Below are 110,775 nucleotides of genomic sequence, written 5' to 3' on the forward strand. Positions count from 1 at the left end.
GGTAGCCAGCTGGTAAAACAGCGTGGCCAGCGAATAAGCCAGGTTTAGCCCCCAGAAATTAGAAAACAGCATCCAGCGAGTGCTGCTTTCCCGCGCGACCGCGCCCATCACCGAGACGCAAGGTACGTACAGCAGCACAAAAATCAGGTAGCTGTAAGCGGCGATATCGCTGGAAAATTTCGTGTGCATTACGCCCATTGCGCCGCTGGCCATATTGCCGTCGCCTTTACTGGCCTCCAGCGGATGCAGCAGGACGCTCAGCTGAAAGGCCTCTTTTACGCCTTGCCAGGTTTGTGTGACCGCGTCTTCCAGCTCGGCCAGCAGATTAAAATTCTCTGCGTCAAAGGCTTCTTCATGCAGCGCTTCGGCGGTGTAAAGCGTGTTCAGCGTGCCGATAACCACCTCTTTCGCCATCGCGCCGGTGACCAGGCCAACCGTCGCCTGCCAGTTATCGTTATCCACGCCAATCGGATTCAGCAGCGGCGTGAGCTGACGGCTGACGGTTGCCAGCGCCGAGTCGTTAATGCTGGAAACCGGCTGGCCGCTAAAGGAAAAGCTATTCAGGCCGCCAATAAGGATACTGACCACCACGATGACCTTACCCGCGCGCAGCACAAAGCTTTTCAGGCGTTGCCAGGTTTGCAGGCAAAGGCTTTTCAGGTGCGGCACGTGCCACGTCGGCATTTCCATCATAAAGGGCGCAGCCTCACCGCGCAGCAGCGTATGTTTTAACACCAGGCCAGTGACGATAGCCGCCACGATCCCCAGCAGATAAAGACTAAACACCACCAGCGCGCCGCCGTTGCCAAAGAAGGCCGCGGCGAACACGGCAAAAATAGCCAGGCGGGCACCGCACGACATAAAAGGTGCCATTAACAGCGTCATCAGGCGTTCGCGCGGTGCGTCGAGCGTTCGCGTTCCCATTACCGCCGGGACATTGCAGCCAAAGCCGACAATCAGCGGCACGAAGGACTTGCCGGGCAGGCCCAGTGCCTGCATCAGCCTGTCCACCACGAAAGCGGCGCGGGCCATATAGCCAGAATCTTCCATAAAGGCCAGAAACAGGTACATCAGGCCGATTTGCGGGATCAGCGGCATCACGGTGTTGATACCTCCGCCAATTCCCTGCGCCAGAAACAGCGTCAGGATGGACGGGAAATGCAGCGTTGCGCCCAGCCACTGCATGCCGTCAATAAAGAGCGCGGCAGAGCCTTGCTCAAACAGCGGCTGAAGCGCGCCGCCCAGATTGATGGCAAGAAAGAACATCAGGTAGACCACCATCAGGAAGATCGGTATACCCAGCCAGCGGTTCAGCACCAGCGCGTCCAGTCGGGCGGAAAGGCGGTGCGGCGTTGCATCACCCATTACCACCGCGTGCTGGCACAGCCGTGCAATAGCGGCGTAGCGCGCCTGAGTGATGTGCAACGGCGCGCTGGCCTGATCAATCAGGAGCGCCGCGGCATCGCCAGCCTGCGCACGGCACCAGATATCGCCTTCCAGCATCTGGATCGCCAGCCAGCGGCGCTGTGCAACGGGCAGCCGATCCGGCATGGCGGCCTGCAGCGTAGCGGCCTGGCTTTCAATTTCTTCAGGATAGGTTACCGGCAGCGGGCCCGACTGGCTGCTGTAGTCGTCGACGGCCGCTTTGAGCCGATCGATGCCTTTTCCGCGATTAGAAATCAGCGGGATCACCGGACAGCCAAGCCCGGCGGCCAGGCGATCCACATCTATTTGTTTATGCTGGCTTTCGGCAATATCCAGCATATTTAACGCGACGATGCAGGGCACGCCCAGCTCGCGCAGCTGTAGCGTCAGATAAAGGTTGCGGGCCAAATTGCTGGCGTCTACCACGTTTATCAGCAGGTCCGCTTCGCCGCTCAGAATATAACGACAGGCGATCTGCTCATCCAGCGAGGTTTGCTCAGAAACCGTGGTCAGCGAATAGGTGCCCGGTAAATCAACCAGCCGCACCTTGTGCTGCGCGGTAGAAAAAATCCCCTCTTTGCGCTCGACGGTAACGCCAGCCCAGTTGCCCACGTGCTGCCTGGCCCCGGTCAGCTGATTAAACAACGTGGTTTTACCCGCGTTAGGGTTGCCGATAAGGCCAATAGTTAAGGTTTTCATGGTTACGCTCGTTTCAGGTCAGGCAGTCAAGCTGGAAGAAGGAGAGATCTTTACGTCGCAGCGCCAGGCTGGCGTAACCGTTTTCTATTTTAACGGGGCCGCCAAACGGCGCGATAGCGGTGATGCGAAACTCGGCGCCTGGCCGTAGCCCCTGCAACAACAGTTTCTGCCGGAAAACCGGGCTGATGGCGGGAGAGAAATCGACAATTTTATAGCGTTTACTGGAAATGAGTTGCATATAACCACCCTGGCAGCATGCCGTGCCGTGATAATTGACCGGCGTGATTATAATGAGAATGCTTCTTACTAGTGTTGATGCAGAACAAGATTGCGTCAGGCGAGAGGAACAGGAAAGTAAGCGGAAAGTTCAGGAAGGTAACTGGAAGAATCTGGCAATAAAGGGAGAGGCGAGCGGAGGATCTTCCCCGCTCGCTGAGGGCTTATTTTTTACCGAAAGCGGCGGCCAGCGCATCGCCCATCGCGCTGTTGCCCGCAGGCTGGGCAGCAGGACGAGGGCGGGCCTTGTTCTGTGCCGGACGGTTATTGTCGCGGCCGGCACCGCGGCGAGCGTTGGTTTCACCCGGCTGTTCGTCAAGACGCATGGTCAGCGCGATACGCTTACGTTGCAGATCGACTTCCATCACCTTCACCTTAACGATATCGCCAGCCTTCACTACCTTGTGTGGATCGTCCACGAACTTGTCGGCCAGCGAAGAGATATGCACCAGGCCATCCTGATGCACGCCGATATCGACGAAAGCGCCAAAGTTGGTCACGTTGGTCACCGACCCTTCCAGCACCATACCCGGCAGCAGGTCGTTCATCGTCTCAACGCCTTCGGCAAACTGGGCGGTTTTAAACTCGGGACGCGGATCGCGACCCGGTTTTTCCAGCTCTTTAATGATATCGCTGACCGTCGGAACGCCGAACTTCTCGTCGGTAAAATCGACCGCACGCAGGTTGCGCAGCGTGGTTGAGTTGCCCATCAGATCGCTCAGCGCCTGCTCGGTGGCGGCAAGAATACGTTCTACCACCGGATAGGTCTCCGGGTGCACGGTAGAGGCATCCAGCGGGTTGTCGCCCTGGCTAATCCGCAGGAAGCCCGCGCACTGCTCAAAGGCTTTTGGCCCCAGGCGGCTGACTTTTAACAGCTGCTGACGATTCTGGAAGCGGCCATTTTCGTCGCGCCAGGCCACGATATTCTGCGCCATCATTTTGCTCAGGCCCGCCACGCGGGTCAGCAGCGGCACGGAAGCCGTATTCAAATCCACCCCCACGCCGTTTACGCAGTCTTCCACCACCGCATCCAGCTTTTTCGCCAGCTGGCTCTGGCTGACGTCGTGCTGATACTGGCCTACGCCGATGGATTTTGGATCGATCTTCACCAGTTCAGAAAGCGGGTCCTGTAAGCGACGGGCGATAGAAACCGCTCCGCGCAGCGAAACGTCCAGATCCGGGAACTCCAGCGCGGCCAGCTCGGAAGCGGAATAAACCGAAGCGCCCGCCTCGCTGACGATCACTTTCTGGCCTTTTACCTGCGGGAACTGTTTCTGTACGTCCAGATAGAAACGTTCGGTCTCGCGTGAGGCGGTACCGTTGCCGATGGCTACCAGCTCAACCTGGTGCTTTGTGCACAGCGCGGCAACAGCGGCGGCGGCTTTGGCAGCCTGTCCGGTGTGGGGATAGACGGTGTCGGTAGCCACCAGCTTGCCGGTTGCATCTACCACGGCCACCTTAACGCCGGTACGCAGGCCAGGATCGAGGCCCATCGTCGCGCGCATACCCGCAGGCGCAGCCATCAGCAAATCGTGCAGGTTACGGGCGAAAACATTAATGGCTTCATCTTCTGCGCGTTCGCGCACGGTGCCCATCAGCTCGGTCTCAAGGTGCAGCAGCACTTTGATGCGCCATGTCCAGCTCACTACCGCCTTGCGCCAGCCGTCAGCCGGAGCGTTGTTCAGGCGCAGGCCGAGATGGTCGGTAATAATCTGTTCGCCGTGGCTTTCGCGCGGCGGTTCGTCAAACTGCGGATCGGGGTTCAGCGCAAGCTGTAAAAAGCCTTCATTACGGCCGCGGAACATAGCCAGCGCGCGGTGTGAAGGGACGGTAGCCAGCGCTTCGTGATGATCGAAGTAGTCGCGGAATTTCGCGCCTTCTTCTTCTTTGCCAGCCACCACGCGCGAAGTCAGGTGCGCATTTTTCCACAGATAGTCGCGGACTTTTGCCAGCAGCGAGGCATCCTCGGCAAAACGCTCCATCAAAATATAGCGAGCGCCATCCAGCGCGGCTTTGCTGTCGGCTACGCCTTTCCCGGCGTCGATAAAGCCCGCGGCAAGCTGCTCCGGTTCGTGGGACGGATCCTGCCACAGCGTATCGGCCAGCGGCTGAAGACCCGCTTCGATAGCTATCTGACCGCGCGTGCGCCGTTTTTGCTTGTAAGGCAGATAGAGATCTTCAAGTTCGGTTTTGCTTAAGGTATTACCAATGGCGCTGGCCAGCTCGTCGGTCAGCTTGCCCTGGTCGCCAATCGATTTCAGAATCGCCTCGCGGCGATCGGCTAGCTCGCGGAGATAGCCCAGACGCGTCTCCAGCTGGCGCAGCTGGGTATCGTCCAGGCCGCCGGTCACTTCCTTGCGGTAGCGTGCGATAAACGGCACGGTGTTTCCTTCATCCAGCAGGCGAACAGCGGCATCAACCTGTTCTGCTCGCGCCTGCAGCTCACTTGCAATTATGCGGCTCAGCGAATCTTTCATAATGGGTTACTTTCTGGCTTAAACTGGCGGACAGTTATACGGATTGCAGCCGGGAAATGCCAGCTTGTGGCCTTCCGGGCTGCGCCGATTAGGATTCTTTAACGTAGTCGATGGTATTCACATACCAGCTCGCTTCGCCAACGGGCGTCTGGACAATCGCCAGATCGCCAGGCTCTTTTTTCAGCAGCGCGCGGGCCATCGGCGAGTCGATAGAGATATAGTCTTTACGACCAAAGATTTCATCGTAGCCAACGATGCGAAAGCGTTTGGTTTCGCCGTCGTCGTTTTCAATTTCTACCCAGGCACCGAAAAACACTTTGCCTTCCTGCTGCGGCGAATAGTCCACAATACGCAGCTGCTCAAGACACTTAGTGAGATAACGCACGCGGCGGTCAATTTCGCGCAGGCGTTTTTTGTTGTACTGATAGTCGGCGTTTTCGCTGCGGTCGCCGAGGCTGGCGGCCCAGGTCACTTTTTTCGTCACTTCCGGCCGATCGATTCGCCAGAGAAAGTCCAGTTCGGCCTTCAGCTTGTCGTAACCTTCGCGGGTGATCAGCTTGGTTTTCATCGTTATCTGTCTCTTGGATGGGAGTGCAGGCGCTATTTTGTTGCGGCCCGGCCAGCGATGCAAATACCTTGCTCTTTTTTCCGGACCTCCGTTACTGTTTGTTTGTCATCACTATTCGGCCAGCAAAGGCCACATTCGGCCACGTAGTTTCGCTGAGAAATTAAAGATAAGCTGCTGTTTAATATGCTTTGTAACAATTTGGGCTAGAATATAAACCATTATTGGCTGTTACATTCAGGCATCTTTTTTAAGAATAATGGCTCAGGCAATAGCGCCTTTGGGAGTATCGAAATGCAAGAAAACTACAAAATCCTGGTCGTGGATGACGATATGCGTTTACGCGCGCTGCTGGAGCGTTATCTGACCGAGCAGGGCTTCCAGGTTCGCAGCGTGGCGAACGCTGAACAAATGGATCGCCTGTTAACCCGCGAATCCTTTCATCTGATGGTGCTGGATCTGATGCTGCCGGGCGAAGACGGCCTTTCTATCTGTCGCCGTTTACGCAGCCAGAGTAACCCGATGCCGATCATTATGGTGACGGCGAAAGGGGAAGAAGTTGACCGTATCGTTGGCCTGGAAATTGGCGCGGATGACTATATTCCAAAACCGTTCAACCCGCGCGAACTGCTGGCCCGTATCCGTGCCGTGCTGCGTCGTCAGGCTAATGAACTGCCGGGCGCGCCTTCGCAGGAAGAAGCGGTTATCGCTTTTGGCAAATTTAAGCTGAACCTGGGCACGCGCGAAATGTTCCGCGAAGATGAGCCAATGCCGTTAACCAGCGGCGAATTTGCCGTCCTGAAAGCGCTGGTCAGCCATCCGCGCGAGCCGCTCTCCCGCGATAAGCTGATGAACCTGGCGCGTGGCCGCGAGTACAGCGCCATGGAACGCTCTATCGACGTGCAGATTTCTCGCCTGCGCCGCATGGTAGAAGAAGACCCGGCCCATCCACGCTATATCCAGACCGTGTGGGGCCTGGGCTACGTTTTCGTACCGGACGGCAGTAAAGCATGAGGCGAATCCGCTTCTCTCCACGCAGTTCCTTTGCCCGCACGCTGCTGCTGATTGTCACTCTGCTGTTTGTCAGCCTGGTGACAACCTATCTGGTGGTGCTGAATTTTGCCATTCTGCCCAGCCTGCAGCAGTTCAATAAGGTGCTGGCGTATGAGGTGCGGATGCTGATGACCGACAGGTTACAGCTGGAAGACGGCACGCAGCTTGAGGTGCCGCCGGCGTTTCGTCGCGAAATTTATCGCGAGCTGGGTATTTCACTGTATACCAACGCGGCGGCGGAAGAGAGCGGATTACGCTGGGCGCAACATTACGAATTCCTCAGCCAGCAGATGGCGCAGCAGCTCGGTGGCCCGACCGACGTGCGCGTCGAGGTGAACAAAAATTCGCCGGTGGTCTGGCTGAAAACCTGGCTGTCGCCGGATATCTGGGTGCGTGTACCCCTCACCGAAATTCACCAGGGCGACTTTTCGCCGCTGTTCCGCTACACGCTGGCGATTATGCTGTTAGCGATAGGCGGCGCGTGGCTGTTTATCCGCATTCAAAACCGGCCGCTGGTGGAGCTGGAGCATGCCGCGCTACAGGTGGGGAAAGGCATTATTCCGCCGCCGCTGCGTGAATATGGCGCTTCCGAAGTGCGTTCAGTGACCCGCGCCTTTAACCAGATGGCCGCAGGCGTGAAGCAGCTGGCCGATGACCGTACGCTACTGATGGCGGGCGTCAGCCACGATTTACGCACGCCGCTGACGCGTATCCGCCTGGCAACGGAGATGATGGCGCAGGAAGATGGCTATCTGGCGGAGTCGATCAATAAAGATATCGAAGAGTGCAACGCCATTATCGAACAGTTTATCGATTATCTGCGTACCGGCCAGGAGATGCAGACCGAGCGCGCAGACTTAAACGGCGTGCTGGGCGAGGTAGTGGCAGCGGAAAGCGGCTACGAGCGGGAAATCGAAAATGCCGTAATGCCGGCCGAACTGATGCTGGATATCAATCCGCTGTCGATTAAACGCGCGCTTGCCAATCTGGTGGTCAATGCGGCGCGCTATGGCAACGGCTGGATCAAGGTCAGCAGCGGTAGCGAACTGCAGCGCGCCTGGTTTCAGGTTGAAGATGACGGTCCTGGCATTCAACCCGAACAGCTTAAGCATCTGCTACAGCCTTTCGTGCGCGGTGACAGCGCGCGCAGCACCAGCGGCACCGGTCTTGGCCTGGCGATAGTGCAGCGTATTATCGATGCGCACCAGGGGTCGCTGGAAATCGGTGAAAGCGAGCGGGGCGGGCTGCGCATCCGTGCTTACCTCCCGTTGCCGGCTAATATGGCGCCGCCTACGATTACCGGCTGAATATTAAAAACTTTCCGGCTAAGGCTTTTATGCTTATGGCCGGAAGGTACTTTAGGTTTTACTTTAACGCCCATCTCTTACCCATCGCTTTTTTAATTTATTTAATAAACAAGCCTGCCGCCGCGATATTCGGGGTTTTGAAATTAAAATAACCGGTACTTTTCAGTAAACATTTCTGCGAGTTGATTGCGGAAAGTGAAAAACTTTCATGGTCAGGGCGTGTTTAAAAGTACAGAGAAAAAGAAAAGCCGCTTTAGCCGCAGGCACGAAAAATAAAAAACTTATTGTGCCAGCGATAACAAAGCTTAATAAGTTTTGGAAACATGAAGATCGGAATGCGTGAAGGATAAAATTATTGTAGAGCCGATAATAAAAAGCCGGTGGAGTCACCGGCTTTAGGCTGCTGACAAACTTATACGGTCCGTGCGTGCCGGCATTTTTTGCAGCCACACCGTAGCTTTCTGGCCTCTGCAGCTATTCACTGGCCTGAACGCCACCTGATGTTGTATAAGCTTGTGCAAAACCTCGCTTTGAACAGTTTTGCTGTTACAGCTGCGGCCCGGCCGGGACCAGGGCTGCGCCGGCTGGCGTATCGGTGTATTTATCAAAGTTAGTGATAAACAGCTTCGCCAGATCCTGCGCTTTCTCTTGCCACTGCGCAGCGTCTGCATAGGTGTTGCGCGGATCGAGGATCGCGCTGTCAACGCCCGGCAGGGCAAGCGGCATCGCCAGGTTAAAGATCGGTAGCGTTACCGTTTCCGCACTGGAAAGCTCGCCGTTCAGAATCGCATTGATAATCGCGCGCGTATCCTTCAGCGAAATACGTTTGCCGCTGCCGTTCCAGCCGGTATTGACCAGATACGCTTCCGCGCCCGCTGCGGCCATGCGTTTTACCAGTACTTCCGCATACTGCGTCGGGTGAAGCGTCAGGAACGCCGCGCCAAAGCAGGCAGAGAAAGTTGGCGTCGGCTCGGTTACGCCGCGCTCCGTCCCGGCCAGCTTGGCGGTAAAGCCCGACAGGAAGTGATACTGCGTCTGATCTGGCGTCAGGCGAGAAACGGGCGGCAGCACGCCAAACGCATCAGCGGTCAGGAAAATGACCTTACGTGCGTGGCCCGCTTTTGAAACCGGCTTAACGATGTTGTCGATATGGTAAATCGGGTAGGAGACGCGGGTATTCTCGGTCTTGCTGCCGTCATCATAATCGACCGAACCGTCAGCGCGAACCACCACGTTTTCCAGCAGCGCATCGCGACGGATAGCGTGATAGATCTCCGGCTCGGCCTGCTCGGACAACTTGATGGTTTTGGCATAGCAGCCGCCTTCAAAGTTAAACACGCCGTCGTCATCCCAGCCGTGCTCGTCATCGCCAATAAGCTGGCGATGAGGATCGGTGGAAAGCGTGGTTTTACCGGTGCCGGAAAGACCAAAGAAAACGGCGACGTCACCCTCTACGCCAACGTTTGCGGAGCAGTGCATAGAAGCGATGCCTTTCAGCGGCAGCAGGTAGTTCATGATGGCGAACAGACCTTTTTTCATCTCGCCGCCGTACCAGGTCCCGCCGATCAGCTGAATACGCTCGGTCAGGTTAAAGGCCACGAAGTTCTCAGAATGCAGGCCCTGCTGCTGCCAGTCCGGGTTAGTGCATTTCGCGCCGTTCATCACCACAAAGTCAGGCACAAAGCTGTCGAGATCGGCGTCTTCCGGACGGATAAACATGTTTTTAACAAAGTGTGCCTGCCAGGCGACTTCTGTAATAAAGCGCACGCTCAGTCGCGTGTCGGGGTTGGCTCCACACCAGGCGTCGACCACAAACAGACGCTTGCCGGAAAGCTGCGTCGTCACCAGCGATTTAAGCTGCTGCCAGACTTCAGGCGACAGCGGCTGGTTGTCGTTTTTGCCCTTACCCTGGTCGCTCCACCATAGCGTGTCGCGAGTCGTGTCATCACGAACGATATATTTATCTTTTGGCGAACGGCCGGTAAAAATGCCGGTATCGACGGCAATCGCGCCGGATTGCGTAAGGGTGCCGCGCTCAAAGCCGCTTAGCTCGGGACGTGTTTCTTCCTGATACAGCGTGTCGAAATCGGGGTTGTAAATAACTTCAACCGCGTCTGTAATGCCATATTCGACGAGATCCTGCGGGGTCAGGTCACGCATGTTACTGCTCCTTTGTCTTTTCGGTTTTGCTGCAGATGAACAGAGAATAACGTTTCATTAACCCTGATGGTTAGCAAATCCTTAATAAAGTGTAAATAACGATCGCGCGCAGTTTACACGCGTGAAACCTGAGGTGAAGGGGCAGGCAACAGAAATGAGAGGCAGCGCGTGAAACGATTAATAACGCCTCAGCGTATTCGTTCCCATACGGGTTTAAAAAGATAACTACGGAGAAAGGGCATATTAAAAAACAGGGGAAATACGCTGTCGGCATTTACGCCGACAGCCCATTTAAATTAATGCACGCGCTCGTCGCCAGCGGCAGAGTCGTTACGGATTGCGGCAATATCTACGGCATCGTAAATATAGTGGCTGCCGCAGTAGTCGCAGTGCATATCAATCTTACCGTCTTCGGCCAGGATCTCGTCCACTTCCGCTTCCGGCAGGCTGCGCAGCACTTCGCCGCAGCGTTCGTGAGAACAGGTGCAGCGGAAGATCACGTCCTGCGGATCGTAAAGCGTAACTTCTTCCTGATGGTAGAGACGCCATAGCACCTCGTTAGCCGGCAGGCCAAGCAGCTCTTCCGTTTTAATCGTTTCGGTCAGCGTGGCCAGATGGTTAAAGTCTTCCTGCTGGGCATCCTGAGCGGGCAGTACCTGTAACAGAATACCGCCAGCGCCCTGCTGTCCTTCTGCTTCGCCGGTGCGAATAAACAGGCGCGTCGGCAGCTGCTCAGAACGCATAAAGTAATCTTCCAGGCATTCGGCCAGCGTTTCACCTTCCAGACCGACCACGCCCTGATAGCGCTCGCCCTGTGCTGGCGTAATGGTGATCACCAGATAGCCGTTGCCGACCATCTCTTTCAGGCTGCTCTCCGGCGCGATTTCGCTGTTAACGCGCGCCACGCCGCGCATTTCCTGACGGTTGTTGCCGTTGATCACGGCCAGATTCAGCGGCCCGTCGCCCTGTAACTGAACGGTGATATCACCATCAAACTTCAGCGTGGCGGTTAACAGGCTGGTCGCAACCAGCAGCTCGCCCAGCACTTTCTGCACCGGCAGCGGATAGTCATGGCCGTTGATAATTTGCTGCCAGGTGTCGGATACCGTCACCAGTTCGCCACGCACGGCGTAGTTTTCGAACAGATAACGGTGCATTTGGTCTTGATGAGCCATAATTCTCTCTCGTTGTGGCGAGCTACTCGTCGCCAGAATTTTTAAATTTCATTAAGTCCCGGCGCTCCTTTTTGTCGGGACGACGGTCAGGATGCGGCATAGTCAGCGCGTTCATTTTTCGCGCCAGCGCTATCTTTTCCCGTTTTTCAATGCTTTCTGCCGTTTCGGCATACATCTGCTGAGCTTCACTTGCCGGACGGCGCTGGTCGCCCGTCGCCAGCACCGTGATCGTACGCTGATCGTTGCCCTGACGAAGCGTCAGTTCGGCGTTCACTTCGACAATCTTGCTCGGCTTACTGCGCTGGCCATTGTAGTGAACTTTACCGCCTTCAATCATCTCACGTGCGACCGCGCGGGTTTTATAGAAGCGAGCGGCCCACAGCCATTTATCGAGCCGAACCGCTTCTGCGGGTTTCTCTTTCATCGCTGCTCCTGTTTGGGAATATCCCTATGTATGGGTTGCCTGTCAGAAATCAAGGTGCTTCTCCGGCTCGGGCCGGAGAGAAGTCTATGGGATAGCGCAGAGGGGACGATAACCTTAAAAATAGCATAAAACCGCCCGGCTCAGAACAGCGGGCGGATGCTCTGGGGCGTGCTTAACGCAGGGTTAAAGCATTTGTCATAGTAGTCCTGAATCGCGGTGGTGCGTACGCGGTTAAGGTGGATACGCTTTAAGGCCAGCAGAGAGTTGATGACAAAACTCAGGGCGACCAACAGCAGCAGCAGGCTGGTGCCAAGATAGCGGCCCAGCTTCACGGCATCCGGCTCGCTGTGCAGCGCAATATGGCGCGTGCCGTTGGCGTCGGTGGTAATACTGGTGACGATACCCGTGGCGGAGAATGGCGTATGCAGCAGCATGCCTGCCAGCCGCTGTAGCTCTGGCCACTGGTCGGGCGCGTTGAAGTCAAACAGGGAAACGCTCGGTGCCTGCTGGCTGACCAGCTGGCGGCCTTCATCGCTGATAATCAAAAAGCCGCCGGGCGGAGGACTGTTAAGCGCTTCCGCCGCGCGTCGCGTTTCCCGATAGAAAAAAGACGAGGTGGCGGTGTTGACCAGATTTTCCAGCGCCTCTGCGCTCACCGGACGCAGCAGGACGTTGGTATCGGTCAGCGCACCGGAATCGGCACGGCGTACCAGCGTTTCCCAGTCTTTCGCGTTGCCCAGATTAACCAGCGCGTTCTTTAGCCGCACGCAATCCTGCTCCTGGCTACACAAATCCTGCGTTTTCAATACGATATCGGCAAAGTCATCCAGCAGGATCATGCCCGATTTTTGAATAGCGGTGGCAAGCTGCGGATTAAGTTTTGGATCGCTGTTGTTCTGCGGATGCAGCTGCAAACTGGTGGTGCTGAGCAGCGCCGTGGCCTTATCAATAATGTCCGACTGCGGCTGGGGCAGGGGAGCGGCGTTATTCCAGTAAACCGCCGAACAGTCAAAAGGCATAAACGCGTAGGTGCGGTTACCCTGATAGGTTGCCGGCACGGAACACATGCCATAGCCGTTGACTTTCAGGCTGTCGCCCACGCGCAGAGCGACTTTTTCCAGATCCTGCACGTCGTGCACCTGCACGCTTTCCGTGCCTTTCAGCCAGGCCATGCTCAGCTTTAGCGGCATGCTTAAAGGCACCAGCGTGACCAGCAGCATCAGCACCAGCAGTGACCCCGCCGCCAGCACCAGGTTTTTACGCCAGCGTTGGATAGGAAAGTTACGCACTTCATCCTGTAACGACAGAAAACGGCCCTGACGCACAACCTGACGGTTCAGATAGATATCCACTTCCGTCGGCTGGCCCAGGTCGTGAGCGACATAAGGCTGCCAGTGCGGAGGATAAACCAGGTCGATAATACCCAGTGAAATATTGCTGGCCTGACCCTGGTTAGATTCGCCAAACAGCCCCCAGCGCTTGGGCGCGCCGCGCAGGCAGTGAATCTCACGCAAATCTTTTTCGCCCGGACGACGCCAGAGCGACCAGCAGCTCACCACGATAGTGACCAGCGCGGTCAGCACCAGCCACGGCATAATCACCACCGGCCCGATAAGGCTGATAAACAGCAGCAGCAAGGCTAAGCAGATGGCCGTCGCTTCCCTTGTGCCGTCGGGACGGCTGAGCGCATACTCCTCGGGCGTCTCTTTACGCACGCTGAGCAGGTCAATGTTTTCGCTTTCTTCTTTTCTGATGGAGGCATTTTGGCCGGCCGGACGCGTAACCGGGCCGAGCGCGGGTGGCTCGTAAACGTAGTTCGCCAGCGAATAACCGTTTAGGGAGATCACCAGCGGAATGGTTTGCGTCTTGATCAGCTCGACGTAGTTTTCTTCGGCGATATGCTGTTCCCACAGCGGCGGCAGATGGACTTCGACCGCATCCAGGTAATAGCGCCATTTATGGGGTTCGTCGGTAGAGAGGCCGTAGCGCGTGATAGAACGCGTGACCGGATAGACGTTACTGCTTTGCGAAGTTAACACCAGATGGTCAGCTTTGCTGCTGGTGCCGCCGGGAAGCGTGGCGCTGCGGCTTTTTTCGAGTGAGCCGATATAGCGCTCAACGGCTTTACGCTCTTCGTCGCTCAGTTTACGAAAGGGAGGATTAATGAATGGCAGTGGTTTCGCCAACGGCGGACGATGCCGCATAGCGTACCAAAAAAAACAACCCGCCCCCACTGAACAGGTCAGCATTACAGCCAATATAATGACTATTGTGCTCATGCTTTCCTCTCCGCCATCCTGCTTCCACCATTACGCTGGCAATTACCGTCCTGAGTCATAGTTATATCGATATTGTGACGGCTTCAGGCAGCGCTGGCAATCTGCGATGTTTATTAAAATAGCGCGCAAAATCATAAAATTAGAATAATTGTAGATAAGTCCCGGCCGTGATGGTAGCAAGCCGCCCGTACGAGAAGTATCGGTATATTCCTATTTTGTAAATCACGCATTGACTTTTTTAAAACAATTTAATTACTTATCGGTCGATTTGTTATAACGGTGTAAAATGATGTATGCGATGATTGGCATCCCCCGTTTACTCACGCACAATGGGGAAACTATCGGTTAATTTACCGTGACTGGCGAGCTATTACGCTCATTTTTTTGGCTTTTCCTGGGGCCACTATGACCGGACAACTGCAAAAACCCAAAATTCTGAATGTCGAAACCGTTGCGCGCTCGCGCCTGTTCACCGTACAGGCTGTCGATCTGCTGTTCAGCAACGGCGCTCAGCGCGTCTATGAGCGCATGAAGCCGACCGAGCATGAAGCGGTCATGATTGTGCCGATTATTGATAATCACCTTATTCTTATCCGGGAATATGCGGTAGGACTGGAAAGTTATGAGCTGGGTTTTCCTAAAGGCCTGATCGATCCTGGCGAAACTCCGTTCGAAGCGGCAAACCGCGAGCTGAAGGAAGAGGCCGGTTTTGGCGCTCGCCAGTTAGAACAGCTGGGCAAGCTGACGCTGGCACCGTCCTATTTTTCCAGCAAAATGAATATCGTCGTCGCGGAGGATCTTTATGAAGAGAGTCTGGAAGGCGATGAACCGGAGCCGCTGCCGCAAATCCGCTGGCCGCTGGATAATCTGATGGCGCTGCTGCAGGAGCCAGACTTCCGTGAAGCGCGTAACGTCAGCGCGCTGTTTCTGGTGCGGGAATGGCTGGTTAAACAAGGCCGGCTGAGCTATCAGGCTTCTGCCGTAGAGTGATATGACGCGTGTCCGCAGAACTTTCCTGTGGGGCCGCACGTTTAATATGAAAAAGCCCGGTAAAAACCGGGCTTTAATATAGCTACTGAGTGAAATGAAAGCGCCTCTGGCGCCGATCAGAACAGCTCGTGGCTCTCGCCGTTATCCATCAGCGTAGTGCCGACGTCATGAACGGAATACTCCGTTGGCTGGGTGCCGTTGATAAAGTACTCCTGACGCGTATTGCCGCCGCCGTTGGCCAGCTTGCCGGTGCGGCGGTCAATGGTGACGGTCACCACGCCATCAGGCGGCGTCAGCGGCTGTACCGGTACGCCGTCCAGCGCCACCTTCATGTAGGCATCCCAGGCTGGCTGCGCGCTCTTCGCACCGCCCTCATAGCCGGAGATCTGATCTTTGATCGCACCGGAAGCGGTGGTGCGGCCCAGATCGCGGCGATGGTCGTCAAAGCCAATCCAGACAGAGGTCACTACGCCAGGCCCATAGCCGGAGAACCAGGCGTCTTTTGAACTGTTGGTTGTCCCCGTTTTACCACCAATATCGTTACGCTTCAGATCGCGACCCGCACGCCAGCCGGTTCCCATCCAGCCTGGCTCGCCAAAGATATTGGAGTTCAGCGCGCTTTTAATCAGGAACGACAGCGGTGTGTTAATCACGTGCGGCGCATACTGCTGTTCGCCAGTTTGCGGCTGTGGCGGCACCTGTTCCAGCTGCGGCTGCGGCACGGCTACATTCGAACCCTGTTGTGAAATGGTCGGGTTTTCAATGCTGTCTTCACTCAGCGCCACGGCCTTCTGCGTGTTGCCGTAAATCACCGGCAAATTACACTCCGGACAGGCTACCTTCGGCTTCTCTTCAAACAGCGTATGGCCCTGTTCATCCTCTATTTTGCTGATAAAGAAAGGATCGACCAGGAAGCCGCCGTTCGCCATCACCGAGTAGCCACGCACCATTTGCAGCGGCGTGAAGGAAGCGGAACCGAGCGCCAGTGATTCGGTATGCACGATATTGTGCGCCGGGAAGCCAAAGCGCTGCAGATACTCTGCGGCGTAGTCGACGCCCATCGCACGCATCGCGCGCACCATTACCACGTTTTTCGACTGCCCAAGCCCCTGACGTAAACGAATCGGGCCGTCATAGGTTGGCGGTGAGTTTTTTGGCCGCCAGTCGGCACCGGCACCGGCATCCCAACGAGAGATGGGTACGTCGTTCAGAATCGAAGCCAGCGTCAGCCCACGATCCATTGCAGCGGTATAGAGGAACGGTTTGATATTCGAACCGACCTGGCGCAGCGCCTGGGTTGCACGGTTAAATTTGCTCAGGTTAAAGTCGAAACCGCCGACCAAGGCGCGAACGGCACCGTTGTGCGGATCCAGGGAAACCAGCGAGGAGTTTACGTCCGGCACCTGGGCCAGCCACCATGCGCGCTCTACCTGACGCACCCAAATCTGCTGGCCCGGCTGCACCACGTCGGTGACGCTGCCAGGCGTGCGGCCCTGTGTCGTATCCGATTTATAAGGACGCGCCCAGCGCATACCGGCCAGATTCAGCGTAGCGCTGGTGCCGTCGCGCATCATTACCTCTGCTTCCTCGCGGTTTGCTTCGGTAACCACCGCCGGATACAGCGGACCGTAAACCGGCAACGCCTTCAGCGTCTTCAGGATTTCCGTACGTCCCCACGGTGCCTGGCCTACCTTCCACAGCACGTTAGCCGGGCCGCGATAGCCGTGACGCATATCGTAGTCCAGCACATTGTCCTGTAGCGCTTTCTGTGCGCCCAGCTGCAGTTTACGCGTGATGGTGGTGGTGACCTTAAAGCCGTCGTTATAGGCGTTATCGCCATAGCGTTTCACCATCTCCTGGCGCACCATCTCGGTCAGATAAGGTGCGGAGAAAGCGATTTCCGGTGCGTGATAGTGCGCTTCCAGCGGCGAGTTACGCGCTTCGTCATACTGCGACTGCGTGATGTAGTTCTGATCCAGCATGCGGCTAAGCACGACGTTACGACGCGCCAGCGCACGAGTATGAGAATAGAGCGGGTTAAAGGTTGACGGTGCCTTCGGCAGACCGGCAATCATTGCCATTTCCCCTAACGACAGCTGGTCGACATTTTTACCAAAATAGACCTGTGCAGCGGCACCCACGCCATAAGCGCGATAACCCAGATAGATTTTGTTCAGGTAGAGTTCAAGGATCTCGTCTTTGCTCATCATCTGTTCGATGCGGATGGCAAGAAACGCTTCCTTGATTTTACGCATCAGCGTGCGTTCAGGGCTGAGGAAGAAGTTACGCGCCAGCTGCTGGGTAATGGTGCTGGCACCTTGTGAAGCGTGGCCGGATACCAGCGCGACGCTCGCCGCACGGAAAATACCGATAGGGTCGATACCGTGATGCTCGTAGAAGCGGCTGTCTTCGGTAGCGATAAAGGCCTTCACCATTTCGGGCGGGATCTGGTCAAGCTTTAGCGGGATACGACGCTTTTCGCCATATTGTGCAATCAGCTCGCCATCGGCGCTGTAAACCTGCATCGGCGTTTGCAGCCGGACATCTTTCAGCGTGGCAACGTCGGGCAGCTGTGGCTGTATGTACTGGTACAGACCATAAATCGAGCCAGCTCCCAACAAAATGCAACACACTGCAAGGATCAAAAAATACTTTACGAACTTCACCTGATATCTTCCATCTTAAGTCGCCTGGACAGTTTATAAACAATCGCGCGGTAGTATAAAGGCAAGCCAGAAGCCTGGATACATCATTTTTTCACCGGACAGGGAGACCGCGCGAAATGGCATTTCAGACATGGCAAGTCGGCCTGGATATTCAGAACGGACAGCTTTGCGCTCTGGCGATCCAGCGCCGTCGAAACGGCTGGCAGCTACGGCACTGGTGGCAGCATGCGTTGCCGCACGATACGTTAAGCAACGGGCTGGTGCAACGACCCGAACCGCTTATCCCCTTATTGCGGCAGTGGCGCAGGCAGCTGCCCCGGCAAATCTCGCTGCGCGTGACTTTTCCCGTGCAGCTGGTACTGCAGCATCCGCTTGAGCTACCGCAAACACCGCTGCACGAGCCAGAGCGTAGCAGCTATATCGCAGCGGCGGCGAAGCGATTTTTTCCCATCGAGCCGGACAAACTTGCGCTTGACTATCGGGCGGAAGCAAACGGCAGTCGGTTATGGCTTACCGCCGCGCGCCTTGAGGCCGTTCAGGCCTGGCTGACCTGTCTGAGTACGGCAGGGCTCAGGCCGCAGGTGCTGGAGCTGGCACCGGCGGCGCTGTTTGCGCTGGCGCAGCATTTGCAGCTCGCTCCTCAGGCGGCGCTGGTGCATCGGTTGCCGGATCACTGGCTATGGTATTGCGCACGCCAGCAGCCGGAATGGGGATGGTGCCCGGCCCATGAGGCAAGCGATCTGGCCAGGCTGCGAGAAAGGCACCTTGCCGATGTGCCGACGTTTTATTACAGCTCGGCGCTGGCGGAGGCGCTTCCCGCTGAGGCGACATGGCTCAATCCGCTGGAGGCTTTTGCATTTAAACAGCCGCCGCTACCGCTGTTTACCGGCACTTTTGCGCTGGCAGCCGGGCTTGCCTTACGGCCGGGAGACGCCTGATGGTCTGGGTCAATCTGCTTCCCTGGCGGCGTCGACTGCTGCTGTTACGGCTTCGGCGCGATGGCCTGCTGGCAGTCGCGCTGCTGGCAGTTTTGAGTTCCGCAGCCGTACCGCTGGCGGATGCGCAGTGGTTCGCTGAACAGCAGCAGCACAAGATCCAGCAGCTAAAGGGGGTCAACGGGCAGTTTGAAAAGCTCAAAGCTCGTTTAACCCGGCTTGCACAGCAAAAAGAGCAGCTCAGCGCCGCGCTGGCTGCCAGCATCGCCCGGCAGCAGCGGTTCAATGCGTGGTATGAATTCATGCTAAAGCTGCCCGGCCTGCTGCCCGCCACGCTCTGGCTGAGCGAAATAACCAAAACCGCAGAAACGTTGAACGTGACGGGTTTCTGTCTGCAAATGTCGGAGATAGAGCGCTTTCGCCAGCGTTTGCACTCGCTGGCGCTGTTTGCGCAGGTAAAAAACGGCAGGATCGGCCGCGACGGGCAGGGCGCGATTCGGTTCAGTCTTGTGCTGGCGCTGGAACAAAAAGGCGGTGGTCATGATTAGCAGATGTCTGTACCGCTGGTGCTCGCTGGCTTTCTGGCTACGGACACTGCTTATTGCTGCGGCTGTCGGTCTGGCGGCGTTGACCTTCTGGCAAGGCTGGCAACGGCCGCTTCAGCAAAAAATCGTGCAGCTTAGCGGGCAGCAGCGGCAGGAGGCAAAGCGCTGTCGGCTACTGACAGAACATTTTATAAAAAGCGCTTCCTTAACCCAAACCGAAGCGGAAATAGCCAGGCTACAACAGGCGCTACGGCCCACAGCGCAGCAGCCTTTTTCACTGCTGTCGCTGACAAAAGCGGCAGGCGGCAATCTGCAAAGCTGGCAGCCGAATGCGCAGGGCGGCGAACTGACGCTGGCGCTTAGCTGGGAGCAGGCGCAGGCTTTGTTTCGCTATCTGAGCGAGCAGCAGGCCGCTATCGATTTTCCTTTGTTTAGCCTGAAACGCGTCAACGAGCAGCTGTTATTAAAAATGGTACTGCGTTATGACGGCTAGTTCGCTGTGGAAAAGGAGCTGTCGACCGGCGGCAATTTATCCGCTGGCGCTGCTTATTTTTATCTGTATGAACGCGGCTAAAGCAGCCCGCGATCCTTTTATGCCGCCGGAAAATGTGCTGTGCGATACGCCAGCAAAAAGCGCGATGGTGCCACGGCTGCGCGGCATAATCGGCAAAGAAGGAGATTATCGCGCCTGGCTGGTGACGAGCGGCGGTCAGGGCCAGCTGTGGGCACAGCAGCAGTGGCCTACGCCACGCTGGCTGTTACAGCGCGTGACGGCGTTCAGCATCAGGCTGCAATCGGCCACACGGTGTCCGCCTTTCACCATAAATTTGCAGGGAAGCCTCTATGAAACCGATCCGTCTGTTAATCGCAACGCTTCTTCTGGTACTGGCCAGGCCGCTGTACGCCAGCCAGACGCCGCTTTCGCTGGCTTTTGATGACGCGCCCGTTGCCCAGATATTGCAGGCGCTGGCGGATTACCAGCAGCTAAACTTGCTGGTGGCGCCGGGCGTGGAGGGGCGGCTTTCCATCAGGTTAAAAGAGGTTAGCTGGCAGCAGGCGCTGTCGCTGATTTCTCGCCTGGCACAGCTGCATATCAGCACAGAAGACAACGTGCTGCTGGTTTTTCCACTAAGCTGGCAGGCAGAAAAGCAGCGTCAGCAGGCGCTGGAACGTGAAGAAGCGGAAAAAACGCTGCCTTTGAAGACGCTGGCGCTGACGTTGCGCTACGCCGAGGCTGAAAAGGTTAACGCCAGCCTGCAGGCGTCACGTGCCAGGCTCATGACCTCACGCGGCAGCGTAACGGTCGATACGCGCACCAATAGCCTGGTGTTATACGACACGCAGGCGGCCCTGGATAACGTCCAGCGCTGGGTGGCTACCCTGGACACGCCGCTGGAGCAGGTAGAGCTGGCAGCGCATATCGTGACTATCAGCAAAGAGAGCCTGCGTGAACTGGGCGTGCGCTGGGGGATGAGTGGAGAAGAGCAAATCTCTCAGGCACTGCGGGCCAGCCAGCTAAGGGTGGAGGTGCCGGTAGCAAACCCGGCAATGACGTTTGGTTTTACCTTAGCGCGGATGAACGGCAGGCTGCTCGACCTGGAACTGAGCGCGCTGGAGCAGGAAAACCAGCTGGAGATCATCGCCAGCCCGCGTCTTTTTACCTCGCATCAGCAGCCGGCCAGCATCAAGCAGGGCACTGAAATTCCTTATGAGGTCTCCAGCGGGACCAGTGGCGGTACCAGCGTGGAATTTAAAGAAGCGGTGTTGGGGATGGATGTGACGCCCGTCGTGCAGCCAAACGGACGGATAATGCTGAAACTGCATATCAGCCAGAACCTGCCCGGCAGCACGATTCGTAACGGCGAAGGCGAATATATCGCAATTGATAAGCAGGAAATCCAGACCCAGGTTACGCTAAAGGACGGTCAGACGCTGGCGCTGGGCGGTATTTTCCAGCAGCAGAGCGCAAAAGGGCAACGCAAAGTACCGCTAATGGGCGATATTCCGCTGCTGGGCACGCTTTTTCGTCATGCTACCACCGAGCAGAAGAGGCGAGAGCTGGTTATCTTTATCACGCCGCGGCTGATCCGTGATGAGTAAGTTTTTTTTGTAACAAACTGGACGGTCGTAAGCTTTTTTAGTGGATTGCAGCCATATGCGTTTGACGCAAGAGCGGAATTAGCTTACAAGGTTTAGCGATTTTTGAATTACAGGCCTCGGTTTGGCTTTAAGAAAATGCATTTACCCGTTTTTTATCGTGCGCAACCGGCGTAGCCGATGCTGTGACATCGGAGTGATAAATCAAGCGGACTGAACGCGCCAGGTGTGGGCGCAATGGGCAAGGTCAATTTAATCGGTTGCCAAAACACCTTCAGTGTTGAGATAATTTTCCTCTGACTCTCGCACTATCGCTCATGAGGTTTCAGTTCATGTCCTGTCCGCTGTAGGACGGGGTATCATTAACGAATTGTCTTAGTAATACCGAAAAAATGGCAGAGAAACGCAATATCTTTCTGGTTGGGCCTATGGGTGCCGGCAAAAGCACTATTGGGCGTCAGTTAGCTCAGCAACTCAATATGGAATTTTTCGATTCCGATCAAGAAATTGAGCGACGTACCGGAGCGGATGTGGGCTGGGTATTCGACGTCGAAGGCGAAGAAGGCTTCCGCGATCGCGAAGAAAAAATCATCAACGAACTCACTGAGAAACAGGGCATTGTCCTGGCGACCGGTGGCGGTTCTGTTAAATCACGCGAAACGCGCAACCGGCTTTCCGCTCGTGGCGTTGTGGTTTATCTGGAAACGACCATCGAAAAACAGTTAGCGCGTACGCAGCGTGATAAAAAGCGTCCTTTGCTGCAGGTGGAATCTCCGCCGCGCGAGGTGCTGGAAGCGCTGGCCGACGAACGCAATCCGCTGTATGAAGAGATTGCCGACGTTACTATTCGTACTGACGATCAGAGCGCTAAAGTGGTCGCAAACCAGATTATCAATATGTTAGAAAAGAGCTAACCGCCAGTCCCCGCCTGTGGGCCAAAATTAGGGTGCTTCATGGAGAAGATTACCGTCACTTTGGGGGAACGCAGTTACCCCATAACTATCGCTGCCGGACTGTTCAACGATCCGGCTTCTTTTTGGCCCCTTAAGGCGGGCGATCGCGCTATGCTGGTGACCAACCAGACGCTGGCGCCGCTCTATCTTGAGCCTGTGCGCCAGCTGCTGTCCGACGCTGGCGTCAAGGTTGACCAGGTAATCCTTCCCGATGGCGAGCAGTACAAAACGCTGGCGGTAATGGACCAGGTTTTCACCGCCCTGCTGGAAAAGCCCCACGGTCGTGATACCACGCTGATTGCCTTAGGCGGCGGCGTTATTGGCGATCTGACCGGTTTTGCGGCCGCCAGCTACCAGCGCGGCGTACGTTTTATCCAGGTACCTACCACGCTGCTTTCCCAGGTGGACTCCTCCGTTGGCGGTAAAACGGCCGTGAATCATCCGCTGGGTAAAAACATGATCGGCGCGTTTTATCAGCCGGCTTCGGTGGTTATCGATATTGATTGCCTCAGCACGCTGCCCGCTCGCGAACTGGCGTCTGGCCTGGCGGAAGTGATCAAGTACGGCATCATTCTGGACGGCGAGTTCTTTAGCTGGCTGGAGGCAAACCTGGAGGCGCTGCTGGCGCTGGACGGCAAGGCGATGGCGTACTGCATTCGCCGCTGCTGTGAGCTAAAAGCAGAAGTGGTCGCTGCCGACGAGCGTGAAATGGGTCAGCGCGCGCTGCTGAACCTGGGACACACGTACGGTCACGCCATTGAAGCGCATATGGGTTACGGCAACTGGCTACACGGCGAAGCCGTTGCGGCCGGAATGGTGATGGCGGCCCGTACGGCCGAGCGCCTGGGGGAATTTTCCTCTGCCGATACCGACAGAATTATCAGGCTGCTGCGGCGTGCCGGACTGCCGGTACAGGGTCCGGAAAGCATGAAGGCGGAAGATTATCTGCCGCATATGCTGCGCGATAAAAAAGTGCTGGCGGGTGAACTGCGCCTGGTGCTGCCGCTGGCTTTAGGCCGGGCCTGCGTGCGCGGCGGCGTCGGACATGATACGGTGCTGGCTGCGATTAACGATTGTCTGCCTGACCGTTTATAACACTGCCGCATCAAGCGGTGCTGCTGCTTTACTGGAGGAGCCTCAATGGACGATTTTAAACCGGAAGACGAATTAAAGCCTGATACCAGCGATCGCCGCCCACAGCGGTCTCGCAAGCCGTCTTCTGCTCCTAAAGTACCCGTTTCCCGCCAGCAGATGATGATGGGGATCGGCATTCTGGTGCTGCTGCTGATTGTTATCGGCATCGGTTCGACGCTGACGTCATCAGGCGATGGCGACCAGCAGAAGCAGCAGGCAACCGCGCCAGCGGCTTCCGGCAGCGGCGATAAAAATATCGATCTGTCCGGCTCTGCCTCTATCAGCGGGCAAAGCGGTGCGCAGCAACCGGCAAGCGATTTAGCCGCGCCTGCTAACGCGCCAGCGGATAATGCATCCACAGGTAACGCGCCAGCAGATAACGCTGCCGCGGGCAATGCGCCTCAGGAACTTAGCGCGCCGCCGGTATCCTCTACGCCAACCGAAGCGCAACCTCTGCAAACGCCAGCTGGCCAGCAGCGTGTTGAGCTACCGGGCGATCTAAACAACGCGCTTTCCAGCCAGCAAGGGCAGGTTGATTCTGCCGCATCCGGCGGGCAGGAGAGTTCACTGCCGACCGGACAGGCAACCGTAGCGGGTGGTGGTACGGTGAATAAACCTGTCACTGCGCCAACGCGCCAGCTGGCACCTGCGCACAAACCGGCCGCGACGTCGCATCAGGTTACGCAGCCGCAGGCTACGCACAAGCCCGCCACGTCTAAACCGGCTGCGGTAGCCAGCGAAAGTCGCTCTCAGCACGCACCAGCGAAAGCTGCGCCTGCCGTGACGGGCGGTAACTATACGCTCCAGCTGAGCAGCGCCTCACGTTCCGATACGCTGAACGCGTGGGCGAAAAAGCAGAATCTGAGTAGCTATCACGTCTATAAAACCACGCGCAACGGCCAGCCGTGGTATGTGCTGGTCAGCGGCGCTTACGCTACGCCAGCAGATGCGAAGCGCGCGGTTGCCTCGCTACCGGCAGAAGTCCAGGCGAAAAGCCCCTGGGTGAAACCGGTCAGCCAGGTGAAGAAAGAGTCAGAAAATTAACGGCTAACCGGCCTGAAGAGATCCTCTGCCAGCCCGCGTTATGCGGGCTGGCAATTTAAAGCGCAGATATGCTGTCGGTGTGACCGCAGCCAGAACAGTAAGTGTAATAAAACGACGGCATGAAAAAAAATCGCGCTTTTTTAAAATGGGCGGGCGGAAAATTTCCGCTGCTTAACGATATCCAGCGTCATCTGCCAGAAGGCGAGTGCCTGATTGAGCCCTTCGTTGGCGCAGGATCCGTATTCCTTAACACGCACTTTCCGCGCTACGTGCTGGCGGACATCAACGGCGATCTGATCAATCTCTACAACGTGGTAAAAGATCGCGTCGACGAGTTTGTAGCGGATGCGGCCGCGCTGTTTACCAGCGAAAGCAACGATGCGGAGTTTTACTACGCTCGTCGGTTCGAATTCAACCATTCTACCGATACGTATCGCCGCAGCGTGCTGTTTCTCTACCTTAATCGTCATTGCTACAACGGACTGTGCCGCTACAATTTAAGCGGTGAGTTTAACGTGCCCTTTGGCCGTTACCGTAAACCCTATTTTCCTCGGGATGAGCTGTACTGGTTCTCTGAGCGCTCGCAAAACGCCACCTTTATCTGCGAGTCGTACGCTGATACGCTAGGTCGGGCGCAGCCGGGTTCGGTCGTCTATTGCGATCCGCCTTATGCGCCGCTGTCGGCGACGGCGAATTTTACCGCCTACCACACCAACAGTTTCAGCCTGCAGCAGCAGCAGCACCTGGCCGAGCTGGCGCAAAAGCTGGCCGTTGATAATCGTATTCCGGTATTGATTTCCAATCACGATACGCCGCTGACTCGCGAATGGTATCAGGCCGCACAGCTGCATCAGATTAAAGCCCGACGCTCGATCAGCCGCAGCGGCAGCGGACGCCTTCAGGTCAATGAGCTGCTGGCGCTGTTTAGCAGCGACTGAACCTCAACAGCTCGACGTGCCTGTCGTCAGGCGCGCTAATTGGGAGAAATGGATGAAAAAGTTTTTACTAGCTCCGTCAATTTTGTCTGCAGACTTTGCCCGCCTGGGCGAAGACACGGCTAAAGCGCTGGCTGCCGGTGGCGATGTCGTACATTTTGACGTAATGGACAATCACTATGTGCCCAATCTGACGATGGGGCCGATGGTGCTGAAAGCGCTGCGTGATTACGGTATTACTGCCCCGATTGATGTGCATCTGATGGTGAAACCGGTCGATCGCCTGATCCCCGATTTTGCTAAGGCTGGCGCCAGCTACATTACCTTCCATCCGGAAGCGTCAGAACACGTTGACCGCACGTTACAGCTGATTAAAGAGCACGGCTGCAAGGCGGGCCTGGTGTTTAATCCGGCGACTTCGCTCAGCTATCTTGACTACGTGCTGGATAAGGTTGACGTGGTGCTGATCATGTCTGTGAACCCAGGGTTCGGCGGCCAGTCGTTTATCCCCGGCACGCTGGACAAGCTGCGCCAGGCCCGTAAGCTCATCGACCAGAGCGGCTACGATATTCGTCTGGAAGTGGACGGCGGCGTGAAGGTAGAAAACATTGGCGAGATTGCCGCAGCGGGCGCGGATATGTTCGTAGCGGGTTCCGCTATCTTCAATCAGCCTGACTACAAAAAAGTCATTGATGATATGCGTACGGAACTGGAGAAATCACGTCATGGCTCGTTTCACTGATATTCGCGCGCTGGCGTTCGATCTCGACGGGACGCTGACCGATAGCGCACCTGGCCTGACCAGCGCAGTAGACGCGGCGCTACAGGCGCTTGATTTACCGGCTGCCGGCCTTGAACGTGTTTCCACCTGGATTGGCAACGGCGCGGACGTACTGATTGAGCGCGCGCTAACATGGGCGCTTGGCCATCAGCCAGAAAGCGATTTGCTGCGCGACGCCCGCGTGCTGCTTGATAAGCATTACGCCACCGTTGTCGAAAGCGGCAGTAAACTGTTTCCCGGCGTCAAAGAGGGGTTACACAAGCTGGCGTCAACCGGTATGCCAATGGCCGTGGTCACCAACAAGCCGACGCCGTTTGTGGCACCTTTGCTGGCTTCTCTCGGCATCGACAGCTGCTTTTCGCTGATTATCGGCGGCGACGACGTTATCGCGAAAAAGCCGCATCCGGCACCGCTGTTTCTGGTGTTGGGAAAATTTGGCCTGCTACCCGCCGAGCTGCTGTTTGTGGGCGATTCCCGCAACGATATCCAGGCCGCGCAGGCGGCAGGCACGCCCTGCGTGGGCCTGACATACGGCTATAACTACGGTGAGCCGATTGCGAGCAGCCAGCCGACGCTGGTGCTCGACCATTTTAACGATTTGTTGCCCGCACTCGGGCTGGAGCAGGACGAAAAAGATGAAACCCATCGTATTTAGCGGCGCACAGCCTTCCGGCGAACTGACTATCGGTAACTATATGGGTGCGCTGCGTCAGTGGGTCGGCATGCAGGACGATTACGACTGCATCTACTGCATTGTCGATCTCCATGCGATCACCGTGCGCCAGGATCCTGTTGCGCTACGTAAAGCCACGCTGGACACGCTGGCGCTCTATCTGGCCTGCGGTATCGATCCGCAAAAAAGCACGATTTTTGTGCAGTCACACGTGCCGGAGCACGCGCAGCTGGGCTGGATCCTGAACTGCTATACCTATTTCGGCGAGCTGAGCCGTATGACGCAGTTCAAAGATAAGTCCGCGCGCTATGAAGAGAACATCAATGCCGGACTGTTTGATTATCCGGTATTGATGGCGGCAGATATTCTGCTTTATCAAACTACTCAGGTACCGGTTGGTGAAGATCAGAAACAGCATCTGGAGCTGAGCCGTGACGTAGCGGCGCGTTTCAACGCCCTGTATGGCGACGTGTTCAAAGTGCCCGAGCCGTTTATTCCTGAATCCGGCGCGCGCGTGATGTCGCTGCTGGAGCCGACCAAAAAGATGTCCAAGTCGGACGATAACCGCAACAACGTTATCGGCCTGCTGGAAGATCCTAAGTCGGTAGTGAAAAAGATTAAGCGCGCGATGACCGACGGCGATGAGCCACCGGTGGTGCGTTACGACGTTAAGAACAAAGCGGGCGTCTCTAACCTGCTGGATATCCTTTCCGGCGTGACCGGCACCAGCATCCCCGAGCTGGAGCAGCAGTTTGCAGGCCAGATGTATGGTCATCTGAAAGGCGCGGTAGCCGAAGCGGTATCCGGCATGCTGACCGAGCTGCAGGAGCGCTATCACCGTTACCGCAACGATGAGGCTTTGCTGGAGCAGGTAATGCGTGACGGCGCGGCGAAAGCGCGCGCTCAGGCGCAGGAAACGCTGAAAAAAGTGTATGAAGCCGTAGGCTTTGTCGCTCAGCCGTAACGGTTTGCGAAGCGGCCCTGTGCCGCTTCAGATTGTTAACGGCCATCAGGGCGCTTTCATGCCGATGAACAGAGGCAGAGCAAAACACGAACACGCCGTGAAATTATCCCTGATGGCCTGGTTGCTACCTTCGCCTGTTAAAACCAGCGCAGCCGCTCGCGTAACGCCACTACCCGGCCAATAATAATCAGCGACGGGCTTTGTGCCTGTTGTGCCAGCGACGCCAGTTCATCCAGCCGCCCGCTGACTACCCGTTGCCTGGTCGAAGTGCCGTTTTCTACCAGCGCGACCGGCATTGCGCCATCCATTCCGTGCTCCATTAGCTGTTTCTGAATGTCTGCCGCCTGCGTCAGACCCATATAAAACACCAGCGTTTGCTTTTCTGCCGCCAGGTTCTGCCAGTCCAGCGAGCCGTTCTTCTGCACGTGACCGGTGACCAGCCGCACGCTTTGCGCATAGTCGCGGTGGGTCAGAGGAATACCGCTGTAAGCGGAACAGCCCGATGCCGCCGTAATGCCCGGCACCACGGAAAAGGGAATAGCCGAGTCCGCCAGCGTCTCCAGCTCTTCCGCGCCGCGACCAAAAATAAAGGGGTCGCCGCCTTTAAGACGCACGACGCGTTTACCCTGCTGCGCCTGCTCCAGCAGGAGCTGATTGATGGATCCCTGCGGCACGCAGTGGAAACCGGCGCGTTTGCCGACAAAAATCCTCTCTGCATCTCGCCTGACCAGCTCCAGCACTTCTGCCGAAACCAGCCGATCGTAAACTACCACGTCCGCCTGCTGGATCTGCTGCAAGCCCTTTAGCGTCAGCAATCCCGCATCGCCAGGCCCGGCACCGACCAGCACCACTTCGCCACGCTGCTCCAGCGGTTCGGCAAGCAGCGCTTCCGTCAGGCTTTCAGCCTGCACCACGTCACGGTTAGCGAGCGTTTGCGCCAGGCGATCGTGGTGGAAAAGCTTTTCCCAGAAGCGTCTGCGCTGGCTGCTATCTGCAAAAGCACTTTTCACCTTTGGCCGCAGTGAACCCGCCCAGGCGGCGACTTTCCCCAGATGTTGCGGCAGCAGCGCCTCAATTTTTTCGCGCAGCAGGCGAGCCATTACCGGCGCGTTGCCCGAGCTGGAAATGGCCACCAGCAGCGGTGAACGGTCTACGATGGAAGGGATAATTACGCTGGCGCTTTCAGGCGCGTCCACCACGTTACAGAAAATCTGTCTGGCTTCGGCGCTGGCGCTGACCTGCTGGTTAACTTCGTCATCGTCGGTAGCGGCTATCACCAGCCAGCAGCCCGCGAGCATCTCGGGCGAAAACGCGGCATGATGCAGCGTAAGCGCCTCTTCCTGCTGCCATAGCGTGAACTGAGGAGAAAAATGCGTAGCGCAGACGTGCAGATCCGCGCCCGCTTTCAACAGCAGGCGCGCTTTGCGTTCGGCAACCGCGCCGCCGCCGACCAGCAGCACGGCTTTACGGCGCAGGTCGCAAAAAAGAGGGAAGAAATCCATAGGTGGCTCACAGGCAAGAAAGGGGGCCGCCGACCGGCGGCCCTGAGTTAAAGCGCAACTTCTACTATACCGTCACACACTCTGGCAGGCCAGGCGGGCACGGAGCGGCTTTCATCCTCCATGCACAGGCCGTCGCTGAGGCGAAAGCGCTGTTTCTTCAGCGGGCTGGCCACCCATAGCGTCTGCTGATGTTCTGCAATAATGCCGCGCGAAAGCACGCTGGCCTGCGCAAAGGGATCGATATTGCTCAGCGCAAACACTTCTTCGTCGGCGCGCGGGCGGAAAAGCGCTACCTGCACACCCTCCACCAGCGCGCAAACGCCGGTAGCGGGCTGGATATGTTCTAACGGACAAACGCGATGCCACTGGCTCACTGTTCTTCCTCCATCACGATAGCGATGCGCTCTTCCGGACGCGCAGGACGGTGCTGCTGGCGTTCCGCCACGCTCTGCACCAGCGGATCGCGCTGCTCGCTGTTGATAAAGTGGCTGAAGCGGGCAAGCCGTTCCGGCTGTGCAAGCGTGGCCTGCCATTCGCAGACAAACCGTTCACGCAGACGGGCCAGATCGGCTTCCAGCTGCGCATTCAGCCCGAGCTTGTCGGCAATGATGACCTGTTTCAGATAGTCGATGCCGCCGTCCAGGCTTTCCAGCCACAATGAGGTGCGCTGGAGCTTGTCGGCCGTGCGGATATAGAACAGCATAAACCGGTCCAGATAGCGGATTAAGGTTTCCCGATCCAGATCCGCCGCCAGCAGGTCGCCGTGGCGCGGCTTCATGCCGCCGTTGCCGCAAACGTAGAGGTTCCAGCCTTTTTCCGTGGCAATAATGCCAACGTCTTTGCTCTGCGCTTCCGAACATTCCCGCGTACAGCCGGAGACGCCAAACTTCATTTTGTGCGGCGTGCGGATGCCTTTATAACGATTTTCCAGCAGCACGCCCAGCCCGACGGCGTCGCCGACGCCGTAGCGGCACCAGCTGCTGCCTACGCAGGTTTTTGCCATGCGCAGCGCTTTGGCATAGGCGTGGCCGGTTTCGAATCCGGCGTCGATCAGCGTTTTCCAGACCGCAGGTAAATCATCCTTCTGCACGCCAAACAGGCCGATGCGCTGCGAACCGGTGATCTTGGTATAAAGCCCATACTTGTCGGCAACTTCCCCAATGGCTATCAAGCCCGCTGGCGTGATTTCACCGCCTGCAGAACGAGGGATAACGGAATAGGTGCCGTCTTTCTGAATATTGCCTAAAAAGCTGTCGTTACTGTCCTGTAAAGGTACCAGCTGCGGCTGAAGGGCGTAGTCATTCCAGCAGGAAGCCAGCAGCGAGGCGACCACGGGTTTACAGACTTCACAGCCGTAGCCCTGGCCATATTTGCCGAGTAGCTGGTCAAAAGTCTGGATCTCCTCCACGCGGATCAGGTGATACAGCTCCTGGCGGGAGTAGTGAAAGTGTTCGCAAAGGTTGCTGTTAACCTCAATGCCCTGGCGACTTAGCTCGGCGTTGAGTACCTGAGTCATTAACGGCACGCAGCCGCCGCAGCCGGTGCCCGCTTTGGTTTCCGCTTTTAACGCCGCCACGGTGTGGCAGCCGTTATGTACGGCCAGCAGCAGATCGCCTTTGGTCACGTCAAAGCAGGAACAGATCTGCGCCGTCTCCGGCAGCGACTCTACGCCGATAGCGGGTTTATCGCCCGCATGCGCTGGCAGGATGAGCGCATCAGGATTTTCCGGCAGCGCTATACCGTTAAGCATCAGCTGGAGCAGATTACCGTAATCGCTGGTATCGCCAACCAGCACCGCGCCAAGCAGGCGGCTGTTGTCAGCACTGACCACGAGGCGCTTATAAATTTCTTTGTTTTCGTCCAGGTAAACGTAGCTGCGCGCGCCTTCTGTACGGCCGTGCGCATCGCCAATGCCGCCTACGTCCACGCCCAGCAGCTTGAGTTTGGCGCTCATGTCCGCGCCGGTAAACGCGTTCTGCTGGCCCAGCAGGCTGTCGGCCGTTACCTGCGCCATCTTGTAGCCCGGCGCGACCAGGCCATAAACGAGATTTTGCCAGGCGGCGCATTCCCCGATGGCATAGATATCCGCGTCCGCCGTCTGGCAGCTATCGTTAATAATAACCCCGCCACGCGGGCCAACCGGTAAGCCTGCTGCTCTGGCAAGGCTGTCCTGAGGACGGATACCGGTGGAGAAAACGATAAAATCGACGGCAAGCTCGCTTTCATCGGCAAAACGCAACGTTTTTCCGCCTGACGGGCTGTCGGTAATCTGGCGGGTATTTTTGCTGGTGTGCACCCTGACGCCCATATTTTCAATTTTCTGCCGCAGCAGCTGGCCGCCCATTGGATCGAGCTGCTCCGCCATCAGCACCGGCGCGAATTCCACTACATGGGTTTCAACCCCTAAACTTTTCAGCGCGCCTGCTGCTTCCAGGCCCAGCAGCCCGCCGCCGATGACCGCGCCGCTCTGGCTATGGCGGGCGCGAGATTCAATGGCGTCCAGATCTTCAATGGTGCGATAAACAAAGCAGTTTTTGCCTTCCGCACCGTTAATCGGCGGGACCCAGGGATAAGAGCCGGTTGCCAGCACCAGCTTGTCATAGGGAACCGCGCGACCGGTATCCGAAAAGACCACTTTCTGCTGGCGGTCGATAGTTAAGGCTTTCTCACCGGTTAGCACGCTAATTTTATGGCTGGCATAAAAGCCGTCCGCCACCAGCGACAGCTGCTCAGGATTATGATGGGTGAAATAAGCGGAGAGGTGTACGCGATCGTAAGCAACGCGCGGCTCCTCGCAAAAAACGGTGATGGCAAACTGGTCAGGTGCGGCCTTTTCAGCCAGCTCTTCAAGCAGGCGATGGCCGACCATGCCGTTGCCGATAATAACGAGTCGGGTGCGCATTTTGCCTCCCATAGCAAAAGAATGCCGCTACAATAGCGCGGCGTCCTTCAGGGTTATTGATGTATATCAAGGCACTTTCCAAATACTCCTTTATGGGTAGATGACTGATTAATAAACATTCTTAGATAAGTTATGGAAATTTCAGGCTTTGCCTGCGTTTTGTCCTGTTTGAATAGTGTTAGGGTTAACAGACCATTGGTGCTCAGGAGCGTCTTTTATGCAGCCTTCTTTAAAAAGCATTTGTCACGTTCGCTTGCCGGAGCGTGAAGGACTCTGGCAGATTGACATCCGCGACGGCAAAATCGCGGCTATATCGCCCCAGACTCAAAGCACGCCTTCCGCCGATGCGCTGGATGCGGAAGGCGGGCTGGCTTTTCCGCCGTTTATCGAACCTCATATCCATCTTGATACCACGCAAACCGCAGGCGAGCCGGCATGGAACGCCTCCGGTACGCTGTTTGAAGGCATCGAACGCTGGGCAGAACGCAAGGCGCTGCTGAACCACGAAGATGTGAAAACGCGCGCTTACCAGACGCTAAAATGGCAAATCGCTAACGGCATCCAGCACGTGCGTACGCATGTGGACGTTTCCGACCCTGGTCTTACCGCGTTGCGGGCCATGCTGGAAGTAAAAAGTGAAATGGCGCCCTGGGTAGATATACAGATTGTGGCTTTTCCGCAGGAGGGGATCCTCTCTTATCCGGACGGCGAAGCGCTGCTGGAAGAGGCGCTAAGGCTCGGCGCGGACGTGGTTGGCGCTATTCCGCATTTCGAATTCACCCGTGAATATGGCGTCGAGTCGTTACACAAAACCTTCGCGCTGGCGCAGAAATATCAGCGTATGATTGACGTTCACTGCGATGAGATAGATGACGAACAGTCGCGCTTTGTCGAAACTGTCGCGGCACTGGCGCTGCGCGAAAAGATGGGCGCGCGCGTTACCGCCAGTCACACCACGGCAATGCATTCATATAACGGCGCTTATACCTCGCGGCTGTTTCGTCTGCTGAAGCTTTCCGGCATCAATTTTGTCGCCAATCCGCTGGTTAATATCCATCTTCAGGGGCGTTTTGACAGTTATCCCAAACGGCGTGGCATAACGCGCGTAAAGGAGATGCTGGAAGCGGATATCAACGTCTGCTTTGGTCACGATGATGTTTTCGATCCGTGGTATCCGCTTGGCACCGCCAATATGCTCCAGGTGCTGCATATGGGAATGCATGTTTGCCAGCTGATGGGCTATGGTCAGCTGAATGAAGGAATTAAACTGGTCACCGACTACAGCGCCAGAACCTTGCAGCTGACGGATTATGGTATCCGGCCCGGCAACAGCGCTAACCTGGTTATCCTGCCTGCAGAAAATGGGTTTGACGCGCTGCGCCGCCAGGTGCCGACGCGCTATTCAATTCGTCAGGGAAGGGTGATTGCAAAAACGCAGCCTGCGGTAACGACGATCCATTTGCAGGAGAGCGAACAGGTGGATTTCCGGCGCTAGCCGCGTGGATAAAAAAGGCCGGTTACCCGGCCTTTTTTATTAATGTGAGGACATATGGCCATGCAGCTTGTGCTTGCTGACAAAGCCCAGCAGCAGACACATCACAAAGACCACGGCGTACAGCAGATTAGAGGTAAACAGGGCAGCATGAGCGCCGTGCTTATCCACAATCGGGCCGGTGACGACAAAGGTCAGCATGGTGCCAACGGTGCCGCAGGTCAGGATAAAGTTCACCAGTTTAGGGGAAGAGACTTTAGTCTGTAGCGAACCCAGCGTAATCAGCGTGGTGTAGATAGCGCTGGAGAAGAAGCCCAGGCTAATCATAATCCACTTCAGCATCGCGGCGTCGCTGCTGCTGATAAACCAGTACATCAGCACGGTTGCCAGTAGGGCCAGTACCGTCACAATGCGCTGCGGATCGAAGAAACGTAAAATGGCGCTAAACGCCCACATGCCAATCATATAGGCGGTCCAGAAGTTGCCGACCAGCGCGCCGGCCTGCGTCAGATCCATTCCCATGCTTTTGGTCGCGTACAGCGGTACCCAGCCGATAAAGCCAAGCTGTCCCAGGATGTAGCACAGCGCGGCAATCGACAGAAAGAGTACGCCAATGCCCCATTTCTCTTTTTCTACATTCTGCACGGCGGCCTTTTTGCCCAGCACCGGGAACTCGAAGCAGAGCGCCAGCACAAAAATCGCTACGTAGATCAGACCAATACAGGCATAGACCCAGTACCATGGCAGTGCACGAGCCAGCAGCGCGGCGGCGATAATCGGGAAAATGGTGCCCGCCATGCTAAAGAAGGAGTCGGTAAACAGCAGACGCGAACCGCGCTGGCGGCCTTCATACAGATGCGTAATCAGGAAAGTGCCAATCGACATGGTAATGCCGCTGACCACGCCCAGCACAAACATACACAGCGAGAAAACGCTGAGCGAGTGGCTGGTCATCAGTCCCAGCACCGACAGCACCATCAGCACGAAGCCGAACATCAGCTGGCGTTTGAGCGGCACGATTTCCATCAGCCAGGCATTCAGGAAAACAGCGACCAGGATGCCGGCGTTAAGAAAGGTGAAGGTGTTGCTCATCTGCGCAACCGGCAGATGGAAGTAGTCAGCAATATTTTCCAGCACCATGCCGGTGACGATTACTACCGCGCCCGTGAGCGCATAGGAAAAAAAGCTGATCCAGGTTAACCCGATTCGGTTTCGATTAGTCATAGTGTGGCCTGTGGGGTCAAAAATCGTGAAGCAGGACGCTCACGCTAAGCGTGGGCAGTGTAGCGGTAATCGTGATCTGCTTAAATAAATAATGTAACTATTCCCGAGCGTATTCATTACTTTCGTGACGAATATCACCGTTTTCTGCCTGGCGAAAGCGTTTGCGTCGCGGTTCGCCAGGTAAATAAAGGTAAAACGCTGGCGCACAGATAACCGCCTCTTTACAATCAACTTTCGGCCTGTAGCCCTTAAGTAAGGAATCTTTCATGTTAAAACGCACTTTGACAGCGGTCGCCACCGTTTTTGCACTCTCTACGCTCTCTACGTCTGCTCTGGCGGCAAAGGGAGACACGCACGTGCTGCTGACGACTTCCGCTGGCAATATTGAGCTGGAACTCAATAATCAAAAGGCCCCGGTTTCCACGAAAAACTTCGTTGATTACGTTAATAACGGCTTTTATAACAACACCGTTTTTCACCGCGTGATCCCCGGCTTTATGGTGCAGGGCGGCGGCTTTACCGCTGATATGCAGCAGAAACCGACCAATGCGCCCATTAAAAACGAAGCGGACAATGGCCTGCTGAACAAGCGCGGCACCATCGCCATGGCCCGCACCGCCGATAAAGACAGCGCCACCAGCCAGTTCTTTATTAACGTCGCCGACAACGCCTTCCTGGATCACGGCCAGCGTGACTTTGGCTACGCCGTCTTTGGTAAAGTTATCAAAGGCCAGGACGTCGCGGATAAAATCGCCCAGGTGCCGACGCAGAACGTAGGGCCTTACCAGAACGTTCCCGTTAAGCCTGTAGTTATCCTTTCCGCAAAAGTCCTGCCTTAACGCTCCGCATGGGGGATTGCTGCTTATACTTAATGCTTCAGCAGCAATTACCCCTTCAAGGAGAAACCATGTCTAAAAAGCTCACCGATAAGCAAAAAAACACCCTCTGGCAGCAGCGCCTGCCAAATAATTTCCTGGCGAGCTTTTTATTAAGCGGCGCTTTGCCCGAGCTGGGCGCGCGCAATCCGGGTTTGCCTCACCTGCGGGCGATGCACCGTGAACTTTTCCAGGACGTGCTGGACGATGCCGGTGAACTGCGTCAGGTAGATATCACTATTGGCGACACGCCCTGCTGTCATTTCGAATATATCGAAAAAGAGGGAAATGCGCTGATGCAGGCGCTGGAAGAGGAAAACGGCCTTGCCGATCTTCCGCCTGAGCAGCTGGCCGAAAGGTTGGCCTGGTACTACTGCGAGCTGACCGTGCTGCACCCTTTTTTACGCGGTAACGGACGTGCCCAGCGTCTGTTCTTTGAACAGCTGATTATCCACGCCGGCTACGATATTCAATGGAACCGCATTGACCGTGAAAGCTGGCAGCTTGCCGTTAAAGCAAGCCTGGCAGGCGATCTGGCACCGCTGACCAACGCGTTTGGCAAAGTGGTAAGCGAGTGGGAATAAACCGGGTAGAATAGCGCCGTTTATTCTTTTCCCGGAGCCCGCATGCTGCTGTTGATCGACAACTATGACTCTTTTACCTGGAATCTTTATCAGTATTTTTGCGAGGCGGGCGCTGAAGTTCTGGTGCAGCGCAATGATGAGCTGACGCTGGCACAAATCAGCGCGCTGCGGCCAGACTATCTGGTTATTTCCCCCGGCCCCTGTACGCCCAACGAAGCCGGCATCTCGCTGGCGGCGATTCAGGCCTTTGCCGGGCAAATACCCATCCTCGGCGTTTGTCTGGGTCACCAGGCGATAGCTCAGGCTTTTGGCGGCAGGGTCGTCCGGGCGCGGGAAGTGATGCATGGTAAGACATCAGCGATTGAGCATAACGATGGCGGCGTATTTGCCGGACTGAATCATCCGCTGACGGTCACGCGCTATCATTCGCTAATTGTGGAGTCGGCTTCGCTGCCCGAGGAGTTTGACGTCACGGCCTGGACGCTGCGTGAGGGGCAACGCGATGAAATTATGGGCTTTCGGCATCGTCATTTGCCGCTGCAGGGCGTACAGTTTCATCCGGAAAGTATTCTTAGCGAGCAGGGGCATCAGCTGCTGCAAAATTTCCTCAGGCAATAATATTGTTTGCCTTAAAGTGATTTTTTATGCATATTTTGTGATTATAATTTCACTTTTCTGTAACGTAAAAAAGATGAGGTAGGCAATGGCAGCGGATAAATTAGCGGTAACGCGCGCAACGTTTGATGAGGTGATACTGCCTGTTTATGCACCAGCGCAGTTCGTGCCGGTAAAAGGAAAAGGCAGTCGCGTCTGGGATCAGCAGGGCAAAGAGTACGTCGACTTCTCTGGCGGCATCGCCGTTACCGCGCTGGGCCACTGCCATCCGGCGCTGGTAGAAGCGCTAAAAACCCAGGGCGAAACGCTGTGGCACACCAGCAACGTATTTACTAACGAACCTGCGCTGCGCCTGGCCAGCAAGCTGATTGCCGCCACCTTTGCCGAACGCGTATTCTTTGCCAACTCCGGTGCCGAAGCCAACGAAGCGGCTTTTAAAATGGCCCGTTACTACGCTACTAAACGCCATTCGCCGTTCAAAAGCAAGATTATTGCTTTTCATAATGCTTTCCACGGACGTACGCTGTTTACCGTTTCCGTTGGCGGACAGCCAAAATATTCCGACGGTTTTGGTCCGAAACCTGCCGATATTATCCATGTGCCTTTTAACGATCTGGCGGCGGTGAAAGCGGTTATTGACGATCATACCTGTGCCATCGTGGTTGAACCCATTCAGGGCGAAGGCGGCGTAATGCCCGCGACGCAGGAATTTATGCAGGGCCTGCGCGAGCTGTGCGATAAACATCAGGCGCTGCTGGTGCTGGATGAAGTGCAAAGCGGCATGGGCCGCAGCGGCAAGCTGTTTGCCCATGAGCATTACGGCGTGCAGCCCGATATTCTGACCACCGCGAAAGCGCTGGGCGGCGGTTTCCCGGTTAGCGCCATGCTGACCACCAACGAAATCGCTTCCGTTATGGCTCCGGGCGTTCACGGTACCACCTATGGCGGTAATCCACTGGCTTGCGCAGTAGCGGAAGCGGCGCTGGATATTATCAATACCGAAGAAGTCCTGAACGGCGTGGAAGCGCGTCGCGAGCAGTTTGTTACCGCTCTGAAAGCGCTGGATGCACAGCTGGATCTGTTCACCGACATCCGTGGTAAAGGGCTGCTGATCGGCGCGGCGCTGAAGCCGCAGCATGCGGGCAAAGCACGCGATTTCCTGAACGCTGCTGCGGCAGAAGGCGTGATGATCCTCAACGCCGGCACGGATGTTATCCGTTTCGCGCCTTCTCTGGTGATTGAACCGGCCGATATTGAAGAAGGGATGAATCGCTTTGCCACCGCAGTGAAAAAGCTGCTGGCTTAAGACGAATAGCCGGAGGCTGAACACCTCCGGCTATTGCTCAGGCGGATTTTCTCAGATGGCGCGACAGCCAGCGTCCATGATGAGGTCGATTGCTCCACGCCAGCGATGAGATAGTGTGCATCACGCCCAGGTGGCTCAAAATCCTTTTTACATGCCTTTCCAGAACCGTTACCGCTCCCTGATGAAACTCAATCTGCGCATCCAGCACGTTGCTGTCAGAGCTGGGGCCATCATATTCCAGCCGCTGCTGGCAGCGCTGTAGGGCCACTTCGCAGGTCTGTAAATAGCGCTCGGCAAGCTGTGGCGTCAGCATGGTATGTTCGCGTGCCAGGATGGTCATCGCATTAATGTGTTCAACAATGAACTGGCTGTGCGTTACCCACAGTTTCATATCGGCCAGATAGCTGGCGTTAAATCCCGGTTCCTGCATCGCCTGATTTAGCGAGTTAAACAGCGCATTGTGCGCCTGATTAACCCGCATGCGTTGCCATGCCAGCTTTTGCGGATCCTGTTCGTTGCCCAGCAGCTGCCGTAAAGCTTCCTGATAGGTTTCCAGCGCGTCGTGGGCGTTCTGTCGCAGCAGGCCGCTCTGCCACTGCGGCCAGAGCCAGACCATGCCGCCGAAGGCGATCAGGCAACCCATCAGCGTATCCAGCAGGCGCGGCAGTAGAAAATCGGCACCGTTCAGCGCCAGCAGCTGCAGTGAATAGACCGCCGTGACGGTAAAGCCAATCATCGCCAGGCCGTAAAATTTACGAATAACCAGATAGCCAGCCAGCGTCAGCGTTAGCATCACCAGCAGCACGGCCGATTCCGGCACCTGAAACCGTAGCGTCAGGGCGGCGATAACCAGTCCGGCAAGCGTGCCCAGCGCACGGTGCTGGATCCTTACCCTGGTCGCGCTGTAGCCGTTCTGGCTGACGAACATCACCGTCATCAGTATCCAGTAGGGCTTGGGCAGATTAAAGAACAGGGCCAGCGAACTGGCGAAAGCGAGCATCACGGCAAATCTGGCTGCGGTACGCAGCGCCGCGGACTTCAGGGACAGATAGCTTTTAATAGCGGGCAGCAGCGGCAGCCGTTTTTGCCTGTCGGCCATTAAATCGCGCTGATAGAGCGGCCGCTGGGTTCGTAACACGCGGGCGATGCGGTTAAAGTGATAAGCGCAAAAATTACCCACCGGATTGGCAGGATGCTGACGGGCGATTTTTTCCAGCGCCCGCAGCTGTTTCTCCATGCTGAAACGCTCAGGTAGCTGGTGATACAGGATATTATCAGCAAGCTCCCGCAAACGGGCGGCGATGGTCAGCGCATTCCAGCGGATCACGGCTTCAGCATGACTTTGTTCGACCAGCTTCTGCACCTCTTCCGGCTGGTGCAGGCTGACGGCGATATGCTCCTGCAAATCCAGCGCTACCTGGAAAGCACGGGTCAGCCGTTTGTGATGATTGTCATTGCTGGCGGAGAGCATGTGCATCTGCTGATAGCAGGTGGTAATCAGATCGACCGCCTTTTGCTGACGAGCCAGCAGCGGCGGCAGCGCTTTTTCCGGGTCGGTCAGTTTGGTGAGCAGCGTATATTTGGCTTCGCAATAGTCAGCCAGCTCGCGGTAAAGCAGGCTCAGCGTTTCCCGCATCGGCTGCTCTTTCCACAGCCAGAACCAGAACCAGTTAAAAACGCCGTACCAGACGGTGCCCAGGATATAGAGCGAAGGCGGCTCCCAGATCGGCATGCGTCCCGCAAGGCTGAGGGTAAAAATCCCGGCAATTAAGGCGCCGGGCAGCAGTCTGCCGTGTAGCGGGCTGATTTCGCCGGTCACGCCCAGCAGCAGCGCCATAAAAAACAGGATAGCGGGCAACGGAACGGCATGCTCGCCCAGATACTGCACCAGGAAACTGCTGAGGGCGAACAGGCCCCCGCCGATAAGCAGGCGCTTAAAGAAGCGTTTGTGCGGCGTGTCCAGACCGGCAATATTGCAGCAGGCAGGCACCAGCGAGAAGAGAAGGCCATTTTGCAGACTGCCCAGCAGCCAGCCAACGGTCACGGGCAGGCACAGCACCAGCGTCTGGCGCAGCGCGTAGTTAACTTCGGGATGATAGATGAGTCGGCGCCACATAATCTGGATCTGCTAAAAAGGCGCAATAGCGATATTGCGCCTTACTCTCAGAACGGCTTAGCGTGTGCCGTAGACAACGATAGTTTTACCGTGAGCGGAGATCAGATTTTGATCTTCCAGCATCTTCAGGATACGCCCAACGGTTTCACGCGAGCAGCCAACGATTTGACCAATTTCCTGACGGGTAATCTTAATCTGCATGCCGTCCGGATGGGTCATGGCGTCCGGCTGCTTAGCCAGGTTTAGCAGGGTTTGCGCGATGCGACCTGTCACATCGAGGAAAGCTAAATTGCCCACTTTCTCTGAGGTTACCTGCAGGCGACGCGCCATCTGTGAGGAAAGACGCATCAGGATATCAGGGTTGACCTGAATCAGCTGGCGGAACTTTTTATAAGAGATTTCAGCCACTTCACAGGCAGTTTTCGCTCGTACCCAGGCGCTGCGCTCCTGGCCTTCTTCAAACAGGCCAAGCTCGCCAATAAAGTCGCCCTGATTGAGGTAGGAAAGGATCATCTCTTTGCCTTCTTCATCCTTGATCAACACCGCTACCGCGCCTTTGACGATGTAGTAAAGGGTTTCTGCTTTCTCACCCTGGTGGATCAGCGTACTTTTGGATGGATACTTATGAATATGGCAATGTGACAGGAACCATTCAAGTGTCGGGTCTGTTTGCGGTTTGCCGAGAACCATTCGCTGTTATCCTCTGTTGTTATCGTGCCTAAATACAGGGGCAGAGTTCCCTGACAGGCGTTGAAATAGTCAAGCGCTTCCCAATGCAGGAATTTTATTCGGCTCTCTGTTGAGTGCCGGGCTCGTTATGTCGTCCCGTTTCGTCTGGTTTGTAGAGTACTGACGAAATTCAGCTTTGTTTGTAGCACAGCTTTGCATGGGTGTCTTCTGTTGTCTCGCTTCAGCATAGCGGGAAATCTGCCCGATTGCCGTTTTAGTTATCAGAACATCTTCATAAGTTAACTAAATGAATTAGAGGAACTTGTTACACCGACAGCGACAACGCGGGCAGCAACATTCTCCATTTTGAGAGAATCCTTACCCCCGGGTAAGCATCAGCCGCCGCGCGCTTAAGCCGGAAGCGCTACTTAATTTTCTTGCCTTCAATCAGCCGCTTGACCAGCGGGCCCATGATCAGCTCCATCGCCAGACCCATTTTGCCGCCCGGCACCACCAGCGTATTGATATGGGAAATAAAAGCGCCCTGCAGCATCGCCAGCAGATAAGGGAAATCGATATTTTCCAGCGCCTGAAAATGGATCACGACAAAGCTTTCATCAAGCGAGGGAATACCACGCGCAGCGAAGGGATTGGAGGTATCCACCGTCGGCACGCGCTGAAAGTTGATATGGGTACGGGAGAACTGTGGCGTAATAAAGTTAATGTAATCTTCCATTGAGCGCACTACGGAGTCCATTACCGCCTCGCGCGAGTGCCCGCGTTCGCTGGTGTCGCGGATCATTTTTTGTATCCACTCCAGATTGACGATCGGCACCACGCCAACCAGCAGATCGACATGCTGCGAAACGTTATTCTGCGGCGTCACCACGCCGCCGTGCAGTCCTTCGTAAAACAGGACATCGGTAGGTTCCGGCAGCGGCTGCCACGGCGTAAACGTACCGGGAACCTGGTTCCACGGTACTGCCTCGTCGTAGGTATGCAGATATTTTCTGGACTGACCGCTGCCGCTGCGGCCATATTCCACAAAGGTCTGTTCCAGCAGGGAGAAGTCGTTGGCTTCAGGCCCAAAATAGCTGATATGGCGGCCCATATCCCGCGCTTTGCGGATCGCCATGTCCATTTCAGGCCGGGTATAGCGATGGAAGCTGTCGCCTTCCAGCTCGGCGGCGTGCAGGCCAAGCTGTTGAAATATTTTGCGAAAGGCCAGGCTGGTGGTGGTGGTGCCTGCGCCGCTGGAACCGGTTACGGCAATCACTGGATGTTTGGCGGACATAAGCATTTCCTGTGAGCGTTATTCCGCCATTGTTAGCACGTTTTATTGTTCGTTGTCATCTGTTGCCCGGTAGTGAGCCGGGCAACGGCGGCTTATTCGATAAAGGTAAGTGCGAATAATGGTTTAGCGGCCAGTGAAGTCAGATCTTTGTCTTCCGGGTAGTGGGTAAGCAAAGGGAAGAAGACGGCGCCGCCGATAATACTTCGTCCTTCGTGGCTTTGCGTATGCAATCCCCACATGTTCTGGTAAGTCATGGGAACAAGCTTGCCGTCGAGTTCGGTATTGCCGATATACAGCATAATGTGGCCGTCAATATGAATCAGCGTAGTGAACGGCCTGCCGTTTTTCACCAGATAATCCAGCCGGGCGGCGGGACTCAGCTTGCTCACATCGACCACGCGACCGCTTGCGGCTTGCTCAGAGGAATCGCGCGGCAGAAACAGACCAAACGGCATCATCAGGCTACGCATCTCGGCGGAACAGTCGTTATAGAAATTGAATTGTCCCCAGCCATAAGGTTTGCCCTGCATCGACTTGATTAACCTGGCGATATTGGCAGGAGTCATTGGCAGCGGCATGGGGGCAAAATCTTGCTGTTCTGTGTTAACCCAGCTGATTTCGGCCTTGCCATCCGCCGTTTTGACCGGAACAGCAATGCGAGGCTGCCCGTTTTGCTGCTGAAGCGGCAGGATAGTGCCGGGACGCGCGATAAAATAGAAACGGTTTTCTGTCGCGACAGAGACGGGCTCTCTAACCGCGCTGGCCAGCTGCTGCTGCGCCAGCCCGCGCCAGCGGGTGACAAACATTTCATCGACCGTGGCGACGTCGTCACTCTTAACCCAGCCCATTAGCGTGGGGGAGACAATATACTGCCAGGCTCTGTCTTTACTGGTTGCTAAAGTATAAAGCGGCGTACCTGCCCGAATTGCTGATACCTGTAAATTGTCAAAAGGATAGCCCTGTCCGGCTCGTCCTGGGTCATCAAAAGCCGGATCGCTGGTTGGCAATGCCCTGAGCAAGGTTTCTCTGACGGCAATAGAGCGTCCTGCACTTTCGTCAGTGACGGAGACGGTTATATTCGCTTTGACCGCATCCTTCCATGACTGAGGAAGCACGCGAAAATTCAGCCCGTAGCTTTTTGCACTACTGGTTAAGTAAGTGTCCGCGACCTGGTTAATCGCATCCCTGGCTGCATGCGTCGCGATAATTTTATCGATATAGAGCGGGTTCCAGGGGGATCTATCTTTTTCCCCCGTACCAAAATAGCGCGCCTTTAACGCGGCGAAGTGCCGCTGCTGCGTTGCCGCATCTATCACGGGCGTGTTATAGCCGACGGCGGCTGGCGGTAACCACTTATCACTCTCCTGCGAGTAGCGCGCCAGAGGGAAAATGGATTTTGTCGCATCGACAGGCGTGGTTTCTGTCGCCGCTGGCGTAACATTATATACAGGCTGAGGACCGTTAGCCGGGTCGAACGAATGACATCCGGCTATTAGCAAGGATAATACAGAGTAGTGCCGCATTCTTTTCATGCTGGCTCCTTTTATTTCAGCGGACGCAGCACAATGATGCCCGGTTTGCCTTTCATATATTCGGTGAAAGGTGAGTCCACAACTTTATTATTTATTTTCAGAGAAGAGGCGTTACGGAAGACGGGCCCGGTATCGGTCATGATAAAGATGCCAACGTGCGTCACATCCAGACCGGCTAAATTTGTATAAATGCCAATATAGTCCCCGGTCTTAAGCTGGCTAATAACATCCTGATTAATAGCGATGCCGGGAATGTAATTAATGTCTCTTTTACGAACGTCCAGCCCGTTAATGTAGTGGCTGCCATCTTCTTTTTGATTAAGATATTTAGTGACTTTTTTATAGTTGGCGCTAATTTCAGGCGTGACATCTTTTGCATTTGCAGGATAGCGCGCGGCCCAGTCGGTAAAGAAATGTCTTCTGTACAGGAAATCTACGTCGCTGTTCACATAACGTGTTTTCTTCAGCTGAGTAAAGAAGTCTGACTTGCTGCTGGCGTGGCTAAGGGCGTTAACGTAATCAATGAAGGTATAGCAGTCTACGCCGTTAATATTGACCACCAGTTTTTCTGGCGTGTTTATGGAGCCGATAAGCGTATTTGCGGCATAGGGCGTTCCTGAAAGCCGTGCGGACACGATATCTATTTTGCTGCCAATCGGTATTTGGCCATTTGGCAGTATATGACTATTCAAAATCTCATCGACTTTTCTTTGTGAGGCGGGGTCAATGACAACAGAGGGCGTTTGACAGGAACAAGCCGTAATAAGTGTACATAACAATGGAATAAGATGTGCTCTGTGCATAGAAGATTCCTTTCATTTGCTTGCGGGGGTTCATTGTTTATCCGTTCTGGATTATTTTCAAGGGGGAAGAATTTTTTTAATCTTAATTTTATAAATTAAGATTAGTTTGTTTTTAAATAATTTTTACCAAAAAGCGCATGATATTCAGAAAGGAAGTTAATGTTAATTAAGGGTTTGGGGTAAGGTGCTTTTATTACTGTAATAATGCGTGGGATTTCAAAAAGGGAAGGGTTTAAAACCCTTCCCTTTTTGAAGAGCTTTAACGGATATGCCCCCTGGGCATGATGTTGACGGTTTCGTGCAGTTCAGACCAGACCAGCACCGCTTCACCGCTGGTTAACTGGCGTTTCACGTCCTGAACTTTCTGTTCCAGCGAACGCTCCTGTTCGCCGTAATCGGTGCCTTCGCGCAGAACAAAGGCTTCAATCAGATTAGCGAGCGTTTCCGGGTCCAGTTCTTTCCAGGGAATAATCATTGTTGTCCAGCCAGGTTGAAAGCCATTGTGGAACGCGCTGTTCCAGCCACATTTGCGGCTTGCGCAGCGTTCCGCCTACAAATCCTACGTGCCCGCCATGCTGCGTTAACTGGTATTCCACACAGGCAGGGAGCGTGCCCGCAGCGGGAATAACGTCGTCGGTCATAAACGGATCGTCTTTAGCATGAATGATCAGCAAGGGTTTACGCACCTGCGGCAGCAAAGGCATAGCGCTACAGCGACGGTAGTAATCCGTTGCGTCCAGAAAACCGTGCGCCCTGGCGGTAATGGCATCATCAAACTCTCTGAGTTTTTTGAATCCTTTAAGCTGAGCTAAATCTACCGGCAGCGTTCCGGGCCAGGCGTGCAGTTTTCGGGTGGCATTCTGTCTGAGCAAGTTTAGCAGGTAACGCTGGTAAAGACGTGAGAAACCCCGCTCCAGCCTCTGGCTACAGGGTTCCAGCATCAGCGGCGCAGAGACAATAACGCCCGCATCCAGCAGGCAATCTGCGCCCTGTTTGCCCATCAGGCAGCCCAGCATGTTGCCGCCAAGCGAGAAGCCGACGGCCGCCGTGGGCACGCTTCCCCAGCTGTCGCGAAGCCATTGTAAGAAATAGCTGGCGTCTTCGGTCTCACCGGAATGATAGATACGCTTGAGGCGATTCGGCTCGCCGCTGCAGCCGCGAAAATGCATGACTACGCCCAGCCAGCCGCGCTGTTTGCAGGCTTGCAGCAGGCCGTGAGCATAAGGACTGCTGAAGCTGCCTTCAAGGCCATGAAATAAAACGACGCGCGGTTTGTGGCTGGCCTGCGCCGGGTCTTCGCTCCAGGCCAAATCGATAAAATCGCTGTCCGGTAGAGTGAGTCGCTGCCAGCGCGGCTGCAGGGTGATACGTCGGCGAACCAGCCGTGGCAGCAGCGTTTGCAAATGGGCGTTGCGCATGCCCGCCATGGGCTGAAAAGCATGTTCCGTCAGGTCGTTAAGATTCATTTTCAAAAGGCTTTCAGGATCCCCGTCATGCTGTTAATTTCGATAAGTTATTTGTCGACCGGGGCGAGGAGCGCTCATTACCTATGGAACTGAGTCTGTTTTTGTCAATGCTGGGTTTTTTATGGGTCGCCGCCATTACGCCTGGCCCTAATAATATGTTACTTACCGCTTCGGGTGCCAACTTTGGTTTCCTGCGTTCTCTGTGGCTACTGTTCGGCATTATGATCGGTATGCAGGTGATGCTGCTGATGGTGGCTTTTGGGATTGGCGGGCTGATCCTGCTTTATCCTTCTATGCATTTGCTGTTAAAAATTGCCGGCAGTCTTTATCTGCTGTGGCTGGCATGGAAAATCGCGACGGCGAAATATGAGAAGCTGGAGACCGGCGATGGGCCAGCCGCGCCGATGCCTTTCTGGCAGGGTGGTCTGTTGCAGCTGATTAACCCGAAAGCCTGGTTGATGGCGCTGGGCGCGGTCGCCAGCTTCAGCCTGGCCGGGGAGGCCTATCGTCATTCGGTAGTGGCTATCAGTTTTGCGATGGCGCTGGTTAACCTGGTTTCCGGCCTGATCTGGCTGGGCTTTGGCTCGCTGATTGGTCGTATTTTGCGGAGCCGCCGTGCCTGGACGATTTTTAATGTTGCGATGGGAATGTTGACGGCGGCCTGCGTGCTGCTGATTTGGCGTTAAAAGAAGTGAGTGTTGCAGCCCTTGCTGCTGGTCAGGCGACTGAATTGCTGTAGAACCGTTCCAGCCATTCCTGTCTTTCAGCCGCTCGCGCGCTAACGCCGTTTTCCGGCAATAAAAACCCGAATTTCTTCTAAGGACTTATCGTTATAACCGATAATTTTTAATTACTTCAGTGCGGCAACGGCTCTCGGTTACAAAGGCGTTATTCACCCGATAATAACGATAACCGGAGCAACATCATGGCGCGCAAATTCACTCTTTCGCTGTTAGTAGCAACGCTTTCTCTCTCCGCCATTGGCGCACAGGCGACAGACGTCACCATCGCTTATCAGACCTCTGCGGAACCGGCGAAAGTCGCGCAGGCCGACGATGCGTTTGCCAAAGCCAGCGGCGCGAAGGTCGACTGGCGTAAGTTTGACAGCGGCTCCAGCGTGGTGCGGGCACTGGCTTCCGGCGATGTGCAGATCGGCAATATCGGTTCCAGCCCGCTTGCCGTAGCGGCTAGCCAGCAGGTGCCGATTGAGGTGTTTTTACTGGCCTCGCAGCTTGGCAATTCTGAAGCGCTGGTAGTGAAGAAAGGCATTAAAGATCCCAAAGACCTGATCGGTAAGCGTATCGCCGTGCCTTTTATTTCTACTACGCATTACAGCCTGCTGGCCGCGCTTAAGCATTGGGGCATCAAGCCCGGTCAGGTGCAGATCGTTAATCTTCAGCCGCCCGCGATTATCGCCGCCTGGCAGCGTGGCGATATTGATGGGGCCTACGTCTGGGCGCCCGCAGTCAATGAGCTGGAGAAGGATGGCAAGGTGCTGACCGACTCCGCGCAGGTTGGCAAGTGGGGTTCGCCAACGCTGGACGTCTGGGTAGTGCGCAAAGATTTTGCCCAACAGCATCCTGATGTCGTGACCGCTTTTGCCCGCAGCGCGCTCAATGCGCAAAAAGCCTACCTGGATAACCCCGAGCAGTGGCTTAAAGACGGCGACAACCTCAGTAAGCTGTCGCGTTTAAGCGGCGTGCCGGAACAGCAGGTGCCCGGCCTGGTGCAGGGCAATACCTATCTGACCGCGCAGCAGCAGGTTGAACAGCTGGGCAAGCCGGTTGATCAGGCCATCATTGATACGGCGAAATTCCTGAAAGAGCAGGGCAAAGTGCCGCAGGCGGCCAGCGACTATAGCGCTTTCGTCACCGATCGCTTCGTTAAAAACCTCACTCAGTAAGGAGTCGCCATGCTTTCGGTTTCGCACCTGACGGCCCGCTATGAGGGGCACCTCGCGCTGGAAGATATCAGCCTGACCATTGCCGAGAAGGAGCTGGTGGTGGTGCTTGGGCCTTCCGGCTGCGGCAAAACCACGTTGCTGAACCTGATTGCCGGTTTTCTCAAGCCGGAATCGGGCAGCATTACGCTGGACGGCCAGCGAGTGACCGGGCCGGGAGCGGAACGCGGCGTGGTTTTTCAGCATGAAGGATTGCTTCCCTGGCGTAACGTGCTGGACAACGTCGCTTTCGGGCTACAGCTGGCCGGTATCGATAAAGCTACGCGTCACGAAACGGCGCGCCAGATGTTGCGAAAAGTAGGGCTGAACGGTGCAGAAAAGAAATATATCTGGCAGCTGTCTGGCGGTATGCGTCAGCGCGTGGGGATTGCGAGAGCGTTAGCCGCCGATCCTCAGCTGCTTTTGCTGGATGAACCTTTCGGCGCGCTGGATGCGTTTACCCGTGAGCAAATGCAGGAGCTACTGCTCAATCTCTGGCGGGATAGCGGCAAGCAGGTGTTGCTGATTACGCATGATATTGAAGAAGCCGTCTTCCTGGCCAGCGAGCTGATTTTACTGTCTCCCGGCCCCGGCAGAGTTCTTGAGCGGCTACCGCTGGAGTTCGGTCGCCGCTATGCCGCTGGAGAAGCCTGCCGGGCTATCAAGTCCGATCCCACTTTCATTGCTACGCGTGAATACGTGTTAAGCCAGGTGTTTCAGCAGCGTGAGGTGTTCTCATGAGTTTATTATCTACGGAAAAAACGCTGGTGCGCCGTCCGGGCCTGCGCTGGCCGTTTGGCCGACAGATTACGCTGAGCGCGGCGACCGTGCTGGTTTTGCTGGCTATCTGGTGGGCCGTTACCGCCTTTGGCCTGATCGCGCCGCTATTTTTGCCCGCGCCGCAGCAGGTTTTTCATCAGCTGCTGGTTATCGCCAGTCCGCAAGGCTTTATGGATGCGACGCTCTGGCAGCATCTGGCGGCCAGCCTGACAAGGATTGTGATAGCGCTGCTGGCCGCAATGCTGATTGGCGTGCCGACGGGCATTTTGATGGGGCTGAGTAAAACCGCACGTGGCATCCTCGACCCGTTAATTGAACTTTATCGTCCGGTGCCGCCGCTGGCCTATCTGCCGCTGATGGTTATCTGGTTCGGGATTGGCGAAACGTCGAAAATTCTGCTGATCTACCTGGCGATATTCGCGCCGGTGGTGATGTCGACGCTGGCAGGCGTAAAAAGCGCTCAGCAGGTGCGCCTTCGTGCCGCGCAGTCGCTGGGCGCGAGCCGCTGGCAGACATTGTGGTTTGTGGTACTGCCCGGCGCGCTGCCGGAAATTTTGACCGGGTTGCGTATCGGGCTTGGCGTTGGCTGGTCAACGCTGGTGGCCGCTGAACTGATTGCCGCCACGCGCGGTTTGGGCTTTATGGTGCAGTCCGCCGGTGAATTCCTGGCCACTGACGTTGTACTGGCAGGGATTGCCGTTATCGCCCTGATTGCGTTTTCTCTGGAGCTGGGGCTGCGGGCCTTACAGCGCCGTTTAACCCCCTGGCATGGAGTAACATCATGAACGAACGTCTGAAGATTACCGCGCTTGGTCCTTATATCGGTGCCCAGGTTGCCGACGTTGACCTTAGCCGCCCGCTGAGCGACGCGCAGTTTGAACAGCTTTATCACGCGCTAATTCGCCATCAGGTATTGTTCCTTCGCAATCAGCCCGTCACGCCCGCGCAGCAGCGAGCGCTGGCCGCCCGCTTTGGCGATTTACATATTCATCCTGTTTATCCACATGCGCCGGGCGTAGAAGAAATTATCGTGCTGGATACGCATGATAATAATCCGCCGGACAATGATAACTGGCATACCGACGTTACGTTTATTGAAACGCCGCCAGCGGGCGCGATTCTGGCGGCGAAGCAGCTGCCGGAAACCGGGGGCGATACGCTGTGGGCCAGCGGAATTGCCGCTTATGAGGCGCTCTCTCAGCCGTTTAAGACCTTGCTGAGCGGGTTACAGGCTGAGCACAACTTCACTAAATCCTTTCAGGAATTTAAATACCGCAAGAACGAAGATGAGCACGCCCGCTGGAAGCAGGCCGTAGAGAAAAACCCGCCGCTGCTGCATCCGGTCATCCGTACCCATCCGGTCAGCGGCAAGCAGGCGCTGTTTGTCAACGAAGGCTTTACGACCAGGATTGTGGGACTGAGCGAGAAAGAGGGCGACGCGCTGCTGAATTTCTTGTTTGCGCATATCACCAAACCGGAGTTTCAGGTGCGCTGGCGCTGGCAGCAGGATGATATAGCTATCTGGGATAACCGCGTCACGCAGCACTACGCCAATGCAGACTATCTGCCTGCACGGCGTATTATGCATCGCGCTACCATCCTGGGAGATAAGCCTTTTTATCGGCCTGATGCGGTGTAAGGATCAGGAGGCCAGCATCGTTTCCAGCTGTTCCTGTGCGTCAAGCCATTCCATTTCGCATGTTTCCAGCGCGGATTTCGCTTCGGCCTGCTGTTGCAGCGCCACGGTGAGATCCGCTTTGCGGCTCTGCTCGTAGATAGCCGCATCCGCCAGCTTCGACTCGGCGTCGGCAAGCTGGCCGTTTAGCTTCTCCATCTGCTTTTCCAGCTTCTCAATCTGCTTGCGCAGCGGCTGCGTTTGCGTGCGCAGTTCGGCTTCGCGACGCTTCTGGTCTTTTCTGGCCTGGGCGCTGTTGCCGCTTTCCTGTTTAGGTTCGGCAGCGGCGGCAGAGGTTTGCTTTTGCAGATCGCTCAGCCACTGCTGATAATCTTCCAGATCGCCATCAAAAGCCTCTACCTTGCCATCGTGCACCAGGTAGAGGTCGTCAGTGGTGGAGCGCAGCAGATGCCTGTCGTGCGACACCACCACCAGCGCGCCTTCGAAATCGATCAGCGCTTCGGTCAGCGCCTGACGCATATCCAGATCCAGGTGGTTGGTTGGTTCATCCAGCAGCAGCAGGTTAGGGCGCTGCCAGACAATCAGCGCCAGCACCAGCCGCGCTTTTTCACCGCCCGAGAAGCGCTCGGTCTGTTCAGTCACCTTATCGCCCTGAAAACCAAAGCCGCCCAGGTAGTCGCGCAGCTGCTGCTCCAGCACTTTAGGGGCCAGCCGCACCAGATGCTGGAGCGGAGATTCATCTGCCCGTAAAAATTCGAGCTGATGCTGGGCGAAGTAGCCGAGCTTGATGCCTTTCGCCAGGCCGATATCGCCCTTCAGCGGGGCCAGCTCGCCAGCCAGCAGCTTGATCAGGGTCGATTTACCCGCACCGTTGCGGCCCAGCAGGCCAATGCGCGAGCCGGGAACCAGGTTGAGCTTGATGGAATCCAGGATAATGCGCTCGCCATAGCCCGCGCTGACCTTTTCCATTTTCAGTAGCGGATTAGGCAGGCTCTCCGGCTCGCGGAAGCTGAAGGTGAAAGGATTATCGACGTGGGCCGGGGCAATCAGCTCCATGCGCTCCAGCATTTTAATGCGGCTTTGGGCCTGCTTAGCTTTGCTGGCCTTGGCCTTAAAGCGATCGATAAAGCTTTGCAGGTGCGCCACTTTCTGCTGCTGGTTTTCAAACATCGACTGCTGCTGCGCCAGTTTGGTGGCGCGCTGAATTTCGAACGAGCTGTAGTTGCCGGTGTATTCAAAGATCGACTGCTGCTCGATATGCAGAATTTTATCCACCACCGGATCGAGGAAGTCACGGTCATGGGAAATCAAAATCAGCGTGCCCTGGTAGCTTTTCAGCCAGCGTTCCAGCCAGATCACCGCATCCAGATCGAGGTGGTTAGTGGGTTCGTCGAGCAGCAGCAGGTCGGATCGGCAGATAAGCGCCTGCGCCAGGTTCAGGCGCATCCGCCAGCCGCCGGAAAAATCGCTGACCGGCCGCTGGAGCTGCTCCTGAGAAAAGCCCAAACCGCTAAGCAAGCTGGCGGCACGCGACTGTATTGTCCATGCCTGAATAGCGTCCAGCTTACCGTGCAAAGTGGCGATAGCGTGGCCGTCATTGCGTTCGTTTGCGGCGGTCAGATCCGTTTGCAGCTGACGGTATTCCCGGTCGCCGTCGATAACATACTCAATGGCGGGCACCGCAAGCGCTGGCGTCTCCTGGTTGACCCAGGCCAGCGACCAGTTGCCGGGATAGCTAAAGCTGCCGGCGTCGGCGCTTATCTCGTTCTTAAGCAGCGACAGCAGCGTGGATTTACCGCAGCCGTTTTTCCCGACCAGGCCGACTTTCTGGCCCGGGTTAATGGTGGCGGTGGCATTATCCAGCAGTACGCGGACACCGCGTCGTATTTGTAACGATGAGAAGACAATCATAAGCGCCGTAATAACCAGAATATGTTAAATTAAACCATCATAAATGCTTTGCGGAATGCACTATTCCGCGGTGTCGAGCATGGTAGCGGAATTTCCCCGCCGTGACGACGATTTGGAGGGACTGATGTCGCAGCCGCCCAAAGTTTTGCTGCTTTTTGCTCACCCGGAATCTCAGGACTCGATTGCCAATCGGGTGCTGTTAGAGCCGGCAAAAGCGTTGCCTAATGTGACCGTGCACGACCTGTACGCGCACTATCCCGATTTCTTTATCGATATCCATTATGAACAGCGTTTGCTGCGCGAGCACGACGTGATTGTTTTTCAGCATCCGCTGTATACCTACAGCTGCCCGGCGCTGTTAAAAGAGTGGCTGGATCGCGTGCTGTCGCGAGGCTTCGCCAGCGGGCCGGGCGGTAACGTGCTGGAAGGGAAATACTGGCGCAGCGTTGTTACCACCGGTGAACCGGAAACGGCTTACCATCAGGAAGGGCTCAACCGCTATCCCTTGTCGGCGATTATGCGCCCCTTTGAACTGACCGCGCAGATGTGCAGCATGCACTGGCTGACGCCGATGATTATTTACTGGGCACGGCGGCAGACGCCCGAAATGATGAAAAATTATGCGCGAGCCTATAGCGACTGGCTGGCGTCACCTTTGCCCTATGGAGGCATTTGAATGGAAGGACAAACCCTGCTCACTGCTGGCGTAGTCTATCTTTTTGCTGCGGTTATCGCCGTGCCGATTGCGGCCCGGCTTGGCATTGGTGCAGTGCTGGGTTATCTGCTGGCCGGTATTGCTATCGGTCCGTGGGGACTGGGTTTTATCAGCGACGTCGAGGAAATCCTCCACTTTTCCGAGCTGGGCGTGGTGTTTCTGATGTTTATCATCGGGCTGGAGCTAAACCCTTCCAAGCTCTGGGAGCTGCGGCGTTCTATTTTTGGCGTTGGCGCAGCGCAGGTAATTTTTAGCGCGGCGATCCTTGGCGTGCTGCTGTGGCTGACGAAGTTCTCCTGGCAGGCGGCGATGATTGGCGGTCTGGGCCTGGCGATGTCTTCAACGGCGATGGCGCTGCAGTTGATGAGCGACAAAGGCATGAAGCGCAACGAGTCCGGCCAGCTTGGCTTTTCGGTGCTGCTGTTTCAAGATTTGGCCGTGATCCCGGCGCTGGCGCTGGTGCCGCTGCTGGCTGGTGGCGACAGCGGTCATACCGACTGGATGAAAGTGGGCATGAAGGTGCTGGCTTTTGCGGGCATGCTGATTGGCGGACGTTTTCTGCTGCGGCCGATTTTTCGCTTTATCGCCGCTTCCGGCGTGCGCGAAGTCTTTACCGCTGCGGCATTGCTGCTGGTGTTAGGTTCAGCACTCTTTATGGATGCGCTGGGCCTGTCGATGGCGCTGGGCACCTTTATCGCGGGTATTCTGCTGGCGGAAAGCGAGTATCGTCACGAGCTGGAAGTTGCTATCGATCCTTTTAAAGGCTTACTGCTCGGGCTGTTTTTTATCTCGGTCGGCATGGCCCTGAATCTGGGCGTGCTTTATACCCATATCGTTGAAATCCTCGTCGGCGTAGTGGTGCTGGTGGCGATTAAAGCGGGCGTGCTTTATCTGCTCTCCCGTATTTTTGGCCTGCGCAGTTCGGAGCGGCTACAGTTTTCTGCGGTGCTGAGCCAGGGCGGCGAATTCGCCTTTGTGCTTTTCTCTGCGGCTTCTTCGGCCAAGCTGTTCAGCGGCGATCAGATGCCGCTGCTGCTGGTTACGGTTACGCTGTCGATGATGACCACGCCGCTGCTGATGCAGAGCGTCGACAAAATTCTGGCCAAACGTTTTAACGATGGCGATGACAACGAAGAAAAACCTTTTGTTGAAGATGATAAACCGCAGGTGATCGTGGTGGGGTTTGGCCGTTTCGGTCAGGTTGTAGCGCGCTTGCTGATGGCCAATGAAAAGCGGATTACGGTACTGGAACGCGATATCAGCGCGGTCAGCCTGATGCGTAACTATGGTTACAAAGTATACTATGGTGATGCCACCGAGCTGGAACTGCTGCGTGCCGCAGGCGCTGAGACGGCGCAGTCCATTGTGGTGACCTGTAACGGCCCGGAAGATGCGATGGAGATTGTGCGTCTTTGCCAGCATCATTTTCCGCATTTGCAAATCCTGGCGCGAGCGCGCGGACGCGTGGAAGCGCATGAGCTGCTACAGGCAGGCGTTACCCAGTTTTCTCGCGAAACTTTTTCCAGTGCGCTGGAGCTTGGCCGCAAGACGCTGATGTCGCTGGGCATGCATCCGCATCAGGCATTTCGCGCGCAGCAACATTTTCGTCGCCTGGATATGCGTATGCTGCGTGAGCTCATGCCGAACCACGGCGATAGCCAGCAGATTTCGCGCGTGAAAGAGGCCAGGCGCGAGCTGGAGGATATTTTCCAGGCCGAAATGCAGCGTGAAAAGCGCCAGTTTGACGGCTGGGATGAGTTTGAATAGGCCGGGGCGAACGAATTCGTCCTTTTTTGAGTTGGCACAGCTTTGCGTTTGCAGGTACAGGCAAAGCAATGCCTGATTATTTAAGTCGGGAAGCGTATGCGTAAAAGATTTATTGCCGGTGCGACTTGTCCAAAGTGCCAGGCAAAAGATACCCTTGCTCTGTGGGTCGAAAATAATGTCGATGTAGTTGAATGCGTTAAGTGCGGCCATCAGATGCGTGAAGCGGACAAACACGTTCGTGACGAGGTTCGCACCAACGAGCAAGTGATCGGAATTTTTCATCCTGAGTAGCGTTATGGCTCAGCTTTTTTTAAGCTGTATCGTACAGCGGCGTTGAAATTTATTACAATCAACGCAAACTTAGAGCCTGCTGGCGAATCCGCCAGCGTTTAAGGCTCAAGCTCTCAACGGTTAGGAGTAATCATGAAAGTAGCAAAAGACCTGGTAGTCAGCCTGGCATATCAGGTACGTACAGAAGACGGTGTGTTGGTTGATGAGTCTCCGGTGACCGCACCGTTGGACTATCTGCACGGTCATGGTTCCCTGATTTCTGGTCTGGAAAAGGCGCTGGAAAATCACGAGGCTGGCGATAAGTTCGAAGTCCACATTGCGGCGAACGAAGCTTACGGCCAGTACGACGACAACCTGGTGCAGCGCGTTCCAAAAGACGTGTTCATGGGCGTTGATGAACTGCAGGTTGGCATGCGCTTCCTGGCGGAAACCGATCAGGGACCGGTACCGGTCGAAATCACCGAGGTAGAAGATGACCACGTGGTGGTTGACGGTAACCACATGCTGGCGGGCCAGGATCTGAACTTTAACGTTGAGGTTGTTGCGATTCGTGAAGCGACCGAAGAAGAACTGGCTCACGGCCACGTTCACGGCGAGCACGATCATCATCATGACCACGATCATGACCACGACCACGGTAAAGGCGGTTGCGGCACCGGCGGCTGTGGCTGCAGCCACTAAGTCGTAGACGTTCGCAAAAGGCCGCCCGAGGGCGGCCTTTTTGTTGGCAGCGATCCTGCCTGGTTCTCCAGCGGCGAAGGGCTGTCAGTAGTGGGGCGGCGGCGTTTCTTCTGACTGTGAGGCCATCATGGAAGGCGCAGCTGATTTCAACTTGTCGGTCAGCAGACGCATTTGCTCACGCAAGCGGCCCATTTCCAGCTCATGTTGAATCACCGTTTGGTTAAGCTCTTCTATGGTGTGTTCCTGAAAAGCTAAGCGGCTTTCCAGCATCTCCATCCGCTGTTCAAACAATGATTGTTGCATACTCGTTCCTCTTATTACCGCGCAGGCCGTTATCATGGCCGGATTCCTCCGATTCTAACGGTAATTAACCGCCTGAAACAGCGATGTTCGCGTTAATTTCGCTGGCGCGGTTGAAAAGAGCCAGCGGCGGCTGCATCTCAGTGATGAAACTTTCGGATGGGTATGTGGTCGGAAGTAATTAGTTTTCATTGCGAGAGTTATGCAGCTTTCTCGCGCACGGTTGTTATAGTACAGGCTCTGTTCTGTAAACGATTTCCGAGGTGAGAGGCTTCGGTTTTGGAGAAATGGATGAAATCACTGTTTAAAGTCACACTGCTGGCCACCACAATGGCCGTTGCGCTGAATGCCTCGCAGGTATTTGCGGCCCCAGCCACGGCGGCACCTTCTGCTCCGGCCGAGCAGGCGCCACAGCAGGCACCGAAGAATGCCGCGTTTAAAAATGAAGATCAGCAGTCTGCCTATGCACTGGGCGCGTCTCTTGGCCGCTATATGGAAAACTCCCTGAAAGAGCAGGAAAAACTGGGCATCACGCTGGACAAGCAGCAGCTGATCTCCGGTGTTCAGGACGCTTTTGCCGGTAAGAGCAAGCTTTCCGATCAGGAAATCGAGCAGACGCTGCAGGCGTTTGAAGGTCGCGTAAAAACGGCCGCTCAGGCGAAAATGGAAAAAGACGCGAAAGAGAATACCGAAAAAGGTAATGCTTTCGCCGCTAAGTTCGCCAAAGAAAAAGGCGTGAAAAAAACCGAATCTGGCCTGATGTATCAGGTTGAGAAAGAAGGGACTGGCGACGTGCCTAAAGACAGCGATACCGTTGTTGTTAACTACAAAGGTACGCTGATTGACGGTTCTGAGTTCGACAACTCTTACACTCGCGGCGAGCCGCTGTCATTCCGTCTTGACGGCGTGATCCCTGGCTGGACCGAAGGCCTGAAGCACGTGAAGAAAGGCGGCAAAATCAAGCTGGTCATTCCACCACAGCTCGCCTACGGTAAAAACGGCGTGCCGGGTATTCCAGCTAACTCTACGCTGGTATTTGATGTTGAGCTGCTGGACATCAAACCGGCCGCGAAAGCGGATGCTAACGCACCGGCTCCGACAGAAGCGCCAGCCGCTACCGAATCTAAGTAACGCCTCCTGCCGCCACTTCTGTGGCGGTATTTTTTCCTGCCTCAAACTGCCTTATCCCTTTATCCAGCGCTATTCCCACACAAAATTCATGACAAAGACCGGGACAGGCGTTTCTGATATTTGCTAGACTGACGCCCGCGCATTTTCTTCGAAACGAACCTGTGCTGGCCGCATGCAGCAGGCTTTTTTAAAGGTGGTGTCTTAATGTCTGGCTCAATTTTTACCGGTGATGTGAACGATCTGGAATTACTGGAGCAGCATCCCTTTGAACCAAATGATTTTGCGATTTTAAAATCGTATGAGGCAGTGGTCGATGGGCTGGCAATGCTTATCGGTTCGCACTGTGAGATTGTGCTGCACTCACTGGAAGATTTAAAACGCTCTGCTGTGCGCATTGCCAACGGCGAGCACACCGGTCGTAAAATCGGTTCGCCTATCACCGATCTGGCGCTGCGCATGCTGCATGATATGACGGATGCAGAAAGCAACGTCTCGCGCGCTTACTTTACCCGCGCCAAAAGCGGCGTGCTGATGAAGTCGGTCACTATTGCCATTCGCAACGGAAAACAGCGCGTTATCGGTCTGCTCTGCATCAATATGAATCTGGACGTGCCTTTCTCCCAGATCATCGCGACGTTTATGCCGCCGGAAACTCAGGAAATGGACTCCTCGGTAAACTTTGCCTCTTCGGTGGAGGATCTGGTGATGCAAACGCTGGAGTTTACGATTGAAGAGGTCAGTAACGATCGCAATATCTCCAATAACGCCAAGAATCGCCAGATTGTGCTTAATCTCTATGAAAAAGGCATTTTCGATATCAAAGATGCAATCAACCAGGTGGCCGATCGCCTGAACATCTCCAAGCACACCGTCTATCTTTATATCCGCCAGTTCAAGCATGGCGATTTTCAGGGAACCGAACGCTGATGCGTTTTACTTTGCTGGTCACCGGCCCCGCCTATGGTACTCAGCAGGCCAGCTCGGCCTGGTTGTTTGCGCAGGCGCTGCTGGCGCAGGGCCATAGCCTGGAAAGCGTTTTCTTCTATCGTGAGGGCGTGATGAACGCCAGCGCGCTGACGTCTCCGGCCAGCGATGAAGTTGATTTGACCCGCGCCTGGCAACAGTTACAGCGCGAGCATAACGTTGCGCTGAATATCTGCGTGGCTGCGGCGCTGCGGCGCGGCATCACCGATCGGCAGGAAGCCAAAAATCTGAATCTTCCCGCCGCTAACCTGGCCGAAGGTTTCCAGCTTTCCGGTCTGGGCGCGCTGGCCGAAGCGGCATTAAGCAGCGAGCGGATGGTACAGTTCTGATGAAGCGTATCGCCTTTGTTTTTAGCCAGCCGCCGCATGGTTCCAGCGCCGGGCGGGAAGGGCTGGACGCCGTGATGACCGTTTCAGCGCTTAGCGAAGATATCGCGCTGTTTTTCGTCAGCGACGGCGTAATGCAGCTGCTGGGCGATCAGCAGCCGGAAAAAATTCTGGCGCGCAACTATATCGCTACGTTTGGCGTTCTGCCGTTATACGATCTGGAAAACTTTTACGTCTGCTCGGCTGCGCTGGCCGAACGCGGCATTGCAGCAGAAGCGTTAACAGCGCTGCCGGTTGAGGTTCTGACCCCTGCGGCACTGCGTGCGACGCTAAACGATTACGACCAGATTATTTCGTTTTGAGGAAACTATGCTGCATACGCTGATGACTTCTCCTTTCCAGTGCGACCTGAACGCCATGCTGCGGCTGCTCGCAGAAGGGGACGACGTGTTACTGTTGCAGGATGGCGTACTGGCGGCGTTAAAAGGCAGCAAAGCCCTTGAATCTCTGCGGTTAGCCCCCATCTCTTTATACGTCCTGCAGGATGATGTGGTGGCTCGCGGGCTTTCTGCTCAAATTTCATCCGATGCGGCAGCAGTGAGCTATACTGATTTCGTCGCGCTGACGGTTAAACACCCTCAACAAATGACCTGGTAACGACAATATCCTGGTTATTTCTTGACACCTTTTCTGCTCAGCCCTAAAATTCCGCGTCCTCGTTATCTGACGAGGCGATTTATTACGTGTTTACGAAGCAAAAGCAAATTCCAGGAGCTATTTAATGGCAACAGTTAACCAGCTGGTTCGCAAACCACGCGCACGCAAAGTTGCAAAGAGCAACGTGCCTGCGCTGGAAGCTTGCCCGCAGAAACGTGGTGTATGTACTCGTGTGTATACCACTACCCCGAAAAAACCAAACTCCGCACTGCGTAAAGTATGCCGTGTGCGTTTGACTAACGGTTTTGAAGTTACCTCCTACATCGGCGGTGAAGGTCATAACCTGCAGGAACACTCCGTGATCCTGATCCGTGGCGGTCGTGTAAAAGACCTGCCAGGTGTGCGTTACCACACCGTTCGTGGCGCGCTGGACTGCTCAGGTGTTAAAGACCGTAAGCAGGCTCGCTCCAAGTACGGCGTGAAGAAGCCAAAGGCTTAATGGTTCTCCGTTAAGTAAGGCCAAACGTTTTATCTTAAATGTCATAATAAACTCGTAGAGTTTTGGACAATCCTGAATTAACAACGGAGTATTTCCATGCCACGTCGTCGCGTTATTGGTCAGCGTAAAATTCTGCCAGATCCTAAGTTCGGATCAGAGCTGCTGGCCAAATTTGTAAACATCCTGATGGTAGATGGTAAAAAATCTACCGCCGAATCTATCGTTTATACTGCACTTGAGACCCTGGCTCAGCGTGCTGGTAAAGGCGAACTGGAAGCATTCGAAGTAGCCCTGGACAACGTCCGCCCAACCGTGGAAGTTAAATCCCGTCGCGTTGGTGGTTCTACTTATCAGGTACCAGTTGAAGTCCGTCCGGTTCGTCGTAATGCTCTGGCAATGCGTTGGATCGTTGAAGCTGCTCGTAAACGCGGTGATAAATCAATGGCTCTGCGCCTGGCGAACGAACTTTCTGATGCTGCAGAAAACAAAGGTACTGCAGTGAAGAAACGTGAAGACGTTCACCGTATGGCCGAAGCCAACAAGGCGTTCGCTCACTACCGCTGGTAACAGCTCTGTAGTTGTTATTAACCCAGCGGGCGTTCAGTTGACCCCGCTGGGATTTAACTTTGAACGTCCGAGAATCAGAGGAATCAAATGGCTCGTACAACACCCATTACACGCTACCGTAACATTGGTATCAGTGCACACATCGACGCCGGTAAGACGACAACTACCGAACGTATTCTGTTCTACACCGGTGTAAACCACAAAATCGGTGAAGTTCATGATGGCGCAGCCACCATGGACTGGATGGCGCAGGAGCAGGAGCGTGGTATTACCATTACCTCCGCAGCGACTACCGCTTTCTGGTCTGGTATGGCTAAGCAGTTCGAGCCGCACCGCGTAAACATCATTGACACCCCAGGACACGTTGACTTCACCATCGAAGTTGAACGTTCTATGCGTGTTCTTGACGGCGCAGTAATGGTTTACTGTGCAGTTGGTGGTGTTCAGCCACAGTCTGAGACCGTATGGCGTCAGGCTAACAAATATAAAGTTCCACGCATCGCGTTCGTTAACAAAATGGACCGCATGGGTGCTAACTTCCTGAAAGTTGTTGGTCAGATCGAAGCACGTCTGGGCGCAACTCCGGTTCCTCTGCAGCTGGCTATCGGCGCAGAAGAGAACTTCACCGGCGTTGTTGACCTGATCAAGATGAAAGCGATCAACTGGAACGACGCGGATGCAGGCGTGACCTTCGATTACGAAGAGATCCCGGCTGACATGCAGGAACTGGCTGAAGAATGGCGCCAGAAACTGATTGAAGCGGCAGCTGAAGGCTCTGATGAGCTGATGGAGAAGTTCTTTGGTGGCGAAGAGCTGACCGAAGAAGAGATCAAAACTTCTCTGCGTAAGCGCGTTCTGAACAACGAAATTATCCTGGTTACCTGTGGTTCTGCATTTAAGAACAAAGGTGTTCAGGCAATGCTGGATGCCGTAATTGAATATCTGCCGTCACCAACTGACGTAACAGCTATCAACGGTATTCTGGACGACGGTAAAGATACGCCAGCAGTTCGTCACTCTGACGACAACGAGCCGTTTGCTGCTCTGGCGTTTAAAATCGCTACCGACCCGTTTGTAGGTAACCTGACGTTCTTCCGCGTTTACTCTGGTATCGTTAACTCTGGCGACACCGTGTACAACCCGGTTAAATCTCAGCGTGAGCGTCTGGGCCGTATCGTACAGATGCACGCCAACAAGCGTGAAGAGATTAAAGAAGTTCGCGCAGGCGACATCGCTGCAGCTATCGGTCTGAAAGACGTGACCACCGGTGACACCCTGTGTGACCCGGACAACGTTATCATTCTGGAGCGCATGGAATTCCCTGAGCCGGTAATCTCCATCGCGGTTGAACCGAAAACCAAAGCTGACCAGGAAAAAATGGGTCTGGCTCTGGGCCGTCTGGCTAAAGAAGACCCGTCATTCCGCGTATGGACTGACGAAGAGTCTAACCAGACTATTATCGCAGGTATGGGTGAGCTGCACCTCGACATCATCGTTGACCGCATGAAGCGTGAATTCAACGTTGAAGCGAACGTCGGTAAACCTCAGGTTGCTTACCGTGAAGCTATCCGTTCTAAAGTTACGGATATCGAAGGTAAACACGCCAAGCAGTCCGGTGGTCGCGGTCAGTACGGTCATGTTGTTATCGACATGTACCCACTGGAGCCGGGTTCAAACCCGAAAGGCTACGAATTTACCAACGACATTAAAGGTGGTGTGATTCCTGGTGAATACATCCCTGCCGTTGATAAAGGCATTCAGGAGCAGCTGAAAGCAGGTCCGCTGGCTGGTTATCCGGTAGTTGATCTGGGCGTGCGTCTGCACTTCGGTTCTTACCATGACGTTGACTCCTCCGAGCTGGCGTTTAAACTGGCGGCTTCTATCGCCTTTAAAGATGGCTTTAAGAAAGCACAGCCTGTGCTGCTTGAGCCAATCATGAAGGTTGAAGTTGAAACGCCTGAAGAGAACACTGGTGACGTTATCGGTGACCTTAGCCGTCGTCGTGGTACGCTGCGCGGCCAGGAATCCAACGTAACTGGCGTTGTGATTCACGCTGAAGTTCCGCTGTCTGAAATGTTCGGATATGCAACACAGCTGCGTTCTATCACCAAAGGTCGTGCATCTTACTCTATGGAATTCCTGAAGTATGATGATGCGCCGAACAACGTTGCTCAGGCTGTTATTGAAGCCCGTGGTAAATAATCGGGTTTAACCAATTGATCCCGTGCTCTCCTTCCCACAAGGGAGAGCACAGAAAGTAAGGAATATCGCCGTGGCTAAAGAAAAATTTGAACGTTCCAAACCGCACGTCAACGTTGGCACCATCGGCCACGTTGACCACGGTAAAACTACCCTGACTGCTGCTATCACCACCGTTCTGGCTAAAACCTACGGCGGTTCTGCTCGTGCATTCGACCAGATCGATAACGCACCAGAAGAAAAAGCTCGTGGTATCACCATCAACACTTCTCACGTTGAATATGACACCCCGACTCGCCACTACGCGCACGTTGACTGCCCAGGCCACGCCGACTATGTGAAAAACATGATCACCGGTGCTGCGCAGATGGACGGCGCGATCCTGGTTGTTGCTGCGACTGACGGCCCAATGCCGCAGACTCGTGAGCACATCCTGCTGGGTCGTCAGGTTGGCGTTCCTTACATCATCGTGTTCCTGAACAAGTGCGACATGGTTGATGATGAAGAGCTGCTGGAACTGGTTGAAATGGAAGTACGTGACCTGCTGTCACAGTACGACTTCCCGGGCGACGACACCCCAATCGTTCACGGTTCCGCGCTGAAAGCGCTGGAAGGCGATGCAGAGTGGGAAGCTAAGATCATCGAGCTGGCTGGTCACCTGGATAACTACATCCCAGAGCCAGAGCGCGCAATCGACAAGCCGTTCCTGCTGCCAATCGAAGACGTGTTCTCTATCTCCGGCCGTGGTACCGTTGTTACCGGTCGTGTAGAGCGCGGTATCGTTAAAGTTGGTGAAGAAGTTGAAATCGTTGGTATCAAAGATACCGTGAAATCAACCTGTACCGGCGTTGAAATGTTCCGTAAGCTGCTGGACGAAGGCCGTGCGGGTGAGAACTGTGGTATCCTGCTGCGCGGTATCAAGCGCGAAGATATCCAGCGTGGTCAGGTTCTGGCTAAGCCAGGCACCATCAAGCCACACACTCAGTTCGAGTCTGAGGTTTACATCCTGTCCAAAGACGAAGGCGGCCGTCATACTCCGTTCTTCAAAGGCTACCGTCCACAGTTCTACTTCCGTACAACTGACGTGACCGGTACCATCGAACTGCCAGAAGGCGTTGAGATGGTAATGCCAGGCGACAACATCAAAATGGTTGTTACCCTGATCCACCCAATCGCAATGGACGACGGTCTGCGTTTCGCAATCCGTGAAGGCGGCCGTACTGTTGGTGCGGGCGTTGTTGCTAAAGTTATCGCTTAATTGTCGATAGCCTGAGAACAGGGTTCGCTCTGTTCGGGCAAGTAAAAAGAGCACTTCGGTGCTCTTTTTTTATGGCTGCAATTCGGCAAGCAAAAAACGATCTCGTTACCCGCCTGCAATAAACCCCGTGTGCGATTGAAATAAAAACGATTCGCATTTACAATGTGATCGTTATTTGTACGGGGTGATAAAATGTACGTATGTTTATGTAATGCCATAAGTGATAAAACGATCCGCGAGGTAGTGCGTCGTTACCAGCCAAAATCGCTCCAGCATCTCCGCCAGTTTATTCCTGTAGGCAAGCAGTGCGGTAAATGTTTGCGCGTTACGCGCGATATCATGAAAGAAGAACTGCAGCACCTTCCGCCTTATAAAGAAATTGCCTGATAATCCCCCTATATTTTGTCATGCTTTTTTGACTTCTTCGCTGGTGCATCTACGATCTGATTAACCGGAAGCGGAGGATGCAACATGAAGGGCGATGCCAGAATCATAAGTCATTTGAATAAACTTCTTGGAAATGAGCTGGTTGCTATAAACCAGTATTTTCTTCATGCGCGAATGTTCAAAAACTGGGGGCTGATGCGCCTGAACAATATTGAATATCACGAGTCCATCGACGAAATGAAGCATGCGGATAAATATATTGAACGCATACTGTTTCTCGAAGGCCTGCCGAACCTGCAGGACCTGGGACGGCTGCGTATTGGCGAAGATGTAGAAGAGATGCTGCATTCGGATTTGCAGCTTGAACTGGAAGGCGCCAAAGATCTGCGTGAGGCTATCGCTTATGCGGATAAGGTTTATGACTATGTCAGCCGCGATATGATGATTGTGATTCTGGAAGATGAAGAACACCATATCGACTTCTTAGAAACCGAACTCGATTTGATTGCTAAAATCGGCGTGCAAAATTACCTGCAGTCGCAGATCAAAGTAGAAGAGTAGGGCTGTTGCATCATAAAACGCTGCTAAATCAGGAAGACCGGCGGCGTTTTTTATTTTTTTAAACAACGCGTTTTCCGGCGACCCGCTATCTATACCCCGCCTGGGTTAAGAAACTGGTTGCAATGCCCGCTCACGTACGTATAATGCGCGGGCCTGTCAGAAATGGCGGCCCGGTTCAATCTGAACCGCAGGCGAGCAATTAGCTCCCTGACAATACTCCCAATCGGGGAGTTATGTGCAGACGATTACACTCCCCCATCAATCGTAATGGGTGTGGGTAGTAATTTTTTTCGTTTATAAATAATTGGAGCTCTGGTCTCATGCAGAACCAAAGAATCCGTATCCGTCTTAAAGCGTTTGATCATCGTCTGATCGATCAATCGACCGCAGAAATCGTTGAGACTGCCAAGCGCACTGGTGCGCAGGTTCGTGGTCCAATTCCTCTGCCGACCCGCAAAGAGCGCTTTACCGTTCTGATCTCCCCGCACGTCAACAAAGATGCGCGCGATCAGTATGAAATTCGCACTCACAAGCGTCTGGTTGACATCGTTGAGCCAACTGAAAAAACGGTTGATGCTCTGATGCGTCTGGATCTGGCTGCAGGTGTTGACGTGCAGATCAGCCTGGGTTAATCAGGTCATTGAGCGATTGAGAGGTTGAAACAATGATTGGTTTAGTCGGTAAAAAAGTCGGTATGACCCGCGTCTTCACTGAAGATGGCGTATCTATCCCGGTAACCGTGATCGAAATTGAAGCAAACCGCGTGACTCAGGTTAAGAGCCTGGAAAACGACGGCTACACTGCTATCCAGGTAACTGCCGGTGCTAAAAAAGCAAACCGCGTCACCAAGCCTGAAGCAGGCCATTTTGCTAAAGCTGGCGTAGAAGCTGGCCGTGGTCTGTGGGAATTCCGTACCGCTGAAGGCGACGAATTCACCGTAGGTCAGAGCATCAACGTTGACATTTTCGCTGACGTGAAAAAAGTTGACGTGACTGGTACATCTAAAGGTAAAGGTTTTGCCGGTACTGTTAAGCGCTGGAACTTCCGTACTCAGGATGCTACCCACGGTAACTCCTTGTCTCACCGCGTTCCGGGTTCTATCGGTCAGAACCAGACTCCGGGCAAAGTGTTCAAAGGCAAGAAAATGGCAGGCCAGCTGGGTAATGAGCGCGTAACCGTTCAGAGCCTGGACGTAGTACGTGTTGACGCTGAGCGCAACCTGCTGCTGGTTAAAGGTGCAGTTCCCGGTGCTACCGGTAGCGACCTGATCGTTAAACCAGCTGTGAAGGCGTAAGGGGATAGCAATGGAATTAGTATTGAAAGACGCGCAAAGCGCGCTGACTGTTTCCGAAACTACCTTCGGTCGTGACTTCAACGAAGCGCTGGTACATCAGGTTGTTGTTGCTTATGCAGCAGGTGCCCGTCAAGGTACCCGTGCTCAGAAGACCCGTGCTGAAGTAACTGGTTCCGGCAAAAAGCCGTGGCGCCAGAAAGGTACCGGCCGTGCGCGTGCAGGTTCTGCAAAGAGCCCAATCTGGCGTTCAGGCGGCGTGACCTTCGCTGCGAAGACCCAGGATCACAGTCAGAAAGTAAACAAAAAGATGTACCGCGGCGCGCTGAAAAGCATCCTGTCCGAACTGGTACGTCAAGATCGTCTGATCGTTGTCGAGCAGTTCTCTCTGGAAGCACCTAAAACTAAGTTGCTGGTAGAGAAACTGAAAGACATGGCGCTGGAAGACGTGCTGATCATCACTGGCGAACTGGAAGAGAACCTGTTCCTGGCCGCTCGCAACCTGTACAAGGTTGACGTACGTGATGCAGCTGGTATCGACCCAGTTAGCCTGATCGCCTTCGACAAAGTCGTTATGACTGCTGATGCAGTTAAGCAAGTTGAGGAGATGCTGGCATGATCCGTGAAGAACGTCTGCTGAAAGTACTGCGCGCGCCGCACGTATCTGAAAAAGCATCTGCTGCGATGGAAAAAACCAACACCATCGTTCTCAAAGTTGCTAAAGACGCGACCAAAGCAGAAATCAAAGCCGCTGTACAGAAGCTTTTCGAAGTGGAAGTAGAGGACGTAAACACCCTGGTTGTTAAAGGGAAAGTTAAGCGTCACGGACAGCGTATTGGTCGTCGTAACGACTGGAAAAAAGCTTACGTCACCCTGAAAGAAGGCCAGAATCTGGACTTCGTCGGCGGCGCTGAGTAAGTCGGAGGAGAAGAACAATGGCAGTTGTTAAATGTAAACCGACATCTCCGGGTCGTCGTCACGTAGTTAAAGTGGTGAACGCGGAGCTGCACAAGGGCAAACCATTTGCCCCGCTGGTCGAAAAGAACAGCAAATCCGGTGGCCGTAACAACAATGGTCGCATCACTACCCGTCATATCGGTGGTGGTCATAAGCAGGCTTACCGTATTGTTGACTTCAAACGCAACAAAGATGGTATCCCGGCTACCGTTGAACGTCTTGAGTACGATCCGAACCGTTCCGCGAACATCGCGCTGGTTCTGTACAAAGACGGCGAGCGCCGTTACATCCTGGCCCCTAAAGGCCTGAAAGCTGGCGACCAGATTCAGTCTGGCGTTGATGCGGCGATTAAAGCGGGTAACACCCTGCCAATGCGCAACATCCCAGTGGGTTCCACCGTACACAACGTAGAAATGAAACCAGGCAAAGGCGGTCAGATTGCCCGTTCAGCTGGTACTTACGTGCAGATCGTTGCGCGTGAAGGTTCCTACGTTACCCTGCGTCTGCGTTCTGGTGAAATGCGTAAAGTCGAATCTGACTGCCGCGCGACCCTGGGCGAAGTCGGTAACGCCGAGCACATGCTTCGCGTTCTGGGTAAAGCCGGTGCAGCTCGTTGGCGCGGTGTTCGTCCTACCGTTCGCGGTACTGCGATGAACCCAGTCGATCACCCGCACGGTGGTGGTGAAGGTCGTAACTTTGGTAAGCACCCTGTATCACCTTGGGGCCTGCAGACTAAAGGTAAGAAGACCCGTAGCAACAAGCGTACTGATAAATTTATCGTACGTCGCCGTAGCAAATAATTTTAGAGGATAAGCCATGCCACGTTCTCTCAAGAAAGGTCCATTTATTGACCTGCACTTGCTGAAGAAGGTAGAGAAAGCGGTGGAAAGCGGAGACAAGAAGCCTTTGCGCACCTGGTCCCGTCGTTCAACGATCTTCCCTAACATGATCGGTTTGACCATCGCTGTCCATAATGGTCGTCAGCACGTTCCTGTCTTTGTTTCCGACGAAATGGTCGGTCACAAACTGGGTGAATTTGCACCGACTCGTACTTATCGCGGCCACACTGCTGATAAGAAAGCCAAGAAACGCTAACAGGAGGAAGAGATGGAAACTATCGCTAAACATCGCCACGCTCGTTCTTCTGCTCAGAAGGTTCGCCTGGTAGCAGATCTTGTACGCGGTAAGAAAGTGTCGCAGGCTCTGGACATTTTGACCTACACCAATAAGAAAGCGGCTGTACTGGTCAAGAAAGTTCTGGAATCTGCCATTGCTAACGCCGAACACAACGATGGCGCTGACATTGATGATCTGAAAGTCACGAAGATCTTCGTAGACGAAGGCCCAAGCATGAAGCGCATTATGCCGCGTGCAAAAGGTCGTGCAGATCGCATCCTGAAGCGCACCAGCCACATTACTGTGGTTGTGTCCGATCGCTGAGACTCTGGAGACTAGCAATGGGTCAGAAAGTACATCCTAATGGTATTCGCCTGGGTATTGTTAAACCCTGGAACTCTACCTGGTTCGCAAATACCAAAGAATTCGCTGACAACCTGGACAGCGATTTTAAAGTACGCCAGTTCCTGACGAAAGAACTGGCTAAAGCGTCCGTATCTCGTATCGTTATCGAGCGTCCGGCTAAGAGCATCCGTGTGACTATTCACACCGCTCGTCCTGGCATCGTGATCGGTAAGAAAGGCGAAGACGTAGAAAAACTGCGCAAGGTCGTAGCGGATATCGCTGGCGTTCCTGCACAGATCAATATCGCCGAAGTCCGTAAACCGGAACTGGACGCTAAGCTGGTTGCTGACAGCATCACTTCACAGCTGGAGCGTCGCGTGATGTTCCGTCGTGCGATGAAGCGTGCTGTACAGAACGCAATGCGTCTGGGCGCTAAAGGGATCAAAGTTGAAGTTAGTGGCCGTCTGGGCGGTGCTGAAATCGCGCGTACCGAATGGTACCGTGAAGGCCGCGTGCCGTTGCACACCCTGCGTGCTGACATTGACTACAACACCTCTGAAGCGCACACCACTTATGGTGTAATCGGCGTTAAGGTATGGATCTTCAAAGGCGAGATCCTGGGTGGTATGGCTGCTGTTGAACAACCGGAACCGGCTGCTCAACCTAAAAAGCAGCAGCGTAAAGGCCGTAAGTAAGGAGAGTCGCTGATGTTACAACCAAAGCGTACAAAATTCCGTAAAGTGCACAAAGGCCGCAACCGTGGTCTGGCGCAGGGTACGGATGTTAGCTTCGGTACTTTCGGTCTGAAAGCTGTTGGCCGTGGTCGTCTGACTGCACGTCAGATCGAAGCAGCACGTCGTGCTATGACCCGTGCAGTTAAGCGTCAAGGTAAAATTTGGATCCGTGTATTCCCGGACAAACCAATTACCGAGAAGCCGCTGGAAGTGCGTATGGGTAAAGGTAAAGGTAACGTGGAGTATTGGGTTGCCTTGATCCAGCCAGGTAAAGTCCTGTATGAAATGGACGGTGTTCCGGAAGAGCTGGCCCGTGAAGCATTCAAGCTGGCAGCAGCAAAACTGCCTATCAAAACCACCTTTGTAACTAAGACGGTGATGTAATGAAAGCAACAGAGCTGCGTGAGAAAAGCGTTGAAGAGCTGAACACTGAGCTGCTTAACCTGCTGCGTGAGCAGTTCAACCTGCGCATGCAGGCAGCATCCGGCCAGCTGCAACAGACTCATCTGTTGAAGCAAGTGCGTCGTGATGTTGCACGCGTTAAGACTTTACTGACTGAGAAGGCGGGTGCGTAATGACCGATAAAATCCGTACTCTGCAAGGTCGTGTGACTAGCGACAAAATGGAGAAATCCATTGTTGTAGCTATCGAACGTTTCGTGAAACACCCAATCTACGGTAAGTTCATTAAGCGTACGACCAAACTGCACGTACATGACGAGAACAATGAATGTGGTATCGGCGACAAGGTTGAAATCCGTGAGTGCCGCCCACTGTCCAAGACTAAGTCCTGGACCCTGGTTCGCGTTGTAGAGAAAGCGGTTCTGTAAGAACTTCTTCTCTCTGAAAAACCCCCGCTTGCGGGGGTTTTTTCTTTTCTGCCTTCCCACATCCCTTCTCAAAACTGCCTCAGTTTAATAAGACCGTTAAGCGTAACGATCGGGATCACATTAAATTCTTTCTCAGCGCTTAAAATAGTTTTTCCGTTCAGCCACGCTGAGCATGCTGCGCAGGACGCGTGGATAAGTCCTGTATCGGGAAACCTACATGGAACGTGACGATGTGCAATCAACCTGATTATACCCGCCGCCTCTTGCTAACCTTACCGCTGCTCGCCGCTTCCTCTGAGCTTTTTGCCGCCGGGCTTGCTTTTCCCACTACGACAGCAACTCGCGCTACGTCGCCAGAACGTACCCTATTGCTGAAGAATGCGGATCTCATAGTCACTATGGATGCTGACAGACGGGAAATAAAAAATGGCAGTGTTTTAATAAGAGGTAATGTCATTGCTGCCGTTGGTAAAGCGGCGGAACTGCCGGGCCAGGCAGATAAAACTATCAATATGCAGGGGCATATCGTTATCCCTGGATTGATCAATACCCATCACCATATGTACCAAAGCCTGACGCGAGTGATTCCGGCAGCCCAGGATGGCGAACTGTTTAAGTGGATCACCAGCCTCTATCCGATCTGGCAAAAAATGACGCCTGAGACGATCCGTATCTCTACCATGATGTCCATGGCCGAGCTTGTGCTGTCAGGCTGTACTACCTCAAGCGATCACCTTTACCTTTACCCTAACGGCTGTCGGCTGGATGACAGTATTGAAGCTGCTGCCATTATGGGCATGCGCTTTCATGCCAGCCGGGGCAGTATGAGTGTTGGGCAAAGTAAGGGAGGATTACCGCCAGACTCGCTGGTAGAAAATGAAGCGGTAATCCTTGCGGATACGCAGCGGGTTATTGAACGCTACCATGATGCTTCTCCGGGAGCCATGGTGCGTATTGTAGTCGCGCCCTGTTCACCCTTTTCCGTTAGCCAAAATCTCATGAAGGAGTCGGCAAGCCTGGCGCGTAGCTATAACGTCTCCATGCATACGCACCTGGCAGAAAACGATAACGATGTCCGCTACAGCCGGGAAAAGTTTAACCGCACGCCGGCGCAGTATGTCGAGGACTTAGGATGGGTAGGGCGGGATGTCTGGCACGCTCACTGCGTTAAGCTGGACGATTATGGGATTGAGCTTTTTGCGCGTACCGGCACTGGCGTGGCGCATTGTCCATGTTCAAATATGCGTCTGGCCTCCGGCATCGCGCCAGTCCGAAAAATGTTAGATAAGGGTATAAATGTTGGGCTGGGTGTTGACGGTTCGGCATCGAACGACACGGCAGACATGATAGCAGAGGTCCGTCAGGCACTGCTGTTACAGCGGGTTGGCTTTGGCCCTGATGCAATGACGGCCAGACAGGCGCTTGAGCTGGCTACGCTTGGCGGAGCCAGAGTTCTTAACCGGGATGACGTGGGGGCTATAGCACCGGGCATGATGGCGGATATCGCTGTTTTCGATCTCAATCGGCCGGGACTGGCGGGCGCAGGTCACGATCCCCTTGCCGCACTGGTTTTTTGTAACCCCGGAACCGTAGCCTACAGCATTATCAACGGGCGGATTATCGTAGACAAAGGACAGCTTGCCCTGGTGGACTTAGCGCAAATCATTGCAGAACATAACAGGCTGGCCTCTACGCTTTACCCTTAAGCTGACGTCTGGCCGTTCACAAAGCCGCCATTTTTTCGGGGCGGCTTCAGATTTATAACGATAAACCTCAACAAGCTGAAGAAGTGTGCAGATTACGATTGCTACCGGATGAACAATTCCTTAGAATGTCGCGTTCCTCAATTCGAGGATCAAATATCGACTCGATATGAGTCGTTTATTTTTTCTACCCATATGCGAGAAGCGGTGTTATAATGCTGCGCCCTCAATAATGGGGCTTTTATACGACCTGAATCAGGTCCCGAAGTAGTAGTTGACATTAGCGGAGCACTAAAATGATCCAAGAACAGACTATGCTGAACGTCGCCGACAACTCCGGTGCACGTCGCGTAATGTGTATCAAGGTTCTGGGTGGCTCGCACCGTCGCTACGCAGGCGTAGGCGATATCATCAAAATTACCATCAAGGAAGCAATTCCTCGCGGTAAGGTTAAGAAAGGTGATGTGCTGAAGGCGGTAGTGGTGCGCACCAGGAAGGGTGTTCGTCGCCCGGACGGTTCTGTCATTCGCTTCGATGGTAATGCATGCGTTATTCTGAACAATAACAGCGAGCAGCCTATCGGAACGCGTATTTTTGGGCCGGTAACTCGTGAACTTCGTACTGAAAAGTTCATGAAAATTATCTCTCTGGCACCAGAAGTACTCTAAGGAGCGAAAAATGGCAGCTAAAATCCGTCGCGATGACGAAGTTATCGTGCTGACCGGCAAAGATAAAGGTAAGCGCGGTAAAGTTAAAAATGTCCTGTCTTCTGGCAAGGTCATTGTTGAAGGTATCAACCTGGTGAAGAAACATCAGAAGCCGGTTCCGGCTCTGAACCAACCAGGTGGCATCGTTGAAAAAGAAGCCGCTATTCAGGTTTCCAACGTTGCACTTTACAACACTGCCACCGGCAAGGCTGACCGTGTAGGCTTTAGATTCGAAGACGGCAAAAAAGTCCGTTTCTTCAAGTCTAACAGCGAAACTATCAAGTAATTTGGAGTAGTACGATGGCGAAACTGCATGATTACTACAAAGACGAAGTAGTTAAAAAACTCATGACTGAGTTTAGCTACAATTCTGTCATGCAAGTCCCTCGGGTCGAGAAGATCACCCTGAACATGGGTGTTGGTGAAGCGATCGCTGACAAGAAACTGCTGGATAACGCAGCAGCAGATCTGGCAGCAATCTCCGGTCAAAAGCCGTTTATCACCAAAGCACGCAAATCAGTTGCAGGCTTCAAAATCCGTCAGGGCTATCCGATCGGCTGTAAAGTGACTCTGCGTGGCGAGCGCATGTGGGAGTTCTTTGAGCGTCTGATCTCTATTGCTGTACCGCGTATCCGTGACTTCCGTGGCTTGTCCGCTAAGTCATTCGACGGTCGTGGTAACTACAGCATGGGCGTTCGTGAGCAGATCATCTTCCCAGAAATCGACTATGACAAAGTCGATCGCGTTCGTGGTTTGGATATTACCATTACCACTACTGCGAAATCTGACGATGAAGGCCGTGCTCTGCTGGCTGCCTTTGACTTCCCGTTCCGCAAGTAAGGTAGGGTTACTTCATGGCTAAGCAATCGATGAAGGCACGCGAAGTCGTTCGCGTAAAACTGGCTGATAAATACCGCGCTAAACGCGAGGAATTAAAAGCTATCATCTCTAGTGTGAACTCATCCGACGAAGAACGTTGGAATGCAGTTCTCAAGCTGCAAACTCTGCCGCGTGATTCCAGCCCGTCCCGTCAGCGTAACCGCTGCCGCCAAACTGGCCGTCCACATGGTTATGTGGGCAAATTCGGGTTGAGCCGTATCAAGTTGCGTGAAGCCGCTATGCGCGGTGAAGTACCTGGCTTGAAAAAGGCTAGCTGGTAATTACCAATTGAATCACGGGAGTAAAGACAGATGAGCATGCAAGATCCGATCGCGGATATGCTGACCCGTATCCGTAACGGTCAGGCCGCGAACAAAGTTGCGGTCACCATGCCTTCCTCCAAGCTGAAAGTGGCAATTGCCAACGTGCTGAAGGAAGAAGGATATATTGAAGAATTTAAAATCGAAGGCGACACCAAGCCAGAACTGGAACTGACTCTTAAGTATTTCCAGGGCAAGGCTGTGGTAGAAAGCATTCAGCGTGTAAGCCGTCCAGGTCTGCGTATCTACAAACGCAAAGACGAACTGCCAAAAGTAATGGCTGGACTGGGTATCGCTGTTGTTTCTACCTCTAAAGGTGTTATGACCGATCGTGCAGCGCGCCAGGCTGGTCTTGGTGGCGAAATTATCTGCTACGTAGCTTAACGGAGGAAAGAATGTCTCGTGTTGCTAAAGCACCTGTCGTCATTCCTGCCGGCGTAGAGGTAAAACTCGACGGTCAGGTTATTTCGATTAAAGGTAAAAACGGCGAGCTGACTCGTACTCTCAACAATGCTGTAGAAGTTAAGCATGCTGACAACGCTCTGACTTTCGCTCCGCGCGAAGGTTTCACAGACGGTTGGGCACAGGCTGGTACTTCTCGCGCACTGCTGAACAGTATGGTTATCGGTGTTACCGAAGGCTTCACTAAGAAGCTGCAGCTGGTTGGTGTAGGTTATCGTGCGGCCGTTAAAGGCAACGCTGTGAGTCTGGCCCTGGGCTTTTCTCACCCTGTTGAACACGCGCTGCCTGCGGGAATCACTGCTGAATGTCCAACTCAGACTGAGATCGTGCTGAAAGGCGCTGATAAACAGCTGATTGGTCAGGTTGCAGCCGATCTGCGCGCCTACCGTCGTCCTGAGCCTTATAAAGGCAAGGGTGTTCGTTACGCCGACGAAGTCGTGCGTACCAAAGAGGCTAAGAAGAAGTAAGGTAACACTATGGATAAGAAATCTGCTCGTATCCGTCGTGCGACCCGCGCACGCCGCAAGCTCAAAGAGCTGGGTGCAACTCGCCTGGTGGTACATCGTACCCCGCGTCATATTTACGCACAGGTAATTGCTCCTAACGGTTCTGAAGTTCTGGTTGCTGCTTCTACAGTAGAAAAAGCAATCAGTGAGCAACTGAAGTACACCGGAAACAAAGACGCCGCCGCAGCTGTTGGTAAAGCAGTCGCTGAGCGCGCAATCGAAAAAGGCATCACTGGTGTTTCTTTCGACCGCTCTGGTTTCCAATATCATGGTCGTGTCCAGGCACTGGCAGATGCTGCCCGTGAAGCTGGCCTACAGTTCTAAGGTAGAGGTGTAAGATGGCACACATCGAAAAACAAGCTGGCGAACTGCAGGAAAAGCTGATCGCGGTAAATCGCGTATCGAAAACCGTTAAAGGTGGTCGTATCTTCTCTTTCACTGCTCTGACAGTGGTAGGTGACGGTAACGGTCGCATCGGTTTTGGTTACGGTAAAGCGCGTGAAGTTCCAGCAGCGATCCAGAAAGCGATGGAAAAAGCCCGTCGCAATATGATTAACGTCGCGCTGAACGACGGTACCCTGCAGCACCCTGTTAAAGGTGTGCACACAGGTTCTCGTGTGTTCATGATGCCGGCTTCTCAAGGTACCGGTATCATTGCCGGCGGTGCAATGCGCGCCGTACTGGAAGTCGCTGGGGTTCATAACGTTCTGGCTAAAGCCTACGGTTCCACTAACCCGATTAACGTGGTTCGTGCAACGCTGGATGGCCTGGCCAACATGAATTCCCCAGAAATGGTCGCTGCCAAGCGTGGCAAATCCGTTGAAGACATTCTGGGGTAATGACCATGGCTAAGACTATTAAAATTACTCAAACCCGCAGTTCGATCGGACGTTTGCCGAAACACAAGGCAACGCTGCTTGGCCTGGGTCTGCGTCGTATTAACCACACCGTAGAGCGTGAAGACACGCCAGCTGTACGCGGTATGGTTAACGCGATTTCCTACATGGTTAAAGTGGAGGAGTAACAGATGCGTTTAAATACTCTGTCTCCGGCCGACGGGTCTAAACACGCTTCCAAGCGTCTGGGTCGTGGTATCGGTTCTGGCCTCGGTAAAACCGGTGGTCGTGGTCACAAAGGTCAGAACTCTCGTTCTGGCGGTGGCGTACGTCGCGGGTTCGAAGGTGGCCAGATGCCTCTGTACCGTCGTCTGCCGAAATTCGGTTTCACCTCTCGCAAATCAATGGTTACGACAGAAGTTCGTCTGTCTGACCTGGCGAAAGTTGAAGGCGGGATCGTCGACCTGAACACGCTGAAAGCAGCCAACATTATCGGTATTCAGATTGAATTCGCTAAGGTTATCCTGTCTGGCGAAGTCTCTGCACCGGTAACGGTTCGCGGTCTGCGTGTCACTAAAGGCGCTCGTGCTGCAATCGAAGCTGCTGGCGGTAAAATTGAGGAATAAGTAGCAGATGGCTAAGCAACCGGGATTAGATTTTCAAAGTGCCAAAGGTGGTTTTGGCGAACTAAAACGCAGACTTCTGTTTGTGATTGGTGCGCTGATTGTTTTCCGCATTGGCTCTTTTATTCCAATCCCTGGTATCGATGCCACTGTACTTGCCAAACTGCTTGAGCAACAGCGTGGCACCATCATTGAAATGTTTAACATGTTCTCTGGTGGTGCTCTGAGCCGTGCTTCTATCTTTGCCCTGGGTATTATGCCGTATATTTCGGCCTCTATTATTATCCAGCTGCTCACCGTGGTTCATCCCGCGCTGGCAGAAATAAAGAAAGAAGGGGAGGCTGGCCGTCGTAAGATTAGCCAGTACACCCGCTACGGCACACTGGTACTGGGTATATTTCAGTCTATCGGTATTGCTACCGGTCTGCCGAATATGCCTGGAATGCAGGGCCTGGTGTTAAATCCAGGCTTTGCCTTCTACTTTACCGCTGTTGTAAGCCTGGTGACCGGGACAATGTTCCTGATGTGGCTGGGCGAACAGATTACTGAGCGAGGTATCGGCAACGGTATCTCTATCATAATCTTCGCTGGTATCGTTGCGGGATTACCGCCGGCCATTGGCCATACCATCGAGCAAGCGCGGCAAGGCGACCTGCACTTCCTCCTGTTACTGTTGGTTGCAGTTCTTGTATTTGCAGTGACCTTCTTCGTTGTTTTCGTTGAGCGTGGTCAACGCCGCATTGTGGTGAACTATGCGAAACGTCAGCAAGGCCGTCGTGTCTATGCTGCGCAGAGCACACATTTACCGTTGAAAGTGAACATGGCAGGGGTTATCCCGGCAATCTTTGCTTCCAGCATTATTCTGTTCCCGGCGACCATCGCGTCATGGTTCGGGGGCGGTACCGGTTGGAACTGGCTGACGACTATTTCAATGTATTTGCAGCCTGGTCAACCGCTTTATGTGCTACTCTATGCGACTGCAATCATCTTCTTCTGTTTCTTCTATACGGCGTTGGTTTTCAACCCGCGTGAAACAGCAGATAACCTGAAGAAGTCTGGTGCATTTGTACCAGGAATTCGTCCGGGAGAACAGACGGCGAAGTATATTGATAAAGTAATGACACGCCTCACTCTGGTGGGTGCGCTCTACATTACTTTCATCTGCCTAATCCCGGAGTTCATGCGTGATGCAATGAAAGTTCCATTCTACTTCGGCGGTACCTCACTGCTGATCGTAGTTGTTGTCATCATGGACTTTATGGCTCAAGTGCAAACTCTGATGATGTCCAGTCAGTATGAGTCTGCATTGAAGAAAGCAAACCTGAAAGGCTACGGCCGTTAATTCAGGCGCTTGAGAAGTTACGGAGAGTAAAAATGAAAGTTCGTGCTTCCGTCAAGAAATTATGTCGTAACTGCAAAATCATCCGTCGTGATGGTGTCGTACGTGTGATTTGCAGCGCCGAGCCTAAGCATAAACAGCGTCAGGGCTAATATTTTTCTTGCAAAGTCGGGTTGAGCTGGCTAGATTAGCCAGCCAATCTTTTGTATGTCTATGCGTTTTCCATTTGAGTATCCTGAAAACGGGCTTTTCAGCATGGGGCGCATATTTGAATAGTAGGAGTGCATAGTGGCCCGTATAGCAGGCATTAACATTCCTGATCATAAACATACCGTTATCGCCTTAACCGCGATTTTCGGCATCGGCAAGACCCGCTCACAGGCTATCTGTGCATCAACGGGAATCGCTGAAAATGTTAAGATCAGTGAGCTGTCTGAAGAACAAATCGACATTCTGCGTGACGCAGTTGCAAAGTTTGTTGTTGAAGGCGATCTGCGTCGTGAAGTCACCCTGAGCATCAAGCGTCTGATGGACCTTGGTTGCTATCGTGGTTTACGTCATCGTCGTGGTCTTCCAGTACGCGGTCAGCGTACCAAGACCAACGCACGTACCCGCAAGGGTCCGCGTAAACCGATCAAGAAATAATCGGGGTGATTGAATAATGGCAAAGGCACCAGTTCGTGCACGCAAGCGTGTAAGAAAGCAAGTCTCTGATGGCGTGGCTCATGTCCATGCATCTTTCAACAACACCATCGTGACCATTACCGATCGTCAGGGTAACGCGCTGGGTTGGGCAACAGCCGGTGGTTCCGGTTTCCGTGGTTCTCGTAAATCTACGCCGTTCGCTGCACAGGTTGCCGCAGAACGTTGCGCAGACGCCGTGAAAGAGTACGGTATTAAGAACCTGGAAGTTATGGTTAAGGGTCCTGGTCCGGGCCGCGAATCAACGATTCGTGCTCTGAACGCTGCTGGTTTCCGCATCACTAATATTACTGATGTGACTCCGATCCCTCACAACGGTTGTCGTCCGCCGAAAAAACGCCGCGTATAACGCCCGTTTTTTAGGAATGTTGGAGAAAGAAAATGGCAAGATATTTGGGTCCTAAGCTCAAGCTGAGCCGTCGCGAAGGTACAGACCTCTTCCTGAAGTCTGGCGTTCGCGCGATTGATACCAAGTGTAAGATTGAACAAGCCCCTGGCCAGCACGGTGCGCGTAAACCGCGTCTGTCTGACTATGGCGTACAGTTACGTGAAAAGCAAAAAGTTCGTCGTATCTACGGCATTCTGGAGCGTCAGTTCCGTAACTATTATAAAGAAGCAGCACGTCTGAAAGGCAACACCGGTGAAAACCTGTTAGCTCTGCTGGAAGGTCGTCTGGATAACGTAGTTTATCGTATGGGCTTTGGTGCCACTCGTGCAGAAGCACGTCAGCTGGTTAGCCACAAATCCATCATGGTAAATGGTCGCGTTGTTAGCATCGCTTCTTATCAGGTAACTCCGAATGACGTTGTTAGCATCCGTGAGAAAGCCAAAAAGCAGTCTCGCGTGAAAGCCGCTCTGGAGCTGGCTGAGCAGCGTGAAAAGCCAACCTGGCTGGAAGTTGATGCAACTAAGATGGAAGGTGTGTTCAAGCGTATTCCTGAACGTACCGATCTGTCTGCGGACATTAACGAACACCTGATCGTCGAGCTTTACTCCAAGTAAAGCTTAGTACCAAAGAGAGGACACAATGCAGGGTTCTGTGACAGAGTTTCTAAAACCGCGCCTGGTAGATATCGAGCAAGTGAGTTCGACGCACGCCAAGGTGACCCTTGAGCCTTTAGAGCGTGGCTTTGGCCATACTCTTGGTAACGCACTGCGCCGTATTCTGCTTTCATCAATGCCGGGTTGCGCGGTGACCGAGGTTGAAATTGATGGTGTACTGCACGAGTACAGCACCAAAGAGGGCGTACAGGAAGATATCCTGGAAATCCTGCTCAACCTGAAAGGGCTGGCGGTAAGAGTTCAGGGGAAAGATGAAGTTATTCTCACTCTGAATAAATCTGGCATTGGCCCTGTGACTGCAGCCGATATCACCCATGATGGTGATGTCGAAATCGTCAAGCCGCAGCACGTGATCTGCCACCTGACTGATGAGAACGCGGCTATCAGCATGCGTATCAAAGTTCAGCGTGGTCGCGGTTATGTGCCGGCTTCTGCCCGAATTCATTCGGAAGAAGATGAGCGCCCGATCGGTCGTCTGTTAGTCGACGCTTGCTACAGCCCTGTAGAACGTATTGCCTACAATGTTGAAGCAGCGCGTGTTGAACAGCGTACTGACCTGGACAAGCTGGTCATCGAAATGGAAACCAACGGCACAATCGATCCTGAAGAGGCGATTCGTCGTGCGGCAACCATTCTGGCTGAACAACTGGAAGCTTTCGTTGACTTACGTGATGTACGTCAGCCGGAAGTGAAAGAAGAGAAACCAGAATTCGATCCGATCCTGCTGCGCCCTGTTGACGATCTGGAATTGACTGTCCGCTCTGCTAACTGCCTTAAGGCAGAAGCTATCCACTACATCGGTGATCTGGTACAGCGTACCGAGGTTGAGCTGCTTAAAACGCCTAACCTTGGTAAAAAATCTCTTACCGAGATTAAAGACGTGCTGGCTTCTCGTGGTCTGTCTCTGGGCATGCGCCTGGAAAACTGGCCGCCCGCTAGCATCGCTGATGAATAACCCGATCACAGGTTAAGGTTTCACTGAGAAGGATAAGGTCATGCGCCATCGTAAGAGTGGTCGTCAACTGAACCGCAACAGCAGCCATCGCCAGGCTATGTTCCGCAACATGGCAGGCTCTTTGGTTCGTCATGAAATCATCAAGACGACCCTGCCAAAAGCGAAAGAGCTGCGTCGTGTAGTTGAACCGCTGATTACTCTTGCCAAGACCGACAACGTAGCTAATCGTCGTCTGGCATTCGCCCGCACTCGTGATAACGAGATCGTGGCAAAACTGTTTAACGAGCTGGGCCCGCGTTTCGCGAGCCGTGCCGGTGGATACACTCGTATTCTGAAGTGTGGCTTCCGCGCTGGTGACAACGCTCCGATGGCTTACATCGAGCTGGTTGATCGTCCAGAAGCTCAAGCAGAAGCAGCAGAGTAATATCTGCCGCAATCTGGAAAAACCGGGCGTATGCCCGGTTTTTTTATGCCTGTTATTCCCCCATCCTCCCGCCACGCGTTATGCTTTCCCTTTTCCACTCATTCGTGAGGTGACCATGTGGTTAATTGACCAACTGGTAGAGCAGCACATTACTGAAGCACAAAAAAACGGCGAGTTTGATAACCTGCCCGGTAACGGCAAAAAGCTACAGCTTGATGACGACAGCCATGTGCCAGCCGAACTGCGTGCGGCCTACAGGCTGTTAAAAAACTCGGGCTATCTGCCGCCAGAACTGGAAATGCGTCGGGAAGCCATTGAGCTAAATGAATTGCTGGCTGGCCTGGAGCCAGAAGACGCCACCCGCGATCACTATGCCAGGCGGCTTGCACTTCTGGAAAGTAAACTTCGACAGGCGGGAATGGATACCGGTTTTCTCAGAAAGGAATATGGTGAGCGTTTGCAGCAGCGGCTATTCGGAGATAAATAATGTACAAAATTGGTCAGCTTGCGAAGCTTGCGGAGGTAACGCCAGATACCATTCGCTACTACGAAAAGCAGCAGATGATGGAGCACGAGATCCGCACCGAAGGCGGCTTTCGGTTATACAGTGAAAACGATCTTCAGCGTCTACGGTTTATCCGCTATGGCAGGCAGCTTGGCTTTACGCTGGAAGCGATCCGGGAGCTGTTGTCGATCCGCGTTGATCCCGAACATCATACCTGTCAGGAATCTAAAACTATCGTACAAAGCAGACTTTCAGAAGTTGAAACAATGATCGCAGAGTTACAGCGCATGCAGCGCTCGCTAAAAAGGCTTAACGATGCCTGCTGCGGCACGGCTCACAGCAGCGTTTATTGCTCTATTCTTGAAGCACTGGAAAAAGGCGCTCTGTCCCCGCAGACGGATTGATCTTTACGCATTTCAGGCCTATATTCTTTGCCGAAACCAACATGAGGAAATCGTAATGACCAGGTATCAGCACAAAAAAGGTGTTATCCGCGATAATGCTTTAGAAGCTTTGCTGCACGATCCGCTATTCAAAACGCGAATCGAAGCCAATAAGAAAGGTAAAGGTAGCTATCGACGTAAGGACAAACATGTAGCCCGGGAGGCCAGTGGTAAAGCAGACTTTACCACTGGCCTTCTGCTTTCTGGGGCAGAAAAAAACCGCCAGCTGAGGGCGGTTCCCGGTAAAGCGCTATAAAATTAAATCTGACCGTTTTTCTGCTTGAGCAGATCGCGGATTTCGGTCAGCAGCGTCTCTTCTGCGCTGACTTTCGGTGCCGGTTTTTCTACTTCTTTCTTCTTGTGCAGCTTGTTCATCAGCTTGATTGCCAGGAAGATAGCAAATGCCACGATAATAAAATCGAACACGCTTTGCAGGAAGATACCGTACTGCATTACAACGGCAGGCGTATCGCCCGCTGCCGGTTTCAGCACCCAGCTAAACTGTTTAAAATCAATCCCACCAATCAGTAACCCCAGCGGTGGCATAATAATGTTTGCCACCAGAGATGAAACGATCTTACCGAATGCTGCACCGATAATGACACCGACCGCCAGATCGACAACGTTGCCGCGCATAGCAAAATCGCGAAACTCTTTGAATAAACTCATTGTTATCTCCTTTCCTGTGCCAGTTGGTAAGTCTAACAAACGAACCGGCTTTTGCCATGTTCAGGCAGGAGAAAAACGGCCGGATGCAGAAAACTTCGGCGAAAGCGAGTCCCGCATGAGCAGGCGGGTAGCGGGCGGATGAATTCCGCCCCTGAGTCAGAGAAAGAACGGGCTTGGCTGGAACAGGCGTTCAACATCGGAGACAAACTTTTTATCGGTCAGGAACATCACCACATGATCGCCTTGTTCAATTCGCAGATTGTCATTAGCTATCATCACGTCATCTCCACGTACAACCGCCCCAATAATAGTTCCCGGCGGCAGCTTGATGTCGTTGATCGATCTGCCGACAACGCGCGAGGTGGTTTCATCGCCATGTGCGATGGCTTCAATTGCCTCGGCAACACCCCGGCGTAAAGAGGAAACCCCCACGATGTCAGCTTTTCGTACATGGCTTAACAGTGCAGAAATGGTGGCCTGCTGCGGTGAAATAGCAATATCGATCACGCTGCCCTGAACAAGATCGACATAGGCTTTACGCTGGATCAGCACCATCGCTTTTTTGGCACCCATCCTTTTGGCCAGCATCGCCGACATGATATTCGCTTCATCGTCGTTAGTGATGGCAATAAAAAGATCGATTTGATCGATGTGCTCTTCTGCAAGCAGCTCCTGATCGGACGCGTCGCCATAAAAAACAATCGTATTCTGCAAAAGCTCGGCCAGCTCTGCAGCGCGTTGCTGATTACGTTCAATCAATTTCACGCTGTAGTTTTTTTCCAGCTGCTGCGCCAGGCCAAAACCAATATTGCCGCCGCCCACAATCATAATGCGCTTGTAAGGCTTTTCCAGACGCTGATATTCGCTCATTACCGCCCGAATATGTTGACTGGCGGCAATAAAGAAGACTTCGTCACCTGCTTCAACAATGGTCGAGCCTTGCGGACGGATAGGGCGATCCTGGCGGAAGATAGCGGCTACGCGCGTATCGATATGCGGCATATGTTCACGCATAACGGCTAAAGGATTACCCACCAGCGGCCCGCCGTAATAGGCTTTTACCACGGCCAGACTCACTTTACCTTCGGCAAAATTCACCACCTGCAACGCACCCGGGTACTCAATTAAGCGGTAAATATTGTCGATAACCAGCTGCTCGGGCGAGATCAGATGATCGATCGGGACGGCTTCCGGAATAAACAGTTTTTCCGCATCGCGCAGATAATCCGGCGCGCGGATACGAGCAATCCGGTTAGGCGTATTAAACAGGGAGTAGGCAACCTGACAGGCAACCATGTTCGTTTCATCTGAACTGGTTACCGCCACCAGCATATCTGCATCTTCCGCGCCTGCTTCTCGCAACACTCGTGGATGGGAACCATGCCCCTGCACAACGCGTAGATCGTATTTATCCTGAAGCTGACGCAGGCGGCCGGAATCCGTATCCACTACGGTAATATCGTTGTTTTCACCTACCAGGTTTTCAGCGAGCGTTCCGCCAACCTGTCCGGCACCAAGAATGATAATTTTCATTATGCTTCAGTCTGTTCAGAAGGAAATAATGAGGCCGGACAAGCCGGCCACGGCGTTATTTTTTTACCAGTTTCGCATAGTAAAATCCGTCGCCGTCCAGGGCGTCAGGAAATACCTGTAGTCCGGGCGTTTCGCCGTCACCGATGCTGCACAGTACCGCATCATCATGGCGCGTCAGGAATGCCGTTATTTGCTGATGGTTTTCTTCCGGCAGCACCGAGCAGGTAGCATACAAAAGCGTACCGCCAGACTTAAGGTAAGGCCAGATCGCATCCAGAATCTGCTGCTGAACAGCAACCAGTTCCGGGATATCCCGATCGCGGCGTAGCCATTTGATATCCGGATGACGACGAATAACGCCGGTTGCCGAACAAGGTGCGTCCAGTAAAATGCGGTCAAACTGCCTGTTCGCGCACCATTTTTCCGGCGTCGTGCCATCACCCGTTTTGACTTCGGCCGTCATATTCAGACGTTGCAGGTTTTCACTAACCCTGGCCAGACGCTTAGCGTCAACATCAACGGCCATGACCTGCGCTTGCGGAGCGGCTTCCAGGATATGCGTGGTTTTTCCACCGGGCGCGGCGCAAAGATCCAGAATCGTTTCGCCGTTTTGTGGGTCAAGCAGAGCAACGCAACCCTGAGCCGAGGCATCCTGCACGGTTACCCAGCCTTGTTCGAAGCCGGGTAGCTGCGAGACGGCGCAAGGCGCTTCAAGGCGCAAAGCGTCCGCGTGACGTGGGTGAGGTTCGGCATTCTTGCCGGCTTCCTGCAATAGCGCCAGCCAGGCTGCGCGGCTGTGGTACTGGCGATTAACGCGTAGCCACATCGGTGGACGCTGATTATTGGCTTCTGTAATTTGTTGCCAGTTCTCAGGCCAGGCGCGCTTTAATCTTTCCAGCAGCCACTTTGGATGCAGATACTGCTGGTCGCCTTTGCCCATTGCAGCGGTTAGCTCATCCTGTCTACGCTGGAACTGACGCAATACGCCATTGATCAGGCCTTTTAGCTGCGGTCGCTTAAGAGCGATGGCGCCTTCAACGGTTTCGGCCAGCGCGGCATGCGCCGGGATGCGGGTGAACAGCAGCTGATAAAGACCAACCATGATCAAAAAATGGATAGCGCGCTGCTTGCCCGTCATTGGGCGTTCCATCAGCTGACCGATAACCCATTCCAGCTGCGGTAGCGTACGGAGAACACCGTAACAAAGTTCCTGTAGCAGCGCGGCATCTTTGTCGCTCAGTGATTTCTGGGCGGCGGGCAGTACATTGCTCAGCGACTCTCCCTGTTCGACTACTTTTACAATAGTCTCGGCAGCCAGGCTGCGCAGATTGGTATTTTTTTTCATAGGATCGCTTTAAACTGCACCCGGCACGAAACCGGGTGAAAAATCAGGCAAGGATGTTGCCGACGGTGAACCATTCACGGCGGGAGTTCAGCAGATCCTGGGCTTTCATGGCTTTTTTACCGGCAGGCTGCAGCTCTTCAATATTTAAAACGCCGTCCGTGGTGGCAATCTGAATGCCGTTTTTGTCAGCCTGAATGATTTCGCCAGGTTGCTTCGCGACATGAGGCAGCACGGAGGCTTTCCAGACTTTTACCGGCTGATCTTCAACGGTAAAGTAGCTGACCGGCCAGGGATTGAAAGCGCGAATACAGCGCTCAAGCTGGGCGGCGGAGAGTGACCAGTCCAGCTTCGCCTCTTCTTTACTCAGTTTTTCCGCATAGCTGACCAGCGTCTCATCCTGCACTTCAGGATTTGCCGTGCCGTTTGCCAGCTGCTCAAGCGTATCCAGCATGCCTTGCGGGCCAAGTTCAGCAAGCTTCTGGTAAAGGCTGGCGCTGGTATCGGAAGCGTCGATAGGGCAGGCTAGCTTATGCAGCATATCGCCGGTATCCAGCCCTGGATCCATCTGCATGATGGTCACGCCTGTTTGTGTGTCGCCCGCCCACAATGAACGTTGAATAGGTGCGGCGCCACGCCATTTCGGCAGCAGCGAACCATGCACATTGATACAGCCCAGACGCGGCATAGCCAGCACCGCCGCAGGCAGGATCAGACCGTAGGCTACTACGACCATCACATCGGCATGCAGTTGGGCAACCAGCTGCTGGTTTTCTTCCGGACGAAGAGATTTTGGCTGGAATACGGGAATATTATGCTGTTCAGCCAGCTGCTTAACCGGGCTGGCAGTGAGCTTGTTGCCACGTCCGGCAGGACGATCGGGCTGGGTAAAAACGGCGACGACTTTGTGGCTGGACGACAATAGCGCGTCAAGGTGACGCGCTGCAAAGTCAGGCGTGCCGGCAAAGATAATATTTAAAGAGTCGGACACGGGGTTCCCTTCTTCAGATGGTCATCAATCCTGCGAGGTCTGGCGGTAAAGTTTTTCCAGCTTTTTACGAATACGATCGCGCTTCAGCGGCGAAAGGTAATCGATAAAAAGCTTGCCGACCAGGTGATCCATTTCGTGCTGGATACAGATAGCCAGCAGGCCGTCAGCTTCCAGCTCGTAACTTTTACCTTCTCTGTCCAGCGCGCGGATTTTCACTTTTTCAGCACGCGGCACCAGCGCCCGCTGTTCCGGGATAGAGAGACAACCTTCTTCAATACCCGTATCGCCGCTTTTCTCTAACAGCTCCGGGTTGATCAGCACCAGGCGTTCGTCACGATTTTCAGAAACGTCGATAACGATAATACGCTGATGAATATCAACTTGCGTGGCTGCCAGACCGATACCTTCTTCGGCGTACATCGTTTCGAACATATCGTCCACGATACGCTGAATATCGGCATTCACTTCTGCAACGGGTTTAGCGACGATGCGAAGGCGATCGTCGGGATAATGTAATACCTGCAAAACGGACATAACTTTCCAGATTTGTGTTCAAGGGATAAGAGATTTATCCCTCTTATTGTAGACATTTCGCCTCATGATTGACAGCATTCCCGCTACGTTAACCAAAGGGCTAAGCAAGGATTGCATTATGACGTCAACGGAGATTTGGCTGCGTCTGTCGGGGGTTAAAAAATTATCTGTCGACCGCTGTTCGCAGTTAGCGACTACGCTGCATAAAACGGAAAAAACAGAAAAAGAGCAGCTGTATAAGGCAGGGCTTGATTCGGAGCAGGTCAGCGCTTTTCTGGAGACGGATAAGATTCTTATCGATCGGACCGTCGCCTGGCTGGCTCATCCAGACCATCATCTTATAACCTGCGACAGCGCCTTTTATCCTTCATTGCTAAAAAACATTAGCGATGCTCCCTTACTGCTTTACGTCATGGGCGATCCCGCTTTGCTTGCGATGCCGCAGATTGCCATTGTCGGCAGCCGTAACTGCTCGGCCTACGGCAGAAACTGGGGAACCTGTTTCGCACAGGCGCTGGCGTTAAGCGGGATCGCTATCACCAGTGGCCTGGCGCTGGGCATAGATGGTATTGCCCATCGAGCCGCGTTAGAAGTAAAAGGCCGAACGCTGGCAGTGCTGGGCAGCGGCCTGCAAAAAATATATCCACGACAACACGCCTCGCTGGCAAAAGAAATTGTCGCTGCGGGTGGTGCTGTCATCTCTGAGTTTCCTCTTACCGCCGCGCCGCTTCCCTGGCATTTTCCTTACCGTAACCGGATTATTAGCGGATTAAGCCTGGGTGTGCTGGTGGTTGAGGCGGCGATGCAAAGCGGATCGCTGGTGACGGCTCGACTGGCGCTGGAGCAAAACCGCGATGTCTATGCCGTACCCGGCGCGGTGGGTAATCCCGGCAGTGAAGGTACGAACTGGTTGATTCAACAGGGCGCTTTGCTCACCGCCCACCCCAATACGATTCTGGAGCAGTTGCAAAGTGAACTGAAATGGCTGCCCGCTGTACAAAATTCATCAACATATTCTTCTGTACAGGACAATAGTTCATTGCCATTTGCCGATGTGTTGGCTAACGTAGGAGATGAGGTTACACCTGTTGACGTCGTCGCTGAACGTGCCTGCCAACCTGTGCCAGTCATCGTAGCTAAGCTGCTTGAACTGGAGTTAGCAGGTTGGATTTCAGCTGTACCCGGCGGCTATGTCCGATTGAGGAGGGCAAGCCATGTTCGACGTACTGATGTATTTATTTGAGACGTATATCCATAGCGAAGCCGAAATGCGCGTCGATCAGGATAAATTGACGGATGATTTAACCGATGCCGGTTTTCATCGTGAAGACATTTATAATGCGTTGAACTGGCTGGAAAAGCTGGCGGACTATCAGGATGGCCTGGCCGCGCCGTTTTTACTGGCGGCCGATCCGCTCTCAATGCGGATCTATACGGAAGAAGAAAGCCAGCGGTTAGACGCTAACTGTCGCGGCTTTATTCTGTTTCTGGAACAAATTCAGGTGCTGAATCTGGAAACCCGTGAAATGGTGATTGAACGTATCATGGCGCTGGATACGCTTGATTTCGATCTTGAAGATCTCAAATGGGTGGTGCTGATGGTGCTGTTTAATATTCCCGGATGTGAAAACGCCTATCAGCAGATGGAAGAGCTACTTTTCGACGTCAATGAAGGAATAGTGCACTGAAGATCCTCTTCGTGTCGTAAATGTTATGAATAAAACAGCGCTTTTCGCTGTGCGAAAAAATGAACCCTGCCCACAGTGTGGGGCAGATCTGGTTATCCGCTCAGGAAAGCATGGTGCGTTCCTGGGCTGTTCCTCTTATCCAGATTGCGACTACATTCGTCCCCTTAAAAACCAATCCGATGGTCATATAGTTAAAATACTGGAAGGGCAGTTTTGTCCTCTTTGCGAAGCGGAACTGGCGCTGCGTCAGGGACGTTACGGGATGTTTATCGCCTGTAGCCGTTATCCTGAATGTGAACATACGGAGCTGATTGATAAACCCGATGAGACCACCGTTGCCTGTCCGCAGTGCCATCAGGGAAAACTGGTGCAGCGGCGTTCCCGCTACGGCAAAACTTTTCACGCCTGCGACCGTTATCCGACCTGCCAGTTTGCGGTAAACTTTACGCCGGTAGAGGGGGAGTGCGAATTCTGCCATTTTCCCCTTTTGATTGAGAAAAAAACCGCGCGCGGCGTCCGGCGTTTTTGCGCCAGTAAAGCCTGTGGCAAGCCAGTAACAGCAGGAAACACCATTGAATAACGATCTTTATGGCTCTTTAAGTGTCTGTCTGACCTCTTTACGGCAAGAGGCCGTTATCGCTTATCCAACCGAAGCGGTATTTGGTTTGGGATGCGATCCTGACAGTGAATCAGCAGTAATGGCACTGCTTACGTTAAAACAGCGCCCGGTAGAGAAAGGGTTGATACTTATTGCATCAGATTATCAGCAGCTGCTGCCCTATATTGATGAAGCGCAGTTGACGGTTGAGCAAAAAGAGAAAATGTTTTCCTGCTGGCCCGGTCCGGTTACCTGGGTAGTGCCGGCGCGTGCTACCACGCCACGCTGGCTGACCGGTCGTTTTACTTCGCTGGCCGTGCGGGTCAGCAATCACCCGAACGTGCAGCAGCTTTGCCAGGCGTTTGGCAAACCACTGGTTTCTACCAGCGCGAATCTGACTGGCTTACCGCCTTGCCGGACGGCAGCGGAAGTCCATCAGCAATTTGGCGCTGACTTTCCCGTTCTGCAGGGCGAAACGGGCGGTCGTACCAATCCGTCTGAAATTCGCGATGCTTTAACCGGTGAATTGATTCGACAGGGATAAATAATGCAGAAGTTCGCGGTCTTTGGTAACCCAATCAATCACAGTAAATCGCCTCGTATTCATCAGCTTTTTGCCGGGCAAACCGATATTGCTCATCCCTATGAGCGTATCTGCGCGCCGGTAGACAGTTTTCCTGAGTCAGTAGCCGGGTTTATGGCTCAGGGCGGTGCTGGCGCAAACGTCACTTTGCCCTTTAAAGAGCAGGCTTATCGGCTGGTGGATGAGCTTAGCGAGCGCGCTTCCCTTGCTGGTGCAGTGAATACTATAAAGAAGCTGGAAGATGGGCGACTGTTGGGCGATAACACGGACGGCATCGGTTTGCTTAGCGACCTGGAAAGGCTGGAACTGGTTAAGCCCGGTGATAGCGTTTTGCTGGTGGGAGCCGGCGGTGCCGCGCGAGGCGTAATCCTGCCTCTGCTTTCTTTAGGCTGCCGGCTGACTATTACTAACCGTACCGTGGATAAAGCTCATACCCTGGCTGAAATTTTTCAGCATGCAGGTGAGATTACCGCGCGGGCAATGGACCAGTTAGCAGACATGCAGTTTGACCTGATTATCAACGCTACCTCCAGCGGCGTGGGTGGTGAAGTCCCGGCAATTCCTCCTTCATTAATCAGCAAGCAAACCTGCTGCTATGACATGTTTTATCAGGTCGGCCCAACACCTTTTCTGCGCTGGTGCCAGCAGTATGGCGCAATACGTATGGCGGATGGGCTGGGGATGTTAGTCGGGCAGGCTGCCTGGTCGTTCTTTTTATGGCATAACGTTTTCCCTGAAGTCGCGCCCGTCATCGCCGTATTGCAGGCTGAACTACAGGCATGAATCAGGCGATCCAGTTTCCCGATCGGGAGTGGTGGGATGAGTCGGCAGGCGCCGTGTGCTTTCCGGCTCTGGTTAACGGCTTTCAGATGGTGTGCGCTGTCAGCGGCGAATCGCTGATTAGTCGTTATGGCAGCGACCAAACGGTGCTTGAGTTTTTTCATCAGCACCGTTGGGATTTGGAGGAAGAGGCAGAAGAAGCCATCAAAGCAGAAAGAGAAGATGCTCAGGGGTGGGTTTGGCTTTCCTGAGCAAGATAATCGTCCTTCCAGCCGACGTAATTTTTTGATGAATAGAGCAGGCCACCGATTTCAGCTTCAGTAAGTGGCCGTACCTGCTTTACCGGACTGCCCAAATAGAGATAGCCGCTGGTCAGTCTTTTACCCGGCGGCACCAGGCTACCAGCGCCAATCATCACGTCATCTTCTATTATGGCGCCATCCAGCAATATCGATCCCATCCCTACCAGCACACGGTTACCAATCTGGCAGCCATGTAACATCGCTTTATGGCCAACGGTAACATCTTCTCCAATAAGTAATGGGTAGCCTTCAGGGTTAACAGACGACTTATGGGTGTGACGTGCAATACGCTACCGTCCTGGATATTACTGCGTTGGCCAATAATGACCTTGTTAACATCGCCGCGAATGGCGACGAGCGGCCAGATGCTGACATCGTCCCCCAAATGCACATCGCCAACCACCACGCTGGAACTATCTACCATGACGCGTTTGCCGCATTGCGGAAACGTATCTTTATAAGGGCGTAAATTTGTGGTCATAGGTACCTCTTTCTTTAAAAGGATCGCCACAGCGTAGTGCGACAGGCAGTAAAGGAGCAACAGTGGCGGGAGAATTAGCGTCATTTATGCACATCTTGTTTAATAATGGTGCGATAAGCGCAAGAAAAGAACGAACGAAAAGAAAGATCGAAAAAAGGCTTGTGCTATGAAAACGGATCCCTATAATGCGCCTCCATCGACACGGAACAACGGCTTACGAGTCGCCGGGTTGAGAGGTTCAGGAAGCTGAATCGCCGGAGAAAAACTTCTGAAAAAGAAGTTGACTCTGAAGGAGGAAAGCGTAAGATACGCCACCTCGCAGTAAGTCGCCACGGCGCTTACCGCAACGCTCTTTAACAATTTATCAGACAATCTGTGTGGGCACTCGCAGGATTGATATCAGCGTCTCCGGACGCAAAAAATATCAAGTCTTAAGAGTGAACACATAATGAAAATTCATTATGACGTTTTACACTTGAGCATCGCTGAACGTGTTTCAGCAAATCAAACTTAAATTGAAGAGTTTGATCATGGCTCAGATTGAACGCTGGCGGCAGGCCTAACACATGCAAGTCGAACGGTAGCACAGAAGAGCTTGCTCTTCGGGTGACGAGTGGCGGACGGGTGAGTAATGTCTGGGGATCTGCCCGATAGAGGGGGATAACCACTGGAAACGGTGGCTAATACCGCATAACGTCGCAAGACCAAAGAGGGGGACCTTCGGGCCTCTCACTATCGGATGAACCCAGATGGGATTAGCTAGTAGGTGGGGTAACGGCTCACCTAGGCGACGATCCCTAGCTGGTCTGAGAGGATGACCAGCCACACTGGAACTGAGACACGGTCCAGACTCCTACGGGAGGCAGCAGTGGGGAATATTGCACAATGGGCGCAAGCCTGATGCAGCCATGCCGCGTGTATGAAGAAGGCCTTCGGGTTGTAAAGTACTTTCAGCGGGGAGGAAGGGATGGAGCTTAATACGCTCTGTCATTGACGTTACCCGCAGAAGAAGCACCGGCTAACTCCGTGCCAGCAGCCGCGGTAATACGGAGGGTGCAAGCGTTAATCGGAATTACTGGGCGTAAAGCGCACGCAGGCGGTCTGTCAAGTCGGATGTGAAATCCCCGGGCTCAACCCGGGAACTGCATTCGAAACTGGCAGGCTAGAGTCTCGTAGAGGGGGGTAGAATTCCAGGTGTAGCGGTGAAATGCGTAGAGATCTGGAGGAATACCGGTGGCGAAGGCGGCCCCCTGGACGAAGACTGACGCTCAGGTGCGAAAGCGTGGGGAGCAAACAGGATTAGATACCCTGGTAGTCCACGCCGTAAACGATGTCGACTTGGAGGTTGTGCCCTTGAGGCGTGGCTTCCGGAGCTAACGCGTTAAGTCGACCGCCTGGGGAGTACGGCCGCAAGGTTAAAACTCAAATGAATTGACGGGGGCCCGCACAAGCGGTGGAGCATGTGGTTTAATTCGATGCAACGCGAAGAACCTTACCTGGCCTTGACATCCACGGAATTTGGCAGAGATGCCTTAGTGCCTTCGGGAACCGTGAGACAGGTGCTGCATGGCTGTCGTCAGCTCGTGTTGTGAAATGTTGGGTTAAGTCCCGCAACGAGCGCAACCCTTATCCTTTGTTGCCAGCGATTCGGTCGGGAACTCAAAGGAGACTGCCGGTGATAAACCGGAGGAAGGTGGGGATGACGTCAAGTCATCATGGCCCTTACGGCCAGGGCTACACACGTGCTACAATGGCGCATACAAAGAGAAGCGACCTCGCGAGAGCAAGCGGACCTCATAAAGTGCGTCGTAGTCCGGATCGGAGTCTGCAACTCGACTCCGTGAAGTCGGAATCGCTAGTAATCGTGGATCAGAATGCCACGGTGAATACGTTCCCGGGCCTTGTACACACCGCCCGTCACACCATGGGAGTGGGTTGCAAAAGAAGTAGGTAGCTTAACCTTCGGGAGGGCGCTTACCACTTTGTGATTCATGACTGGGGTGAAGTCGTAACAAGGTAACCGTAGGGGAACCTGCGGTTGGATCACCTCCTTACCTGAAGATACCTTCCCGCGAAGTGCTCACACAGATTGTCTGATAGAAACGTTAGAGCAAGACGGCTGCGAAGTCGCGACACCCCGTGTCCCCTTCGTCTAGCGGTTAGGACTCCGCCCTTTCACGGCGGCAACAGGGGTTCGAATCCCCTAGGGGACGCCACTTGCTTGGTGACAGGTGAAAGGTGTCTCCACGAAGTATCTCAAAACTGGCTTACGAGCCACGTTTGAGATATTTGCTCTTTAACAATCCGGAACAAGCTGAAAATTGAAACGACGCGTCGCGTTCATTCTCCGTAATAAGAATGAACAAAGCGATGTGGTCGAGTCTCTCAATGCCTGCAACAGCAATGTGTCTTTCGGGACGCTTGTGGGTTGTGAGGTTAAGTGACTAAGCGTACACGGTGGATGCCCTGGCAGTCAGAGGCGATGAAGGGCGTGCTAATCTGCGATAAGCGTCGGTAAGGTGATATGAACCGTTACAACCGACGATACCCGAATGGGGAAACCCGGTGCACTTGTGCATCATTGCAGCATGAATACATAGTGCTGCAAGGCGAACCTGGGGAACTGAAACATCTAAGTACCCAGAGGAAAAGAAATCAACCGAGATTCCCCCAGTAGCGGCGAGCGAACGGGGAACAGCCCGGAACCATCATCAGTTTGTGTGTCAGTGGAAGCGTCTGGAAAGTCGCAGGGTACAGGGTGATACTCCCGTACACGAAGATACACTTATTGTGAGTTCGAAGAGTAGGGCGGGACACGTGATATCCTGTCTGAAGATGGGGGGACCATCCTCCAAGGCTAAATACTCCTGACTGACCGATAGTGAACCAGTACCGTGAGGGAAAGGCAAAAAGAACCCCGGCGAGGGGAGTGAAACAGAACCTGAAACCGTGTACGTACAAGCAGTGGGAGCATCCTTGTGGTGTGACTGCGTACCTTTTGTATAATGGGTCAGCGACTTATATTCTGTAGCAAGGTTAACCGTATAGGGGAGCCGCAGGGAAACCGAGTCTTAACTGGGCGTTAAGTTGCAGGGTATAGACCCGAAACCCGGTGATCTAGCCATGGGCAGGTTGAAGGTTGGGTAACACTAACTGGAGGACCGAACCGACTAATGTTGAAAAATTAGCGGATGACCTGTGGCTGGGGGTGAAAGGCCAATCAAACCGGGAGATAGCTGGTTCTCCCCGAAAGCTATTTAGGTAGCGCCTCGTGAATTCATCTCCGGGGGTAGAGCACTGTTTCGGCTAGGGGGCCATCCCGGCTTACCAACCCGATGCAAACTGCGAATACCGGAGAATGTTATCACGGGAGACACACGGCGGGTGCTAACGTCCGTCGTGAAGAGGGAAACAACCCAGACCGCCAGCTAAGGTCCCAAAGTCATGGTTAAGTGGGAAACGATGTGGGAAGGCACAGACAGCCAGGATGTTGGCTTAGAAGCAGCCATCATTTAAAGAAAGCGTAATAGCTCACTGGTCGAGTCGGCCTGCGCGGAAGATGTAACGGGGCTAAACCATGCACCGAAGCTGCGGCAGCGACACTATGTGTTGTTGGGTAGGGGAGCGTTCTGTAAGCCGTCGAAGGTGGCCTGTGAGGGCTGCTGGAGGTATCAGAAGTGCGAATGCTGACATAAGTAACGATAAAGCGGGTGAAAAGCCCGCTCGCCGGAAGACCAAGGGTTCCTGTCCAACGTTAATCGGGGCAGGGTGAGTCGACCCCTAAGGCGAGGCCGAAAGGCGTAGTCGATGGGAAACAGGTTAATATTCCTGTACTCGGTGTTACTGCGAAGGGGGGACGGAGAAGGCTATGTTGGCCGGGCGACGGTTGTCCCGGTTTAAGCGTGTAGGCTGAGCATCCAGGCAAATCCGGATGCTTAAGGCTGAGGCGTGACGACGAGGCACTACGGTGCTGAAGTAACAGATGCCCTGCTTCCAGGAAAAGCCTCTAAGCTCCAGGTAACACAGAATCGTACCCCAAACCGACACAGGTGGTCAGGTAGAGAATACCAAGGCGCTTGAGAGAACTCGGGTGAAGGAACTAGGCAAAATGGTGCCGTAACTTCGGGAGAAGGCACGCTGGCGCGTAGGTGGAGGGACTTGCTCCCCGAGCCGAAGCCAGTCGAAGATACCAGCTGGCTGCAACTGTTTATTAAAAACACAGCACTGTGCAAACACGAAAGTGGACGTATACGGTGTGACGCCTGCCCGGTGCCGGAAGGTTAATTGATGGGGTTATCCGCAAGGAGAAGCTCTTGATCGAAGCCCCGGTAAACGGCGGCCGTAACTATAACGGTCCTAAGGTAGCGAAATTCCTTGTCGGGTAAGTTCCGACCTGCACGAATGGCGTAATGATGGCCAGGCTGTCTCCACCCGAGACTCAGTGAAATTGAACTCGCTGTGAAGATGCAGTGTACCCGCGGCAAGACGGAAAGACCCCGTGAACCTTTACTACAGCTTGACACTGAACATTGAGCCTTGATGTGTAGGATAGGTGGGAGGCTTTGAAGCGTGGACGCCAGTCTGCGTGGAGCCATCCTTGAAATACCACCCTTTAACGTTTGATGTTCTAACCTGGCGCCGTAATCCGGCGTGGGGACAGTGTCTGGTGGGTAGTTTGACTGGGGCGGTCTCCTCCCAAAGAGTAACGGAGGAGCACGAAGGTCAGCTAATCACGGTCGGACATCGTGAGGTTAGTGCAATGGCATAAGCTGGCTTGACTGCGAGAGTGACGGCTCGAGCAGGTGCGAAAGCAGGTCATAGTGATCCGGTGGTTCTGTATGGAAGGGCCATCGCTCAACGGATAAAAGGTACTCCGGGGATAACAGGCTGATACCGCCCAAGAGTTCATATCGACGGCGGTGTTTGGCACCTCGATGTCGGCTCATCACATCCTGGGGCTGAAGTAGGTCCCAAGGGTACGGCTGTTCGCCGTTTAAAGTGGTACGCGAGCTGGGTTTAGAACGTCGTGAGACAGTTCGGTCCCTATCTGCCGTGGGCGCTGGAGAATTGAGAGGGGTTGCTCCTAGTACGAGAGGACCGGAGTGAACGCACCGCTGGTGTTCGGGTTGTCACGCCAGTGGCATTGCCCGGTAGCTAAGTGCGGAAAAGATAAGCGCTGAAAGCATCTAAGCGCGAAACTTGCCTCGAGATGAGTTCTCCCTGTGGCTATACGCCACCTGAAGGGACGTTGAAGACGACGACGTTGATAGGCCGGATGTGTAAGCGCAGCGATGCGTTGAGCTAACCGGTACTAATGACCCGTGAGGCTTAACCTTACAACGCCAGAAGCGTTCTGGCAGTGTTGAGAGACACAGAATTTTCAGCTTTGTTCCCGGATAACTTTGCGCGGCCCGCGGGCGGCGTGAAGAACAGAATTTGCCTGGCGGCTTTAGCGCGGTGGTCCCACCTGACCCCATGCCGAACTCAGAAGTGAAACGCCGTAGCGCCGATGGTAGTGTGGGGTCTCCCCATGCGAGAGTAGGGAACTGCCAGGCATCAGACTGCGATAACCCTGACCTTACGGTCAGGGTTTTTTGCATTTGCGCGCCGGAAAACCCGCTTCTCAGGACAGCACTCTGCATTTTTGCGTCACGAAACCCGCTTTTAATAACACTATTTTGCATCTGCGGGATTCGGATACAGGGGCCAGCCTGTAACCAGGCTGGCTCCTGTTTATTATCACAGTCTGACTTGCTGAAGAGATCTTTTCGGCGCTGTCCGGACTGTGGAAAATTAATGAATAACCTGCGAAAGAAAGGCGCGCGTGCGTTCTGATTTAGGTGCAGCAAAGAATTCCTGTGGCGGCGCCTGCTCCACTATCTCTCCCCGATCCATAAAGATCACGCGGTCCGCCACGGTACGCGCAAACCCCATTTCATGCGTGACGCAAAGCATCGTCATCCCGTCTTCCGCCAGACCAATCATCGTGTCTAAAACTTCTTTAACCATTTCCGGATCCAGCGCGGATGTTGGTTCATCAAACAGCATAATCTTAGGTTTCATACAGAGCGAACGGGCAATAGCAACACGCTGCTGCTGTCCGCCTGAAAGCTGTCCGGGAAATTTATGTGCGTGTTCAGCTATGCGTACCCTTTCCAGATAGTGCATTGCCAGCTCTTCGGCTTCCTTCTTTGCCGTTTTTCGCACCCATATGGGTGCAAGCGTGCAGTTTTGTAGCACGCTTAGATGCGGGAAAAGGTTAAAGTGCTGGAATACCATACCAACTTCAGTCCGCACCCGCTCAATATTGCGAAGATCTTCATTCAGATGAATACCATCAACAACTATTCGCCCCTGCTGATGCTCTTCCAGATGGTTGATACAGCGGATAGTGGTTGATTTACCCGAGCCGGAAGGGCCGCACAGCACAATACGTTCGCGAGGTTTTACCTGCAGATTGATATTTTTTAATACGTGAAACTGCCCATACCACTTATTAACGTTTTCCAGTGTAATCATCATTTTATCGTCAGTCTGGAGCGGTAAATTTGTCATGATAATCCTTAATGCGGCGTACGCCCGGTGTGAAAACGCTTTTCCAGATACTGGCTATAGCGCGACATGCTGAAACAAAAAATCCAGTAAACCAGAGCGGCAAAAACATAGCCTTCGGTCGACATACCAAGCCACGCGGGATCGACAGTGGCCTGCTGTACGCTACTAAACAGGTCAAAAAGCCCGATGATAATGACCAGGCTGGTATCCTTAAACAGCGCGATAATTGTATTAACCAGGCCGGGAATAACCATCTTTAATGCCTGTGGCAAAATGATCAGCATCTGAGTTTTCCAGTAGCCCAGAGCCAGCGACTCTGCCGCCTCATATTGCCCCTTAGGCAGAGCTTGCAGACCACCACGCACTACTTCCGCCACGTAGGCTGACTGAAACAAAATGACGCCAACCAGTGCGCGAACCAGCTTGTCGATACTGCTCCCTTCCGACATAAAAAGCGGCAGCATAACCGAGGACATAAAAAGCACGGTAATCAGCGGCACGCCTCGCCAGAACTCAATAAAGATAACTGACAGCGCGCGCACAACTGGCATAGTCGAACGACGTCCTAGCGCCAAAAGGATGCCTAACGGCAATGCGCCCGCAATGCCAACAGAGGCAATAATCAACGTTAGCGTCAGCCCGCCCCATTGACGTGTTTCGACCCTTTCCAGGCCAAAGAAACCGCCGTACAACAATAACCAGACGACCAGAGGAAAGGTAACTGCCCAGGCGGCAAGATACCAACCGCGGCGCGGCATTGATTTCATGAATAAAGGAATAAGGGAGATCAGCCCAATAGCTAATGCCAGATTAATGCGCCAGCGCAGCTCGTGCGGATAAAGGCCATACATAAACTGACCAAAACGGGCGTGAATAAATACCCAGCATGCTCCTTCTTTGGTGCAGTCTGCCCTCGTCGAACCAATCCAGTTAGCCTGAAAAACCAGCCAGTTAAGCGCTGGCGGAATGATTTGCCAGATTGCCCACAGGCAAAAAAGCGTCAGCAGAGAGTTACCCCAGCTTGAAAACAGATTTTTCCTTGTCCATTTTATGGCCCTGGTGAAAGCATTTTCCGGGACAGGCTGAGTTTCATGCGTCGTTAAAGTCATAGTTATCCCGTTTTCTTAGCGTTCAACCAGGCGGATTTTGCGGTTGTAGATGTTCATCAGTAACGAAATCAGCAGGCTGATAATCAGATAGACGCCCATAGTGATAGCAATGGTTTCAATCGCCTGGCCCGTTTGGTTCAGGACCGTACCGGCAAAGAGCGATACCATATCGGGATAGCCAATAGCGGCAGCCAGGGAAGAGTTTTTAACGATATTCAGATACTGGCTGGTTAAAGGTGGGATGATGACGCGCATCGCCTGCGGAATAATCACCTGGCGCAGCGTTACCGGATTAGGTAAGCCCAGTGAACGCGCGGCTTCGTGCTGGCCGTGCGGCACTGACTGGATCCCGGAGCGAATAACCTCAGCTATAAAAGAAGAGGTATAGATAGAAAGCGCCAGCGTCAAGGAGGCCAGTTCAGGGATCAGAGCGAAACCACCGCGGAAATTGAATCCATGCAGCGCTGGAATATCCCAGTGTATGGCCGCGCCAAATACAAGGTTTGCAGCCAGAGGTAAAATCAGCAGCATAGCCAGCGCCAAAGGCCAGCTGCGCCTTAGCTGTCCCGTTTTTAACTGGTAGGTACGGTTGTAGCGAAACAGCGCGATACTGGCTGCAATTGCTAGCAATACGGCAACAATAAAAGGCCATATACCCGCAGCCGCATTGGGAAAGGGAATATAGAGCCCCCGATTACTGACAAAAAACAGATCGAAAGCATTTACCGCCTGGCGCGGTCCCGGCAGATTACGCAGTACGGCAAAGTACCAGAAGAAAATTTGCAGCAACGGCGGGATATTACGGAAAATTTCAATATAGATAGTGGAGAGTTTGCGCAGCAGCCAGTTGTCCGACAGGCGTGCAAGCCCGATAAAAAAACCTAAAAAAGAAGCAAAAACAATGCAGAGTGCAGAAACCAGAAGCGTATTAGTCAGACCGACCATAAATACGCGCGCATAGGTATCGCCTTCGCTGTAATCAATCAGGTGCTGAACGATGCCGAAACCGGCGCTACGCTCCAGAAAACCAAAACCGGACGTAATACCACGGCTGGCCAGATTAATAACGGTGTTGTGAAGCAAATAGCCGGCGGCGGCTAAAACCAGCGCTACGGCGCCGGCCTGAAATAGCCAGGCGCGCACCGCAGGATTACTAAAAGAAAAGTCCCTTTTTACGGATGGGCGTTGTGACATGGTAAGACCTCGTAACGGCAAGGCTAATAAAGGCGCCAGCTTAGTGGCGCCTTGTTGTTGCGGGGAATTAACGTACCGGCGGGGCGTACTGGATGCCGCCTTTATTCCAGAGCGCATTCTGGCCGCGAGCAATCTTAAGCTGGCTGTCTTTGCCTACGTTACGGTCAAAAACTTCCTGGTAATTACCAACCTGCTTGATAATGTTGAAAGCCCATTTGTTATCCAGCTTCAGATCCTTACCAAAATCACCCTCTGAGCCCAGCAGGTGAGCCATATCTGGCGTGGTTGGGCTGGCTGACATCTCGTCAACATTTTTTGAGGTGATCCCCATCTCTTCCGCATTCAGCATGGCATACAGCGACCATTTAACGATTGTAAACCAGTCGTCGTCGCCGCGGCGAACCACCGGCCCCAGCGGTTCCTTGGAGATAACTTCTGGCAGCACGATAAAGTCATCAGGTTTGCCCAGCTTGATGCGCAGCGCATAAAGCTGAGACTGGTCGGATGCCAGCGTGTCGCAGCGGCCGGTATCAAGCGCTTTTGCCGACTCGTCAGAACGATCGAAGGTTACCGGCGTATACTGCATCTTATTGGCTTTAAAATAGTCGGCAACATTCAGCTCGGTATCTGTACCGGCCTGGATACAGACGGTAGCGCCGTCCAGCTCTTTAGCGCTTTTAAGACCCGCTTTCTGGTGGGTCAAAAACCCGATACCGTCGTAATAGTTAACGCCTGCAAACAGGAAGCCCATGCCGCCATCGCGAGAAGAAGTCCATGTCGTATTACGTGAAAGAATATCTACCTCGCCAGATTGCAGAGCGGTAAAACGTTCTTTCGCGGTTAACGGGGTGTATTTCACCTTTGTCGCATCCCCAAAAACAGCTGCGGCGGCAGCTCGACATACGTCGACGTCAATACCGCTAAATTTGCCGCTGGCATCGGCAAACGAAAAGCCAGGCAGGCCATCACTGATACCGCATTGCACAAAACCTTTCTTTTTAATCGCGTCCAGCGTGGTCCCTGCGTGAGCCTGGTTAGCAACGGCGAAGAGCGCGGCAGCGGTCACCAAAGTAGAAAGCATCATTTTTTTCATAAAGCATCCTGTGTGGCGTAATCGTTTGTTATAGGTCAGCGCATACGACGATGCACTTATCCGGTGAAAGCCCTCCCTGGTTGTGCAAAGGTAATGCCAGGTTTGCAGCATCCTGAATTTCATAGAAAGGTTTATTAATATTCGGAAGCAGATTGAAAATTTGTCTGATATTGCGCACTAAATGGTGGCAAAAGCCGCGCGGATGTTCACAAATAGTGCAAACCGTTTCAAAAAAGATGTGTGAATGTGACGAGATATGCAATTGTCGTGGCAGAAGCAGAAGCAGAAGCAGAAGCAGAAGCAGAAGCAGAAGCAGAAGCAGAAGCAGAAGCAGAAGCAGAAGCAGAAGCAGAAGCAGAAGCAGAAGCAGAGGCAGAGGCAGCAAAAAGCCAGCCCGATGAGGCTGGCTTCAGTAAAAGCGTTACAGAGAGTTAATAGAGCGGCTGAGCGCCATCGGGACGCGTTTTAAAGCGGCGATGCAGCCACATATACTGATCGGGCGCACGCATAATTTCGCCCTCAATAACTTTATTCATATAGGCAGCGGCCTGCTGCTCATCCTCAATCGGATACTCTTTTAGCTCGGGCTGAATCACCAGCTCGTAGCCGCTTCCGTCTTCGTTACGGATCAGCACTACGGTAATCATTGCTGGTTTAGCCATGCGAGCAATCATCCAGGTACCGCTGGTCGTCGCAGCCTGAGGGACGGCAAACAGCGGTGCAAACACGCTGCCTTTAGGGCCGTAGTCCTGATCGGGAGCAAACCAGACCGCTTCACCCTGTTTCAGCGCCTGCACCATACCGCGTAAATCGCGGCGGTTAATCATCGCCTTATTGGAACGCATACGGCCTTTGGTTTGCACCCACTCCATCAGCTTGTTGTTATGCGGACGATACATAGCCATCATCGGCTGACAGAGGCCCATTGCTCTGCCACCCAGCTCCAGCGACATAAAATGTACGCCGATAATCAGCGCGCCGCGGCCTTCTTTTTGCGCGGCCTGCAAATTATGCAGGCCGTTAACGGTAAACCAGCGCTTAACGCGGCGATCGGACCAGAACCAGGCCATACCGGTTTCCAGCAGTCCCATGCCCAGCGACTCAAAGTTGCGCACAATGCTCAACTCAATTTGTTCTTTTGGCATATCCGGAAAGCACAGCTCCAGATTGCGGCGAGTAATACGAATACGGCGTTTCAGAAAACGCATTGATGTGCGGCCCATCCATGTGCCCAGTTTTTGCAGCATTGGAAAAGGCAGCAGCACCAGTAAATACAGTAATCCCAGTCCGGCCCATGTTGTCCAGTAACGTGGATGCATCATGTTGCGGGTAAAGCGGGGAGATTCCTTCATATGTCTCTCTTTATGCGTGCATGGAAGATGTAGCGCATAAAGAAGTTAATCCGCAGCGATACAGAGGATAGGACAACGACATCGACGAGAAGTTGAGATTAACGTCTGATATTTACACAAGCCAGACGATTCTGTGTAAATCGCAGACATTAAAAAAGGCGCTAACAGTACGTAGCGCCTCCGTCACAATGAACCGAAACCTTAGTTCATGCCGTATTTTTTCAGTTTCTTACGCAGCGTACCGCGGTTGATACCCATCATCAGGGCTGCACGGGTCTGGTTGCCACGGGTATATTGCATCACCATGTCCAACAGAGGCTGTTCTACTTCAGCCAAAACCAGCTCATACAGGTCATTAACATCCTGACCGTTCAGTTGAGCAAAATAGTTCTTCAGTGCCTGTTTGACCGAGTCACGCAGAGGCTTTTGGGTCACCTGATCCTGGGAGTTAACGGTTGAAACGGTCAGTACATCAGAATTTACGCGTTGTTCGAACATAGTTCTGTCAGCTCTTTATTTCTATTATGCAAGTTTTTCGAAGTATGCTTCCAACGCCTCCAGCTGTTCGCTGGCATCCTCAATGGCGTTGAATGTGCGCCGAAACTGGTCGTTTGGGGCATGCTCCTGGAGATACCAGGAGACGTGCTTCCGGGCAATACGGTATCCTTTGCGATGACCATAAAAGTCGTGCAGTTCCCGTAAGTGCTCGATAAGCAAGCGCTTTACTTCAGCCAGTGGCATTGGTGCCAGCAGCTCCCCAGTGTCCAGATAATGCTGGATTTCCCGGAAGATCCACGGTCTTCCCTGAGCCGCACGTCCTATCATCAGGGCATCAGCCCCCGTATAGTCGAGTACGGCTCTGGCTTTATGCGGGTCAGTAATGTCTCCGTTCGCGATAACGGGAATAGAGACATTCTGCTTAACTGTCCGAATGCTGTCATATTCAGCTTCGCCGTTGAACAAACACGCGCGAGTGCGTCCGTGGATGGTCAGGGCCTGAATGCCACAACGTTCAGCCAATTGGGCAATCTCAACACAATTGCGGTTATCCGTGTCCCAGCCGGTGCGAATCTTTAACGTGACGGGCACATCTACCGCATTAACTACCGCTGAAAGGATAGACTTCACCAGTTCAGGGTGTTGCAGCAGGGCCGAGCCCGCCATTTTACGATTCACCTTTTTAGCCGGACATCCCATGTTGATATCGATAACCTGCGCACCCGATAAAGCGTTAATGCGCGCGGCCTCAGCCATCTCTTCAGGGTCACAACCGGCAATCTGCACGGTACGAATACCGGGCTCATCACTGTGTACCATACGCAGTCGTGATTTGTCGCTGGCCCAGACTTCCGGGTTTGACGACAGCATCTCCGATACGGTCATACCAGCGCCCATTGCATAACAAAGCGTCCGGAAAGGCCTGTCGGTAATTCCGGCCATTGGTGCTGCAATCAGGCGATTGCGAAGCTGGTGGTTTCCTATGCGCATGAAAAAAAAGTGACCATAGTGTGTTCGCAAGGCGGCGTATATTACGCATTTTTTTCAGAAGATGAAAGGCCAAACTTTGAACAATTTCGCGTAAAAAGGGTCACCACAAGGTTACGCGATTAGCTTACTTGATAAATATTAATATTAAACAACAAGTTAAATATCAAAGGCTAAATTATGAACAAATATTTTTCTTTTTCTGTGACAAACTTAACACTATAAATAACGGTATCTTGCGTGAAAAACAGGCCTGATACCGCCGTGTCCGCCTCGATTCTGCCAGTGCCCGGTCAATTATTCGACGATAATCCGCGCATGTAAAGGCCGGATTGCACGATTAATGACTTGCTTAAGCGCCTTATGCAGGCGACAGGCGAGCATTATCGGCTAAATTCGTTGATTAGCGGCGTATGCCGGTGATGCGACACCACTCTTCTTTCTCCGCCACAGGATCAAGCGTGAACTTGTCCTCATAGGCTTCGCAAACGCCGCTTGCCTGGCTGGCCAGCACGCCGGAAAGCCCCAGATGACCGCCGGATATCGGCAGCACGCTGATAAGCGGGGCCAGCTCGCGCAGCGGGCCGGCAAGAATGTTGGCGACGACGACATCCGCACTCAGGTTGTCAGGCTGCTCATGGGGCAAATAGAGCGACAGGCGTTCCGATACGCCGTTGCGCTCGGCATTGTCGCGACTGGCCTGAATGGCCTGCGGATCGATATCAATTCCGATAGCTTTAGCCGCGCCCAGCTTAAGAGCTGCGATAGCCAGGATGCCGGAGCCACAGCCAAAATCAATTACCGTTTTGCCCGCCAGATCCAGACCGTCCAGCCAGCTCAGGCACATCGCCGTCGTTGGATGCGTGCCGGTGCCGAAAGCCAGGCCGGGATCGAGCATCACGTTAACCGCATGCGGATCCGGCACGTCACGCCAGCTTGGGCAGATCCACAGACGCTGACCGAAGCGCATCGGGTGGAAGTTTTCCATCCACTCGCGCTCCCAGTCTTTATCTTCAATCTGCTCAATTTTGTGATGAAAACTGGCGCCGAGCAGCGGATGTTGTTCCAGACCGGCAATCACGTCCTGCATCTCGGTTTCTGCATCGAACAGGCCGATCACATCGGTATCGCCCCACAGGCGGGTTTCGCCCGGCAGCGGCTCAAAAACCGGATTATCGTGCGTATCCTGGAACGTGACCGAGACAGCCCCGTTCTCAATCAGCGCATCGCCCAGCTCTTCAGCCTGTGCGCCAGTGGTGTTGATCTTCATTTGTATCCAGGGCATTGCGATTCTCTTTAGTCAGACAAAAAGGCTATGGCCGTTGAGGACGGCCAAAACGGTTGCCGATTGCAAAAGCAATCAGGCTAAGCAGCAGCGACGGCACCACGGGGTGAAAGCCCCAGGGCTGCAGCGATAAGCTGGCCAGCAGGGTATAACAGCCCGCGCCGCTAACCATACTGCTCAACGCGCCGGCAGCATTGGCTTTTTCCCAGTACAGGCCCAGCACCAGCGGCCACAAAAACACCGCCTCCAGGCCGCCAAAAGCCAGCAGATTAAGCCAGATTAGCATGTCGGGTGGATTCCAGGCCGCCAGCAGCAGCAGCAGGCCCAGCACCAGCGTGACGGCCGCCGAAATCTTTTTCAGCAGCGGCTCATTATCGATCTGCTGCGGACGCACGCGTAAAAACAGATCTTTCACGATCGTGGCGGAAGATTGCAATAGCTGTGCGTTGATCGTCGACATAATCGCCGCCATCGGCGCGGCAAGAAAGATCCCCGCAGCCAGCGGCGGCAAAACGTGGATCATCAGCGTAGGGATAACCAGGTCAGGGATCTTCAAATCGGGCATAACCGCACGTCCCAGCGCGCCAGCCAGGTGCATCCCGAACATCAGTACGGCAACCACGATGGTGCCAAGCACAATCCCGCGATGCACAGCCTTGCTGTCTTTATAGGAAATACAGCGAACGGCAGTGTGCGGCAGCCCGATAACGCCAAAGCAGACCAGCACGGAAAAAGAGGCCAGGAAAGTTGGGCTAAGGATATTATCCACGCCGCCGGGCGAAATCAGCTGGGGATTAATCTGCTCCAGCTTCTGTACCGCGCTGTGCATACCGCCTGCGGCATGGATCACGGCAAACAGCAGAATAAAAGTGCCGAGCAGCATCACCAGGCCTTGCAAAGCATCGTTCAGCACGCTGGCACGAAAGCCGCCAAAAGCGGTATAGAATGCGATAGCGCCGCCGAAAATTAACAGGCCGGTATCATAAGGAATGCCTGCCGCCGTCTCCAGCAGCCGTGCGCCGCCGATAAACTGCACGGTCATCGCACCGACAAAGGCAATCAGCAGGCTCAGGCTGGCGAACCACACTAGCAGCGTGCTGCGGTAGCGAGCAAAAAGCATATCGTTCAGCGTGACGGCATTGTAGCGCCTCGCCAGGATAGCAAACTTTTTGCCCAGAATGCCCAGCGACAGCCAGACGGCCGGCACCTGAACCATTGAAAGCAGTACCCAGCCCAGCCCGTAATGGTAGGCCGCGCCGGGGCCGCCGATAAACGAGCTGGCGCTGATATAGGTGGTCGTTAGCGTCATGGCCAGCACAAAGCCGCCCATCGACCGGCTGCCAAGAAAATATTCGGTCAGGAAGCTGCCTTCGCGGCGTTTACGCATGGCATAGACAGACAGCGCGGCAACCAGCAGCAGATAGGCGATTAACGGTACAATAACCCCTGGCTTCATGGCGCATCCTCCAGGGAAATATCACGAAACACGCGTTTTATCATCAGCCAGCAAAAGAAAATAAACAGCAGCGGTACCAGCAGACAGGCCATTTCAAACCAGTGGGGCAGGCCGGTTGGGCCGGGCTGGTTATCACCCGACAGCGCCGCCAGAAACCAGGCGGCAAGATAGGCCACCGCCAGCCAGAACGACCAGCGGGCCTCGCGATGCGCCTGCACAAAGCGTTTTTCCATTTTTCCTCCCGGAACAGGCAAAGAAAAAGGCCGGTCAGACCGGCCTTCCTTTCATTCCTCAGACAAATCAGGTTTCCTGAATGCCGAGTTTTTTCTCCAGATAATGGATGTTAGTGCCGCCCACCTGGAAGTGTTCGTCATCCATGATCTTCATTTGCAGCTCAATATTAGTCTTGATGCCGTCAATGATCAGCTCTGCCAGTGCATTCCTCATGCGGGCAATCGCGACTTCACGCGTTTCGCCATAGGTGATCAGCTTGCCAATCATGGAATCATAATACGGTGGTACGGTGTAGCCAGCGTAAATATGAGATTCCCAACGCACGCCAAACCCGCCGGGCGCATGGAAGCGCGTGATCTTGCCAGGGCTTGGCAGGAAGGTGTTTGGATCTTCGGCGTTGATACGGCATTCAACCGCATGTCCGCGAATAACAATATCTTCCTGTTTGATCGACAGCGGCTGGCCGGCAGCGATACGCAGCTGCTCTTTGATCAGGTCAACGCCGGTGATCATTTCCGTTACCGGATGCTCAACCTGAATACGGGTGTTCATTTCAATGAAGTAGAACTCACCGTTTTCGAACAGGAACTCGAAGGTGCCCGCGCCGCGATAGCCGATATCAATACAGGCTTTCGAGCAGCGTTCGCCGATAAAGCGGCGCTGTTCTTCGCTGATGCCTGGCGCTGGCGCTTCTTCCACGACTTTCTGGTGACGACGCTGCATTGAGCAGTCGCGTTCAGCCAGATAGACCGCGTGGCCCTGACCATCAGCCAGCACCTGGATTTCCACGTGACGTGGGTTTTCCAGGAATTTTTCCATATAGACCATGTCGTTATTGAAAGCCGCTTTGGCTTCCGCTTTCGTCATGTTAATGGACTGCTCCAGGTCTTTGTCGTGGCGCACAACGCGCATACCGCGACCGCCGCCGCCGCCAGAGGCTTTGATGATCACCGGATAACCGATGCGGTTAGCAATGGCGCGGTTTTTCTCCATGTCGTCGCCCAGCGAACCGTCAGAACCCGGTACGGTTGGCACGCCGGTTTTCTTCATCGCGGTGATAGCGGACACCTTGTCGCCCATCAGGCGAATGGTGTCGGCTTTCGGGCCGATAAAGATAAAGCCGGAGCGCTCAACCTGCTCGGCAAAATCGGCGTTTTCAGACAGGAAGCCGTAGCCAGGGTGAATCGCCACCGCGCCGGTAATTTCCGCAGCGGAAATCAGGGCAGGGATGTTCAGGTAGCTTTTTACGGAAGGTGCCGGGCCGATACAAACGGTTTCATCCGCCAGCAGCACGTGTTTCAGATCGCGGTCCGCGCTTGAATGCACGGCGACGGTTTTGATGCCCAGTTCTTTACAGGCACGCAAAATACGCAGCGCAATTTCACCACGGTTAGCTATTACAATTTTATCCAGCATGGTTCGCCTCGTCGTTATTCGATGACTACCAGCGGCTCGTCAAATTCAACTGGCTGACCGCTTTCGACCAGAATCGCTTTTACCACGCCGGACTTGTCGGCTTCGATCTGGTTCATCATTTTCATCGCTTCAACGATGCACAGGGTATCGCCAGCGTTAACTTTCTGGCCGATTTCGACAAAGGCTTTCGCGTCCGGGCTTGGCGTGCGGTAGAAAGTACCGACCATTGGTGAACGTACGATGTGACCACTGATCTCGGCAGCGGCAGGCGCTTCCATCACAGGCGTAGCGGCAGGTGCAACGGCGGTAGCCAGGGCAGGCTGCTGCTGCATCATTGGTGCAGCATAGGCCTGCTGCATCATCGGATAGCCCGGATTGGCTGGGGAACGACTGATGCGAACGGACTCTTCACCTTCAGAAATTTCCAGTTCAGCAATGCCTGATTCTTCAACCAGTTCGATCAGTTTTTTAATCTTACGAATATCCATTAGTGTGGTTCCGTACTCTGTTTAATTAGATTGTGACAGGCGTTTTACCGCCGTCTGTAAAGCCCAGGAGTAACCGTCGACGCCAAGTCCACAGATTACGCCAGCAGCAATATCAGAAAGATAAGAATGATGGCGAAAAGGTTCGCGGGCATGCACGTTAGACAGGTGCACTTCAATAAACGGGATGCTCACTGCAAGCAGGGCATCGCGAAGCGCAACGCTGGTATGCGTAAAAGCCGCCGGGTTAATGACGATATAATCGACATTGCCTTTCGCTTCATGAATGCGGTCAATTAACGCGTGTTCCGCATTGGACTGCAGATGACTCAGCTTCACGTGGAGATCTTCAGCCTGCTTGTTCAGCATGCTGACGAGATCGAGAAGGGTCGTGCTGCCATACTTCTCCGGCTCGCGTGTGCCAAGGAGGTTCAGGTTTGGACCGTTCAAAAGCAGTATGTGAAACTTGTCGGTCATCTTGCTGCTATCTCCTGCGATAATTGAGGCATCGCACAAAATACAACGCGAAACGCCATTTGTCACCTTCGAAGGTGAAATTTGGCCTGTCCGCAGGTTTAAAACCGGGCATTATAACGATTTCAACGCAATTAGCAGCTAAATACTGGTCGTATCAGCGAAGATAATCCAGCAACTGCAGATAAAGCGCGCGGTAATAGCGAGATATGCGGAGCGGCGCACAGTTTATCGCCGCCAGCCGCGGAATTTTTTATAGCGCCACAGCAGCAGGACGAGCGCGATAAAAGCATAGATCCATGGCTGGGGCGAAAAGGTTTTTACCGACCACAGATAGTGGATCGGGGCCAGGATCAGCACGATATAAATGGCGTTATGCAGCTTTTGCCAGTTTCTCCCCAGCTTCTTCTGCGCTTTCTGAAAAGAAGTCAGCGACAGCAGCAGCAGAATAAACCAGCTGATAATGCCCAGCGTGAGATAAGGCCGGGAGATCAGTTCGGAACCCAGCAGGCCCAGATTATCAATGCCCAGCTCAAGCAGCGCATAGCTAACCAAATGCAGCGTGGCCCAGGCAAAGCACCACAGGCCAAGCAGTCGGCGAACGCGAATAAGCAGCGGCTGCTTGCCATAGCGCGCCAGCGGCGTTACCAGCAAGGTGCCCAGCAGGAACTTCAGCGCCATTCTGCCGGTAAAATGCTGGATATCTTTTGCCGGATCGGCGCTTAGCCAGCCCTGGTTAATGGATAAAATCAGCCAGAGAAAAGGTAAAAAACCGGCAAGATGCAGCAGAACTTTCAGACCGGTAATCTGTTTAATCGTCAGGCGCACTAAAAGTTCTCCCGCAGATCTAACCCCTTATAGAGCGAGGCAACCTGGCTGCCGTAACCGTTGAATAATAAAGTAGGCTGGCGTTTAACATCCAGGATCCCGCCAGAGCCGATAAAGCGTTCAGTAGCCTGAGACCAGCGCGGATGATCGACATGCGGGTTAACGTTGCCGTAAAAGCCATATTCATTCGCGGCCAGCTGATTCCATGTGGTCGGCGGCTGCTCTTTAACCAGCGTGATTTTTACGATCGACTTGATGCCTTTAAAACCATATTTCCACGGTACGGTAAGGCGGATGGGCGCGCCGTTTTGTGGCGGCAGCGCTTTGCCATACACGCCGGTAGTCAGCATGGTTAATGGATGCATCGCCTCATCCAGCCGCAGCCCTTCTACATAGGGATAATCGATGCCGCCGCCAACAAAGCGATCGCGCTGACCGGGCATCTCTTCCGGCGCATAAAGAGTCTGAAAAGCGACATAGCGTGCATTGCTGGTGGGCTCCGCCGCCTTTAACAGCTTGCCCAGTTCAAAACCAATCCAGGGTACGACCATCGACCAGGCTTCTACGCAGCGCATCCGATAAATACGCTGTTCCAGCGGAAAACGCTTAAAGATATCGTCCATATCCAGCGTCATGGGCTTCGCTACTTCCCCGCCGATCTCAATCTTCCAGTCGGTGGTTTTTAGCGATCCCGCATTGGCAGCCGGATCGGCTTTATCCAGACCAAACTCATAATAGTTGTTATAGCCGGTGACTTTATCTTCCGGCGTCAACGGCAGGCTGGCCTGATATTGCGCGGGCTTGCTGAAATCAAGCGGTTTACCCGCTGGCGCTTTTGGACTCTCTTTGCCTTTTCCCTGCAACCACGAAAGCACATCAGCTTTTGCCGTGGGAATCGACAGGGCAGCCACGCTGATACCCAACGCCTTCATCACCTGGCGGCGCTCGGCATTAAAAATGGTCTCAGGCGTTACATCATTTTCAGTGAGTTTATCAACGGGCTTCATTACAGAGTCTCCAGAATCGATCGCTCTTTAGCATGAC

121 protein-coding genes, 1 tRNA gene, 3 rRNA genes and 1 pseudogene (1 of these 126 cut by a window edge) are annotated in these 110,775 nt (G+C 53.9%); 83 read left to right on the top strand and 43 right to left on the bottom strand.

Annotation, left to right across the window (positions count from 1 at the left end; genetic code table 11):
• The 4 genes from feoB to greB all read right to left on the bottom strand — a co-directional run.
• A protein-coding gene (gene feoB / locus ACMGGR_RS01015; protein ID WP_414147972.1) for a Fe(2+) transporter permease subunit FeoB crosses the window boundary here: on the bottom strand, positions 1–2,124 show its 5' portion. Its footprint begins 171 nt before the window's first position; 2,124 of the gene's 2,295 nt are visible here — the first part of the coding sequence; it begins with the start codon at positions 2,122–2,124; the stop codon falls past the left edge of the window.
• A 13-nt stretch (positions 2,125–2,137) separates the two neighbouring features.
• Positions 2,138–2,362, bottom strand: coding sequence for a FeoA domain-containing protein (locus ACMGGR_RS01020; RefSeq protein ID WP_246761170.1), 225 nt, complete (start codon positions 2,360–2,362; stop codon positions 2,138–2,140).
• A gap of 202 nt (positions 2,363–2,564) precedes the next feature.
• Positions 2,565–4,880, bottom strand: a complete 2,316-nt coding sequence (locus ACMGGR_RS01025; protein ID WP_343215892.1) for a Tex family protein — start codon at positions 4,878–4,880, stop codon at positions 2,565–2,567.
• An 85-nt stretch (positions 4,881–4,965) separates the two neighbouring features.
• The gene (gene greB, locus ACMGGR_RS01030) at positions 4,966–5,445 is read right to left on the bottom strand and encodes a transcription elongation factor GreB (protein ID WP_414147973.1); all 480 of its coding nucleotides are present in this window, start codon (positions 5,443–5,445) and stop codon (positions 4,966–4,968) included.
• 291 nt (positions 5,446–5,736) lie between these two features.
• On the opposite strand from greB, the gene ompR reads away from it, so the two are divergent.
• Both ompR and envZ read left to right on the top strand, forming a co-directional pair.
• Positions 5,737–6,456 carry a two-component system response regulator OmpR gene (gene ompR, locus ACMGGR_RS01035; protein WP_001157751.1) on the top strand — a complete coding sequence of 240 codons (720 nt, stop codon included), beginning with the start codon at positions 5,737–5,739 and terminating at the stop codon, positions 6,454–6,456.
• Positions 6,453–7,802, top strand: a complete 1,350-nt coding sequence (gene envZ / locus ACMGGR_RS01040; protein ID WP_414147974.1) for a two-component system sensor histidine kinase EnvZ — start codon at positions 6,453–6,455, stop codon at positions 7,800–7,802. Before ompR ends, envZ begins: the two co-directional genes overlap by 4 nt.
• Positions 7,803–8,348: 546 nt before the next feature.
• Here the strand turns inward: envZ and pckA are convergent.
• The 4 genes from pckA to ACMGGR_RS01060 form a co-directional block, all read right to left on the bottom strand.
• Positions 8,349–9,962, bottom strand: a complete 1,614-nt coding sequence (pckA, locus tag ACMGGR_RS01045; RefSeq protein ID WP_246761162.1) for a phosphoenolpyruvate carboxykinase (ATP) — start codon at positions 9,960–9,962, stop codon at positions 8,349–8,351.
• Positions 9,963–10,258: 296 nt separating this feature from the next.
• Entirely contained in the window at positions 10,259–11,137 is an 879-nt protein-coding gene (hslO, locus tag ACMGGR_RS01050) for an Hsp33 family molecular chaperone HslO (RefSeq protein ID WP_246761161.1), read from the bottom strand.
• Between the two features lie 22 nt (positions 11,138–11,159).
• Positions 11,160–11,561, bottom strand: a complete 402-nt coding sequence (gene hslR / locus ACMGGR_RS01055) for a ribosome-associated heat shock protein Hsp15 (protein ID WP_246761159.1) — start codon at positions 11,559–11,561, stop codon at positions 11,160–11,162.
• A gap of 140 nt (positions 11,562–11,701) precedes the next feature.
• On the bottom strand, positions 11,702–13,840 hold the full coding sequence (locus ACMGGR_RS01060) for an intracellular growth attenuator family protein (RefSeq protein WP_246761157.1): 2,139 nt from the start codon (positions 13,838–13,840) through the stop codon (positions 11,702–11,704).
• Between the two features lie 405 nt (positions 13,841–14,245).
• On the opposite strand from ACMGGR_RS01060, the gene nudE reads away from it, so the two are divergent.
• Positions 14,246–14,830, top strand: coding sequence for an ADP compounds hydrolase NudE (gene nudE / locus ACMGGR_RS01065; RefSeq protein WP_414147975.1), 585 nt, complete (start codon positions 14,246–14,248; stop codon positions 14,828–14,830).
• A 116-nt stretch (positions 14,831–14,946) separates the two neighbouring features.
• On the opposite strand, the gene mrcA is transcribed toward nudE, so the two are convergent.
• A complete protein-coding gene (mrcA, locus tag ACMGGR_RS01070) occupies positions 14,947–17,496 on the bottom strand; it encodes a peptidoglycan glycosyltransferase/peptidoglycan DD-transpeptidase MrcA (RefSeq protein WP_414147976.1) in 2,550 nt (849 codons plus the stop codon).
• Between the two features lie 116 nt (positions 17,497–17,612).
• Between mrcA and pilM the strand changes: the two genes are divergently transcribed.
• The 12 genes from pilM (at position 17,613) to trpS (ending at position 27,557) form a co-directional block, all read left to right on the top strand.
• Complete coding sequence (gene pilM / locus ACMGGR_RS01075; RefSeq protein ID WP_414147977.1) at positions 17,613–18,434, top strand: pilus assembly protein PilM; 822 nt, start codon at positions 17,613–17,615, stop codon at positions 18,432–18,434.
• Positions 18,434–18,979 (top strand): PilN domain-containing protein, encoded by a 546-nt coding sequence (locus ACMGGR_RS01080; protein ID WP_414147978.1) that lies wholly within the window; start codon positions 18,434–18,436, stop codon positions 18,977–18,979. The genes pilM and ACMGGR_RS01080 overlap by 1 nt, the downstream gene beginning before the upstream one ends.
• A complete protein-coding gene (locus tag ACMGGR_RS01085) occupies positions 18,972–19,469 on the top strand; it encodes a hypothetical protein (protein ID WP_414147979.1) in 498 nt (165 codons plus the stop codon). The genes ACMGGR_RS01080 and ACMGGR_RS01085 overlap by 8 nt, the downstream gene beginning before the upstream one ends.
• Entirely contained in the window at positions 19,459–19,911 is a 453-nt protein-coding gene (locus tag ACMGGR_RS01090) for a hypothetical protein (protein WP_414147980.1), read from the top strand. The genes ACMGGR_RS01085 and ACMGGR_RS01090 overlap by 11 nt, the downstream gene beginning before the upstream one ends.
• Positions 19,820–21,076, top strand: a complete 1,257-nt coding sequence (gene hofQ, locus ACMGGR_RS01095; RefSeq protein ID WP_246761143.1) for a DNA uptake porin HofQ — start codon at positions 19,820–19,822, stop codon at positions 21,074–21,076. Before ACMGGR_RS01090 ends, hofQ begins: the two co-directional genes overlap by 92 nt.
• A 389-nt stretch (positions 21,077–21,465) precedes the next feature.
• Entirely contained in the window at positions 21,466–21,987 is a 522-nt protein-coding gene (aroK, locus tag ACMGGR_RS01100) for a shikimate kinase AroK (RefSeq protein ID WP_004160692.1), read from the top strand.
• A 39-nt stretch (positions 21,988–22,026) separates the two neighbouring features.
• On the top strand, positions 22,027–23,121 hold the full coding sequence (gene aroB, locus ACMGGR_RS01105; protein WP_414147981.1) for a 3-dehydroquinate synthase: 1,095 nt from the start codon (positions 22,027–22,029) through the stop codon (positions 23,119–23,121).
• Between the two features lie 45 nt (positions 23,122–23,166).
• The gene (locus tag ACMGGR_RS01110) at positions 23,167–24,204 is read left to right on the top strand and encodes an SPOR domain-containing protein (RefSeq protein WP_414147982.1); all 1,038 of its coding nucleotides are present in this window, start codon (positions 23,167–23,169) and stop codon (positions 24,202–24,204) included.
• A gap of 119 nt (positions 24,205–24,323) precedes the next feature.
• The gene (dam, locus tag ACMGGR_RS01115; protein WP_246761138.1) at positions 24,324–25,142 is read left to right on the top strand and encodes an adenine-specific DNA-methyltransferase; all 819 of its coding nucleotides are present in this window, start codon (positions 24,324–24,326) and stop codon (positions 25,140–25,142) included.
• A 52-nt stretch (positions 25,143–25,194) separates the two neighbouring features.
• Positions 25,195–25,881, top strand: coding sequence for a ribulose-phosphate 3-epimerase (gene rpe / locus ACMGGR_RS01120; protein WP_246761137.1), 687 nt, complete (start codon positions 25,195–25,197; stop codon positions 25,879–25,881).
• Entirely contained in the window at positions 25,865–26,575 is a 711-nt protein-coding gene (locus ACMGGR_RS01125; protein ID WP_414147983.1) for a phosphoglycolate phosphatase, read from the top strand. The genes rpe and ACMGGR_RS01125 overlap by 17 nt, the downstream gene beginning before the upstream one ends.
• Entirely contained in the window at positions 26,556–27,557 is a 1,002-nt protein-coding gene (gene trpS / locus ACMGGR_RS01130; protein ID WP_246761133.1) for a tryptophan--tRNA ligase, read from the top strand. Before ACMGGR_RS01125 ends, trpS begins: the two co-directional genes overlap by 20 nt.
• 137 nt (positions 27,558–27,694) lie before the next feature.
• On the opposite strand, the gene cysG is transcribed toward trpS, so the two are convergent.
• From cysG to nirB, 3 genes are read right to left on the bottom strand one after another with little or no spacing between them, the layout of a single operon-like run.
• Complete coding sequence (gene cysG / locus ACMGGR_RS01135; protein ID WP_414147984.1) at positions 27,695–29,059, bottom strand: siroheme synthase CysG; 1,365 nt, start codon at positions 29,057–29,059, stop codon at positions 27,695–27,697.
• Positions 29,060–29,106: 47 nt separating this feature from the next.
• On the bottom strand, positions 29,107–29,433 hold the full coding sequence (gene nirD / locus ACMGGR_RS01140) for a nitrite reductase small subunit NirD (RefSeq protein WP_414147985.1): 327 nt from the start codon (positions 29,431–29,433) through the stop codon (positions 29,107–29,109).
• Positions 29,430–31,961: a nitrite reductase large subunit NirB gene (nirB, locus tag ACMGGR_RS01145; protein ID WP_414147986.1), complete on the bottom strand. Its 2,532-nt coding sequence runs from the start codon at positions 31,959–31,961 to the stop codon at positions 29,430–29,432. Before nirB ends, nirD begins: the two co-directional genes overlap by 4 nt.
• Before the next feature lie 217 nt (positions 31,962–32,178).
• Here nirB and ACMGGR_RS01150 point away from each other — a divergent pair, with 217 nt between their 5' ends.
• Positions 32,179–33,456 carry a cytosine deaminase gene (locus ACMGGR_RS01150; protein WP_414147987.1) on the top strand — a complete coding sequence of 426 codons (1,278 nt, stop codon included), beginning with the start codon at positions 32,179–32,181 and terminating at the stop codon, positions 33,454–33,456.
• A gap of 39 nt (positions 33,457–33,495) precedes the next feature.
• Here ACMGGR_RS01150 and tsgA read toward each other — a convergent pair whose 3' ends face one another.
• Positions 33,496–34,677, bottom strand: coding sequence for an MFS transporter TsgA (gene tsgA / locus ACMGGR_RS01155; protein WP_246761123.1), 1,182 nt, complete (start codon positions 34,675–34,677; stop codon positions 33,496–33,498).
• 266 nt (positions 34,678–34,943) lie between these two features.
• Between tsgA and ppiA the strand changes: the two genes are divergently transcribed.
• The 4 genes from ppiA to argD all read left to right on the top strand — a co-directional run bounded on the left by ppiA (position 34,944) and on the right by argD (position 38,057).
• Positions 34,944–35,516, top strand: coding sequence for a peptidylprolyl isomerase A (gene ppiA, locus ACMGGR_RS01160; protein ID WP_414147988.1), 573 nt, complete (start codon positions 34,944–34,946; stop codon positions 35,514–35,516).
• A 68-nt stretch (positions 35,517–35,584) separates the two neighbouring features.
• On the top strand, positions 35,585–36,136 hold the full coding sequence (locus tag ACMGGR_RS01165) for a putative adenosine monophosphate-protein transferase Fic (RefSeq protein WP_414147989.1): 552 nt from the start codon (positions 35,585–35,587) through the stop codon (positions 36,134–36,136).
• Between the two features lie 42 nt (positions 36,137–36,178).
• Complete coding sequence (locus ACMGGR_RS01170; protein ID WP_246761117.1) at positions 36,179–36,754, top strand: aminodeoxychorismate synthase component II; 576 nt, start codon at positions 36,179–36,181, stop codon at positions 36,752–36,754.
• 85 nt (positions 36,755–36,839) lie between these two features.
• Positions 36,840–38,057: a bifunctional acetylornithine/succinyldiaminopimelate transaminase gene (gene argD, locus ACMGGR_RS01175; protein WP_246761115.1), complete on the top strand. Its 1,218-nt coding sequence runs from the start codon at positions 36,840–36,842 to the stop codon at positions 38,055–38,057.
• 37 nt (positions 38,058–38,094) lie between these two features.
• Here the strand turns inward: argD and ACMGGR_RS01180 are convergent, their stop codons facing one another.
• The 7 genes from ACMGGR_RS01180 to ACMGGR_RS01210 form a co-directional block, all read right to left on the bottom strand.
• Complete coding sequence (locus ACMGGR_RS01180) at positions 38,095–40,173, bottom strand: YccS/YhfK family putative transporter (protein ID WP_414147990.1); 2,079 nt, start codon at positions 40,171–40,173, stop codon at positions 38,095–38,097.
• 57 nt (positions 40,174–40,230) lie between these two features.
• Positions 40,231–40,863 carry a cAMP-activated global transcriptional regulator CRP gene (gene crp, locus ACMGGR_RS01185; RefSeq protein WP_017803012.1) on the bottom strand — a complete coding sequence of 211 codons (633 nt, stop codon included), beginning with the start codon at positions 40,861–40,863 and terminating at the stop codon, positions 40,231–40,233.
• Between the two features lie 403 nt (positions 40,864–41,266).
• Positions 41,267–42,136, bottom strand: a complete 870-nt coding sequence (locus ACMGGR_RS01190; RefSeq protein WP_246761111.1) for a phosphoribulokinase — start codon at positions 42,134–42,136, stop codon at positions 41,267–41,269.
• A gap of 92 nt (positions 42,137–42,228) precedes the next feature.
• Positions 42,229–43,668, bottom strand: coding sequence for an SH3 domain-containing protein (locus tag ACMGGR_RS01195; protein WP_414147991.1), 1,440 nt, complete (start codon positions 43,666–43,668; stop codon positions 42,229–42,231).
• 11 nt (positions 43,669–43,679) lie between these two features.
• The gene (locus ACMGGR_RS01200; RefSeq protein ID WP_414147992.1) at positions 43,680–44,471 is read right to left on the bottom strand and encodes a DUF1460 domain-containing protein; all 792 of its coding nucleotides are present in this window, start codon (positions 44,469–44,471) and stop codon (positions 43,680–43,682) included.
• Positions 44,472–44,730: 259 nt separating this feature from the next.
• On the bottom strand, positions 44,731–44,946 hold the full coding sequence (locus ACMGGR_RS01205) for a YheU family protein (RefSeq protein ID WP_246761105.1): 216 nt from the start codon (positions 44,944–44,946) through the stop codon (positions 44,731–44,733).
• Positions 44,903–45,937: a hydrolase gene (locus ACMGGR_RS01210; RefSeq protein WP_414148892.1), complete on the bottom strand. Its 1,035-nt coding sequence runs from the start codon at positions 45,935–45,937 to the stop codon at positions 44,903–44,905. The genes ACMGGR_RS01205 and ACMGGR_RS01210 overlap by 44 nt, the downstream gene beginning before the upstream one ends.
• Before the next feature lie 83 nt (positions 45,938–46,020).
• On the opposite strand from ACMGGR_RS01210, the gene ACMGGR_RS01215 reads away from it, so the two are divergent.
• From ACMGGR_RS01215 to tauD, 5 genes are all read left to right on the top strand, one after another.
• A complete protein-coding gene (locus tag ACMGGR_RS01215; protein WP_414147993.1) occupies positions 46,021–46,623 on the top strand; it encodes a LysE family translocator in 603 nt (200 codons plus the stop codon).
• A gap of 239 nt (positions 46,624–46,862) precedes the next feature.
• Entirely contained in the window at positions 46,863–47,840 is a 978-nt protein-coding gene (gene tauA, locus ACMGGR_RS01220) for a taurine ABC transporter substrate-binding protein (protein ID WP_414147994.1), read from the top strand.
• A 9-nt stretch (positions 47,841–47,849) separates the two neighbouring features.
• Positions 47,850–48,617 carry a taurine ABC transporter ATP-binding subunit gene (gene tauB / locus ACMGGR_RS01225; RefSeq protein WP_246761101.1) on the top strand — a complete coding sequence of 256 codons (768 nt, stop codon included), beginning with the start codon at positions 47,850–47,852 and terminating at the stop codon, positions 48,615–48,617.
• Positions 48,614–49,441 (top strand): taurine ABC transporter permease TauC, encoded by an 828-nt coding sequence (gene tauC, locus ACMGGR_RS01230; RefSeq protein WP_246761099.1) that lies wholly within the window; start codon positions 48,614–48,616, stop codon positions 49,439–49,441. Before tauB ends, tauC begins: the two co-directional genes overlap by 4 nt.
• Positions 49,438–50,295 carry a taurine dioxygenase gene (gene tauD, locus ACMGGR_RS01235; RefSeq protein WP_414147995.1) on the top strand — a complete coding sequence of 286 codons (858 nt, stop codon included), beginning with the start codon at positions 49,438–49,440 and terminating at the stop codon, positions 50,293–50,295. The genes tauC and tauD overlap by 4 nt, the downstream gene beginning before the upstream one ends.
• Positions 50,296–50,298: 3 nt before the next feature.
• On the opposite strand, the gene ACMGGR_RS01240 is transcribed toward tauD, so the two are convergent.
• A complete protein-coding gene (locus tag ACMGGR_RS01240; protein ID WP_246761095.1) occupies positions 50,299–52,203 on the bottom strand; it encodes an ABC transporter ATP-binding protein in 1,905 nt (634 codons plus the stop codon).
• Between the two features lie 124 nt (positions 52,204–52,327).
• On the opposite strand from ACMGGR_RS01240, the gene kefG reads away from it, so the two are divergent.
• The 4 genes from kefG to slyD all read left to right on the top strand — a co-directional run bounded on the left by kefG (position 52,328) and on the right by slyD (position 55,657).
• Positions 52,328–52,879, top strand: a complete 552-nt coding sequence (gene kefG / locus ACMGGR_RS01245) for a glutathione-regulated potassium-efflux system ancillary protein KefG (RefSeq protein ID WP_246761269.1) — start codon at positions 52,328–52,330, stop codon at positions 52,877–52,879.
• A complete protein-coding gene (gene kefB, locus ACMGGR_RS01250) occupies positions 52,880–54,685 on the top strand; it encodes a glutathione-regulated potassium-efflux system protein KefB (protein WP_414147996.1) in 1,806 nt (601 codons plus the stop codon).
• A 96-nt stretch (positions 54,686–54,781) separates the two neighbouring features.
• On the top strand, positions 54,782–54,976 hold the full coding sequence (locus ACMGGR_RS01255; protein WP_125289837.1) for a YheV family putative zinc ribbon protein: 195 nt from the start codon (positions 54,782–54,784) through the stop codon (positions 54,974–54,976).
• A 132-nt stretch (positions 54,977–55,108) separates the two neighbouring features.
• Positions 55,109–55,657, top strand: coding sequence for a peptidylprolyl isomerase (gene slyD, locus ACMGGR_RS01260; RefSeq protein ID WP_246761092.1), 549 nt, complete (start codon positions 55,109–55,111; stop codon positions 55,655–55,657).
• An 84-nt stretch (positions 55,658–55,741) separates the two neighbouring features.
• On the opposite strand, the gene ACMGGR_RS01265 is transcribed toward slyD, so the two are convergent.
• Positions 55,742–55,960: a protein SlyX gene (locus ACMGGR_RS01265; RefSeq protein ID WP_246761090.1), complete on the bottom strand. Its 219-nt coding sequence runs from the start codon at positions 55,958–55,960 to the stop codon at positions 55,742–55,744.
• A gap of 288 nt (positions 55,961–56,248) precedes the next feature.
• Here ACMGGR_RS01265 and fkpA point away from each other — a divergent pair, with 288 nt between their 5' ends.
• The 43 genes from fkpA (at position 56,249) to ACMGGR_RS01480 (ending at position 81,520) form a co-directional block, all read left to right on the top strand.
• Entirely contained in the window at positions 56,249–57,088 is an 840-nt protein-coding gene (gene fkpA / locus ACMGGR_RS01270; RefSeq protein ID WP_414147997.1) for an FKBP-type peptidyl-prolyl cis-trans isomerase, read from the top strand.
• A 204-nt stretch (positions 57,089–57,292) separates the two neighbouring features.
• The gene (locus ACMGGR_RS01275) at positions 57,293–58,015 is read left to right on the top strand and encodes a transcriptional regulator (protein WP_246761087.1); all 723 of its coding nucleotides are present in this window, start codon (positions 57,293–57,295) and stop codon (positions 58,013–58,015) included.
• The gene (gene tusD / locus ACMGGR_RS01280) at positions 58,015–58,401 is read left to right on the top strand and encodes a sulfurtransferase complex subunit TusD (RefSeq protein WP_246761085.1); all 387 of its coding nucleotides are present in this window, start codon (positions 58,015–58,017) and stop codon (positions 58,399–58,401) included. Before ACMGGR_RS01275 ends, tusD begins: the two co-directional genes overlap by 1 nt.
• A complete protein-coding gene (tusC, locus tag ACMGGR_RS01285) occupies positions 58,401–58,760 on the top strand; it encodes a sulfurtransferase complex subunit TusC (protein ID WP_414147998.1) in 360 nt (119 codons plus the stop codon). Before tusD ends, tusC begins: the two co-directional genes overlap by 1 nt.
• A gap of 7 nt (positions 58,761–58,767) precedes the next feature.
• Positions 58,768–59,055, top strand: a complete 288-nt coding sequence (tusB, locus tag ACMGGR_RS01290; RefSeq protein ID WP_246761080.1) for a sulfurtransferase complex subunit TusB — start codon at positions 58,768–58,770, stop codon at positions 59,053–59,055.
• A 124-nt stretch (positions 59,056–59,179) separates the two neighbouring features.
• The gene (gene rpsL, locus ACMGGR_RS01295) at positions 59,180–59,554 is read left to right on the top strand and encodes a 30S ribosomal protein S12 (RefSeq protein ID WP_075182598.1); all 375 of its coding nucleotides are present in this window, start codon (positions 59,180–59,182) and stop codon (positions 59,552–59,554) included.
• Between the two features lie 96 nt (positions 59,555–59,650).
• Positions 59,651–60,121, top strand: coding sequence for a 30S ribosomal protein S7 (gene rpsG, locus ACMGGR_RS01300; protein ID WP_125289829.1), 471 nt, complete (start codon positions 59,651–59,653; stop codon positions 60,119–60,121).
• Positions 60,122–60,208: 87 nt separating this feature from the next.
• Positions 60,209–62,323: an elongation factor G gene (gene fusA, locus ACMGGR_RS01305; RefSeq protein WP_246761079.1), complete on the top strand. Its 2,115-nt coding sequence runs from the start codon at positions 60,209–60,211 to the stop codon at positions 62,321–62,323.
• Positions 62,324–62,393: 70 nt separating this feature from the next.
• On the top strand, positions 62,394–63,578 hold the full coding sequence (gene tuf / locus ACMGGR_RS01310; RefSeq protein ID WP_246761077.1) for an elongation factor Tu: 1,185 nt from the start codon (positions 62,394–62,396) through the stop codon (positions 63,576–63,578).
• Between the two features lie 192 nt (positions 63,579–63,770).
• Complete coding sequence (gene bfd, locus ACMGGR_RS01315) at positions 63,771–63,965, top strand: bacterioferritin-associated ferredoxin (RefSeq protein ID WP_246761075.1); 195 nt, start codon at positions 63,771–63,773, stop codon at positions 63,963–63,965.
• A gap of 84 nt (positions 63,966–64,049) precedes the next feature.
• Positions 64,050–64,526: a bacterioferritin gene (gene bfr / locus ACMGGR_RS01320; RefSeq protein ID WP_414147999.1), complete on the top strand. Its 477-nt coding sequence runs from the start codon at positions 64,050–64,052 to the stop codon at positions 64,524–64,526.
• Positions 64,527–64,846: 320 nt separating this feature from the next.
• The gene (rpsJ, locus tag ACMGGR_RS01325; RefSeq protein WP_001181005.1) at positions 64,847–65,158 is read left to right on the top strand and encodes a 30S ribosomal protein S10; all 312 of its coding nucleotides are present in this window, start codon (positions 64,847–64,849) and stop codon (positions 65,156–65,158) included.
• A gap of 32 nt (positions 65,159–65,190) precedes the next feature.
• The gene (rplC, locus tag ACMGGR_RS01330) at positions 65,191–65,820 is read left to right on the top strand and encodes a 50S ribosomal protein L3 (RefSeq protein WP_125290984.1); all 630 of its coding nucleotides are present in this window, start codon (positions 65,191–65,193) and stop codon (positions 65,818–65,820) included.
• Between the two features lie 10 nt (positions 65,821–65,830).
• Positions 65,831–66,436 (top strand): 50S ribosomal protein L4, encoded by a 606-nt coding sequence (gene rplD / locus ACMGGR_RS01335; protein WP_246761071.1) that lies wholly within the window; start codon positions 65,831–65,833, stop codon positions 66,434–66,436.
• Positions 66,433–66,735, top strand: coding sequence for a 50S ribosomal protein L23 (rplW, locus tag ACMGGR_RS01340; RefSeq protein ID WP_034917494.1), 303 nt, complete (start codon positions 66,433–66,435; stop codon positions 66,733–66,735). Before rplD ends, rplW begins: the two co-directional genes overlap by 4 nt.
• 17 nt (positions 66,736–66,752) lie before the next feature.
• Positions 66,753–67,574 carry a 50S ribosomal protein L2 gene (gene rplB / locus ACMGGR_RS01345; protein ID WP_246761069.1) on the top strand — a complete coding sequence of 274 codons (822 nt, stop codon included), beginning with the start codon at positions 66,753–66,755 and terminating at the stop codon, positions 67,572–67,574.
• Between the two features lie 16 nt (positions 67,575–67,590).
• On the top strand, positions 67,591–67,869 hold the full coding sequence (gene rpsS, locus ACMGGR_RS01350) for a 30S ribosomal protein S19 (protein ID WP_013204132.1): 279 nt from the start codon (positions 67,591–67,593) through the stop codon (positions 67,867–67,869).
• Between the two features lie 12 nt (positions 67,870–67,881).
• Positions 67,882–68,214, top strand: coding sequence for a 50S ribosomal protein L22 (gene rplV, locus ACMGGR_RS01355; protein WP_000447532.1), 333 nt, complete (start codon positions 67,882–67,884; stop codon positions 68,212–68,214).
• A 17-nt stretch (positions 68,215–68,231) separates the two neighbouring features.
• The gene (gene rpsC / locus ACMGGR_RS01360) at positions 68,232–68,930 is read left to right on the top strand and encodes a 30S ribosomal protein S3 (protein ID WP_002919766.1); all 699 of its coding nucleotides are present in this window, start codon (positions 68,232–68,234) and stop codon (positions 68,928–68,930) included.
• 12 nt (positions 68,931–68,942) lie between these two features.
• Positions 68,943–69,353, top strand: coding sequence for a 50S ribosomal protein L16 (rplP, locus tag ACMGGR_RS01365; RefSeq protein ID WP_002438716.1), 411 nt, complete (start codon positions 68,943–68,945; stop codon positions 69,351–69,353).
• Positions 69,353–69,544: a 50S ribosomal protein L29 gene (gene rpmC, locus ACMGGR_RS01370; RefSeq protein ID WP_025902044.1), complete on the top strand. Its 192-nt coding sequence runs from the start codon at positions 69,353–69,355 to the stop codon at positions 69,542–69,544. Before rplP ends, rpmC begins: the two co-directional genes overlap by 1 nt.
• The gene (gene rpsQ / locus ACMGGR_RS01375; protein WP_024966581.1) at positions 69,544–69,798 is read left to right on the top strand and encodes a 30S ribosomal protein S17; all 255 of its coding nucleotides are present in this window, start codon (positions 69,544–69,546) and stop codon (positions 69,796–69,798) included. Before rpmC ends, rpsQ begins: the two co-directional genes overlap by 1 nt.
• Before the next feature lie 230 nt (positions 69,799–70,028).
• Entirely contained in the window at positions 70,029–71,504 is a 1,476-nt protein-coding gene (locus tag ACMGGR_RS01380; protein ID WP_414148000.1) for an 8-oxoguanine deaminase, read from the top strand.
• Positions 71,505–71,797: 293 nt separating this feature from the next.
• Positions 71,798–72,169, top strand: a complete 372-nt coding sequence (rplN, locus tag ACMGGR_RS01385; RefSeq protein WP_004160583.1) for a 50S ribosomal protein L14 — start codon at positions 71,798–71,800, stop codon at positions 72,167–72,169.
• Positions 72,170–72,179: 10 nt separating this feature from the next.
• Positions 72,180–72,494 carry a 50S ribosomal protein L24 gene (rplX, locus tag ACMGGR_RS01390; protein WP_020322770.1) on the top strand — a complete coding sequence of 105 codons (315 nt, stop codon included), beginning with the start codon at positions 72,180–72,182 and terminating at the stop codon, positions 72,492–72,494.
• A 14-nt stretch (positions 72,495–72,508) separates the two neighbouring features.
• Complete coding sequence (gene rplE / locus ACMGGR_RS01395) at positions 72,509–73,048, top strand: 50S ribosomal protein L5 (RefSeq protein WP_056232433.1); 540 nt, start codon at positions 72,509–72,511, stop codon at positions 73,046–73,048.
• A gap of 14 nt (positions 73,049–73,062) precedes the next feature.
• Positions 73,063–73,368 (top strand): 30S ribosomal protein S14, encoded by a 306-nt coding sequence (gene rpsN / locus ACMGGR_RS01400; RefSeq protein WP_062749332.1) that lies wholly within the window; start codon positions 73,063–73,065, stop codon positions 73,366–73,368.
• Positions 73,369–73,398: 30 nt separating this feature from the next.
• On the top strand, positions 73,399–73,791 hold the full coding sequence (rpsH, locus tag ACMGGR_RS01405) for a 30S ribosomal protein S8 (RefSeq protein ID WP_052902739.1): 393 nt from the start codon (positions 73,399–73,401) through the stop codon (positions 73,789–73,791).
• A gap of 11 nt (positions 73,792–73,802) precedes the next feature.
• Complete coding sequence (rplF, locus tag ACMGGR_RS01410) at positions 73,803–74,336, top strand: 50S ribosomal protein L6 (protein ID WP_246761067.1); 534 nt, start codon at positions 73,803–73,805, stop codon at positions 74,334–74,336.
• Between the two features lie 9 nt (positions 74,337–74,345).
• Entirely contained in the window at positions 74,346–74,699 is a 354-nt protein-coding gene (gene rplR, locus ACMGGR_RS01415; protein WP_004160572.1) for a 50S ribosomal protein L18, read from the top strand.
• Positions 74,700–74,713: 14 nt separating this feature from the next.
• Positions 74,714–75,214, top strand: coding sequence for a 30S ribosomal protein S5 (gene rpsE / locus ACMGGR_RS01420; protein ID WP_020322763.1), 501 nt, complete (start codon positions 74,714–74,716; stop codon positions 75,212–75,214).
• A 5-nt stretch (positions 75,215–75,219) separates the two neighbouring features.
• The gene (rpmD, locus tag ACMGGR_RS01425) at positions 75,220–75,399 is read left to right on the top strand and encodes a 50S ribosomal protein L30 (RefSeq protein WP_004160569.1); all 180 of its coding nucleotides are present in this window, start codon (positions 75,220–75,222) and stop codon (positions 75,397–75,399) included.
• Positions 75,400–75,402: 3 nt separating this feature from the next.
• On the top strand, positions 75,403–75,837 hold the full coding sequence (gene rplO / locus ACMGGR_RS01430; protein WP_125290979.1) for a 50S ribosomal protein L15: 435 nt from the start codon (positions 75,403–75,405) through the stop codon (positions 75,835–75,837).
• Positions 75,838–75,844: 7 nt separating this feature from the next.
• Positions 75,845–77,176, top strand: a complete 1,332-nt coding sequence (secY, locus tag ACMGGR_RS01435; RefSeq protein ID WP_124233601.1) for a preprotein translocase subunit SecY — start codon at positions 75,845–75,847, stop codon at positions 77,174–77,176.
• 32 nt (positions 77,177–77,208) lie between these two features.
• Positions 77,209–77,325 carry a 50S ribosomal protein L36 gene (gene rpmJ / locus ACMGGR_RS01440; RefSeq protein WP_004160566.1) on the top strand — a complete coding sequence of 39 codons (117 nt, stop codon included), beginning with the start codon at positions 77,209–77,211 and terminating at the stop codon, positions 77,323–77,325.
• A gap of 136 nt (positions 77,326–77,461) precedes the next feature.
• Entirely contained in the window at positions 77,462–77,818 is a 357-nt protein-coding gene (gene rpsM, locus ACMGGR_RS01445; protein ID WP_048917626.1) for a 30S ribosomal protein S13, read from the top strand.
• A 16-nt stretch (positions 77,819–77,834) separates the two neighbouring features.
• Complete coding sequence (gene rpsK, locus ACMGGR_RS01450; RefSeq protein ID WP_034899652.1) at positions 77,835–78,224, top strand: 30S ribosomal protein S11; 390 nt, start codon at positions 77,835–77,837, stop codon at positions 78,222–78,224.
• A gap of 32 nt (positions 78,225–78,256) precedes the next feature.
• On the top strand, positions 78,257–78,877 hold the full coding sequence (rpsD, locus tag ACMGGR_RS01455) for a 30S ribosomal protein S4 (RefSeq protein ID WP_246761065.1): 621 nt from the start codon (positions 78,257–78,259) through the stop codon (positions 78,875–78,877).
• A gap of 25 nt (positions 78,878–78,902) precedes the next feature.
• The gene (locus tag ACMGGR_RS01460) at positions 78,903–79,892 is read left to right on the top strand and encodes a DNA-directed RNA polymerase subunit alpha (protein ID WP_002919219.1); all 990 of its coding nucleotides are present in this window, start codon (positions 78,903–78,905) and stop codon (positions 79,890–79,892) included.
• A 40-nt stretch (positions 79,893–79,932) separates the two neighbouring features.
• A complete protein-coding gene (rplQ, locus tag ACMGGR_RS01465) occupies positions 79,933–80,316 on the top strand; it encodes a 50S ribosomal protein L17 (protein WP_246761064.1) in 384 nt (127 codons plus the stop codon).
• 115 nt (positions 80,317–80,431) lie between these two features.
• Positions 80,432–80,803 carry a DUF1992 domain-containing protein gene (locus ACMGGR_RS01470; RefSeq protein ID WP_246761062.1) on the top strand — a complete coding sequence of 124 codons (372 nt, stop codon included), beginning with the start codon at positions 80,432–80,434 and terminating at the stop codon, positions 80,801–80,803.
• Positions 80,803–81,225 (top strand): Zn(2+)-responsive transcriptional regulator, encoded by a 423-nt coding sequence (gene zntR / locus ACMGGR_RS01475; protein WP_246761061.1) that lies wholly within the window; start codon positions 80,803–80,805, stop codon positions 81,223–81,225. The genes ACMGGR_RS01470 and zntR overlap by 1 nt, the downstream gene beginning before the upstream one ends.
• 55 nt (positions 81,226–81,280) lie before the next feature.
• Positions 81,281–81,520 (top strand): alternative ribosome-rescue factor A, encoded by a 240-nt coding sequence (locus tag ACMGGR_RS01480; protein WP_414148001.1) that lies wholly within the window; start codon positions 81,281–81,283, stop codon positions 81,518–81,520.
• 2 nt (positions 81,521–81,522) lie between these two features.
• On the opposite strand, the gene mscL is transcribed toward ACMGGR_RS01480, so the two are convergent.
• The 5 genes from mscL to def all read right to left on the bottom strand — a co-directional run bounded on the left by mscL (position 81,523) and on the right by def (position 86,333).
• A complete protein-coding gene (gene mscL, locus ACMGGR_RS01485; protein WP_246761057.1) occupies positions 81,523–81,933 on the bottom strand; it encodes a large-conductance mechanosensitive channel protein MscL in 411 nt (136 codons plus the stop codon).
• A 156-nt stretch (positions 81,934–82,089) separates the two neighbouring features.
• Entirely contained in the window at positions 82,090–83,466 is a 1,377-nt protein-coding gene (gene trkA, locus ACMGGR_RS01490; protein WP_246761055.1) for a Trk system potassium transporter TrkA, read from the bottom strand.
• A 55-nt stretch (positions 83,467–83,521) separates the two neighbouring features.
• Positions 83,522–84,811 (bottom strand): 16S rRNA (cytosine(967)-C(5))-methyltransferase RsmB, encoded by a 1,290-nt coding sequence (gene rsmB, locus ACMGGR_RS01495; protein ID WP_414148002.1) that lies wholly within the window; start codon positions 84,809–84,811, stop codon positions 83,522–83,524.
• 43 nt (positions 84,812–84,854) lie between these two features.
• Positions 84,855–85,799, bottom strand: coding sequence for a methionyl-tRNA formyltransferase (gene fmt / locus ACMGGR_RS01500; protein WP_246761051.1), 945 nt, complete (start codon positions 85,797–85,799; stop codon positions 84,855–84,857).
• 24 nt (positions 85,800–85,823) lie between these two features.
• Entirely contained in the window at positions 85,824–86,333 is a 510-nt protein-coding gene (def, locus tag ACMGGR_RS01505) for a peptide deformylase (RefSeq protein ID WP_246761049.1), read from the bottom strand.
• A 118-nt stretch (positions 86,334–86,451) separates the two neighbouring features.
• Between def and dprA the strand changes: the two genes are divergently transcribed.
• Genes dprA through ACMGGR_RS01535 form a run of 6 tightly spaced genes read left to right on the top strand, consistent with a single transcriptional unit; the run spans position 86,452 to position 90,233 of the window.
• Positions 86,452–87,576: a DNA-protecting protein DprA gene (gene dprA, locus ACMGGR_RS01510; protein WP_246761047.1), complete on the top strand. Its 1,125-nt coding sequence runs from the start codon at positions 86,452–86,454 to the stop codon at positions 87,574–87,576.
• On the top strand, positions 87,548–88,021 hold the full coding sequence (gene smg / locus ACMGGR_RS01515; protein WP_246761045.1) for a DUF494 family protein Smg: 474 nt from the start codon (positions 87,548–87,550) through the stop codon (positions 88,019–88,021). The genes dprA and smg overlap by 29 nt, the downstream gene beginning before the upstream one ends.
• Before the next feature lie 25 nt (positions 88,022–88,046).
• Complete coding sequence (locus ACMGGR_RS01520) at positions 88,047–88,601, top strand: topoisomerase DNA-binding C4 zinc finger domain-containing protein (RefSeq protein ID WP_414148003.1); 555 nt, start codon at positions 88,047–88,049, stop codon at positions 88,599–88,601.
• Positions 88,594–89,163 carry an L-threonylcarbamoyladenylate synthase type 1 TsaC gene (tsaC, locus tag ACMGGR_RS01525; RefSeq protein WP_414148004.1) on the top strand — a complete coding sequence of 190 codons (570 nt, stop codon included), beginning with the start codon at positions 88,594–88,596 and terminating at the stop codon, positions 89,161–89,163. Before ACMGGR_RS01520 ends, tsaC begins: the two co-directional genes overlap by 8 nt.
• A gap of 3 nt (positions 89,164–89,166) precedes the next feature.
• Positions 89,167–89,985: a shikimate dehydrogenase gene (gene aroE, locus ACMGGR_RS01530; protein ID WP_414148005.1), complete on the top strand. Its 819-nt coding sequence runs from the start codon at positions 89,167–89,169 to the stop codon at positions 89,983–89,985.
• Entirely contained in the window at positions 89,982–90,233 is a 252-nt protein-coding gene (locus tag ACMGGR_RS01535) for a DUF1488 domain-containing protein (protein WP_246761037.1), read from the top strand. The genes aroE and ACMGGR_RS01535 overlap by 4 nt, the downstream gene beginning before the upstream one ends.
• Here ACMGGR_RS01535 and ACMGGR_RS01540 read toward each other — a convergent pair.
• Positions 90,209–90,765, bottom strand: a pseudogene (locus ACMGGR_RS01540) (gamma carbonic anhydrase family protein). The gene ACMGGR_RS01535 and the pseudogene ACMGGR_RS01540 sit on opposite strands and share 25 nt — an antisense overlap.
• 512 nt (positions 90,766–91,277) lie before the next feature.
• Here ACMGGR_RS01540 and ACMGGR_RS01545 point away from each other — a divergent pair.
• The 4 genes from ACMGGR_RS01545 (at position 91,278) to rrf (ending at position 96,320) form a co-directional block, all read left to right on the top strand.
• A 16S ribosomal RNA gene (locus ACMGGR_RS01545) occupies positions 91,278–92,819 on the top strand.
• Between the two features lie 87 nt (positions 92,820–92,906).
• Positions 92,907–92,981 (top strand) — tRNA-Glu (locus tag ACMGGR_RS01550).
• Between the two features lie 218 nt (positions 92,982–93,199).
• Positions 93,200–96,101, top strand: a 23S ribosomal RNA gene (locus ACMGGR_RS01555).
• Between the two features lie 103 nt (positions 96,102–96,204).
• Positions 96,205–96,320, top strand: a 5S ribosomal RNA gene (gene rrf / locus ACMGGR_RS01560).
• The 16S, 23S and 5S rRNA genes sit together here with 1 tRNA gene alongside, the layout of an rRNA operon.
• A gap of 238 nt (positions 96,321–96,558) precedes the next feature.
• Here the strand turns inward: rrf and ACMGGR_RS01565 are convergent.
• The 4 genes from ACMGGR_RS01565 to ACMGGR_RS01580 all read right to left on the bottom strand — a co-directional run bounded on the left by ACMGGR_RS01565 (position 96,559) and on the right by ACMGGR_RS01580 (position 100,716).
• The gene (locus tag ACMGGR_RS01565; RefSeq protein ID WP_281434728.1) at positions 96,559–97,320 is read right to left on the bottom strand and encodes an amino acid ABC transporter ATP-binding protein; all 762 of its coding nucleotides are present in this window, start codon (positions 97,318–97,320) and stop codon (positions 96,559–96,561) included.
• 8 nt (positions 97,321–97,328) lie between these two features.
• Positions 97,329–98,429 (bottom strand): amino acid ABC transporter permease, encoded by a 1,101-nt coding sequence (locus ACMGGR_RS01570; RefSeq protein ID WP_246762641.1) that lies wholly within the window; start codon positions 98,427–98,429, stop codon positions 97,329–97,331.
• Between the two features lie 15 nt (positions 98,430–98,444).
• Entirely contained in the window at positions 98,445–99,623 is a 1,179-nt protein-coding gene (locus ACMGGR_RS01575; protein ID WP_246762642.1) for an amino acid ABC transporter permease, read from the bottom strand.
• A gap of 67 nt (positions 99,624–99,690) precedes the next feature.
• Positions 99,691–100,716, bottom strand: coding sequence for an amino acid ABC transporter substrate-binding protein (locus ACMGGR_RS01580; RefSeq protein ID WP_414148006.1), 1,026 nt, complete (start codon positions 100,714–100,716; stop codon positions 99,691–99,693).
• 246 nt (positions 100,717–100,962) lie between these two features.
• Between ACMGGR_RS01580 and ACMGGR_RS01585 the strand changes: the two genes are divergently transcribed.
• A complete protein-coding gene (locus tag ACMGGR_RS01585) occupies positions 100,963–101,151 on the top strand; it encodes a hypothetical protein (protein WP_414148007.1) in 189 nt (62 codons plus the stop codon).
• On the opposite strand, the gene lpxP is transcribed toward ACMGGR_RS01585, so the two are convergent.
• From lpxP to msrP, 11 genes are all read right to left on the bottom strand, one after another.
• The gene (gene lpxP / locus ACMGGR_RS01590) at positions 101,148–102,068 is read right to left on the bottom strand and encodes a kdo(2)-lipid IV(A) palmitoleoyltransferase (protein ID WP_246759762.1); all 921 of its coding nucleotides are present in this window, start codon (positions 102,066–102,068) and stop codon (positions 101,148–101,150) included. The genes ACMGGR_RS01585 and lpxP overlap by 4 nt on opposite strands.
• A gap of 201 nt (positions 102,069–102,269) precedes the next feature.
• Entirely contained in the window at positions 102,270–102,566 is a 297-nt protein-coding gene (fis, locus tag ACMGGR_RS01595; protein WP_000462905.1) for a DNA-binding transcriptional regulator Fis, read from the bottom strand.
• Between the two features lie 24 nt (positions 102,567–102,590).
• On the bottom strand, positions 102,591–103,556 hold the full coding sequence (dusB, locus tag ACMGGR_RS01600) for a tRNA dihydrouridine synthase DusB (protein WP_414148008.1): 966 nt from the start codon (positions 103,554–103,556) through the stop codon (positions 102,591–102,593).
• Between the two features lie 400 nt (positions 103,557–103,956).
• Positions 103,957–104,838, bottom strand: coding sequence for a 50S ribosomal protein L11 methyltransferase (gene prmA, locus ACMGGR_RS01605; RefSeq protein WP_246759765.1), 882 nt, complete (start codon positions 104,836–104,838; stop codon positions 103,957–103,959).
• A 28-nt stretch (positions 104,839–104,866) separates the two neighbouring features.
• Complete coding sequence (gene panF, locus ACMGGR_RS01610; protein ID WP_246759766.1) at positions 104,867–106,294, bottom strand: sodium/pantothenate symporter; 1,428 nt, start codon at positions 106,292–106,294, stop codon at positions 104,867–104,869.
• Positions 106,291–106,527, bottom strand: coding sequence for a YhdT family protein (locus ACMGGR_RS01615; RefSeq protein WP_246759767.1), 237 nt, complete (start codon positions 106,525–106,527; stop codon positions 106,291–106,293). The genes panF and ACMGGR_RS01615 overlap by 4 nt, the downstream gene beginning before the upstream one ends.
• 67 nt (positions 106,528–106,594) lie before the next feature.
• Complete coding sequence (accC, locus tag ACMGGR_RS01620; protein WP_414148009.1) at positions 106,595–107,944, bottom strand: acetyl-CoA carboxylase biotin carboxylase subunit; 1,350 nt, start codon at positions 107,942–107,944, stop codon at positions 106,595–106,597.
• Between the two features lie 14 nt (positions 107,945–107,958).
• Complete coding sequence (accB, locus tag ACMGGR_RS01625) at positions 107,959–108,432, bottom strand: acetyl-CoA carboxylase biotin carboxyl carrier protein (RefSeq protein ID WP_246759769.1); 474 nt, start codon at positions 108,430–108,432, stop codon at positions 107,959–107,961.
• 21 nt (positions 108,433–108,453) lie between these two features.
• A complete protein-coding gene (gene aroQ, locus ACMGGR_RS01630; RefSeq protein WP_414148010.1) occupies positions 108,454–108,906 on the bottom strand; it encodes a type II 3-dehydroquinate dehydratase in 453 nt (150 codons plus the stop codon).
• Positions 108,907–109,131: 225 nt separating this feature from the next.
• Complete coding sequence (msrQ, locus tag ACMGGR_RS01635; RefSeq protein WP_246759772.1) at positions 109,132–109,731, bottom strand: protein-methionine-sulfoxide reductase heme-binding subunit MsrQ; 600 nt, start codon at positions 109,729–109,731, stop codon at positions 109,132–109,134.
• Positions 109,731–110,738, bottom strand: a complete 1,008-nt coding sequence (gene msrP / locus ACMGGR_RS01640) for a protein-methionine-sulfoxide reductase catalytic subunit MsrP (RefSeq protein WP_246759773.1) — start codon at positions 110,736–110,738, stop codon at positions 109,731–109,733. The genes msrQ and msrP overlap by 1 nt, the downstream gene beginning before the upstream one ends.
• Positions 110,739–110,775: the final 37 nt, after the last annotated feature.

Origin of the sequence: Erwinia sp. BNK-24-b (assembly GCF_047456155.1) — a bacterium.
Classification (GTDB): domain Bacteria; phylum Pseudomonadota; class Gammaproteobacteria; order Enterobacterales; family Enterobacteriaceae; genus Erwinia; species Erwinia phyllosphaerae.

Bases quoted from the DNA above. Each gene is read 5' to 3' on its own strand.
- rplO (WP_125290979.1), top strand. From the start codon at position 75,403: ATGCGTTTAAATACTCTGTCTCCGGCCGACGGGTCTAAACACGCTTCC.
- tauA (WP_414147994.1), top strand. From the start codon at position 46,863: ATGGCGCGCAAATTCACTCTTTCGCTGTTAGTAGCAACGCTTTCTCTC.
- aroK (WP_004160692.1), top strand. From the start codon at position 21,466: ATGGCAGAGAAACGCAATATCTTTCTGGTTGGGCCTATGGGTGCCGGC.
- rsmB (WP_414148002.1), bottom strand. From the start codon at position 84,811: ATGAAAAAAAATACCAATCTGCGCAGCCTGGCTGCCGAGACTATTGTA.
- ACMGGR_RS01205 (WP_246761105.1), bottom strand. From the start codon at position 44,946: ATGATTATTCCCTGGAAAGAACTGGACCCGGAAACGCTCGCTAATCTG.
- rplQ (WP_246761064.1), top strand. From the start codon at position 79,933: ATGCGCCATCGTAAGAGTGGTCGTCAACTGAACCGCAACAGCAGCCAT.
- ACMGGR_RS01150 (WP_414147987.1), top strand. From the start codon at position 32,179: ATGCAGCCTTCTTTAAAAAGCATTTGTCACGTTCGCTTGCCGGAGCGT.
- ACMGGR_RS01470 (WP_246761062.1), top strand. From the start codon at position 80,432: ATGTGGTTAATTGACCAACTGGTAGAGCAGCACATTACTGAAGCACAA.
- hofQ (WP_246761143.1), top strand. From the start codon at position 19,820: ATGAAACCGATCCGTCTGTTAATCGCAACGCTTCTTCTGGTACTGGCC.
- fis (WP_000462905.1), bottom strand. From the start codon at position 102,566: ATGTTCGAACAACGCGTAAATTCTGATGTACTGACCGTTTCAACCGTT.
- tusC (WP_414147998.1), top strand. From the start codon at position 58,401: ATGAAGCGTATCGCCTTTGTTTTTAGCCAGCCGCCGCATGGTTCCAGC.
- aroE (WP_414148005.1), top strand. From the start codon at position 89,167: ATGCAGAAGTTCGCGGTCTTTGGTAACCCAATCAATCACAGTAAATCG.
- cysG (WP_414147984.1), bottom strand. From the start codon at position 29,059: ATGGATTTCTTCCCTCTTTTTTGCGACCTGCGCCGTAAAGCCGTGCTG.
- ppiA (WP_414147988.1), top strand. From the start codon at position 34,944: ATGTTAAAACGCACTTTGACAGCGGTCGCCACCGTTTTTGCACTCTCT.
- ACMGGR_RS01210 (WP_414148892.1), bottom strand. From the start codon at position 45,937: ATGAATCTTAACGACCTGACGGAACATGCTTTTCAGCCCATGGCGGGC.
- lpxP (WP_246759762.1), bottom strand. From the start codon at position 102,068: ATGAAGGAATCTCCCCGCTTTACCCGCAACATGATGCATCCACGTTAC.
- nudE (WP_414147975.1), top strand. From the start codon at position 14,246: ATGACCGGACAACTGCAAAAACCCAAAATTCTGAATGTCGAAACCGTT.
- rplV (WP_000447532.1), top strand. From the start codon at position 67,882: ATGGAAACTATCGCTAAACATCGCCACGCTCGTTCTTCTGCTCAGAAG.
- rplC (WP_125290984.1), top strand. From the start codon at position 65,191: ATGATTGGTTTAGTCGGTAAAAAAGTCGGTATGACCCGCGTCTTCACT.
- rpsH (WP_052902739.1), top strand. From the start codon at position 73,399: ATGAGCATGCAAGATCCGATCGCGGATATGCTGACCCGTATCCGTAAC.
- panF (WP_246759766.1), bottom strand. From the start codon at position 106,294: ATGAAGCCAGGGGTTATTGTACCGTTAATCGCCTATCTGCTGCTGGTT.
- rplW (WP_034917494.1), top strand. From the start codon at position 66,433: ATGATCCGTGAAGAACGTCTGCTGAAAGTACTGCGCGCGCCGCACGTA.
- ACMGGR_RS01125 (WP_414147983.1), top strand. From the start codon at position 25,865: ATGGCTCGTTTCACTGATATTCGCGCGCTGGCGTTCGATCTCGACGGG.
- ACMGGR_RS01255 (WP_125289837.1), top strand. From the start codon at position 54,782: ATGCGTAAAAGATTTATTGCCGGTGCGACTTGTCCAAAGTGCCAGGCA.
- def (WP_246761049.1), bottom strand. From the start codon at position 86,333: ATGTCCGTTTTGCAGGTATTACATTATCCCGACGATCGCCTTCGCATC.
- fkpA (WP_414147997.1), top strand. From the start codon at position 56,249: ATGAAATCACTGTTTAAAGTCACACTGCTGGCCACCACAATGGCCGTT.
- ACMGGR_RS01165 (WP_414147989.1), top strand. From the start codon at position 35,585: ATGTCTAAAAAGCTCACCGATAAGCAAAAAAACACCCTCTGGCAGCAG.
- aroQ (WP_414148010.1), bottom strand. From the start codon at position 108,906: ATGACCGACAAGTTTCACATACTGCTTTTGAACGGTCCAAACCTGAAC.
- tauD (WP_414147995.1), top strand. From the start codon at position 49,438: ATGAACGAACGTCTGAAGATTACCGCGCTTGGTCCTTATATCGGTGCC.
- ACMGGR_RS01380 (WP_414148000.1), top strand. From the start codon at position 70,029: ATGTGCAATCAACCTGATTATACCCGCCGCCTCTTGCTAACCTTACCG.
- rpmD (WP_004160569.1), top strand. From the start codon at position 75,220: ATGGCTAAGACTATTAAAATTACTCAAACCCGCAGTTCGATCGGACGT.
- argD (WP_246761115.1), top strand. From the start codon at position 36,840: ATGGCAGCGGATAAATTAGCGGTAACGCGCGCAACGTTTGATGAGGTG.
- ACMGGR_RS01180 (WP_414147990.1), bottom strand. From the start codon at position 40,173: ATGTGGCGCCGACTCATCTATCATCCCGAAGTTAACTACGCGCTGCGC.
- ACMGGR_RS01240 (WP_246761095.1), bottom strand. From the start codon at position 52,203: ATGATTGTCTTCTCATCGTTACAAATACGACGCGGTGTCCGCGTACTG.
- tauC (WP_246761099.1), top strand. From the start codon at position 48,614: ATGAGTTTATTATCTACGGAAAAAACGCTGGTGCGCCGTCCGGGCCTG.
- aroB (WP_414147981.1), top strand. From the start codon at position 22,027: ATGGAGAAGATTACCGTCACTTTGGGGGAACGCAGTTACCCCATAACT.
- rpsK (WP_034899652.1), top strand. From the start codon at position 77,835: ATGGCAAAGGCACCAGTTCGTGCACGCAAGCGTGTAAGAAAGCAAGTC.
- ACMGGR_RS01615 (WP_246759767.1), bottom strand. From the start codon at position 106,527: ATGGAAAAACGCTTTGTGCAGGCGCATCGCGAGGCCCGCTGGTCGTTC.
- hslR (WP_246761159.1), bottom strand. From the start codon at position 11,561: ATGAAAGAGAAACCCGCAGAAGCGGTTCGGCTCGATAAATGGCTGTGG.
- ACMGGR_RS01565 (WP_281434728.1), bottom strand. From the start codon at position 97,320: ATGACAAATTTACCGCTCCAGACTGACGATAAAATGATGATTACACTG.
- rplB (WP_246761069.1), top strand. From the start codon at position 66,753: ATGGCAGTTGTTAAATGTAAACCGACATCTCCGGGTCGTCGTCACGTA.
- prmA (WP_246759765.1), bottom strand. From the start codon at position 104,838: ATGCCCTGGATACAAATGAAGATCAACACCACTGGCGCACAGGCTGAA.
- accB (WP_246759769.1), bottom strand. From the start codon at position 108,432: ATGGATATTCGTAAGATTAAAAAACTGATCGAACTGGTTGAAGAATCA.
- secY (WP_124233601.1), top strand. From the start codon at position 75,845: ATGGCTAAGCAACCGGGATTAGATTTTCAAAGTGCCAAAGGTGGTTTT.
- bfd (WP_246761075.1), top strand. From the start codon at position 63,771: ATGTACGTATGTTTATGTAATGCCATAAGTGATAAAACGATCCGCGAG.
- tsgA (WP_246761123.1), bottom strand. From the start codon at position 34,677: ATGACTAATCGAAACCGAATCGGGTTAACCTGGATCAGCTTTTTTTCC.
- ACMGGR_RS01200 (WP_414147992.1), bottom strand. From the start codon at position 44,471: ATGCACAGAGCACATCTTATTCCATTGTTATGTACACTTATTACGGCT.
- dprA (WP_246761047.1), top strand. From the start codon at position 86,452: ATGACGTCAACGGAGATTTGGCTGCGTCTGTCGGGGGTTAAAAAATTA.
- smg (WP_246761045.1), top strand. From the start codon at position 87,548: ATGTTCGACGTACTGATGTATTTATTTGAGACGTATATCCATAGCGAA.
- ACMGGR_RS01520 (WP_414148003.1), top strand. From the start codon at position 88,047: ATGAATAAAACAGCGCTTTTCGCTGTGCGAAAAAATGAACCCTGCCCA.
- rplF (WP_246761067.1), top strand. From the start codon at position 73,803: ATGTCTCGTGTTGCTAAAGCACCTGTCGTCATTCCTGCCGGCGTAGAG.
- envZ (WP_414147974.1), top strand. From the start codon at position 6,453: ATGAGGCGAATCCGCTTCTCTCCACGCAGTTCCTTTGCCCGCACGCTG.
- rpsC (WP_002919766.1), top strand. From the start codon at position 68,232: ATGGGTCAGAAAGTACATCCTAATGGTATTCGCCTGGGTATTGTTAAA.
- ACMGGR_RS01020 (WP_246761170.1), bottom strand. From the start codon at position 2,362: ATGCAACTCATTTCCAGTAAACGCTATAAAATTGTCGATTTCTCTCCC.
- ACMGGR_RS01265 (WP_246761090.1), bottom strand. From the start codon at position 55,960: ATGCAACAATCATTGTTTGAACAGCGGATGGAGATGCTGGAAAGCCGC.
- ACMGGR_RS01085 (WP_414147979.1), top strand. From the start codon at position 18,972: ATGATTAGCAGATGTCTGTACCGCTGGTGCTCGCTGGCTTTCTGGCTA.
- rpsD (WP_246761065.1), top strand. From the start codon at position 78,257: ATGGCAAGATATTTGGGTCCTAAGCTCAAGCTGAGCCGTCGCGAAGGT.
- bfr (WP_414147999.1), top strand. From the start codon at position 64,050: ATGAAGGGCGATGCCAGAATCATAAGTCATTTGAATAAACTTCTTGGA.
- dam (WP_246761138.1), top strand. From the start codon at position 24,324: ATGAAAAAAAATCGCGCTTTTTTAAAATGGGCGGGCGGAAAATTTCCG.
- fusA (WP_246761079.1), top strand. From the start codon at position 60,209: ATGGCTCGTACAACACCCATTACACGCTACCGTAACATTGGTATCAGT.
- ACMGGR_RS01570 (WP_246762641.1), bottom strand. From the start codon at position 98,429: ATGACTTTAACGACGCATGAAACTCAGCCTGTCCCGGAAAATGCTTTC.
- tauB (WP_246761101.1), top strand. From the start codon at position 47,850: ATGCTTTCGGTTTCGCACCTGACGGCCCGCTATGAGGGGCACCTCGCG.
- trpS (WP_246761133.1), top strand. From the start codon at position 26,556: ATGAAACCCATCGTATTTAGCGGCGCACAGCCTTCCGGCGAACTGACT.
- slyD (WP_246761092.1), top strand. From the start codon at position 55,109: ATGAAAGTAGCAAAAGACCTGGTAGTCAGCCTGGCATATCAGGTACGT.
- ACMGGR_RS01460 (WP_002919219.1), top strand. From the start codon at position 78,903: ATGCAGGGTTCTGTGACAGAGTTTCTAAAACCGCGCCTGGTAGATATC.
- rplN (WP_004160583.1), top strand. From the start codon at position 71,798: ATGATCCAAGAACAGACTATGCTGAACGTCGCCGACAACTCCGGTGCA.
- rpsG (WP_125289829.1), top strand. From the start codon at position 59,651: ATGCCACGTCGTCGCGTTATTGGTCAGCGTAAAATTCTGCCAGATCCT.
- ACMGGR_RS01575 (WP_246762642.1), bottom strand. From the start codon at position 99,623: ATGTCACAACGCCCATCCGTAAAAAGGGACTTTTCTTTTAGTAATCCT.
- rplD (WP_246761071.1), top strand. From the start codon at position 65,831: ATGGAATTAGTATTGAAAGACGCGCAAAGCGCGCTGACTGTTTCCGAA.
- ACMGGR_RS01275 (WP_246761087.1), top strand. From the start codon at position 57,293: ATGTCTGGCTCAATTTTTACCGGTGATGTGAACGATCTGGAATTACTG.
- ACMGGR_RS01195 (WP_414147991.1), bottom strand. From the start codon at position 43,668: ATGAAAAGAATGCGGCACTACTCTGTATTATCCTTGCTAATAGCCGGA.
- pckA (WP_246761162.1), bottom strand. From the start codon at position 9,962: ATGCGTGACCTGACCCCGCAGGATCTCGTCGAATATGGCATTACAGAC.
- ACMGGR_RS01580 (WP_414148006.1), bottom strand. From the start codon at position 100,716: ATGAAAAAAATGATGCTTTCTACTTTGGTGACCGCTGCCGCGCTCTTC.
- tusB (WP_246761080.1), top strand. From the start codon at position 58,768: ATGCTGCATACGCTGATGACTTCTCCTTTCCAGTGCGACCTGAACGCC.
- kefG (WP_246761269.1), top strand. From the start codon at position 52,328: ATGTCGCAGCCGCCCAAAGTTTTGCTGCTTTTTGCTCACCCGGAATCT.
- rpsL (WP_075182598.1), top strand. From the start codon at position 59,180: ATGGCAACAGTTAACCAGCTGGTTCGCAAACCACGCGCACGCAAAGTT.
- nirB (WP_414147986.1), bottom strand. From the start codon at position 31,961: ATGCGCACCCGACTCGTTATTATCGGCAACGGCATGGTCGGCCATCGC.
- kefB (WP_414147996.1), top strand. From the start codon at position 52,880: ATGGAAGGACAAACCCTGCTCACTGCTGGCGTAGTCTATCTTTTTGCT.
- ACMGGR_RS01190 (WP_246761111.1), bottom strand. From the start codon at position 42,136: ATGTCCGCCAAACATCCAGTGATTGCCGTAACCGGTTCCAGCGGCGCA.
- ACMGGR_RS01480 (WP_414148001.1), top strand. From the start codon at position 81,281: ATGACCAGGTATCAGCACAAAAAAGGTGTTATCCGCGATAATGCTTTA.
- rpe (WP_246761137.1), top strand. From the start codon at position 25,195: ATGAAAAAGTTTTTACTAGCTCCGTCAATTTTGTCTGCAGACTTTGCC.
- rpsS (WP_013204132.1), top strand. From the start codon at position 67,591: ATGCCACGTTCTCTCAAGAAAGGTCCATTTATTGACCTGCACTTGCTG.
- tusD (WP_246761085.1), top strand. From the start codon at position 58,015: ATGCGTTTTACTTTGCTGGTCACCGGCCCCGCCTATGGTACTCAGCAG.
- rplR (WP_004160572.1), top strand. From the start codon at position 74,346: ATGGATAAGAAATCTGCTCGTATCCGTCGTGCGACCCGCGCACGCCGC.
- pilM (WP_414147977.1), top strand. From the start codon at position 17,613: ATGGCATTTCAGACATGGCAAGTCGGCCTGGATATTCAGAACGGACAG.
- ACMGGR_RS01110 (WP_414147982.1), top strand. From the start codon at position 23,167: ATGGACGATTTTAAACCGGAAGACGAATTAAAGCCTGATACCAGCGAT.
- crp (WP_017803012.1), bottom strand. From the start codon at position 40,863: ATGGTTCTCGGCAAACCGCAAACAGACCCGACACTTGAATGGTTCCTG.
- ACMGGR_RS01535 (WP_246761037.1), top strand. From the start codon at position 89,982: ATGAATCAGGCGATCCAGTTTCCCGATCGGGAGTGGTGGGATGAGTCG.
- ACMGGR_RS01170 (WP_246761117.1), top strand. From the start codon at position 36,179: ATGCTGCTGTTGATCGACAACTATGACTCTTTTACCTGGAATCTTTAT.
- rpmJ (WP_004160566.1), top strand. From the start codon at position 77,209: ATGAAAGTTCGTGCTTCCGTCAAGAAATTATGTCGTAACTGCAAAATC.
- rpsJ (WP_001181005.1), top strand. From the start codon at position 64,847: ATGCAGAACCAAAGAATCCGTATCCGTCTTAAAGCGTTTGATCATCGT.
- ompR (WP_001157751.1), top strand. From the start codon at position 5,737: ATGCAAGAAAACTACAAAATCCTGGTCGTGGATGACGATATGCGTTTA.
- rpsN (WP_062749332.1), top strand. From the start codon at position 73,063: ATGGCTAAGCAATCGATGAAGGCACGCGAAGTCGTTCGCGTAAAACTG.
- ACMGGR_RS01215 (WP_414147993.1), top strand. From the start codon at position 46,021: ATGGAACTGAGTCTGTTTTTGTCAATGCTGGGTTTTTTATGGGTCGCC.
- dusB (WP_414148008.1), bottom strand. From the start codon at position 103,556: ATGCGCATAGGAAACCACCAGCTTCGCAATCGCCTGATTGCAGCACCA.
- rpsQ (WP_024966581.1), top strand. From the start codon at position 69,544: ATGACCGATAAAATCCGTACTCTGCAAGGTCGTGTGACTAGCGACAAA.
- rplX (WP_020322770.1), top strand. From the start codon at position 72,180: ATGGCAGCTAAAATCCGTCGCGATGACGAAGTTATCGTGCTGACCGGC.
- rpmC (WP_025902044.1), top strand. From the start codon at position 69,353: ATGAAAGCAACAGAGCTGCGTGAGAAAAGCGTTGAAGAGCTGAACACT.
- rplE (WP_056232433.1), top strand. From the start codon at position 72,509: ATGGCGAAACTGCATGATTACTACAAAGACGAAGTAGTTAAAAAACTC.
- rpsE (WP_020322763.1), top strand. From the start codon at position 74,714: ATGGCACACATCGAAAAACAAGCTGGCGAACTGCAGGAAAAGCTGATC.
- zntR (WP_246761061.1), top strand. From the start codon at position 80,803: ATGTACAAAATTGGTCAGCTTGCGAAGCTTGCGGAGGTAACGCCAGAT.
- greB (WP_414147973.1), bottom strand. From the start codon at position 5,445: ATGAAAACCAAGCTGATCACCCGCGAAGGTTACGACAAGCTGAAGGCC.
- accC (WP_414148009.1), bottom strand. From the start codon at position 107,944: ATGCTGGATAAAATTGTAATAGCTAACCGTGGTGAAATTGCGCTGCGT.
- msrP (WP_246759773.1), bottom strand. From the start codon at position 110,738: ATGAAGCCCGTTGATAAACTCACTGAAAATGATGTAACGCCTGAGACC.
- ACMGGR_RS01080 (WP_414147978.1), top strand. From the start codon at position 18,434: ATGGTCTGGGTCAATCTGCTTCCCTGGCGGCGTCGACTGCTGCTGTTA.
- ACMGGR_RS01090 (WP_414147980.1), top strand. From the start codon at position 19,459: ATGACGGCTAGTTCGCTGTGGAAAAGGAGCTGTCGACCGGCGGCAATT.
- trkA (WP_246761055.1), bottom strand. From the start codon at position 83,466: ATGAAAATTATCATTCTTGGTGCCGGACAGGTTGGCGGAACGCTCGCT.
- mscL (WP_246761057.1), bottom strand. From the start codon at position 81,933: ATGAGTTTATTCAAAGAGTTTCGCGATTTTGCTATGCGCGGCAACGTT.
- ACMGGR_RS01060 (WP_246761157.1), bottom strand. From the start codon at position 13,840: ATGAGCACAATAGTCATTATATTGGCTGTAATGCTGACCTGTTCAGTG.
- hslO (WP_246761161.1), bottom strand. From the start codon at position 11,137: ATGGCTCATCAAGACCAAATGCACCGTTATCTGTTCGAAAACTACGCC.
- rplP (WP_002438716.1), top strand. From the start codon at position 68,943: ATGTTACAACCAAAGCGTACAAAATTCCGTAAAGTGCACAAAGGCCGC.